Source organism: Nocardioides cremeus (assembly GCF_030518195.1).
Taxonomy (GTDB): Bacteria; Actinomycetota; Actinomycetes; order Propionibacteriales; family Nocardioidaceae; genus Nocardioides; species Nocardioides cremeus.
Genome location: NZ_JAULSC010000009.1, coordinates 32552 through 145279, shown reverse-complemented (window position 1 = coordinate 145279; position 112728 = coordinate 32552). Strand labels below are relative to the sequence as shown.

General features: G+C 73.1%; 105 protein-coding genes, 1 tRNA gene and 1 pseudogene. 41 read left to right on the top strand and 66 right to left on the bottom strand.

Features of this window, described 5'->3' with window-relative positions:
* Together QWJ41_RS11390 and QWJ41_RS11385 are read left to right on the top strand one after the other, a co-directional pair.
* Window positions 1–312 (top strand): putative sulfate exporter family transporter (locus tag QWJ41_RS11390; RefSeq protein WP_302708292.1); only part of this gene is annotated, 312 nt, incomplete at its 5' end.
* A gap of 199 nt (window positions 313–511) precedes the next feature.
* Entirely contained in the window at window positions 512–703 is a 192-nt protein-coding gene (locus QWJ41_RS11385; RefSeq protein WP_302708290.1) for a hypothetical protein, read from the top strand.
* Between the two features lies 1 nt (window position 704).
* Here the strand turns inward: QWJ41_RS11385 and QWJ41_RS11380 are convergent, their stop codons facing one another.
* The gene (locus QWJ41_RS11380) at window positions 705–2366 is read right to left on the bottom strand and encodes an alkaline phosphatase D family protein (RefSeq protein ID WP_302708288.1); all 1662 of its coding nucleotides are present in this window, start codon (window positions 2364–2366) and stop codon (window positions 705–707) included.
* On the bottom strand, window positions 2363–3394 hold the full coding sequence (locus QWJ41_RS11375) for a zinc-dependent alcohol dehydrogenase family protein (RefSeq protein WP_302708286.1): 1032 nt from the start codon (window positions 3392–3394) through the stop codon (window positions 2363–2365). Before QWJ41_RS11375 ends, QWJ41_RS11380 begins: the two co-directional genes overlap by 4 nt.
* Before the next feature lie 99 nt (window positions 3395–3493).
* Between QWJ41_RS11375 and QWJ41_RS11370 the strand changes: the two genes are divergently transcribed.
* From QWJ41_RS11370 to QWJ41_RS11355, 4 genes are all read left to right on the top strand, one after another.
* Window positions 3494–5038, top strand: a complete 1545-nt coding sequence (locus QWJ41_RS11370; RefSeq protein WP_302708284.1) for a helix-turn-helix domain-containing protein — start codon at window positions 3494–3496, stop codon at window positions 5036–5038.
* Window positions 5039–5064: 26 nt separating this feature from the next.
* Window positions 5065–5931, top strand: coding sequence for a glycerophosphodiester phosphodiesterase family protein (locus tag QWJ41_RS11365; protein WP_439117320.1), 867 nt, complete (start codon window positions 5065–5067; stop codon window positions 5929–5931).
* Window positions 5909–7285: an MFS transporter gene (locus QWJ41_RS11360; RefSeq protein ID WP_302708282.1), complete on the top strand. Its 1377-nt coding sequence runs from the start codon at window positions 5909–5911 to the stop codon at window positions 7283–7285. The genes QWJ41_RS11365 and QWJ41_RS11360 overlap by 23 nt, the downstream gene beginning before the upstream one ends.
* A gap of 147 nt (window positions 7286–7432) precedes the next feature.
* Window positions 7433–7819 (top strand): RNA polymerase-binding protein RbpA, encoded by a 387-nt coding sequence (locus QWJ41_RS11355; RefSeq protein WP_193668802.1) that lies wholly within the window; start codon window positions 7433–7435, stop codon window positions 7817–7819.
* Window positions 7820–7829: 10 nt separating this feature from the next.
* Here the strand turns inward: QWJ41_RS11355 and QWJ41_RS11350 are convergent, their stop codons facing one another.
* The 4 genes from QWJ41_RS11350 to QWJ41_RS11335 form a co-directional block, all read right to left on the bottom strand.
* Window positions 7830–8360 carry an FxsA family protein gene (locus QWJ41_RS11350; RefSeq protein WP_302708280.1) on the bottom strand — a complete coding sequence of 177 codons (531 nt, stop codon included), beginning with the start codon at window positions 8358–8360 and terminating at the stop codon, window positions 7830–7832.
* Window positions 8357–9127, bottom strand: coding sequence for a polyprenol monophosphomannose synthase (locus QWJ41_RS11345; protein ID WP_302708278.1), 771 nt, complete (start codon window positions 9125–9127; stop codon window positions 8357–8359). Before QWJ41_RS11345 ends, QWJ41_RS11350 begins: the two co-directional genes overlap by 4 nt.
* On the bottom strand, window positions 9124–10704 hold the full coding sequence (gene lnt, locus QWJ41_RS11340) for an apolipoprotein N-acyltransferase (RefSeq protein WP_302708277.1): 1581 nt from the start codon (window positions 10702–10704) through the stop codon (window positions 9124–9126). Before lnt ends, QWJ41_RS11345 begins: the two co-directional genes overlap by 4 nt.
* Before the next feature lie 360 nt (window positions 10705–11064).
* Window positions 11065–11691: a TetR/AcrR family transcriptional regulator gene (locus QWJ41_RS11335; protein ID WP_302708275.1), complete on the bottom strand. Its 627-nt coding sequence runs from the start codon at window positions 11689–11691 to the stop codon at window positions 11065–11067.
* 70 nt (window positions 11692–11761) lie between these two features.
* Between QWJ41_RS11335 and QWJ41_RS11330 the strand changes: the two genes are divergently transcribed.
* From QWJ41_RS11330 to QWJ41_RS11310, 5 genes are all read left to right on the top strand, one after another.
* Window positions 11762–12523 carry an enoyl-CoA hydratase/isomerase family protein gene (locus tag QWJ41_RS11330; protein WP_302708273.1) on the top strand — a complete coding sequence of 254 codons (762 nt, stop codon included), beginning with the start codon at window positions 11762–11764 and terminating at the stop codon, window positions 12521–12523.
* The gene (locus tag QWJ41_RS11325) at window positions 12516–13994 is read left to right on the top strand and encodes an AMP-binding protein (RefSeq protein WP_302708271.1); all 1479 of its coding nucleotides are present in this window, start codon (window positions 12516–12518) and stop codon (window positions 13992–13994) included. The genes QWJ41_RS11330 and QWJ41_RS11325 overlap by 8 nt, the downstream gene beginning before the upstream one ends.
* The gene (locus QWJ41_RS11320) at window positions 13991–15604 is read left to right on the top strand and encodes an amidohydrolase (protein ID WP_302708270.1); all 1614 of its coding nucleotides are present in this window, start codon (window positions 13991–13993) and stop codon (window positions 15602–15604) included. The genes QWJ41_RS11325 and QWJ41_RS11320 overlap by 4 nt, the downstream gene beginning before the upstream one ends.
* Complete coding sequence (locus QWJ41_RS11315; RefSeq protein ID WP_302708269.1) at window positions 15601–16230, top strand: GNAT family N-acetyltransferase; 630 nt, start codon at window positions 15601–15603, stop codon at window positions 16228–16230. The genes QWJ41_RS11320 and QWJ41_RS11315 overlap by 4 nt, the downstream gene beginning before the upstream one ends.
* A gap of 79 nt (window positions 16231–16309) precedes the next feature.
* Window positions 16310–17776 carry a KamA family radical SAM protein gene (locus tag QWJ41_RS11310; protein ID WP_302708267.1) on the top strand — a complete coding sequence of 489 codons (1467 nt, stop codon included), beginning with the start codon at window positions 16310–16312 and terminating at the stop codon, window positions 17774–17776.
* Window positions 17777–17806: 30 nt separating this feature from the next.
* On the opposite strand, the gene QWJ41_RS11305 is transcribed toward QWJ41_RS11310, so the two are convergent.
* Window positions 17807–18283 carry an Lrp/AsnC family transcriptional regulator gene (locus tag QWJ41_RS11305; protein ID WP_302708265.1) on the bottom strand — a complete coding sequence of 159 codons (477 nt, stop codon included), beginning with the start codon at window positions 18281–18283 and terminating at the stop codon, window positions 17807–17809.
* An 85-nt stretch (window positions 18284–18368) separates the two neighbouring features.
* On the opposite strand from QWJ41_RS11305, the gene QWJ41_RS11300 reads away from it, so the two are divergent.
* Entirely contained in the window at window positions 18369–19277 is a 909-nt protein-coding gene (locus QWJ41_RS11300) for a 5'-3' exonuclease (RefSeq protein ID WP_302708305.1), read from the top strand.
* 2 nt (window positions 19278–19279) lie between these two features.
* On the opposite strand, the gene QWJ41_RS11295 is transcribed toward QWJ41_RS11300, so the two are convergent.
* The gene (locus QWJ41_RS11295; protein ID WP_302708263.1) at window positions 19280–20068 is read right to left on the bottom strand and encodes an alpha/beta fold hydrolase; all 789 of its coding nucleotides are present in this window, start codon (window positions 20066–20068) and stop codon (window positions 19280–19282) included.
* Window positions 20069–20145: 77 nt separating this feature from the next.
* On the opposite strand from QWJ41_RS11295, the gene QWJ41_RS11290 reads away from it, so the two are divergent.
* Window positions 20146–20679, top strand: a complete 534-nt coding sequence (locus tag QWJ41_RS11290; protein ID WP_302708261.1) for a SigE family RNA polymerase sigma factor — start codon at window positions 20146–20148, stop codon at window positions 20677–20679.
* Window positions 20676–21458, top strand: coding sequence for a hypothetical protein (locus tag QWJ41_RS11285; protein WP_302708260.1), 783 nt, complete (start codon window positions 20676–20678; stop codon window positions 21456–21458). The genes QWJ41_RS11290 and QWJ41_RS11285 overlap by 4 nt, the downstream gene beginning before the upstream one ends.
* Before the next feature lie 61 nt (window positions 21459–21519).
* On the opposite strand, the gene QWJ41_RS11280 is transcribed toward QWJ41_RS11285, so the two are convergent.
* The gene (locus tag QWJ41_RS11280) at window positions 21520–21825 is read right to left on the bottom strand and encodes a hypothetical protein (protein ID WP_302708258.1); all 306 of its coding nucleotides are present in this window, start codon (window positions 21823–21825) and stop codon (window positions 21520–21522) included.
* 291 nt (window positions 21826–22116) lie between these two features.
* Between QWJ41_RS11280 and QWJ41_RS11275 the strand changes: the two genes are divergently transcribed.
* Complete coding sequence (locus QWJ41_RS11275) at window positions 22117–22503, top strand: hypothetical protein (RefSeq protein WP_302708257.1); 387 nt, start codon at window positions 22117–22119, stop codon at window positions 22501–22503.
* Between the two features lie 228 nt (window positions 22504–22731).
* On the opposite strand, the gene QWJ41_RS11270 is transcribed toward QWJ41_RS11275, so the two are convergent.
* Complete coding sequence (locus QWJ41_RS11270) at window positions 22732–23199, bottom strand: hypothetical protein (RefSeq protein WP_302708256.1); 468 nt, start codon at window positions 23197–23199, stop codon at window positions 22732–22734.
* Window positions 23200–23358: 159 nt separating this feature from the next.
* Between QWJ41_RS11270 and QWJ41_RS11265 the strand changes: the two genes are divergently transcribed.
* A complete protein-coding gene (locus QWJ41_RS11265) occupies window positions 23359–24684 on the top strand; it encodes an HNH endonuclease signature motif containing protein (RefSeq protein WP_302708254.1) in 1326 nt (441 codons plus the stop codon).
* Here the strand turns inward: QWJ41_RS11265 and QWJ41_RS11260 are convergent.
* The 13 genes from QWJ41_RS11260 to dop form a co-directional block, all read right to left on the bottom strand.
* On the bottom strand, window positions 24657–27494 hold the full coding sequence (locus QWJ41_RS11260; RefSeq protein ID WP_302708252.1) for a DEAD/DEAH box helicase: 2838 nt from the start codon (window positions 27492–27494) through the stop codon (window positions 24657–24659). The genes QWJ41_RS11265 and QWJ41_RS11260 overlap by 28 nt on opposite strands.
* 52 nt (window positions 27495–27546) lie before the next feature.
* Window positions 27547–28440, bottom strand: coding sequence for a YegS/Rv2252/BmrU family lipid kinase (locus QWJ41_RS11255; RefSeq protein ID WP_302708250.1), 894 nt, complete (start codon window positions 28438–28440; stop codon window positions 27547–27549).
* A 16-nt stretch (window positions 28441–28456) separates the two neighbouring features.
* The gene (locus QWJ41_RS11250) at window positions 28457–28894 is read right to left on the bottom strand and encodes a hypothetical protein (protein WP_302708249.1); all 438 of its coding nucleotides are present in this window, start codon (window positions 28892–28894) and stop codon (window positions 28457–28459) included.
* Window positions 28891–29730, bottom strand: coding sequence for a twin-arginine translocase subunit TatC (tatC, locus tag QWJ41_RS11245; RefSeq protein ID WP_302708247.1), 840 nt, complete (start codon window positions 29728–29730; stop codon window positions 28891–28893). The genes QWJ41_RS11250 and tatC overlap by 4 nt, the downstream gene beginning before the upstream one ends.
* 46 nt (window positions 29731–29776) lie before the next feature.
* On the bottom strand, window positions 29777–30082 hold the full coding sequence (gene tatA / locus QWJ41_RS11240; RefSeq protein WP_302708245.1) for a twin-arginine translocase TatA/TatE family subunit: 306 nt from the start codon (window positions 30080–30082) through the stop codon (window positions 29777–29779).
* A 72-nt stretch (window positions 30083–30154) separates the two neighbouring features.
* Window positions 30155–31171 (bottom strand): helix-turn-helix transcriptional regulator, encoded by a 1017-nt coding sequence (locus QWJ41_RS11235; RefSeq protein ID WP_302708243.1) that lies wholly within the window; start codon window positions 31169–31171, stop codon window positions 30155–30157.
* Window positions 31168–32154, bottom strand: a complete 987-nt coding sequence (locus QWJ41_RS11230) for a helix-turn-helix transcriptional regulator (protein WP_302708242.1) — start codon at window positions 32152–32154, stop codon at window positions 31168–31170. The genes QWJ41_RS11235 and QWJ41_RS11230 overlap by 4 nt, the downstream gene beginning before the upstream one ends.
* A 58-nt stretch (window positions 32155–32212) precedes the next feature.
* On the bottom strand, window positions 32213–33292 hold the full coding sequence (locus QWJ41_RS11225; RefSeq protein ID WP_302708241.1) for an FKBP-type peptidyl-prolyl cis-trans isomerase: 1080 nt from the start codon (window positions 33290–33292) through the stop codon (window positions 32213–32215).
* Window positions 33293–33392: 100 nt separating this feature from the next.
* Complete coding sequence (gene pafA, locus QWJ41_RS11220; protein WP_302708239.1) at window positions 33393–34754, bottom strand: Pup--protein ligase; 1362 nt, start codon at window positions 34752–34754, stop codon at window positions 33393–33395.
* 45 nt (window positions 34755–34799) lie between these two features.
* Complete coding sequence (gene prcA, locus QWJ41_RS11215; RefSeq protein ID WP_302708237.1) at window positions 34800–35579, bottom strand: proteasome subunit alpha; 780 nt, start codon at window positions 35577–35579, stop codon at window positions 34800–34802.
* A gap of 4 nt (window positions 35580–35583) precedes the next feature.
* Window positions 35584–36429: a proteasome subunit beta gene (gene prcB / locus QWJ41_RS11210; RefSeq protein WP_302708235.1), complete on the bottom strand. Its 846-nt coding sequence runs from the start codon at window positions 36427–36429 to the stop codon at window positions 35584–35586.
* A complete protein-coding gene (locus QWJ41_RS11205; RefSeq protein ID WP_193668825.1) occupies window positions 36426–36623 on the bottom strand; it encodes a ubiquitin-like protein Pup in 198 nt (65 codons plus the stop codon). Before QWJ41_RS11205 ends, prcB begins: the two co-directional genes overlap by 4 nt.
* Before the next feature lie 27 nt (window positions 36624–36650).
* Window positions 36651–38159 (bottom strand): depupylase/deamidase Dop, encoded by a 1509-nt coding sequence (dop, locus tag QWJ41_RS11200; protein ID WP_302708232.1) that lies wholly within the window; start codon window positions 38157–38159, stop codon window positions 36651–36653.
* Between the two features lie 52 nt (window positions 38160–38211).
* Here dop and QWJ41_RS11195 point away from each other — a divergent pair, with 52 nt between their 5' ends.
* The gene (locus QWJ41_RS11195; protein WP_302708231.1) at window positions 38212–38838 is read left to right on the top strand and encodes a class I SAM-dependent methyltransferase; all 627 of its coding nucleotides are present in this window, start codon (window positions 38212–38214) and stop codon (window positions 38836–38838) included.
* Between the two features lie 20 nt (window positions 38839–38858).
* On the opposite strand, the gene arc is transcribed toward QWJ41_RS11195, so the two are convergent.
* The 3 genes from arc to QWJ41_RS11180 form a co-directional block, all read right to left on the bottom strand.
* Complete coding sequence (gene arc, locus QWJ41_RS11190) at window positions 38859–40643, bottom strand: proteasome ATPase (RefSeq protein ID WP_302708229.1); 1785 nt, start codon at window positions 40641–40643, stop codon at window positions 38859–38861.
* 104 nt (window positions 40644–40747) lie between these two features.
* Window positions 40748–41659, bottom strand: a complete 912-nt coding sequence (locus QWJ41_RS11185; RefSeq protein ID WP_302708303.1) for a tRNA (adenine-N1)-methyltransferase — start codon at window positions 41657–41659, stop codon at window positions 40748–40750.
* A gap of 129 nt (window positions 41660–41788) precedes the next feature.
* Complete coding sequence (locus QWJ41_RS11180) at window positions 41789–42934, bottom strand: site-2 protease family protein (RefSeq protein WP_302708227.1); 1146 nt, start codon at window positions 42932–42934, stop codon at window positions 41789–41791.
* Window positions 42935–43020: 86 nt separating this feature from the next.
* On the opposite strand from QWJ41_RS11180, the gene QWJ41_RS11175 reads away from it, so the two are divergent.
* A complete protein-coding gene (locus QWJ41_RS11175) occupies window positions 43021–43974 on the top strand; it encodes a RecB family exonuclease (protein ID WP_302708225.1) in 954 nt (317 codons plus the stop codon).
* Here QWJ41_RS11175 and QWJ41_RS11170 read toward each other — a convergent pair.
* The 10 genes from QWJ41_RS11170 to metH form a co-directional block, all read right to left on the bottom strand.
* Window positions 43905–45242, bottom strand: coding sequence for an ABC transporter ATP-binding protein (locus tag QWJ41_RS11170; protein WP_302708223.1), 1338 nt, complete (start codon window positions 45240–45242; stop codon window positions 43905–43907). The two genes, QWJ41_RS11175 and QWJ41_RS11170, sit on opposite strands and share 70 nt — an antisense overlap.
* Complete coding sequence (locus QWJ41_RS11165) at window positions 45226–46284, bottom strand: ABC transporter ATP-binding protein (RefSeq protein ID WP_302708221.1); 1059 nt, start codon at window positions 46282–46284, stop codon at window positions 45226–45228. Before QWJ41_RS11165 ends, QWJ41_RS11170 begins: the two co-directional genes overlap by 17 nt.
* The gene (locus tag QWJ41_RS11160) at window positions 46281–47213 is read right to left on the bottom strand and encodes an ABC transporter permease (protein ID WP_302708219.1); all 933 of its coding nucleotides are present in this window, start codon (window positions 47211–47213) and stop codon (window positions 46281–46283) included. The genes QWJ41_RS11165 and QWJ41_RS11160 overlap by 4 nt, the downstream gene beginning before the upstream one ends.
* Window positions 47213–48244, bottom strand: a complete 1032-nt coding sequence (locus QWJ41_RS11155; protein ID WP_302708217.1) for an ABC transporter permease — start codon at window positions 48242–48244, stop codon at window positions 47213–47215. The genes QWJ41_RS11160 and QWJ41_RS11155 overlap by 1 nt, the downstream gene beginning before the upstream one ends.
* Before the next feature lie 6 nt (window positions 48245–48250).
* Complete coding sequence (locus tag QWJ41_RS11150; protein ID WP_302708215.1) at window positions 48251–49858, bottom strand: ABC transporter substrate-binding protein; 1608 nt, start codon at window positions 49856–49858, stop codon at window positions 48251–48253.
* A gap of 81 nt (window positions 49859–49939) precedes the next feature.
* Window positions 49940–50566: a response regulator gene (locus QWJ41_RS11145; protein WP_302708213.1), complete on the bottom strand. Its 627-nt coding sequence runs from the start codon at window positions 50564–50566 to the stop codon at window positions 49940–49942.
* Entirely contained in the window at window positions 50563–51903 is a 1341-nt protein-coding gene (locus QWJ41_RS11140) for a sensor histidine kinase (protein WP_302708212.1), read from the bottom strand. Before QWJ41_RS11140 ends, QWJ41_RS11145 begins: the two co-directional genes overlap by 4 nt.
* Entirely contained in the window at window positions 51900–52337 is a 438-nt protein-coding gene (locus QWJ41_RS11135; protein ID WP_302708210.1) for a hypothetical protein, read from the bottom strand. Before QWJ41_RS11135 ends, QWJ41_RS11140 begins: the two co-directional genes overlap by 4 nt.
* 318 nt (window positions 52338–52655) lie before the next feature.
* Window positions 52656–53327 carry an HAD family hydrolase gene (locus QWJ41_RS11130; RefSeq protein WP_302708209.1) on the bottom strand — a complete coding sequence of 224 codons (672 nt, stop codon included), beginning with the start codon at window positions 53325–53327 and terminating at the stop codon, window positions 52656–52658.
* 3 nt (window positions 53328–53330) lie between these two features.
* Window positions 53331–57068 carry a methionine synthase gene (gene metH, locus QWJ41_RS11125; RefSeq protein WP_302708301.1) on the bottom strand — a complete coding sequence of 1246 codons (3738 nt, stop codon included), beginning with the start codon at window positions 57066–57068 and terminating at the stop codon, window positions 53331–53333.
* A gap of 186 nt (window positions 57069–57254) precedes the next feature.
* Here metH and QWJ41_RS11120 point away from each other — a divergent pair, with 186 nt between their 5' ends.
* Entirely contained in the window at window positions 57255–58103 is an 849-nt protein-coding gene (locus tag QWJ41_RS11120) for a PAC2 family protein (RefSeq protein WP_302708208.1), read from the top strand.
* 27 nt (window positions 58104–58130) lie between these two features.
* Here QWJ41_RS11120 and mshC read toward each other — a convergent pair whose 3' ends face one another.
* Genes mshC through QWJ41_RS11100 form a run of 4 tightly spaced genes read right to left on the bottom strand, consistent with a single transcriptional unit; the run spans window position 58131 to window position 61555 of the window.
* Window positions 58131–59369, bottom strand: coding sequence for a cysteine--1-D-myo-inosityl 2-amino-2-deoxy-alpha-D-glucopyranoside ligase (gene mshC / locus QWJ41_RS11115; RefSeq protein WP_302708206.1), 1239 nt, complete (start codon window positions 59367–59369; stop codon window positions 58131–58133).
* 56 nt (window positions 59370–59425) lie between these two features.
* Window positions 59426–60235 carry an SCO1664 family protein gene (locus QWJ41_RS11110; RefSeq protein WP_302708204.1) on the bottom strand — a complete coding sequence of 270 codons (810 nt, stop codon included), beginning with the start codon at window positions 60233–60235 and terminating at the stop codon, window positions 59426–59428.
* The gene (locus QWJ41_RS11105) at window positions 60225–60800 is read right to left on the bottom strand and encodes a DUF3090 domain-containing protein (RefSeq protein WP_302708202.1); all 576 of its coding nucleotides are present in this window, start codon (window positions 60798–60800) and stop codon (window positions 60225–60227) included. Before QWJ41_RS11105 ends, QWJ41_RS11110 begins: the two co-directional genes overlap by 11 nt.
* 5 nt (window positions 60801–60805) lie before the next feature.
* A complete protein-coding gene (locus QWJ41_RS11100) occupies window positions 60806–61555 on the bottom strand; it encodes a histidine phosphatase family protein (RefSeq protein ID WP_302708200.1) in 750 nt (249 codons plus the stop codon).
* Between the two features lie 54 nt (window positions 61556–61609).
* Between QWJ41_RS11100 and QWJ41_RS11095 the strand changes: the two genes are divergently transcribed.
* Entirely contained in the window at window positions 61610–62590 is a 981-nt protein-coding gene (locus QWJ41_RS11095; RefSeq protein WP_302708198.1) for a magnesium and cobalt transport protein CorA, read from the top strand.
* A 27-nt stretch (window positions 62591–62617) separates the two neighbouring features.
* Here QWJ41_RS11095 and QWJ41_RS11090 read toward each other — a convergent pair whose 3' ends face one another.
* A complete protein-coding gene (locus QWJ41_RS11090; RefSeq protein ID WP_302708196.1) occupies window positions 62618–62836 on the bottom strand; it encodes a DUF5703 family protein in 219 nt (72 codons plus the stop codon).
* Window positions 62837–62902: 66 nt separating this feature from the next.
* A complete protein-coding gene (locus QWJ41_RS11085) occupies window positions 62903–63850 on the bottom strand; it encodes an aldo/keto reductase (RefSeq protein ID WP_302708194.1) in 948 nt (315 codons plus the stop codon).
* A 73-nt stretch (window positions 63851–63923) separates the two neighbouring features.
* Between QWJ41_RS11085 and QWJ41_RS11080 the strand changes: the two genes are divergently transcribed.
* Window positions 63924–64748 carry an undecaprenyl-diphosphate phosphatase gene (locus QWJ41_RS11080; RefSeq protein ID WP_302708192.1) on the top strand — a complete coding sequence of 275 codons (825 nt, stop codon included), beginning with the start codon at window positions 63924–63926 and terminating at the stop codon, window positions 64746–64748.
* A 36-nt stretch (window positions 64749–64784) separates the two neighbouring features.
* Here QWJ41_RS11080 and QWJ41_RS11075 read toward each other — a convergent pair whose 3' ends face one another.
* Window positions 64785–66137 (bottom strand): M20/M25/M40 family metallo-hydrolase, encoded by a 1353-nt coding sequence (locus tag QWJ41_RS11075; protein ID WP_302708190.1) that lies wholly within the window; start codon window positions 66135–66137, stop codon window positions 64785–64787.
* Between the two features lie 148 nt (window positions 66138–66285).
* Between QWJ41_RS11075 and QWJ41_RS11070 the strand changes: the two genes are divergently transcribed.
* A tRNA-Leu gene (locus QWJ41_RS11070) sits at window positions 66286–66371 on the top strand.
* 33 nt (window positions 66372–66404) lie between these two features.
* On the opposite strand, the gene QWJ41_RS11065 is transcribed toward QWJ41_RS11070, so the two are convergent.
* The 3 genes from QWJ41_RS11065 to QWJ41_RS11055 form a co-directional block, all read right to left on the bottom strand.
* Window positions 66405–67367, bottom strand: a complete 963-nt coding sequence (locus QWJ41_RS11065) for a sterol desaturase family protein (RefSeq protein WP_302708188.1) — start codon at window positions 67365–67367, stop codon at window positions 66405–66407.
* A 186-nt stretch (window positions 67368–67553) separates the two neighbouring features.
* Entirely contained in the window at window positions 67554–69092 is a 1539-nt protein-coding gene (locus tag QWJ41_RS11060; RefSeq protein WP_302708186.1) for a hypothetical protein, read from the bottom strand.
* Between the two features lie 211 nt (window positions 69093–69303).
* Complete coding sequence (locus QWJ41_RS11055; RefSeq protein ID WP_302708185.1) at window positions 69304–70473, bottom strand: helix-turn-helix domain-containing protein; 1170 nt, start codon at window positions 70471–70473, stop codon at window positions 69304–69306.
* A gap of 219 nt (window positions 70474–70692) precedes the next feature.
* Between QWJ41_RS11055 and QWJ41_RS11050 the strand changes: the two genes are divergently transcribed.
* The 3 genes from QWJ41_RS11050 (at window position 70693) to QWJ41_RS11040 (ending at window position 73810) form a co-directional block, all read left to right on the top strand.
* Window positions 70693–71079, top strand: a complete 387-nt coding sequence (locus tag QWJ41_RS11050) for a hypothetical protein (protein WP_302708183.1) — start codon at window positions 70693–70695, stop codon at window positions 71077–71079.
* A gap of 109 nt (window positions 71080–71188) precedes the next feature.
* Window positions 71189–72217, top strand: coding sequence for a sodium:calcium antiporter (locus tag QWJ41_RS11045; protein ID WP_302708182.1), 1029 nt, complete (start codon window positions 71189–71191; stop codon window positions 72215–72217).
* A gap of 72 nt (window positions 72218–72289) precedes the next feature.
* Window positions 72290–73810, top strand: a complete 1521-nt coding sequence (locus tag QWJ41_RS11040; RefSeq protein WP_302708180.1) for an alpha/beta hydrolase family protein — start codon at window positions 72290–72292, stop codon at window positions 73808–73810.
* Window positions 73811–73832: 22 nt separating this feature from the next.
* Here QWJ41_RS11040 and QWJ41_RS11035 read toward each other — a convergent pair whose 3' ends face one another.
* The 3 genes from QWJ41_RS11035 to QWJ41_RS11025 are packed head-to-tail and all read right to left on the bottom strand — an operon-like array spanning window position 73833 to window position 76968.
* Complete coding sequence (locus QWJ41_RS11035; protein WP_302708178.1) at window positions 73833–74555, bottom strand: glycosyltransferase family 2 protein; 723 nt, start codon at window positions 74553–74555, stop codon at window positions 73833–73835.
* Window positions 74552–75922, bottom strand: coding sequence for a PIG-L family deacetylase (locus tag QWJ41_RS11030; protein WP_302708176.1), 1371 nt, complete (start codon window positions 75920–75922; stop codon window positions 74552–74554). Before QWJ41_RS11030 ends, QWJ41_RS11035 begins: the two co-directional genes overlap by 4 nt.
* A complete protein-coding gene (locus QWJ41_RS11025; RefSeq protein ID WP_302708174.1) occupies window positions 75919–76968 on the bottom strand; it encodes an acyl-CoA dehydrogenase family protein in 1050 nt (349 codons plus the stop codon). The genes QWJ41_RS11030 and QWJ41_RS11025 overlap by 4 nt, the downstream gene beginning before the upstream one ends.
* 219 nt (window positions 76969–77187) lie before the next feature.
* On the opposite strand from QWJ41_RS11025, the gene QWJ41_RS11020 reads away from it, so the two are divergent.
* Complete coding sequence (locus tag QWJ41_RS11020; RefSeq protein ID WP_302708172.1) at window positions 77188–77775, top strand: LysR substrate-binding domain-containing protein; 588 nt, start codon at window positions 77188–77190, stop codon at window positions 77773–77775.
* 10 nt (window positions 77776–77785) lie between these two features.
* Here QWJ41_RS11020 and QWJ41_RS11015 read toward each other — a convergent pair whose 3' ends face one another.
* Together QWJ41_RS11015 and QWJ41_RS11010 are read right to left on the bottom strand one after the other, a co-directional pair.
* A complete protein-coding gene (locus tag QWJ41_RS11015) occupies window positions 77786–79219 on the bottom strand; it encodes a GuaB1 family IMP dehydrogenase-related protein (protein ID WP_302708170.1) in 1434 nt (477 codons plus the stop codon).
* Window positions 79220–79250: 31 nt separating this feature from the next.
* The gene (locus QWJ41_RS11010; RefSeq protein WP_302708168.1) at window positions 79251–79637 is read right to left on the bottom strand and encodes an ankyrin repeat domain-containing protein; all 387 of its coding nucleotides are present in this window, start codon (window positions 79635–79637) and stop codon (window positions 79251–79253) included.
* Window positions 79638–79690: 53 nt separating this feature from the next.
* Between QWJ41_RS11010 and galK the strand changes: the two genes are divergently transcribed.
* Window positions 79691–80887: a galactokinase gene (galK, locus tag QWJ41_RS11005; RefSeq protein WP_302708167.1), complete on the top strand. Its 1197-nt coding sequence runs from the start codon at window positions 79691–79693 to the stop codon at window positions 80885–80887.
* 20 nt (window positions 80888–80907) lie between these two features.
* Here the strand turns inward: galK and QWJ41_RS11000 are convergent, their stop codons facing one another.
* The gene (locus tag QWJ41_RS11000) at window positions 80908–82248 is read right to left on the bottom strand and encodes a DUF2252 domain-containing protein (protein ID WP_302708166.1); all 1341 of its coding nucleotides are present in this window, start codon (window positions 82246–82248) and stop codon (window positions 80908–80910) included.
* Window positions 82249–82377: 129 nt separating this feature from the next.
* On the opposite strand from QWJ41_RS11000, the gene QWJ41_RS10995 reads away from it, so the two are divergent.
* From QWJ41_RS10995 to QWJ41_RS10985, 3 genes are all read left to right on the top strand, one after another.
* Window positions 82378–82665 (top strand): YiaA/YiaB family inner membrane protein, encoded by a 288-nt coding sequence (locus QWJ41_RS10995; protein ID WP_302708164.1) that lies wholly within the window; start codon window positions 82378–82380, stop codon window positions 82663–82665.
* Window positions 82666–82752: 87 nt separating this feature from the next.
* Window positions 82753–83181, top strand: coding sequence for a hypothetical protein (locus QWJ41_RS10990; RefSeq protein ID WP_302708162.1), 429 nt, complete (start codon window positions 82753–82755; stop codon window positions 83179–83181).
* 121 nt (window positions 83182–83302) lie between these two features.
* Window positions 83303–83977 (top strand): hypothetical protein, encoded by a 675-nt coding sequence (locus tag QWJ41_RS10985; RefSeq protein WP_302708160.1) that lies wholly within the window; start codon window positions 83303–83305, stop codon window positions 83975–83977.
* A gap of 83 nt (window positions 83978–84060) precedes the next feature.
* Here QWJ41_RS10985 and QWJ41_RS10980 read toward each other — a convergent pair whose 3' ends face one another.
* Window positions 84061–85278: an acyl-CoA dehydrogenase family protein gene (locus QWJ41_RS10980; RefSeq protein ID WP_302708158.1), complete on the bottom strand. Its 1218-nt coding sequence runs from the start codon at window positions 85276–85278 to the stop codon at window positions 84061–84063.
* 13 nt (window positions 85279–85291) lie between these two features.
* Entirely contained in the window at window positions 85292–86668 is a 1377-nt protein-coding gene (locus QWJ41_RS10975) for an acyl-CoA dehydrogenase family protein (protein WP_302708156.1), read from the bottom strand.
* 113 nt (window positions 86669–86781) lie between these two features.
* On the opposite strand from QWJ41_RS10975, the gene def reads away from it, so the two are divergent.
* On the top strand, window positions 86782–87369 hold the full coding sequence (def, locus tag QWJ41_RS10970) for a peptide deformylase (RefSeq protein ID WP_302708154.1): 588 nt from the start codon (window positions 86782–86784) through the stop codon (window positions 87367–87369).
* A gap of 112 nt (window positions 87370–87481) precedes the next feature.
* Here def and QWJ41_RS10965 read toward each other — a convergent pair whose 3' ends face one another.
* On the bottom strand, window positions 87482–88285 hold the full coding sequence (locus QWJ41_RS10965; protein WP_302708152.1) for a TrmH family RNA methyltransferase: 804 nt from the start codon (window positions 88283–88285) through the stop codon (window positions 87482–87484).
* Window position 88286: 1 nt separating this feature from the next.
* Window positions 88287–89591, bottom strand: a complete 1305-nt coding sequence (cobA, locus tag QWJ41_RS10960; RefSeq protein WP_302708150.1) for a uroporphyrinogen-III C-methyltransferase — start codon at window positions 89589–89591, stop codon at window positions 88287–88289.
* Between the two features lie 86 nt (window positions 89592–89677).
* On the opposite strand from cobA, the gene QWJ41_RS10955 reads away from it, so the two are divergent.
* Window positions 89678–90208: a YbhB/YbcL family Raf kinase inhibitor-like protein gene (locus tag QWJ41_RS10955; protein WP_302708148.1), complete on the top strand. Its 531-nt coding sequence runs from the start codon at window positions 89678–89680 to the stop codon at window positions 90206–90208.
* Window positions 90209–90238: 30 nt separating this feature from the next.
* On the opposite strand, the gene QWJ41_RS10950 is transcribed toward QWJ41_RS10955, so the two are convergent.
* The 4 genes from QWJ41_RS10950 to QWJ41_RS10935 form a co-directional block, all read right to left on the bottom strand.
* Entirely contained in the window at window positions 90239–90868 is a 630-nt protein-coding gene (locus QWJ41_RS10950; RefSeq protein WP_302708147.1) for a CE1759 family FMN reductase, read from the bottom strand.
* On the bottom strand, window positions 90865–91953 hold the full coding sequence (locus tag QWJ41_RS10945; protein ID WP_302708146.1) for an LLM class flavin-dependent oxidoreductase: 1089 nt from the start codon (window positions 91951–91953) through the stop codon (window positions 90865–90867). The genes QWJ41_RS10950 and QWJ41_RS10945 overlap by 4 nt, the downstream gene beginning before the upstream one ends.
* 76 nt (window positions 91954–92029) lie before the next feature.
* Window positions 92030–92710 carry a class F sortase gene (locus QWJ41_RS10940; RefSeq protein ID WP_302708144.1) on the bottom strand — a complete coding sequence of 227 codons (681 nt, stop codon included), beginning with the start codon at window positions 92708–92710 and terminating at the stop codon, window positions 92030–92032.
* 85 nt (window positions 92711–92795) lie between these two features.
* On the bottom strand, window positions 92796–93941 hold the full coding sequence (locus QWJ41_RS10935) for a PP2C family protein-serine/threonine phosphatase (protein WP_302708142.1): 1146 nt from the start codon (window positions 93939–93941) through the stop codon (window positions 92796–92798).
* A gap of 123 nt (window positions 93942–94064) precedes the next feature.
* Here QWJ41_RS10935 and QWJ41_RS10930 point away from each other — a divergent pair.
* From QWJ41_RS10930 to QWJ41_RS10915, 4 genes and pseudogenes are all read left to right on the top strand, one after another.
* A pseudogene (locus QWJ41_RS10930) lies at window positions 94065–95504 on the top strand (catalase); the annotation flags it as partial.
* Window positions 95505–95610: 106 nt separating this feature from the next.
* Window positions 95611–96471: a glycerophosphodiester phosphodiesterase gene (locus QWJ41_RS10925; RefSeq protein WP_302708140.1), complete on the top strand. Its 861-nt coding sequence runs from the start codon at window positions 95611–95613 to the stop codon at window positions 96469–96471.
* A gap of 12 nt (window positions 96472–96483) precedes the next feature.
* Window positions 96484–97476 (top strand): alpha/beta hydrolase, encoded by a 993-nt coding sequence (locus QWJ41_RS10920; protein ID WP_302708139.1) that lies wholly within the window; start codon window positions 96484–96486, stop codon window positions 97474–97476.
* A 23-nt stretch (window positions 97477–97499) separates the two neighbouring features.
* Window positions 97500–97886 (top strand): DUF4267 domain-containing protein, encoded by a 387-nt coding sequence (locus QWJ41_RS10915; protein WP_302708137.1) that lies wholly within the window; start codon window positions 97500–97502, stop codon window positions 97884–97886.
* Here QWJ41_RS10915 and QWJ41_RS10910 read toward each other — a convergent pair.
* The 4 genes from QWJ41_RS10910 to QWJ41_RS10895 all read right to left on the bottom strand — a co-directional run bounded on the left by QWJ41_RS10910 (window position 97883) and on the right by QWJ41_RS10895 (window position 101199).
* Window positions 97883–98653: a sulfite exporter TauE/SafE family protein gene (locus QWJ41_RS10910; protein WP_302708136.1), complete on the bottom strand. Its 771-nt coding sequence runs from the start codon at window positions 98651–98653 to the stop codon at window positions 97883–97885. The two genes, QWJ41_RS10915 and QWJ41_RS10910, sit on opposite strands and share 4 nt — an antisense overlap.
* A gap of 10 nt (window positions 98654–98663) precedes the next feature.
* Window positions 98664–99806, bottom strand: a complete 1143-nt coding sequence (locus QWJ41_RS10905) for an SPFH domain-containing protein (protein WP_302708134.1) — start codon at window positions 99804–99806, stop codon at window positions 98664–98666.
* Between the two features lie 70 nt (window positions 99807–99876).
* Window positions 99877–100338, bottom strand: coding sequence for an NfeD family protein (locus QWJ41_RS10900; RefSeq protein WP_302708132.1), 462 nt, complete (start codon window positions 100336–100338; stop codon window positions 99877–99879).
* Window positions 100339–100404: 66 nt separating this feature from the next.
* Window positions 100405–101199, bottom strand: a complete 795-nt coding sequence (locus tag QWJ41_RS10895) for an ABC transporter ATP-binding protein (protein ID WP_302708130.1) — start codon at window positions 101197–101199, stop codon at window positions 100405–100407.
* A 36-nt stretch (window positions 101200–101235) separates the two neighbouring features.
* Here QWJ41_RS10895 and QWJ41_RS10890 point away from each other — a divergent pair, with 36 nt between their 5' ends.
* Window positions 101236–102012, top strand: coding sequence for an Rv1486c family protein (locus QWJ41_RS10890; protein WP_302708128.1), 777 nt, complete (start codon window positions 101236–101238; stop codon window positions 102010–102012).
* A 90-nt stretch (window positions 102013–102102) separates the two neighbouring features.
* Complete coding sequence (gene secD / locus QWJ41_RS10885) at window positions 102103–104433, top strand: protein translocase subunit SecD (protein ID WP_302708126.1); 2331 nt, start codon at window positions 102103–102105, stop codon at window positions 104431–104433.
* Between the two features lie 14 nt (window positions 104434–104447).
* Here the strand turns inward: secD and QWJ41_RS10880 are convergent, their stop codons facing one another.
* Window positions 104448–106880 (bottom strand): SCO7613 C-terminal domain-containing membrane protein, encoded by a 2433-nt coding sequence (locus QWJ41_RS10880; RefSeq protein ID WP_302708124.1) that lies wholly within the window; start codon window positions 106878–106880, stop codon window positions 104448–104450.
* A gap of 107 nt (window positions 106881–106987) precedes the next feature.
* Here QWJ41_RS10880 and serB point away from each other — a divergent pair, with 107 nt between their 5' ends.
* Window positions 106988–108223 carry a phosphoserine phosphatase SerB gene (gene serB / locus QWJ41_RS10875; protein WP_302708122.1) on the top strand — a complete coding sequence of 412 codons (1236 nt, stop codon included), beginning with the start codon at window positions 106988–106990 and terminating at the stop codon, window positions 108221–108223.
* 3 nt (window positions 108224–108226) lie between these two features.
* Here serB and QWJ41_RS10870 read toward each other — a convergent pair whose 3' ends face one another.
* Window positions 108227–108748, bottom strand: a complete 522-nt coding sequence (locus tag QWJ41_RS10870; RefSeq protein WP_302708121.1) for a SixA phosphatase family protein — start codon at window positions 108746–108748, stop codon at window positions 108227–108229.
* Window positions 108749–108851: 103 nt separating this feature from the next.
* Between QWJ41_RS10870 and QWJ41_RS10865 the strand changes: the two genes are divergently transcribed.
* Entirely contained in the window at window positions 108852–109877 is a 1026-nt protein-coding gene (locus QWJ41_RS10865; protein WP_302708119.1) for a cyanophycinase, read from the top strand.
* Window positions 109874–112648, top strand: coding sequence for a cyanophycin synthetase (gene cphA / locus QWJ41_RS10860; RefSeq protein ID WP_302708117.1), 2775 nt, complete (start codon window positions 109874–109876; stop codon window positions 112646–112648). The genes QWJ41_RS10865 and cphA overlap by 4 nt, the downstream gene beginning before the upstream one ends.
* The last annotated feature ends 80 nt before the right edge of the window (window positions 112649–112728 follow it).

Sequence of the window (112728 nt, the reverse complement as noted above, 5' to 3'; positions counted from 1 at the left end):
CCGACCTACCTGGTCGCTGTGCGCAGCGTGGGCGCACCCGCGAGCGCGGGCCGGGTCCCGCTGCTCCCCTGGTTCCTCGTCGGCTTCGTGCTGATGGTTGCCTTGCGCAGCAGCGGCCTGCTGCCCGGGCAGCTGGTGGACGCGGCCGACGACGTGACCACCGTCCTGCTGGCGGCCGGGATGTTCGGTCTCGGGCTGGGCCTGCGGCTGCGCGAGCTGTGGCCGGTCCCGGCCGGGGCGCTCGTGCTCGCCACCTGCTCGACGCTGGTCGCCGCGGGCACCTCGCTCGCGCTGGTGGTGGCGCTCTACTGAGGCCACGCCGACCCCAGGTGCTGCTGCTGCCCGGGTGGCCCGTCCGGGCCATCCGGCGTACCCCGTCTGGGGGATCTGCGTACCCCGCATCGGCGACACGCGGTCGTTCGTCCCACCGGTGCCGCTGTCGAGGCCTACCGTCGAGACGTGGACCGGGGCCAGGGGGGCCCTTCGCAGGTCCGGCACCAGGAGAAGCACCATGTGGGACACCGTCGACGACCAGCCCGACCGCTCCAGAGAGCCCGGTCCGCCCGGGGAGCACCTGTCGCACGACCGGCCCTGCCCCCGTTGCGGGCACGCCATGCACGTCTTCCTGGCGTGCGACAACGGTTGCGACTGCCGCCCTGCGGTGTCGCAGCAGCACCAGCAGCAACGGCTGGCGCACGCCTGAGCTAGACGTCGACGCGCGCCACCTGCTGCCACCGCGGCCGCTGGTGGTCGTCGTCGACGACGACCCCGGTCGACCAGGTCAGGCGCAGCCCGTCGGGGCTGGCCTCGAGGGTGGCCAACAGGTTCTCGAACCACGGCCCGTGGGTCATCCGCCAGTGCAGCGGCGAGGGCGGCACCCGGCGACCGAGCATCCGTCCCGTCGGTCGGGCCCGGCCCCGGGCCGCCACCCGCACCCCGGCGCGCACCGCGCGCGGCAACGGGTTGCGCATCGGTGAGCAGACCGCCTGCAGGATCCGGCTGGCCGTCCCGGGCCCCTCGAGGTCCGGCCCACCCGGCGCGGGCTCGGCCTCGACGAGGTAGCTGTGGTGCACGTCGCCGGAGAGGAACGTGATCGTCACCGGCGCCCGCCCGCGCCGCCCGGCCGCCACCTCGCGCACCATCGACCCGACCTGGGCGAAGCCCTCCTGGAAGGCCGCCCAGTGCTCGATGTCGAGCGCGCGGCGCAGCCACTCCCCCGCACGTCGGCCGTGCCGGCCGAGCAGGCCGCCGTTGACCACCTCGACGGCCGCCTCGACGTGGTGCAGCCCCGGGGAGAGCAGGAAGGGCAGCGAGGTGCCGATGAGCAGGTGGTCGACGTCGCCGCGCAGCTGCCGGTCGAGCCAGTCCATCTCCTCGTCGTCGACCATCGAGCGGCGCTGCTCCTCGAAGACCCGCGCGGCGCGCGAGTCGACGACCACCAGCCGGGCCTGGTCGTCGAGCTGGCGCGCGAAGCTCCACCGGAAGGTCGTGGGCTGCTTGTCGGCACGCTCGACCAGCTCGTCGAGGGCCGCGCTGAGGTCGAGCTCGTCGGGACCCTCGTGGTCAGCGACCTGGCGCCACAGCGGATCCTGGGCGCGGGAGGCCGCGTCGAGGTTGCCCAGGTGCTGGTGCACCCAGTAGGCACCGAGCCCACCCACGATCCGGTCGCGCCACCAGTCGGTGGCCCACATGTCGCGGCGCCAGCTGGCGCTGATGTTCCAGTCGTCGCGGATGTCGTGGTCGTCGAAGATCATCGCGCTGGGCACCGTCGAGAGCAGCCAGCGCGTCGCCGGGTCGCTCCAGGCCAGCCGGTAGATCTCGGCGTACTCCTCGTAGTCGCGCAGCTCCCAGCCCGGTGGCCGGTCGGGGTCGCGGCGCGAGCTGATGAAGGCGCGCATCGCCTCGCTGGTCTCGTCGGCGTAGACCTGGTCGCCGAGCAGCAGCAGCAGGTCGGGCACCACCTCGTGCTCGTCGGCCAGGTGCAGCCCGTAGGTGCGCAGCGCGTCGACCCCGAAGCGGGCGTGGGACTCCTCGTCGTGCGGCGCGCTGACCCGGCACGAGCCGTAGGCCAGCCGCAGCGGGCGCCCGGGCTGCAGGGTGTGGATCCGCGGGGGCGGGTACGACGACCCGGTCTCGGGCCACACCTGCTCACCCTCGACCTCGACGGTGTACGCCGTGGCGCTGCCGGGCTCGAGCCCGGTGACCTCGACCAGCGCGTAGTGGTGCCCGTGCACCGCGAAGGTGCGTGCGTGGCCCGAGGCGGCGCCGGCCCGGACCACCACCGCAGCCGCCGACGCCGTCTCGACCCACACGGTGGCCGAGTCGGCGTCGACGTGCCGCAGCAGCGGGCCGAGCACGAGGCTCACGGCTCGAGGAGCACCTTGATCGCGCGGCGCTCGTCCATCATCTTGTAGCCCTCGGCGACCTGGTCCATCGGCAGCGTGGCGTCGAAGACCTTGCCCGGCTCGATGGTGCCGTCGAGCACCAGGCCCAGCAGGTGGGGGAGGTACTCGCGCACCGGGGCCATGCCGCCGGCCAGGCCGACGTTCTTCTGGAACATCCGGCGCACGGGCAGCTCGACCCCGTGCGGCACCCCGACGAAGCCGACGGTCGCTCCGGGGCGGGCGACGGCGAACGCGGTGCCCATGGCCTGGTCGGTGCCCACGCACTCGAGCACGGCGTCGGCGCCGATGCCGGCGGTGATCTCCTTGATGGCCGCGGCGCCCTCCTTGCCGCGCTCGGCGACCACGTGGGTGGCGCCGAAGGCGCGGCCGATCTCCTGGCGCGGCTCGTGGCGCGACATCAGCACGACCTTCTCCGAGCCCATCTGGGCGGCGGCGAGCACGCCGCACAGGCCCACGGCACCGTCGCCGACGACCACGGTCGTGCCGCCGGCACGCACCTGGGCGGCCACGGCGGCGTGCCACCCGGTCGGCATCACGTCGGAGAGGGCCATCAGGTGCGGCACGAGCGCCTTGTCGGGGCCCTGCTCGCCGACGTCGGGCACCACGACCAGGCTGCCGTCGGCCTGCGCGACGCGGGCGAGCTCGCCCTGGCCGCTGCTGGTCATGCCGAGGTTGACGCAGGCCGACTGCATGCCGGCGCGGCAGTGGGCGCAGGTGTTGTCGCAGTGGTCGAAGGGCACGACGACGAAGTCGCCGACCTTGACCTCGCGCACGTCGGCGCCGACGGCCTCGACGACGCCGATGCACTCGTGGCCGATCGTGTCGCCGGCGGTGATGTCGTTCTCGCCGCGGTAGGGCCACAGGTCGGAGCCGCAGATGCAGGCGCTGGTCACCCGCACGACCGCGTCGGTCGGCAGCTGGATCGTGGGGTCGGGGACGTCGTTCGAGAAGCGGATGTCACGGGCGGCGTGGATGGTGGTGGCTCGCATGCTCCGAGCATGGCATCCGTCACCCCCACCCCGCCTCACCGGCGCGTCACACCCTCGGGCGATGTGCCGCTATCTCACATGTGAGTTACCGTCGTCTGCATGAGTGACGACGTACGCAGCAGCGACGGCTACAAGGGCCGCATCGGCAACCTCATCCGCGACGCCCGCAAGCACCGCGGCCTGACCCAGCACCAGCTCGCCGAGCTCCTCGCGACCAGCCAGAGCGCGATCAACCGGATCGAGAAGGGCCACCAGAACCTCTCCCTCGAGATGCTCGCCCGCATCGGCGCGGCCCTCGACTCCGAGATCGTGGCCCTCGGCGCCGGCCCGACGCACCTGCGGATCCAGGGCCCGACCACGCTGTCGGGCTCCATCGAGGTCAAGACCTCCAAGAACGCCGGCGTGGCGCTGCTGTGCGCCTCGCTGCTCAACCGCGGTCGCACCACCCTGCGCAAGGTCGCGCGCATCGAGGAGGTCAACCGCCTGCTCGAGGTGCTCGGCAGCCTCGGGGTCCAGACCCGCTGGCTCAACGAGGACAACGACCTCGAGATCATCCCGCCCAAGACCCTGCGCCTCGACGCCATCGACGAGGCCGCCGCCCGGCGCACCCGCTCGGTGATCATGTTCCTGGGCCCGCTGCTGCACCGTGCCGAGACCTTCGACCTGCCCTACGCCGGCGGCTGCAACCTCGGCGAGCGCACCGTCGAGCCGCACATGTCGGCGCTGCGCCCCTTCGGCCTCGAGGTCAAGGCCACCGAGGGCAGCTACCACGCCGTCGTCGACCGCACCGTCGAGCCGGTCCGCCCGATCGTGCTCACCGAGCGCGGCGACACCGTGACCGAGAACGCCCTGATGGCCGCTGCGCTGCACCCGGGCACCACGGTGATCCGCAACGCCTCGTCCAACTACATGGTCCAGGACCTCTGCTTCTACCTGCAGCGCCTCGGCGTGCGGGTCGAGGGCGTGGGCTCGACCACCCTGACCGTCACCGGGCGCACCGAGATCGACGTCGACATCGACTACGCGCCCTCCGAGGACCCGATCGAGGCGATGTCGCTGCTCGCGGCCGGCATCGTGACCGGCTCGACCATCACCATCCAGCGGGTCCCGATCGAGTTCCTCGAGATCGAGCTGGCCACGCTCGAGGAGATGGGCTTCGGCTACGACCGCTCCGAGGAGTACGTCGCGCGCAACGGCCAGACCCGCCTGGTCGACATCACCACGCGGCCCTCGGCGCTCAAGGCCCCGCTCGACAAGATCCACCCGATGCCCTTCCCGGGCCTCAACATCGACAACCTGCCGTTCTTCGCCGTGATCGCGGCGGTGGCCACCGGCCAGACGCTGCTGCACGACTGGGTCTACGAGAACCGCGCCATCTACCTCACCGAGCTGACCAAGCTCGGCGCCCAGGTCAAGCTGCTCGACCCGCACCGGGTGATGATCGAGGGCCCCACGCACTTCTCCGGCACCGAGATCGTCTGCCCGCCGGCGCTGCGCCCGGCCGTGGTGATCCTGCTGGCGATGCTGGCCTCGAAGGGCACCAGCGTGCTGCGCTCGACGTACGTCATCCACCGCGGCTACGAGGACCTCGCCGAGCGGCTCAACGAGCTCGGGGCCAACATCGAGACCTTCCGCGACATCTGAGGCACCGGGGAGGCGATACTGCTCCGGTGACCTCCCCGGCGACTCCCCCGGCCACCGGCCACCCCTACCTCGACCGGTTGCTCGACCGGCCGGGCACGGTGCTGGCGCTGGCGCACCGCGGGGGTGCCTTCCACCCCGAGCTCGAGGGGCTGGAGAACACGGTCGCGGCCTTCGAGCACGCCGTCGCGCTGGGCTACAGCTACCTCGAGACCGACGTCCACGTCACCCGTGACGGGGTGCTGCTGGCCTTCCACGACAGCGTGCTCGACCGGGTCACCGACCGCAGCGGCGCGATCCTCGACCTGACCCTGGCCCAGGTGCGCGAGGCCAGTGTCGGGGGGCGCGAGCAGGTGCCGACGCTGGCCGAGCTCTTCGAGCGGTTCCCGCACGCGCGCTTCAACATCGACATCAAGTCGGAGGGTGCCGTGGCGGCGCTGGCCGACTTCGTCTCGGCCCACGACGCCTGGGAGCGGGTGCTGGTCGGCTCCTTCTCACCGCGCCGGCTGGCGACGTTCCGGCGGCTGACGGGCGGCCGGGTCCCGACCTCCGCGCACCCCTGGGAGGTGCTGGCCTTCCGGCTGCTGCCCAGCGCCCGGCTGGTCCGGGCGCTGACCGGGGGCCGGGTCGCGGCGCTGCAGGTGCCGCACCGGCGCCGGGTGCCGCTGGCGGGCGGGTGCTCGGTGCGGGTCGTCACGCCCGGGCTCGTACGCCGCGCGCACGCCGCCGGCGCGCACGTGCACGTCTGGACGATCGACGAGCCCGAGGAGATGCACCACCTGCTCGGGCTCGGTGTGGACGGTCTCTTCACCGACCGCACCGACGTACTCCGCGACGTGCTCCGCACGCGCGGCCAATGGGAGGAAGCACGCGATGAGCCCCGCAACGAGCACTGACCAGGCCGGCCCGGGCAGCCGGCCCGGCGGACGCGGCCGCTTCGGCTGGCCGGTCTACGCGTGGGGGCTGTGGGACTGGGGATCGGCCGCCTTCAACGCCGTCATCACCACCTTCGTGTTCAGCGTCTACATCACCTCCGACGACTTCGGCCCCAACGCCGACACCAACCTGGGGTGGGCCCTGGCCGGGGCCGGGCTGCTGGTCGCGCTCTTCGCGCCGATCACCGGCCAGCGCGCCGACCGCTCCGGTCGCCGCGGCTTCTGGCTGGCGGTCAACACGATGCTGGTCGTGGCGGTCTCGGCCGCGCTCTTCCTGGTCCAGCCGTCCGAGGAGTACCTCTGGCTCGGCCTGGTGCTGCTGGCCAGCGGCAACATCTTCTTCGAGTTCGCCTCGGTGAACTACAACGCGATGCTCAACGAGATCTCCACGCCGACCACCATCGGGCGCGTCTCGGGGCTCGGCTGGGGCCTGGGCTACATCGGCGGCATCGTGCTGCTGCTGGTCGTCTACTTCGGGCTGATCAGCCCCGACGTCGGGGTCTTCGGGATCACCGGCGAGAACGGCATGGACGTGCGCGTCACGATGCTCGTCTGCGCGGTCTGGACGCTGGCCTTCTCGCTGCCCGTGCTGGTGACCCTGCGCGACGACAAGGCGCAGCGCACCCCGCGTGGCCCGCGCGTGGGCATCGTCGACTCCTACCGCCACCTCATCGCCATGGTGGCCGACCTGTGGCGCACCGACCGCAACACCGTGCGCTTCCTGCTGGCCTCGGCGGTCTTCCGCGACGGCCTGGCCGGCGTCTTCACCTTCGGCGGGGTGCTCGCCGCGGGCACCTTCGGCTTCAGCGCCGGCGGGGTGATCATCTTCGGCGTCGCGGCCAACGTGGTGGCCGGCCTGGCGACCATCGGCTTCGGCGTGCTCGACGACCGGATCGGTCCCAAGCGGGTCATCGTCTTCTCGCTGGTGTGCATGCTCGGCGCCGGGCTGGCGGTCTTCGCGCTCAACGCCGGCGGCAGCACGGTCTTCTGGACCTTCGGGCTGCTGCTGGCCGTCTTCGTGGGCCCGGCCCAGAGCGCCTCGCGCACCTTCCTGGCCCGGCTGATCCCCGAGGGCCACGAGGGCCAGGTCTTCGGGCTCTACGCCACGACCGGGCGGGCGGTGAGCTTCCTGGCGCCGGCCGCGTGGTCGATCTCGATCGCGATCGGCGCCGCGGTCACCGGTGTCGCCGACAAGGACGACGCGCAGTACTGGGGCATCCTGGGCGTGCTGCTGGTGCTGCTCGTCGGCCTGCTTTTGCTGCTGCCGGTGCGCTCGGGGGTGCGCGAGGACTCGGCCCTGGTCACGCACGCGTAAGCCAGGTCTCGGCGCGGGTCTCACCCCCGGCGGCGATTGCCGGAATCTTTGCGTCCTCGCTACCGTTGAACACTTCGATAGCGCGACTGCGAGTGCAGTCGAACGCAGTCGAACCCCACCAGGCACACGAGAGGACGGGAGCGTCCCATGGCAGAGCGCACGCTACGAGGGGCACGGCTCGGAGGCCAGAGCTTCGAGGACGAGCGGGGCATCGAGTTCGCCGCGCGCCAGCAGGTGGGCTACCGCTGCCCGCAGGCGCACGAGTTCGAGATCACCATGTCGGTGGAGGCCGAGGTCCCCGCGGTGTGGGAGTGCCCGCGCTGCGGCGCCGAGGCCGAGAGCACCTCGGGCATCGAGCGCCAGGTGAAGGCCGAGAAGCCGGTCCGCACCCACTGGGACATGCTGCTGGAGCGTCGCTCGGAGAAGGAGCTCGAGGAGATCCTCAAGGAGCGCCTCGACCTGCTGCGCGGTGGCCAGATCGGCCCCGCCCACCTGCACAAGGCGAACGCCAAGCGTCGCCAGGCCAAGGCCTGAGCCGCAGCGGCTAGTCGCCCCGCTGGTCGGAGGGGTCCTCAGGATCCTCCACCACGTCGCCCCGGACCACTGGCCCCGAGCCAGGTCCGGGGCGTCCTGCGTCTCCGGGGCTGCTCGCCTGACCCGGGGCGCCGGGCCAGGACCCGAAGGTCACCGGCACCAGCCGGCTCGCCAGCGCCCTGGTCAGCAGGCCGCGGAAGAGCGGGCGCGAGAACGGCAGCACCAGCAGCAGCCCGAGGGCGTCGGTGACGAAGCCGGGGGTGAGCAGCAGGGTGCCGCCGACCAGCACCAGGGCACCGTCGGCGAGCTCCTTGGCCGGCACTCCCCCGCGCGCCAGCGTGTCGCGCAGGGCCCGCCAGGCCCGGGCGCCCTCGCGGCGTACGACGATCGCGCCGACCACGCTGTCGAGCACCAGCAGCAGGATGGTCCAGCCCGCGCCGATGACCTGGCCGACCTGGATGACCATGTAGAGCTCGAGCAGCGGCATGCCCACGAACAGCAGCAGCAGCACCCAGCCCAGCCGGCCCCGACGCTGGCTCATCGCCCACCTCGCAGCAGCCGGACGGCCTGCTCGCGGCGCTCGGTCAGGCCCCACGTGGTGATCCGCTTGAGCGACTCCACCGCGACCGCGCCGCTCATCTTGGAGTCCCCGCGCACCCGCTCGACGAACTCGATCGGCACCTCTCGCACGACCAGCCCGGCGCGCAGGGTGCGCACCACCAGGTCGGTCTGGAAGACGTAGCCGGTCGAGCGCACCGAGGCGAGGTCGATCCGCTCGAGGGTGGAGCGGCGGAAGAGCCGGTAGCCGGCTGTGGCGTCGCGCACCCGCACCCCCAGCAGCAGGCGCACGTAGAGGTTGCCGCCGCGCGAGAGCGCCTCGCGCCGCCGCGGCCAGTTGACCACTGAGCCGCCCGGCACCCAGCGCGAGCCGATCACCAGGTCGGCGGGCGCGCGGGGGTCGTCGAGCGCGTCGAGGAGCCGCTGCAGCTGCTCGGGCTGGTGGGAGCCGTCGGCGTCCATCTCGCCGACGACCTCGTAGCCCGCCGCGAGCGCGACGTCGAAGCCGGCCACGTAGGCCGCGCCCAGCCCTCCCTTCGCCGTGCGGTGCAGCACGTTGACGCGCGGGTCGGCGGCGGCCAGCTCGTCGGCGACCCGGCCGGTGCCGTCGGGCGAGTTGTCGTCGACGACGAGGACGTCGACGCCGGGCTGGGCGGCGTGCAGCCGCTCCACCACCCAGGCCAGGTTCTCGGCCTCGTCGTAGGTCGGCACCACCATCACGACCCGGGCGCCGGTCTCGGCCCGGCTCACGGCTGCTCGACCATCGCGTCGTCTCCTCGTCGTGACGGCCCCTGGGCGCCGTCGGGTCGCGGTGCGGGCGTGCTGCGGCGGGCCCGGCGCGCGCGACGATACGGAAGAAGGGAGGCGGCCAGGGCCAGGAGGGTCGCGGCGACCGCGACCTGCCAGGGCAGGCGGCCCATCCGCACCGCCGGGGTCAGCGCCTCGTGCAGGTCGAGCTCCTCGACCAGCACCGCGGTCTCCTGCAGCCCCGCGGTCGCGACCACCTCGCCGTCGGCGCCGATGATGCCGCTGACGCCGTTGGTCGAGGCCACCACGGTGGCCCGGCCGGTCTCCAGGGCGCGCAGCCGCGTCATCGCGAACTGCTGCTGCACCTGGTGGGAGAAGATGAAGGTCGCGTTGGAGGTCTGCACGCTCAGCAGCTCCGCGCCACGCGAGACCTGGTCGTAGATCGCGTCCTCGTAGGCGACGTCGAAGCAGATCGCGTCGGCGACCTGGGTGCCGGCGATGCCCAGCGGCTCCTTGCCGGTGCCGACCAGCATGTCGCGCTGGATCCGTGCCAGGTCGCCGAAGCTCAGCTCGAGCGCGGTGCCGCGGAAGGGGATGAACTCCCCGTAGGCGACCGGGTGGCGCTTGGTGTAGCGCTCCCCCGCCCCGGTCACCGGGTCCCACACGATGCCCTGGTTGAGCACCGCCCCGGGCGGGCCGTCGACCAGGGCCCCGACGAGCACCGGCACGCCGATGGCCTCGGTGGCACGCAGGATGCCGGCGTTGGTCTGCGGGTCGCGCCAGGGGTCGGTGGCCGTGGAGTTCTCGGGCCACACCACGAAGTCCGGGGCCGGCTCGCGGCCGGCTGCGACGTCAGCGGCGAGGTCGACCGTGGCCTGCACGTGGTTCTCGGTGACCTGGCGGAAGTCGTAGAGGATGTCGTTGCCCGGGCCCGGCACGTCGCCCTGCACCACGGCCACGGTCGCGGTGCCGGTGCTCGGGCTGGTCCACGGCAGCGCCACCGACGCGGCCACGCCGGCGACGACCGCGCTCAGGGCGCCGAGCGCGACCAGCCGTTCCCGGCCGGCGTCGACCACGAGCGCCGCGAGCGCGGCCCCGGCGAGCGCGAGCAGGAAGGTGACCCCGGCCATGCCGACGTACGGCAGCGTGGCGGCGACCGGCGTGTCGACGACAGCGAATCCCAGCCGGCCCCAGGGCATCCCGCTGAAGGGCCAGCCGCTGCGCCAGATCTCGACGGTGACCCATGACGTGGCCACCCACAGCGGCCACAGCGGGAGCCGCGAGACCAGTGCCACCGCGCTGCCCAGCAGGCCGTAGAAGACGGCCTGCACGGCCGAGAGGCCGACCCAGGCGGCGACGGCGACGGTGGTCATCCAGTAGATGTGGACGTAGTAGAAGCCCACTCCGAACGCCAGGCCGACCACGAACGCCCGACGCAGGCCCAGGTCGCGGGTCAGCAGCGTGTGGGCGGCCACGGCCAGCGGCACCAGCAGGGGCACGAGGACGGGCACGGCGAACGGCTCGTAGGCCATCGCCAGGGCGACGCCGGCGAGCAGGGCGAGGACCGAGCGCTGGAGCACGGTCCCAGGCTACGGGGCCACCTGCGGTGCGCAGAGGTGCGGGAGGATCCCGGGCGCCTTCGGTCCAGCCCGGTGCACGACCGGCTGCCGGGGCGGGCTGTTGTCTAGGGGGCTCGGGAATCCTCCCGCGACCGCTCCCGCGGGGCGGACCGACCTCCGCGAACAGTGTCGGACAGGTGTTTGGCACCCCACCCTCCGACACGGCCACTCGGACGTCGGTCCGCTCACCACGATCTGCTCGAGCGGACGGCCCACCTTGGCGCGGTCCGTCGAGGGGTGTCAAGGAGTCGCTGACCTGCGCAGACGTGTAAAACCGCAGGTCAGGACGGGTGTGCTCCGACCTCTCGAGGTCCAGGAAATCTAGACAGGTGACGGCGTGTCGGCGTCGACACGCCGTGGCCCCGACGCGTCGGTGGCGGTCTCGGCCCCGAGCAGGCGCAGCGCGAGCCCCGCGTACTGCTCGGCCAGGGCCGGCAGGGCGGTCGGACCGGCCGGGTCGAACCACCGCGCGACGCCGCTGCACATCTCCAGCAGCGCCCGTCGGGCCACGGCCGCGGACTCCACGGCGAACGCGCCCTGGGCCAGGCCGTCGTCGATGACCTCGCGCCAGGCGGCCTCGTAGCGGTCGCGCAGCGCGACCACCTCGGCTCGCCGCTGCGGCGACAGGGCGTGCACCTCGTCGTCGACCACGCGCGTCTCGAGCGGGCGCTCGGCGTGGCTGGTGACGTGCAGCCGCACGAGCGCGACCAGGCGCGACGTGGGGTCGTCGTGGGCGAGCAGCACGGCGTCGGCCGCGGCCACCAGCCGGTCGAGGCTCGTGCGCATCAGCTCGACGAGCAGGTCCTCCTTGGTGCCCATGTAGTGGTAGAGCGACGCGCTCGAGAGCCCGGCCCGCTCGGCGAGCTGGCGGATGCCGGTGCCGTGGAAGCCCCGCTCGGCGAAGAGCTCGAGCGCCGCGCGACGCACACGTTCGCCGGAGGTGGTCATGGGCCTATGCTATCGATCGATCGATCGAGAGGCCACGGCGGTGCCGGGCCCTGACACAGGGAGGACGCCGGTGCAGCCGGTCGAGTACAGCCACGACAGGTCCGCGGGCCCCGGGGTGGCGCTGGTCCACCTCAACCGGCCCGAGCGGCTCAACGCCGTCGACGAGGCGCTGACCCGGGGCCTGGTGGCCGCGCTCGAGCGCGCCGTCGCCGAGGACGCGCGCGCCGTGGTGCTGGCCGGTCGCGGTCGGGCCTTCTGCGCGGGCCACGACCTCAAGGCCCAGCCGCCGGTCGAGACGCCGCTGCAGACCCGCGGGCGGCTCGAGGAGATCCAGGACGTCACCCGGCTGGTACGCCGCTTCCCCGGCCCGGTCGTGGCCGCCGTGCACGGCTACGCCCTCGGCGCCGGCTGCGAGTTCGCGCTGGCCTGCGACGTCGTCGTGGCCGCCGAGGACGCCGCGTTCGGCTTCCCCGAGGTCTCGGTCGGCCTCTCGGTGACCGGTGGGGTCTCGCGGCTGCTGCCGGTGCTGGTGGGCTGGGCGCGCGCCAAGGAGCTGCTGCTGCTGGGCGAGCGGGTCTCGGGCAGCGAGGCGGCCGCGATGGGGCTGGTCGCGCGCGCCGTGCCGAGCGGCACCCACGAGGAGGTCGCCCTCGAGCTGGCCACCCGGATGGCCCGGCGCCCGGCCCTGGCGCTCTCGCTGGCCAAGCGGGTGCTCGACGGCGGGCTCGACTCCACGCTCGAGGAGGCGATGGGCCGCGAGGTCGAGCACGCCGTGCTGACCTCGCTCTCCGACGAGGGCGAGGCGCCGCGGGAGGGGTTCGGTCGTGGCTGAGACCCTCGTCGGCCACCTCGAGGAGGCCGCCCGGCGCTGGCCCGACCGGCCGGCCTGGACCTTCGACCTGGGCCCGGGTGCCTGCACCACCTGGAGCTTCGGTGAGGTCGCCGCCACCAGCGCGGCGTACGCCGCCGCCCTCGCCGCGCGCGGTGTCGGCGCCGGCGACCGCGTCGGGGTGATGCTCGGCAACACCGCCGACTCGCCGCTGGTGTGGCTGGCGCTGCAGCGGCTGGGCGCCGCCACGGTGCCGCTCAACGTGCGCTACCGCCACGACGACCTGGGCCACGTGCTGGCCGACTCCGGAGCGCGGCTGGTGGTGGCCGCGCCCGAGCACCACGAGCTGGTGCGCAGCGCCGCCGACCTGACCGGTGGTCTCGAGGTGCTCTCCCCCGCCGACCTGCAGGCGCCGGCCGAGCCGGCGCCGGCGGCCGACGACCCCGACGCGGTCGTCAACGTGCAGTACACCTCCGGCACCACCGGACGGCCAAAGGGCTGCCTGCTCACCCACCGCTACTGGACGACCCTGGGCGGCTCGATGGTCGAAGAGTTCCCCCACCTGGGCGCCGACGACGTGATGCTGACCGCGCAGCCGTTCCACTACGTCGACCCGCAGTGGAACGTCGCGGCCGCGCTGATGGCCGGCGCCCACCTGGTCGCCCTCGACGGCTTCCACCCCTCGTCCTTCTGGGCCAAGGTGCGCGAGCACCGGGTCACCTACTTCTACTGCCTGGCCTCGATGCCGACCCTGCTGCTGCGGATGCCGCCCGACCCGCTCGACCGCGAGCACGCCGTGCGCGCCGTGCAGTGCTCGGCCATCCCGCCGGCGCTGCACGCCGAGCTCGAGGCCCGGTGGGGCGTGGGCTGGTACGAGGCGTTCGGGATGACCGAGACCGGCGCCGACATCCGGGTGGGCGCCGAGGAGCACGCCGCCCTGGTCGGCACCGGGTGCCTGGGCCGCCCGGCGGCGCACCGCGAGGTCCGGCTCGACGACCAGGGCCAGCTGTGGCTGCGCGGGCCCGGCATGATGCTGGGCTACCTGGGGCTCGAGCCGCCCTTCGACGCCGACGGCTGGTTCCCCACCGGCGACCTGGCCCGCCTCGACGACGCCGGTCGGGTCTACCTGACCGGGCGGCTCAAGGACATGATCCGCCGCAGCGGCGAGAACATCGCGGCGGTCGAGGTCGAGGAGGTCCTGCTCGCCCACCCGGCCGTGCGCCTCGCGGCCGTCGTCGGGGTGCCCGACGACGTGCGCGGCGAGGAGGTGATGGCCTTCGTGGTGGCCCCCGGGGCCGACGAGCACGAGCTGGCGCAGTGGTGCGCGCAGCGGCTCGCGCCGTTCAAGGTGCCCAGCCGCTGGGCGCTGCGCGAGGAGCTGCCGCTGACCGCCTCGCACCGCGTCGAGAAGGCAAGGCTTCGCGCCGAGGCCGCCCGGGTCGCGGTGCCCGGCACGACGGGAGGAACCCGGTGAAGGCCGACCTGCTGCTCACCAACGCCCGGGTCCGCACGCTCGAGGGCCCGGGACGCGACCACGTCGCCCGCAGCGTGGCGATCTGGCGCGACAGGGTGGTGGCCGTCGACGACGACGTGGCCGCCCACCGGGTGCTCGACCTCGACGGCGCCGTGGTCGCCCCCGGCTTCCACGACGCCCACAACCACATGGCCTGGTTCGGCCAGTCCCTCGACGAGCTCGACCTGCGCCTGCCCAGCCTCCAGGCGGTGTACGACGCCGTGGCCGCCCGGGCCCGCGACCTGCCGCCCGACGCGTGGGTGGTCGGCGCCGGCTACGACGAGAACAAGCTCGGGGCGCACCCCGACCGCGACGGGCTCGACCGGGCCGCCGGTGGCCGGCGGGTCTGGCTGCGGCACACCTCGGGGCACATGTGCGTGGTCAGCAGCGCCCTGCTCGACGACCTGGGGCTGGGCGGCTCGGCGGTGGAGGTGCCCGGCGGGCGCGTCGTCGTCGACGCCGTCGGGCGGCCCACCGGCCTGCTGCAGGAGCAGGCCCAGCACCTGGTCAACGAGCTGGTGCTCCCCTACCCCGTGGCCGGGCTGGTCGACGCGATCGAGCGGGCCGGGCAGGTCTACCTGAGCCAGGGCCTGACCTCGGTGGTCGAGGCCGGCGTCGGCGGCGGGTGGATCGGACGCAGCCCGGTCGAGGTCGCGGCGTACCAGGAGGCGCGGGCGCAGGGCCGGCTGCCGCTGCGGGTGGAGCTGATGGTGGCCGCCGACGCGCTGCGCCCCCTGCAGGGCCACGCCGACGACGACCTGGGGCTCGGGCTCGACCTCGGCATCCGCACCGGCCTCGGCGACGACCGCCTGCGCCTCGGGCCGGTGAAGATCTTCTCCGACGGCTCGCTGATCGGGCACACCTGCGCGCTCACCGACGAGTTCGCCGACACCCCCGGCGAGAAGGGCTACCTCCAGGACGACGCCGACGCGCTGCGTGAGCGGATCCTCGGAGCGCACCGGTCGGGGTGGCGGGTCGCGGCGCACGCGATCGGCGACGCGGCCATCGACCTGGTGCTCGACGCCTACGACGAGGCCCAGCGGCGCTGGCCGCGCGACGACGTGCGCCACCGCATCGAGCACTTCGGGGTCTCGCGACCCGACCAGGTCGCCCGGGCCGCGGCCCTGGGCGTGGTGCCGGTGCCGCAGGGGCGCTTCGTCGGCGAGATCGGCGACGGGATGCTGCGCGCGCTCGGGCCGCAGCGGGCCTCGTGGATCTACCGCTACCGCTCGCTGCTCGACGCCGGCATCGTCGCGCCCGGCAGCTCCGACCGCCCGGTGGTCGACGGCACCCCGCTGAAGGGCATCCACGACATGGTCAACCGGCGCACCGACTCCGGCCAGGAGTGCGGGCCCGAGGAGGCGATCAGCGGCCTCGAGGCGCTGACGGCGTACACGCTCGGCTCGGCGCACGCCTCGCACCAGGAGCACGACAAGGGCACCATCGCGCCCGGCAGGCTCGCCGACCTCGTCGTGCTCGACGACGACCCGGCCACCGTCTCCCCTCGGGTGATCCGCGACATCAGCGTGCTGCGTACCTTCCTGGGAGGAGAGGTGGTGTGGGAAGCATGATCGTGCAGCCCCAGGACGACCACCCGCTGGTGGAGGCCGCGACACTGACGGCCGACCAGCTGGCGCTGGTGCAGGAGATCTACGACGCGGCGTTCCCCGAGGACCTGCGGGTCCCCTTCGACGACCTGCTCGTCGATCGGGTGCTGGTGCGCCTCGACACCCACGACCGGCCCGAGGGGCTCGCGGTGGTGCGCGAGCTCGGCAGCACCGGCTGGACGTTCCTGCGCTACTACGCCGTGGGCGCGCGCGGCGGCGGCACCGGCTCGGCGATGCTCGAGCAGCTCGCCGCGCAGCTGTCGCGCGAGGGCGGCTCGCTGCTGGTCTGGGACGTCGAGGACCCCGACGAGCCGGGCCTGGGCCCCGACCACGTCCTCGAGCACCAGCGCCGCATCCGCTTCTACGAGCGCAACGCCGGCGAGCTGCTGCCGGTCGCGGAGTACCGCCCGCCGCACGACGGTGGCCTCGAGGGCCACGCGCCGCCGATGCGGCTGATGTGCCGCACCCTGGGCGCCTGGGTGCGACCGCCGGTGGCCGACATCGTCCGCGGCGCCTACCAGCACCGCTACGGGCTGGCCGGCGACGACCCCGTCGTACGCCGCACGCTGGAGGCCAGCGCCCTGGCCTGACGCCCATCCACCCCCAGGACGAAAGATCTTGCGGCGGTTCGTTCGACATCCCGCAGATCCTTCTGGCATCGTTGCTCTCATGAGCATCGAGACCTCCATCGCGTCCCTGGTCGAGGACGCCACCGGGCAGCCCTACCCGTACCGGCGACCCGAGCTGGTCGAGCCCGACTGGACCCGCTTCCCGGGGTGGCGCGACGTCACCGCCGCCGACTGGGCCTCGGTGCAGTGGCAGCGCGCGCACTGCGTCAAGAACGTGCGCCAGCTGCGCGAGCTGATGGGCGACCTGCTCGACGAGCGCTTCTACGCCGACCTCGAGCGCGACCAGGCCGAGCGGGCCACCATGTCGATGCTGGTGCCGCCGCAGATGCTCAACACGATGGTGCCGTTCGCCGAGCCGACCGGGCCGGGCTCGTTCACCGAGGCGTTCTACGCCGACCCGGTGCGCCACTACATGCTGCCGGTCTTCTCCGACCGCCGCACCGACTGGGCCTCCCACCCGCACGCCACCCGCGACTCGCTGCACGAGCACGACATGTGGGCCACCGAGGGTCTGACCCACCGCTACCCCACCAAGGTGCTCGCCGAGCTGCTGCCGACCTGCCCGCAGTACTGCGGGCACTGCACGCGCATGGACCTGGTCGGCAACTCGACGCCGGTCGTCGAGAAGCTCAAGTTCGCCGGCAAGCCCAACGACCGCATCGGCGACATGCTCGACTACCTGCGTCGCACCCCGTCGGTGCGCGACGTGGTGGTCTCCGGCGGCGACGTGGCCAACATGCCGTGGCCCCGCCTCGAGGCGTTCCTGACCTCGGTGCTCGAGATCGAGAACGTGCGCGACATCCGCCTGGCCACCAAGGCCCTGGTCGGGCTGCCCCAGCACTGGCTGCAGCCAGAGGTCGTCGAGGGCATGTCGCGCGTGGCCGGGACCGCCCGATCACGCGGCGTCTCGCTGGCGATCCACACCCACGCCAACCACGCCCAGTCGATCACCCCGCTGGTCGCCGAGGCATCGCGGGCGATGCTGGATGCCGGCGTACGCGACGTGCGCAACCAGGGCGTGCTGCTCAACGGTGTCAACGCCGACCCGCACGCGCTGCTCGACCTGTGCTTCTCGCTGCTCGACGGCGCGCAGATCATGCCCTACTACTTCTACATGTGCGACATGATCCCGTACTCGGAGCACTGGCGGGTCTCGGTCGCCGACGCCCAGCGCCTGCAGCACCACATCATGGGCTACCTGCCGGGCTTCGCGACGCCGCGGATCGTCTGCGACGTGCCGTTCGTGGGCAAGCGCTGGGTGCACCAGCTCGCCGACTACGACACCGAGCGCGGCATCTCCTACTGGACCAAGAACTACCGCACCTCCATCGAGGCCGACGACGCCCAGGCCCTCGAGCGCACCTACGAGTACTACGACCCGATCCACACCCTGCCCGAGGCCGGGCAGCGCTGGTGGGCCGAGCACGGCCGCCTCGACGAGTCGGCGCTCAAGGCAGCCGAGGTGGCCGAGGCCTCGCGGCGTACCGCGGCGCTGCAGGCCTGGTAGCCGGCCCGGCGGGCGGGGCGGCCCGGGGGCTCAGGCCTCCGGGTCCGCCGCGGGGCCGGCGACCGGCCGGTTCTCGTAGTAGGTGGTGAGCACGATCGTGGTGCGGGTCGAGACGTTGGCCGCGGCCCGGACCCGGGCGAGCAGGTCCTCCAGGGCGGCCGGCGAGGTGCAGCGCACCAGCAGCACGTAGGACTCCTCCCCCGCCACCGACCAGCACGACTCGATCTCCTCGATGTGCTCGAGGCGGGCCGCGCAGTCGTCGGGCTGCGAGGGGTCGATCGGGCGGATCGAGATGAAGGCCGCGAGCGGCACCCCGATCTCGGCGTGGTTGATGGTGGCGCCGTAGCCCTGGATCAGGTCGCGCTGCTCGAGCCGCTTGACCCGCTGGTGCACCGCGGAGGTGGACAGACCGGTCGCCTTGCCGAGGTCGGTGAAGGACATCCGGCCGTCGTGGGCCAGCAGGGCCAAGATCTTGCGGTCGGTCGCCTCGACTCCGGGATGGCTCACGCCTTCACCCTAGTGCCCGGCGGGGTCGCGGCACCGTCACGACCCCTGCAAGACTGCGCCGGTGACCCAGCAGCCCGGCCGTCTGATGCTCCTCGACACCGCCTCGATGTACTTCCGGGCCTTCTTCGGGGTGCCGGAGATCCTGGCGCCCGACGGGACCACCCCGGTCAACGCCGTGCGGGGCCTGCTCGACTTCATCACCCGGCTCGTCGACGAGTACCGCCCCACCGACCTGGTCTGCTGCTGGGACGACGACTGGCGCCCGCAGTGGCGCGTCGACCTGGTGCCGACCTACAAGGCGCACCGTGTCGAGGAGGAGGTCGAGACCGCCCCCGACGTCGAGGAGGTCCCCGACCCGCTGCAGGTGCAGGTCCCGATCATCCGCGACGTGCTGGCCGCCTACGGCATCAAGGTCGTGGGTGCCCCCGAGGCGGAGGCCGACGACGTGATCGGCACCCTGGCGACCGGTGCCGGCCAGCCGGTCGACATCGTCACCGGCGACCGCGACCTCTTCCAGCTCGTCGACGACGAGGCCGACGTGCGTGTGCTCTACATCGCCCGCGGGGTGGGCAGGCACGAGCGGGTCGACAACGCGTGGGTGCGCGCCAAGTACGACGTCGAGGCCGCGCAGTACGCCGACTTCTCCACCATGCGTGGCGACGCCTCCGACGGGCTCCCCGGGGTCAAGGGCGTCGGCGAGAAGACCGCCGCGACGCTGCTGGCCCGCCACGGCGACATGGCCGGCATCATCGCCGCCGCCGAGGATCCCGACTCGGGGATGGGTCCCGGACCGCGGGCCAAGATCAAGGCCGCGGCCGACTACCTGGCCGTGGCGCCCGAGGTCGTCGCCGTACGCCGCTCGCTCGACCTCGACCGCACCGGCTTCGCGCTGCCGCACTCCCCCGCCGACCCCGAGCGTCTCGCCGAGCTCACCGAGCGGTGGGGCCTCGACAGCCCGGTGGAGCGGTTGAACGCGGTGCTCGCCGGGCGGTGACGTCAGTCAGGGCGGCCCAGGAAGTCCCGCACGACCTCGTTGAACATGTGTGGTGCCTCGAGGTTGCTGACGTGTCCACAGTCGGGGATGACTGCCAGGGTCGCCCCGGGGATCCGGCGCTCGAGCTCGTGGGCGACCGCCAGCGGTGAGCGCACGTCGAGCTCACCCCAGACCAGCTGGGTGGGCACCCGGATCGTCGGCAGCACGTCGGTGAGGTCGGCCTGCGCCATCGCGGTCAGGGCGGTCACCATGCTCCTGGGCCTGACGTTCGCCGCCATCGCCTCCAGCAGGGGCACGAACCGTGCAGGTGGGTCACCCGCGAAGAGGCCGGGCAGGGTCGGGTCGAACCGCTCCCCCGGCTCGGCCATCGCCGCGCGCACGCCGGCCAGCCTGGCATCGGCCTCCCGGGCGCCCAGCGACCCGCGCCACCCGGCGTACCCGTCGGCCAGGACCATGCGACGGATCGACGTGGGGTGGCGTCGGTACAGCTCGAGGACCACGGTGGTGCCCCACGAGAGCCCGACCACCGCCACTGGGGAGACGCCGAGCGCGCGGATCATCCCGGCGAGGCAGTCGGCGTAGTCGGAGAGGCCGAAGCCGTCGGGCACGTCGTCGGATCCTCCCGCGCCGGGCTCGTCCCAGGCGATCACCGTGAACTCGTCGGCGAGCGCCTCGAGCTGTGGCGTCCAGGTACGGCTGTCCTCGGCGCCACCGTGCACGAACATCACTCTCCGACCGTGACCGCGTCGTCGGTAGGCGAGGCGCAGGCCGTCCACCTCGACGGTGTCCATGGTCTCCACGGTACGCCGGACGTGGCGGCGGGAGAGCCGATGGAACCGAACGGCACCGCTGGGGCATCTTTACCTCTGTGACACCTGAGGAGACCGCCGACTTCGAGGCGTTCATGACTGCTCGCTGGGCGGGACTGGTGCGCGCAGCGGTCTTGATGGGGGCGGACCTGCACGCCGCTGAGGACCTCGCCCAGGCGGCGTTGGTGGACAGTCACCGCCGTTGGGGCCGCGTGCAGGGCGCTCGGGACCCTGCGGCCTACGTGCACCGCATCCTGGTCAACCGGATGCGTGCGAGCCGACGTCGCCGGTGGCGCGGTGAGGTGCCGACCGACCTGGCAGCCCAGCACGGCCGTCACGGCGTGCCGTGCGCGGGCGGTGACGTCGCAGAGTCCGTGTCCGTGTCCCACGGGGTCCGCGAGGCGCTGGCTCGGTTGCCGCTCGTCCAGCGGCAGGTGGTCGTGCTGCGCCACTTCTGCGACCTCTCGGAGCAGCAGACGGCGGAGGTCCTCGACATCGCCGCGGGCACGGTCAAGAGCCGGCTGTCGAGAGCCATGGCAGCCCTGGCCACCGACCCCCTCCTCAGCCCCCTACGAACGGACGCAGAGCGATGAGCAACGACCTCGGCGAGCTGGTCGCCCGCGCAGCCGATGACATCCCCGTCGCGGCCCCACCGGTCGGCCGAGTCCTGGCCGCGTCCCGTCGCCGCCGACGCCGGGCGCGCGCCTGTCTGGGAGCAGCCGCCGCCGGGCTCGGCGTGGCCACGGTCGCGGCCGCGTTCCTCCTCGGTGTCGGCGTCAGGGAGGCGGCACTCGACCCCGCCACCCCCGTCGCGCCGGAGGTCACGAAGCGCTCGGACCCGAGCCTCGACGCGGAGCCGCCGGGCAACCGTGGGTGGATGAGCGAGGGGTGGGACGGGCAGACGTCGCCGGCCGGCACGTTCCCCGTCGTCGCCGACGACGGCACCCGGGGGTACGTGTCCGTCGCCGACATGAGCGACAGCGTCTACCGCTGCTCGACCCGGCCTCGATGCGACCGCCTGGTCGACGACCTCACCGCGGCCGGCTACCTGTCATCGACCGGTGCCCTGACCGTTCCCGTCGACGACGCCGACGGCACCCGCGTCGGGGTACTGACCCGCGGCGTCGTCTACCGACCCGGTGAACCACTCGGCTCCCGGGCGCCCGACCTGGCGGCCACGGCCGGGGACCACGGCCTGCTGGGCTACACGCTGAACGGCGAGCAGTCTCCGGCTACTCCCGAGCAAGCCATCGAGTGGCAGAATCGCTGGGCAGCGCTGGGCCACGGGCCGATACACAACGTCTACGCCGAGGACGGCACCACGCTCCTCGACACCTTCACCCTGCAGCTGGGCAACAGCGTCGCTCGCTGATCGGGGATCTCCGCCGCGGCCGGAGCGAGCACCCGCAACGGAGGACGAGTCGTCGTCCCCTTCAGTGCCCGATGAAGACGAACACGAAGATGATGAGCGCGCTCCAGGCCAGGAACAGCCCCAGGACCGCTCCCGCGGCCACGCCTGCCCCCAGGGCACGAGTCCTCGAGGACACACACAGCGCGAGTCCGCCCAGGGCGACCGAACCGCTCACGGCGACGACGGCCTCGACCAGTGGCGACAGGTCTCCATGGCGGGGCACCAGCACGAAGCAGGCAACGGCTACGGCGGCGATGCCGACCAGGACGCCCGAGAAAGCCGGCACGGCGAAGGCCCGGCGCGGTGTCTCGCGGAGTGTCGTGGTCACCCAGGGAGGCTAGCCGTGGGCAGCGGCACCCACAGCCATGACTCGCGGCGCGTGAGCCCGAATCGGCTGCCAGAACGCGGCTTGTTCCGGCGCTAGTGTGGAGAGGTCCGAGGCCATCTGCTCGTCGTCGAACGAGTCGCGCCACACAAATCGTAAGGTGGTTTGACGGTGGACCAACCGATCTACTGGGGAGTGCTGGCGGCGACGGCCATCGTCTTGGCCGGAGCAAGGCTGGTCGCTCGGCGTCCACTCTGGCGAAGCCGATCCCGCGCGGTCTCGAGGGGCGACCTCGTGGTGGCTGCGGCGGCGGTTGCGGTCCTGGTGTTCCATTGCATGGCGATGTTCTTCGCCGACTGGGTGGACGCGGTGCCGTTCGCGGAGGCCCCGGCGGCCGCCGTGCGCGACCTCGACAGCCTCGCCAGCGAGGTGTCCTACTGGGTGCCTGCCGCGGCACTGGTGGTCGCCCTGCGTCGGGTGTGGCCGCCGGCGCTGCTCGTCTTGGTCGTGACCCTCGTCGGAGTGGGATACACGATGTTCGTCCCCCACGCCCTCAACACCCACTTGGCATGGCTGGCAGCCGCCGTGGTCACCCTGGTGCTGACCGGCACGGCGCTCGTCTTCCCAGCGCGCCGACAGGGTCAGTCGGGATCCGGGCGAACGGTCGCGGAGTCCACCTGATTAGACGCGCCCGGACTCTCCAGGTCTTCCAGGGGCCTGGACGCCCGTAGTCCCGGGCCGCGAACAGGAAGCGCCAGCGCTCAGGAGCGCGTGGGGTGCAGAGGGCACTGCTTCCTGACCTCGAGGGAGGCGTCTGTGCACACCACCAGCTGTGCGGGCAGCTCGACAGTGAACAGATGGCCGTCCACCTCGTAGTCGACGCGGACTCCATCGCGGATCAGCAGGCCTTCACCCGTCACCTTCGATGCCGAGGAACAGCTCCCATCCCCTCTCGTTCTCGCTGGTCGGGCTGAGTGTCGCCCCGATGGCATCGATGAGCTCCACACCGTCGAGCTCATCCGCGACAGGCGGCCACCGGTCGACCAGCTGGACCGCGTCGAACTTCCGGTCCGCACCGGCGACCATGGCGCCGAGGAGCCGGAACCCCTCGGCGTTGACCAGCTCCACGTCGGAGATGACAGCGGGGGCCTCGCCCTCGACGTACAGCACCTCGAAGCCGTCGGTGAGGACGGTGCCGGTCGGTCGCGTCACTGAGAATCCGTGCTCCGGTCCAGCGGGAACCGGACCGTCTGCAGAACGGTTCCTCGGACTCAACGCGACGACCAGCAGGACGCTGGCAACCACACCCAGCAGGAGGACGCCCACCACGAACCGGATGCTGGGGGCGGTCCGACCACAGGTGTCCAGCATCAGCATGCTCCCTCGTGCCCAGGTGACCGGTGACGCGTTCGTTGCCTACAACGTCCAGGTGAATTGCCAGGTCACGACGGGCGCCGGCCAGGTCTGGACCACCTGCGCGAGCAGTGACAGCCGCGGCGCAGCGGGGCTGTCGGTGGCTGGTGCTTGAGTATCGGCATGCTGATCGAGACGGACCTCGCGGGTGGTCCGGTGCGGGTCGATGACCTGGACCGGGACTCGGTGCTGTGGTTCGCCGAGCAGGCCAAGGCACGCGAGGCCGCGGCGGCGCTGGCGGTGCTGCACGCCACGATCCGCTGGTGCGAGACCAACACCGTCGACGACCCCAAGTCGGCGGCGGGGTTCGGGGAGGTCGGTGGCGACCTGGACTGCCCGGAGAAGATCGGCGGCGACGGGCGCCCGATGATCGCGGCGTTCTCCGCCGAACCCCTCGCCGCGGCGATGGAGATCTCCACCACCGCCGCCCTGACCCTGATGGCTGACGCTCTCGAGCTGGCGCACCGGCTGCCGCGGGTGATGGCACGTGTGGAGGCCCTCGAGGTACCCGTGTGGCGCGCCCGCAGCATCGCCCAAGCCACCAGCGGCCTCTCACCCGACGCAGCCGCCTACGTCGACGCCGTGATCGCAGGCCGCGCGCACCGGGTCGGGTCGGTGGTGCTGGCCCGGCTCGTCGAGACCGCCCGGGCCCGCTACGACACCGACGCCCACGAAGAGGCCGAAGAGACCGCGCGGGAGTCGTGGGACTTGACCCTGACCCATGCCGGGGCGCGTGACGGACGCTGGCTGGGGACCTCGTGGATGCAGATCACCGGCGACACCGCCACCCTGGCCGACCTGCAGGACCTCGTGGGTCGCATTGCCCACGACCTGCTGGCCACCCACCCCGACCTGCCCCTGCCCCGGCGTCGGGTGCTGGCGCTGCAGGTCATCGTCGACCGGGCCCGCGCCCACGGCGACACCCCGGCACCGGGGCGGCCGTACAAGGCCTACGTGCACCTGACCGCGACCCCTGAGGGTGACATCGCGCCGTTGGGGCGGGTGGAGGACCTCGGGCCGGCTACCAGCGCGATGATCCGTGACTGGCTCGCCGGAGCGCGGGTGACGGTGACGCCGGTGCTCGATCCCGACCGCGGCGACCCGATCGATGCCCACGACCCGCCGGAGTGGATGCGCGAGCTGGTCATCCAACGCGACCAGCACTGCGTCTTCCCCGACTGCCGCCGCCCGGCACGGCGCTGCGACCTCGACCACATCAGCACCTGGATCGACCCCGCCCACGGAGGTCCACCGGGTCAGACACACCCAGGCAACCTCGCCCCACTCTGCCGACGACATCACCGGGCCAAGACCACCACCGACCCCACCAAGCAGTGGCGCTACCGACGCATGGACCACGGCCACTACACCTGGACCGGACCACAGGACCAACGACTCGTCGTCGTCCCCGGCATCGGCACCTACTCCTCCTCGGTGACCCCCGAGTAGGCCACGACGCCACGCCGCATCGAGGCGATGGCCTGGCGCGCTGTGCGCCGCACCGGCGAGTCGCCGGCGGCGTCGGCGACCTGGCCGGCCAGGTCGAGCAGCTGCTTCATCCACCGCACGAAGTCGCCGGCGGCCAGCTCGCTCTCGCCCAGCACGTCGTCGAGGTCGTCGCCCTCGCACCAGCGGTAGGCGATCCAGGCGAAGCCGAGGTCGGGCTGGCGCAGGTAGTCGAGCTTGTGGTCCTTCTCGAGCCGGTCCAGGTCGCCCCACAGGCGCACCATCGCGCCGATGGCGTCCTTCGTGGGCCCGCCCGGCACCCGCGGCGACGAGGCGTCGTCGGGGCGCCGAGCCTCGAAGACCAGCGTCGACAGGGCCGCGGCCAGCCCGGAGGGCGACAGGTCGTCCCACACGCCCAGGCGCAACGACTCAGCGGCCACCAGGTCCATGTCGGAGTAGAGCCGGCGCAGGTGCATGCCCTGCTCGGTCACCGAGGCGTCGGTGCCCTCGTCGGTCAGGTAGCCCAGCGCGGTCAGCACCTCGCAGACCCGGTCGAACTGGCGGGCCACGGTGTTGGTGCGGCTCTCCACCCGGCGGGCCAGGGTGGCGGCGTCTCGCTCGAGCTTGAAGTAGCGCTCGGCCCACCGGGAGTGGTCCTCGCGATCGGTGCACTCGTGGCACGGGTGCGTCTTGAGCCGGCGGCGCAGCTCGGCGACCTCGCTCTCCCATGCGCTCGGCTCGCCCCCGTGGGCACGCCCCGCAGCCTTGGCGCCCTTGGGGCCCTGGCGCAGGTGGCGCGGCGGCAGGTCGCGGGTGCGCATCCGCAGCTGGGCGGCCAGGTCGCGACGCATCTGCGGGTTGCGCGCGGTGAAGGAGCGCGAGATCTTCAGCCGCGTCAGGGCCTCGACCGGCTCGGGGAAGTCGATCATCGCCAGGCGGCGTGACTGCTTCTCGAGGGTGACCACCAGCGGGCGCGGGCCCTCGGGCGACCAGCCGGGGTCGACCACGACGGCGTACCCGGCGAACTTGCCGGTGGGCACCTCGATCACGTCACCGGGCTTGAGGAGGCGCAGCGACTCGATGGCCTCGGCGCGGCGATCGGCGCGCCGAGCCTTGTTGGCGCCCTTCTCGACGTCGCTGATCTGGCGGCGCAGCGCGGCGTACTCCATGAAGTCGCCCAGGTGGCACTGCGCGGCCTCGGCGTAGCCCTCCAGCGCGTCCTCGCTCTTGCGCAGCTGACGAGCCAGGCCCACGACGGCCTTGTCGGCCTGGAACTGCGCGAAGGACTGCTCGAGCAGCTCGCGGGCGGTGTGCCGGCCGAACTGGTGCACCAGGTTGACGGCCATGTTGTAGGACGGGCGGAACGACGAGCGCAACGGGTAGGTGCGCGTGGAGGCCAGCCCCGCCAGCTCGCGCGGGTTCATCCCCGGCTGCCAGAGCACGACCCCGTGGCCCTCGGTGTCGAGGCCGCGGCGTCCCGCGCGTCCGGTGAGCTGGGTGTACTCCCCCGGCGTGATGTCGGCGTGGGTCTCGCCGTTCCACTTCGAGAGCTTCTCGATGACCACGGTGCGCGCCGGCATGTTGATGCCCAGCGCGAGGGTCTCGGTGGCGAAGACGACCTTGCACAGGCCGCGCTCGTAGAGCTCCTCCACGCACTGCTTGAAGGCCGGCAGCATGCCGGCGTGGTGCGCGGCCACGCCGCGGGTCAGCCCGTCGAGGAAGTCGTGGTAGCCCAGCACGTGCAGGTCGTCGGCCGAGAGGTGCGAGCAGGCGTTCTCGACGTAGGCGAAGATCTCGTCGCGCTCGCGAGGGCTGGTCAGCCGCACGCCCGCGTTGAGGCACTGGGTCACCGCTGCGTCGCAGCCGACCCGGCTGAAGATGAAGACGATCGCCGGCAGCAGGCCCTCGCGGTCGAGCCGGTCGATCACGTCGGCCCGGCTGGGGATCCACACCCGGCGTCCGTTGCCGACCTGCTTGGCCGGCGACGAGCGGCCCGGCTGCGAGCGCCCCCGCGGCGAGCGGCGGTCCTTGATGCGCGAGGCCGCCCAGTCGTCGCGCGCCACCTTGAGCAGGTCGTCGTTGACCGGGGCACCCTCCTTGACGAAGCCGGCCGCGGCGTCGACGTCGGAGGAGGCGAAGAGGTCGAGCAGGCGGCGCCCGACCATCACGTGCTGGAAGAGCGGCACCGGCCGCTTCTCCTCCACGATCGTGGTGGTCTCGCCGCGCACCGTCTCGAGCCACTCGCCGAACTCCTCGGCGTTCGAGACGGTCGCCGAGAGCGAGACCAGCGCCACCGACTCGGGCAGGTGGATGATGACCTCCTCCCACACCGCGCCCCGGGAGCGGTCGGCCAGGTAGTGCACCTCGTCCATCACCACGAACCCCAGGCCCATCAGCGTCGAGGAGCTGGCGTAGAGCATGTTGCGCAGCACCTCGGTGGTCATCACCACGATCGGCGCCTCGCCGTTGACGGTGTTGTCACCGGTCAGCAGGCCGACCTGGTCGGCGCCGTAGCGGTCCACCAGGTCGTGGTACTTCTGGTTCGACAGCGCCTTGATCGGCGTGGTGTAGAACGCCTTGCGCCCGGTCGCCAGCGCCAGGTGGATCGCGAACTCGCCCACGATGGTCTTGCCGGATCCGGTGGGCGCCGCGACCAGCACGCCGCGGCCCTCCTCGATCTCGCGGCACGCCTGCACCTGGAACTCGTCGAGCGGGAAGGCGTAGAGGGCTCGGAAGTCCTTGAGCACCGGGTGCTCGCGGGTACGCCGGAACTGCGCGTACCGCTCCGACGGGGACAGCTCGTCGGTCGTCATGGTCCCAACCTACGCGAGGCCCCGAAGCACGCGTCGTACGCCGCCGGCGCGCTCAGCCCAGCACGCGCAGCGCGCCCGGCACCGCCTCGATCTCCAGCGGCAGCGCGCCGAACCGCTCGCCGTCGGCGTACCCGACGATCCCGGGCGCCGAGACCCGCACCCGCCGCACGCGGTGGTGCTCGTAGGCGGGGTGGGACCTGACGCTGCCGGTGAACAGCCGGGGGTAGGTGCGCACCAGCGCCGGCTTGCTCATCGGCTTGATCACCACCACGTCGAGGAGGCCGTCGTCGAGCAGCGCCCCCTCGGTGATCCGCAGCCCGCCGCCGAAGGACGGGCCGTTGCCCACCGAGACCATCATCGCCTCCAGCTCGCGCGTCGCGCCGTCGAGCTCGAGGACGTAGGGCAGCGGTGCGAAGGTGCGCAGCTCGGCCAGGGTGGCAATGTTGTAGCGCATCTGGCCGTGCGGCCAGGTCATCCGGTTGGCCCGCTCGTTGACGACCGCGTCGAAGCCCGCGCAGAGCACCGTCACGAAGCAGCGCCCCCCGCTGTCGCGGGCCAGGTCGATCGCCCGGCTGCGGCCCGCCAGCACCGCGGCGGCGACCTGGTCTGCGGCCGCGGCCGGGTCGCGACGGGGCAGGTCGAGGTAGCGAGCCACGTCGTTGCCGGTGCCGGCGGGGACCACGCCGAGCGGGGTCGCGGAGCCCGCGAGCACCTGCGCGGCCAGGTGCACCAGGCCGTCCCCGCCGACGACGACCAGGGCCTGGACCCCGGACGCGACCGCGTCGGCGGCGAGGTCGGCCGCCTCGGCCGCGTCGGCGCCCTGCAGGTCGCGCACCGCGAGGCCGGCCGCACGCAGCCGGGGCAGGGCGGCGCTGCGCGCCGCGGCGCCACGCCCCTTGCCGGCGGTCGGGTTGGTCAGCAGCGCGATCTCGCGCGGGGGCGGCATCCGCCGACCCTAGCGCTCAGCCCCGGCCCGGCCCGGCGTCGTGGCCGATGCGCAGCAGCACCGCGTAGTGCTCCGGGGACGCGCCGACGGCCTTGGCCAACCGGCTCAGCGCGTCGAGCGCCAGGTCGGCGTTGAACGCGGTGCCGGGCACGGCGAGGGTCAGCGGCGAGCCCTCGGTGGCCAGCAGCAGCACCTGGCCGTGCCGCCACGCGAGGTGGGCTCGCGAACGGGTCTGGTCGTCGAGCACCGGTCGCGGGTAGGCCTCGTCGACGGCGAGCAGGTCACAGGCGTGGTGGTCCTGCTCCCCCGGGCCCTCGAGCCGCCCGGTGACCCGGTGGCCCGTGCGCAGCCCCGAGCCCGCCCGCCACGTCACGTCCTGCTCGCCCAGCCACTCGGGCAGGTCGAAGGGGTCGACCTCGGTGACCGGTCCGGCGTCGTCGGCGGGCCGGCTCACAGGGGCGAGGCCTCGTCGGGCGAGAGCCCGGCGTTGATCTTGCGCTTGGCGCGCCGGCGGTCGTTGAAGCGGGCGATGATCTCGGCGATGAAGAACAGCACCACCATCGGCACCGCCATGAACGTCATCGTGAACGGGTCGGCCGAGGGGGTCGCGATCGCGGCGAAGATGAAGATGCCGATGACCACCCAGGGCCGGTGCTTGCCCAGGCTCGCCCCGGAGACCACGCCGGCCAGGTTGAGCAGCACCACGAAGACCGGGATCTCGAAGGCGATGCCGAAGACCAGCAGGGTGCGGGTGAAGAACTGCAGGTACTCGGAGAACTCGACGATGTTGACGATGCCCTCGGGGTTGAACCCGATCAGGATCTCCAGGCCCTTGGGCAGGGTCAGGTAGCCGAGCATGATCCCGCCCAGGAAGAGCGGCCCGGCGATCGCGGCGAAGACCCGGGTCCACTTGCGCTCGTGGGCGTGCAGGCCGGGCAGGATGAAGGCCCAGATCTGGTAGAGCCAGACCGGGCTGGTGGCCACCAGCGCGGCGAAGCCGCACAGCTTCAGGTAGAGCAGCAGGCCACCGCCCGCGCCGCTGGTCGAGGGGAAGGTGACCTCGTCGCCGAGCTTCTCCCGGGCGCTGTTGTAGGGCCCCAGGACCAGGTCGAAGAGCTGGTCGAAGAAGAACAGGGAGACCGCGACGGCCAGGACCAGGGTCAGGGCGACCTTGAGGACCCGGGCACGCAGCTCACGCAGGTGGTCCGAGAGCGCCATCCGGCCGTCGGAGCCGACAGGGTGCATCGGCTTGCCGAGGAAGAGCTTGGCGATCCCGGAGAGAGTCGACACGAGGGCAGGGCTGTATCAGGCGAGAGCGCTGGGCGGACCCGGCGGCTCAGCCGTGGTGCTTGTCGGCGGAGTTCGGCGTGGTCGCGGTGCCCGTCTGGGGACCGGCCTCGTCGGTGCGCGCCGGCGGCAGCTCGCTGGGCGCCGGGTCGGGCGTGACCTTGGCCTGCGCCACGTCGTCCTGGTCGTCCTTGTCGTCGTCGCGCAGGCCCTTGGTCTCGGACTTGAAGATCCGCAGTGCCTGACCCGTGCCGCGGGCGAGCTCGGGCAGCTTGGCGGCACCGAACACGATGATGACGATGGCCAGGATGACCAGCCACTCAGCACCCTGGGGCATTCCGATCATGGGGGTCATGGAGCTTCACTACCTTCTGTCGTGTGGGGGTCGCACGCGAACGGCTCGGCCGGCGGCACGAACATGTCCATGCTACGTGAGGTGTTCGTAGAGACCGAGCGTCCGGCTTGCCTCGTCGAGGAACGTGTCGGTGAACTCTTCGGGTCGCACCACCCGCGCGTGGGGCGCCAGGCGCAGCAGCAGCCGGGTGAGCCAGCGCCGGTCGGCGACCAGCAGGTCGATCTCCCAGGGTGCGTCGGGGCCCTCGCCGAGCGCCCGCACCTCCTCGACCGGGTAGTAGTCCACGACCCAGCGCGCAGGCGGCGCCAGGCGCAGGGTGGCCACCGTCGTGGCGCTGGAACGGGCGAAGAGGCCCTCGGACAGGTCGCGCGGCGGCTCGGGCTCCGTGGTGGTGCGGGAATCGAGCACGTCGGCGGCGCTGACGCGGTCGAGCCGGAAGAGACGCGGTGCGTCGGCGCTGTGGCAGTAGGCGTCGAGGTAGCTCCACCCCTGCCCGGTCACCACGCCGCGCGGGTCGACGACGCGCACCGACTCCTCGTCGCGCGCCGGCACGAAGTAGGTCAGGCGGACCTGGCGGCGCTGGGTGGCGGCCTCCTGCAGCCGCCGCGCCAGCAGCGCCGTGTCGACGTCGGCGCCGTCGCGGCCGGGGTCGATGCGCGCCGAGCCGGCCTCCGCCGCGGCCGCCTCGAGCTTGGCCAGGGCACGGTCGACGACCTGGCGGGTGTCCTGGCTCGCGCCGTTGCGCAGCGCGCGCAGCGCCACGATCACAGCGCTGGCCTCGGTCGGGGTCAGGCGCAGCGGGCGGGCGAGGTAGTCGGCGTTCGAGATCCGGATGACGCCGTCGCCGCCCGGATCCTCGAGGGCGTCGAGGTCGACGTCGATGAGGTCGTCGGGGTAGCCGCCGGGCAGCCCGCACATCAGCAGGACCTTGAGGTCCTTGAGCAGCTGGTGGGGGCTGACGCCCAGCGCGACGGCGGCCTCGTCGAGGCGCACCGAGTCGCGGGCGTGCAGGTAGGGCACCAGGGTCAGCAGCCGGGCGACCTGGTCCTTGGCGCCCGAGGCAGCCGGGCGCGGCGTCGGCTCGCTCATCGACCCTCCCCCGCGATGATCTCCAGCGTGGTGCGCAGTCGCGCCACGACCTCGGCCCGCAGGTCGAGGGGCTCCTCGACGACCACGGCGCTGCCGTGGCCCAGCACCTCGTCGGCCAGGCCGAGCGAGCTGCGCGTGAGCACCAGGCGGTCCCACGTCGTGGCGTCGTCGGGGCCCACCACGTCGGTCTCGATGCTGTCGGCGCCGCGCCGCAGCAGGTGGCCGGCGCCGCGGCGCACCAGCAGCACCGCCTGCTCCGGCGCGGGAGTCGGGGCCAGCCGCCGGGTCAGGGCCTGCAGGTCGGTGCCCGGAGGCACGTCGTACGCCGCCGCGGGCCCGCGGCGCCGCGCCTGCCCCTGCACCCGCGAGAGCCGGAAGACCCGCTCCTCGCCACGGTCGGTGTCGTGGCCCACGACGTACCAGCGGCCCGAGTGCCGGGCGACGCCCCAGGGCTGCAGGTGCCGGGTGGTGGTCTCGGCGGAGCCGGCGGTGCGGTAGTCGAACTCGACCTCGCAGCGCTCCTGGGTGGCCTCCCAGAAGACGTCGAAGGACGGCTCGTCGGCGCTCAGGCGCGGCTCGACGATGTCGAGGGCGCTGACGTCGACGTCGATGCCGGCGGCGCTCAGCTTGCGCACCGCGTCGGTCGTGGCCTCGGCCAGGCGCGCGTGCTGCCACACCCGGGTCGCCAGGCCGATCACCGCCGCCTCGTCGGCCTCGAGCTCGATGGCGGGCAGCCCGAGCTGCTCGGGCTGGATGCGGTAGCCGGGCTCGTCGTCGAAGTAGGCGTCCATGTGGCCCACCTCGATCGGCACCCCGAGGCTGCGCAGCTCCTCCTTGTCGCGCTCGAACATCTTCTCGAAGGCGTCGTCGGTGGAGCCGGGGTAGAGGATCGAGCGGATCCGCTGCTTGGGCACGAAGTGGCGCTGGACGAGCAGCATGATGAGCAGGTTCATCAGCCGCTCGCTCTTGCGTACCGCCGCCATGCTGCCCCTCCCCTGCTCGTCTCGTCGTGCTACGTCGTGCGCGTCGTTCTGGTGCCGGCTACTCGGCCGCAGGGCTCTCCTGCTCGCTCGGCGACCCGGAGACCGCGGGGCTGGGCGCCTCCGGCTCCTCCTCGCTGAGCTCGGGCAGCTCCTCGTCGGCCGCCTCGTCGGCGGTGTCGGCCGCCGCGGGACGCGGGGCCACGCCGAGGAGGTCGACGAGGAAGTAGATGGTGTCGGTGCCCTTGATCTTGGCGTCCTCGTTGCCCTTCGGGCCGTAGCCCAGCTCGGGCGGGACCACCAGCCACACGCGGCTGCCGACCCGCTGGCCGGCCAGGCCGCGGTTCCAGCCCTCCACGAACCCGCCGGGCCCGAGCGTGCCGACGAGCGGGGTGGCACCGAAGCTCGTGTCGAACGGCTTGGGCTTGGCGTAGACCGAGCCGAGGTAGTCGACCATCACCGAGTCGCCCTTGCGCACCACCGGGCCGCCACCCTCGACGACCGTCTCGACCTGCAGCTCGCCGGTCGGCTTGGGGATGCCCATGAAGCGCATCGCCTCCGGCAGCCCGTCCTCGTCGAGCACCAGGTCGGGCGCGATGCCCTCGCCCTCCTCGGCGTAGGGCACGTCGACCGGGGTCGGGCCCAGCACGTCCATCACCAGCAGCAGCGGGTCCTTGTTGTTGACGCCCAGCGCGGCGTTGCCGACCTCGCCGAAGAGCTCGGAGGACTCGAAGCCCACCACCACGCGGTCGCCGACCTGGCGCCCGGACAGCGCCTCGGTGAAGACCTCCGGCAGCTCGCCCGAGCCCAGGTCGAGCACCTCGGGGGTGGCCTCGGCGTAGGTGCTGATCGCCGTGGACTCGTCGAAGCCGTTGCTGAGCAGGTACTGCACCAGCACCGCCGAGTCGTCCTCGAGCTCGGGACCGTCGCCCTCCTCGAGCACCTCGACCTCGACGTCGCCGGTCTGCTCGACGTCCTCGGTCCACTCGACCTCGGGCTCCTCGCCGACCTCGCCGGTGACCTCGACGGAGGACACCACGCTGCGCACGTCGTCGGAGCCGTCCGAGCCGCACGCCGCCAGGGCCGGGATCAGCAGGGCAGGTACGAGGAGGGCCATCGGCCGACCGGGGCGTCGCAACACCGGGAACATCCTTCACGTCGCAGGACTCGGGGGCGCCACCGCGCTCGCGCCGGTGACCACGGGCACCCTATCCGCCCGGCACCAGCCGCCGGGCCCGGGGCTACATGCCCTCGATGAGGCGCTGGACCCGGTCGTCGTAGGCCTTGAAGGGGTCCTTGCACAGCACCGTGCGCTGGGCCTGGTCGTTGAGCTTGAGGTGCACCCAGTCGACGGTGAAGTCGCGGCGACGCTCCTGGGCGCGGCGGATGAACTCGCCCCGCAGGCGTGCTCGGGTCGTCTGCGGCGGCACCGACTTGGCCTCGAAGATCTTCAGGTCGGTGCTCACCCTGGCGACCTGGCCGCGCTTCTCGAGCAGGTAGTAGAGGCCGCGCCCGCGGTGGATGTCGTGGTAGGCCAGGTCGAGCTGGGCGACCCGGGCGTGCCCGAGCGGGAGGCCGTGCTTGGCCCGGTAGGCCTCCATCAGCTTCCACTTGATGACCCAATCGATCTCGCGGTCGACCAGGCCCAGGTCGTCGGACTCCACCGCCTTGAGGGTGCGCTCCCACAGGTCGAGGGCCTGCTCGATGACCGGGGTGCTGATCTCGCGCCGGTCGACGAAGTCGCGCGCCCTCGACAGGTACTCCGCCTGGATCTCCAGGGCGCTGGCCTCGCGGCCGTTGGCCAGGCGCACCTTGCGGCGCCCGGTGGTGTCGTGCGCGATCTCGCGGATCGCCCGGATCGGGTTCTCCATCGTGAGGTCGCGCATCACCACGCCCTCCTCGATCATCCGCAGCACCAGGTCGCAGCTGGCGACCTTGAGCAGGGTGGTCGTCTCCGACATGTTCGAGTCGCCCACGATGACGTGCAGGCGCCGGTACTTCTCGGCGTCGGCGTGCGGCTCGTCGCGGGTGTTGATGATCGGGCGCGAGCGGGTGGTGGCGCTGCTGACGCCCTCCCAGATGTGCTCGGCGCGCTGCGAGACCGAGTACGACGCGCCGCGCGGGGTCTGGGTGACCTTGCCGGCCCCCACGATGATCTGGCGGGTGACCAGGAACGGGATCAGGATGTCGGCCAGCCGGGAGAACTCCCCCGCCCGGCCCACCAGGTAGTTCTCGTGGCAGCCGTAGGAGTTGCCGGCGGAGTCGGTGTTGTTCTTGAACAGGTAGATCTCGCCGGCGATGCCCTCGTCGTGCAGGCGCTGCTCGGCGTCGAGCAGCAGGCCCTCGAGGACCCGCTCACCGGCCTTGTCGTGGGTGACCAGCTCGGCGATGTCGTCGCACTCCGGCGTCGCGTACTCGGGGTGGCTGCCCACGTCGAGGTAGAGCCGGGCGCCGTTGCGCAGGAAGACGTTGCTGCTGCGTCCCCAGCTGACGACCTTGCGGAACAGGTAGCGCGCCACCTCGTCGGGGCTGAGCCGTCGCTGCCCCTTGAACGTGCACGTGACGCCGTACTCGTTCTCGATCCCGAAGATCCGGCGGTCCATGGGTGAACACTACGACCAGGGTGGTCGTCGTGGGGGGACCTCGGCTCAGGGAGCGATCGGCGGCTCGTCGTCGCTCGCCGACGACGCAGCGGGCCCAGCCGATCCGGAAGCCGCCGCGGGCTCCGGGGACAGCTGTGCGAGCACCTGCTCGATGCGCGCCGGGCTGAGCCTGCGGAACTTGCGCGGCTGGGTGCGGGTGCGGTCGAGGACGGCGACCTCGAGGTCCTGGGCCGGGATCCGGCGGTCCTCGGTCTCGTTGTGGCCCAGCGCGGCCACCGCCAGCGCCAGGGCGCTGTCGAGGTCGGCGTCGGGGCGGTAGTGCTCCTCGAGGTAGCCGGCGACCGACTCGGCCGCGCCGCCCATCACGGCGTACTGGTGCTCGTCGGCGACCTGGCCGTCGTAGGTCAGCCGGTAGAGCTGGTCCTCGGTGCTGCTGCGACCGATCTCGGCGACGAAGAGCTCCACCTCGTAGGGCTTCTCCCCACCGCTGGAGAAGATCGTGCCCAGGGTCTGGGCGTAGGCGTTGGCCAGCCCACGGCCGGTCACGTCACGACGGTCGTAGGCGTAGCCGCGCATGTCGGCCAGCCGGACCCCGGCGATGCGCAGGTTCTCGAACTCGTTGTAGCGACCGACGGCCGCGAAGGCGATCCGGTCGTAGATCTCCGAGACCTTGTGCAGCGCCTGCGAGGGGTTCTCGGAGGCGAAGAGGATGCCGTCGGCGTACTGCACGGCCACCACCGAGCGGCCCCGGGCGATGCCCTTGCGGGCGAAGTCGGCCCGGTCCTTCATCAGCTGCTCGGGCGAGACGTAGAAAGGAGCGCTCATCGGCTCAGGCACCTCCGGTCAGCGGGGCGTGGGGTCCGTCGGGCCGGCCCATCCGGCCGGCGATGACGCGCTCGGAGACCTCCGCGACGCGGTCCTCCTCGATCGTGCGCCCGCCCTCGGCGCTGATCAGGTGCACCATCGGGAAGATCCGTCGCGCGACGTCGGGCCCGCCGGTGGCGGAGTCGTCGTCGGCGGCGTCGTAGAGCGCCTGGACGGCCAGGGTGATCACGTCGTCCTCGCCCAGGTCGGGGCGGTAGAGCTTCTTCAGCGCGCCCCGGGCGAAGAGCGAGCCCGAGCCCACCGCGTGGTAGCCGGTCTCCTCGTAGCGCCCGCCGGTCACGTCGTAGCTGAAGATCCGTCCGGCCGCCGCGTCGACGTCGTACCCGACGAAGAGGGGCACCACCGCGAGGCCCTGCATGGCCATCCCGAGGTTGCCGCGGATCAGCGCGGAGAGCCGGTTGGCCTTGCCGTCGAGCGAGAGCCTGGTGCCCTCGATCTTCTCGTAGTGCTCCAGCTCGGTCTGGAAGAGCCGCACCAGCTCGACGGCCAGCCCGGCCGTGCCGGCGATGCCGGCGGCGGAGAACTCGTCGGTGGCGAAGACCTTCTCGATGTCGCGCGAGGCGATGATGTTGCCCATCGTGGCGCGCCGGTCACCGGCCAGCAGCACGCCGCCGGGGTACGTCGCGGCCACGATCGTGGTGCCGTGCGGCGCCAGGTCGTGGGCCTGCCCCGCCGGGAGCGTGCGGCGCCCCGGCAGCAGCTCGGGCGACTGGGAGGCCAGGAAGTCGGCGAAGGACGACGTGCCGGGCTGCAGGTAGCCGGCCGGCAGGCGCGGGTCGCCCCCGCTCACTGGCCGCCCTTCTGGATGAACGACTTCACGAAGTCCTCGGCGTTGGACTCCAGCACGTCGTCGATCTCGTCGAGGATGTCGTCGACGTCGCTGTCGAGCGCCTCCTTGCGCTCGGCGACATCGGTCTCCGGGGCGGTCTCGACCGACTCCTCGGTCTCCGTCGACTTGCGCGGCTGCTTCTGCTCCTGGGCCATGCTCCGACCCTAGCCGACGGCACCGCCTCAGCTCGTGAGGGCCGCGAAGAGCTCGGAGGCCGTTGAGCAGCGGTCGATGAGGTCGCCGACGTGGGCCCGGCTGCCGCGCAGCGGGTCGATGGTCGGCACCCGCTGCAGCGACTCGCGCCCAGGCAGGTCGAAGATGACGGAGTCCCACGACGCCGCGGCCACCGCGTCGGGGAACTTCTCCAGGCAGCGGCCCCGGAAGTAGGCCCGCGTGTCGTGCGGCGGGTCGTGCATGGCGTCCTCGACCGAGGCGTCGTCGAGCAGTCGCTCGATGCGCCCGGCCCGGACCAGGCGCTGGTAGAGGCCCTTGTCGGGGCGGATGTCGGAGTACTGGTAGTCGATGAGCTGCAGCTTGGCGTCGTCCCAGGCCAGGCCGTCGCGATCGCGGTACTGCTCGAGCAGCTTGAGCTTGGCTACCCAGTCGAGCTCGCCGGCCAGCGACATCGGGTCGCGCTCGAGCCGGTCGAGCACCGACTCCCAGCGGGCCAGCACGTCGACGGTCTGGGGGTCGGCGTCGCTGCCGAGCCGGTCCTCGACGTACTTGCGGGCCAGGTCGAGGTACTCCATCTGCAGCTGCACCGCGGTGAGCCGGCGCCCGTCGCGCAGGGTGAGCAGGTGCGTGAGACCCGGGTCGTGCGAGACCGCGCGCAGCGCGGAGACGGGGCTCTCCACGCTCAGGTCCGCGTCGATGAACCGGTCCTCGATCATCGCCAGCACCAGTGCGGTGGTGCCGACCTTGAGGTACGTCGAGACCTCCGCGAGGTTCGCGTCGCCGATGATGACGTGCAGGCGGCGGTACTTCTCGGGGTCGGCGTGCGGCTCGTCGCGGGTGTTGATGATCGGCCGCTTCAGGGTGGTCTCGAGACCGACCTCGACCTCGAAGAAGTCGGCGCGCTGGCTGACCTGGTAGCCGTGCTCGCGCCCGTCGGGGCCGATGCCGACGCGCCCGGCGCCGCACACGACCTGACGGCTGACGAAGAAGGGCGTCAGGTGGTGCACGATGTCGGCGAACGGGGTGGAGCGGCGCATCAGGTAGTTCTCGTGCGCGCCGTAGGAGGCGCCCTTGCCGTCGGTGTTGTTCTTGTAGAGCACGATCGGTGCCCCGCCGGGCATCTGCCCGGCGCGCCGGGCGGCGTCGAGCATCACCAGCTCGCCGGCCTTGTCCCAGCGCACGATGTCGAGCGGGGTGGTGACCTCGGGGGTGGAGAACTCCGGGTGCGCGTGGTCGACGTAGAGACGGGCGCCGTTGGTCAGGATGACGTTGGCCAGCCCCAGGTCCTCGTCGGTGAGCTGGGACTGGTCGGCCACCTGTCGCGACATGTCGAAGCCGCGGGCGTCGCGCAGCGGCGACTCCTCCTCGAAGTCCCAGCGGGCCCGGCGCGCCTTCACGGTCGCCGTCGCGTAGGCGTTGACCACCTGCGACGAGGCCACCATCGGGTTGGCGCTGGGCTGGCCGGGCACCGAGATGCCGTACTCGACCTCGGTCCCCATCACCCGTCTCACACTCATGCCCCGAGCCTACGCGGGTGCCGTCGCGCGGCCCGGCCGTAGGCTCTGGGCCATGAGCATGTGGGAGGAGCGGGTGCTGCCGCACCTGGTCGACCGGGCCCTGGCCACGGCACCGGTGCAGCGGCTGCGGGCGGCCACCTGCGAGGGCCTGGCCGGCCGGGTCCTGGAGATCGGGTTCGGGTCGGGGCTCAACCTCGAGCACCTGCCCGCCGAGGTGGTCTCGCTCGACGCGGTCGAGCCCTCCGACCTCGGCTGGTCGCTCTCCGAGGCCCGGCGCCGCGAGAGTCCGGTGCCGGTGCGGCGGGTCGGCCTCGACGGCCAGCGCCTCGACGCGCCCGACGCGGCGTACGACGCCGTGCTGTGCACCTTCAGCCTGTGCACCATCCCCGACGCCGAGCTCGCGGCGCGCGAGGTGCACCGGGTGCTGCGGCCCGGTGGCCGGATGCACCTGCTCGAGCACGGCGTCTCCCCCGACGACCGGGTGCGCGCCTGGCAGCACCGGCTCGAGCCGGTGCAGCGCCGGGTCGCCGGCGGCTGCCACCTGACCCGCGACCCGCTGCGGCTGGTGACCGACGCCGGGCTGCGGGTCGAGGACAGCGAGCAGCGCTACCTGCCCGGCCCCGCGGTCGGGCGCCCGTGGTCCTACGGCTACCGCGCCGTGGCCACCCGCCCCGCCTGAGCCGAGCTCGTGCGTGCGGCCTAGAGGTACTGGCCGGTGTTGGCGACGGTGTCGATGGAGCGGCCCGGCTCGGTGCCCTGCTTGCCGGTGACCAGGGTGCGGATGAAGACGATGCGCTCGCCCTTCTTGCCCGAGATCCGTGCCCAGTCGTCGGGGTTGGTGGTGTTGGGCAGGTCCTCGTTCTCCTTGAACTCGTCGACGCACGCCTGCAGCAGGTGGCTGACGCGCAGCCCGTGCTGGTCGTGGTCGATGAAGTCCTTGATGGCCATCTTCTTGGCGCGGTCCACGATGTTCTGCAGCATCGCCCCGGAGTTGAAGTCCTTGAAGTAGAGGACCTCCTTGTCGCCGTTGGCGTAGGTGACCTCGAGGAAGCGGTTCTCCTCGGTCTCGGCGTACATCCGCTCGACCGTGGCCCGGATCATCGCCTCGACGCACGCCGAGCGGTCGCCGCCGAACTCGCCCAGGTCGTCGCTGTGCAGCGGCAGGCCGGGGGTCAGGTACTTGCTGAAGATGTCGCGGGCCGACTCGGCGTCGGGGCGCTCGATCTTGATCTTCACGTCGAGGCGTCCGGGGCGCAGGATCGCCGGGTCGATCATGTCCTCGCGGTTGGAGGCGCCGATGACCAGCACGTTCTCGAGCAGCTCGACGCCGTCGATCTCGCTGAGCAGCTGCGGGACGATGGTGTTCTCGACGTCGGAGGAGACGCCGCTGCCGCGGGTGCGGAAGAGCGAGTCCATCTCGTCGAAGAACACGATCACCGGGGTGCCGCTGCTGGCCTTCTCGCGGGCCCGCTGGAAGACCAGCCGGATGTGGCGCTCGGTCTCGCCGACGTACTTGTTGAGCAGCTCGGGGCCCTTGATGTTGAGGAAGTAGGACTTGACCTCGGTGCCCTGGCCCGACTCCGCGTTGCGCGCCGCGACCTTCTTGGCCAGCGAGTTGGCCACCGCCTTGGCGATCAGCGTCTTGCCGCAGCCCGGGGGGCCGTAGAGCAGCACGCCCTTGGGCGGCTTGAGCTCGTGCTCCTTGAACAGCTCGGGGTAGAGGTAGGGCAGCTCGACGGCGTCCTGGATCGCCTCGATCTGGCCGCTGAGGCCACCGATCGACTCGTAGGCGATGTCGGGGACCTCCTCGAGCACCAGCTCCTCGACCTCGGACTTGGGCACCTTCTCGTAGACGTAGCCGGCGCGGGCGTCGAGCAGCAGCGAGTCGCCGGCCCGGATCGTGTCACCGCGCAGCGGCTCGGCGAGCCGCACCACCCGCTCCTCGTCGGCGTTGGCGATGACCAGCGCGCGCTCGCCGTCGGCGAGCAGCTCCTTGAACATCACGACCTCTCCGACCTCCTCGAAGTCGAGGGCGGCCACGACGTTCATCGCCTCGTTGAGCATCACCTCCTGGCCGCGGGTCAGCTCGTCGAGCTCGACGCCGGGGCTGACGTTGACACGCAGCTTGCGCCCGCCGGTGAAGACGTCGACCGAGTCGTCGTCGTTGCGGGCCAGGAAGGTGCCGAAGCCGGCCGGCGGCTGGGCGAGCCGGTCGACCTCCTCCTTGAGCTTGGTGATCTGGTCGCGCGCCTCGCGCAGGGTCTGGGCCAGGCGCTCGTTCTGCGAGGTGACCGCGGCCAACGAGCGCTGGGCGTCGCTGAGGCGCATCTCCAGCCCGCGGGAGGACCCGGGGCTCTCGCTGAGACGCCGGCGCAGGTCGGAGACCTCGGCCTCCAGGAAGCGGACCTGGCCGAGCAGCTCTTCCGGGCTGCGGCCGGACGAGCGGGACTGACCGGTGTTCGAGTTGCCATCGGATGTCGACATCAGCGCACCTCCTGTGTGGAACTCGACCCTACCCGCGACACCTCGTCAAGGAAGAGGCTCGCCGAGGTGCGCGCGAGATTTGCCGGCGGCGGCGTCCTGGCGGCTCAGTCCTCGGGGGCGGGCTCCACGGGCAGCCCCGGCGGACGGGGCCCCGAGTAGTCGGGGCCGTAGGCGCCGGGCGCCGGGCGCCGGGTCTTGCGCAGCGGCTTCTGGCCCGGGGCCAGCCGGCGGGCGGTGACCAGGAACGCGGTGTGCCCGATCATCTTGTGGCCGGGGCGCACCGCCAGGCCCTCGACGTGCCAGTCGCGCACCAGGCTCTCCCAGGGCTGCGGCTCGGTGAAGCCGCCATGGGCGCGCACCGTCTCGACGAAGCGCGAGAGCTGCGTGGTGGTGGCGACGTAGGCGCACACGATCCCGCCGGGCACGAGCGCGCCGGCAGCGGCGTCGAGGCACTCCCAGGGCGCGAGCATGTCGAGGATGATCCGGTCGCAGCGCTCGCCCGAGGCCGGCAGCGCCTCGGCGAGGTCGCCGAGGGTGAGCTCCCAGGCGGGGTGGGTCTGGTCGGCGGGAGCACCGAAGAACTGGTTGACGTTGCGGCGCGCGACGTCGGCGAACTCCTCGCGGCGCTCGAAGGAGGACACCCGCCCCCAGGGCCCCACCGCCCGCAGCAGCGAGCAGGTCAGGGCGCCCGAGCCGACGCCGGCCTCCACGACGCGTGCGCCCGGGAAGATGTCGGCCATCGCCACGATCTGGGCGGCGTCCTTGGGGTAGACCACGGCCGCGCCGCGCGGCATCGAGACCACGAACTCCGAGAGCAGCGGCCGGAAGACCAGGTACTCGCCGCCCGCGGAGCTGGCGAGGGTGAAGCCCTCCTCGCGGCCGATCAGGTCGTCGTGGTCGAGGTGGCCCTTGTTGGAGAAGAAGCGCTTGCCGGCCTGCAGCTCGAAGTTGTGCTTGCGTCCCTTGCTGTCGGTCAGGCGCACCCACTCGCCCTCGCGCAGCGGGCCGCGGTGCACGCCCGACCACGCCTCGGCGGGCACGTCGGGGTACGCCGCCCCCGGCTGCTGCTCGCTCGGGGTCGGCTGGTCGATCTCGGTCGGGTTCGGCTGCTCGGGCACGGGCGAACCCTAGGCGGCGCCTCGGGGTCAGCGCGATTCGCGAAAGACGCGGTCCACGTCGTCGGTGGCCAGCACCCCGTAGATGGAGTCGTCGGGGTGCACCAGCAGGTACTCCGCCGACGGGGTGGAGGTGATGGCGCGCACCAGGTCCTCCCCGGTGATCCCCAGCGGCAGCCGCAGCCCCGCCTCAAGGGTGCGGGCCACGCTCGAGGCGGGGACCCAGGGACGGCGCTCCTGCGGCGTGGCGACGAGGGCCGCCTCGCTCACCAGGCCGACGGGCCGGCCGCCGGGGTCGAGGGTGACGATGCCGCCGGCGTGCGCCTCGTTGGCCCGGCGCACCGCCTCGGCGAGGGGCAGGTCGGCCGGCACGCTGATGGTGCGACGGGCCAGGTCGCGCGCGACGAGGCGGGGCAGGCGCGCGCGCAGCCGCGCCGAGGTCATCGCGGCCGTGGCGCCCGACCAGAGGAAGATCGCGATCACCAGCACGAGCGCGAAGTCGAGCACGTCGGGCTGCGCGCCGGTGAGCGGCTCCTGGACCAGGGGCCAGACCAGCACGGCCACGGCGGTGGCCCGGCCGCCCCAGCCGGCCACGACGGTGCCCCGGTGCATGTTGCCGGTCAGGCCCCACACCGCCGCCTTCAGCACCCGGCCCCCGTCGAGCGGCAGGCCGGGCACGAGGTTGAGCACGCCCACCAGGAGGTTGGCGAAGATAAGGCCCTCCACCGCGAGCAGCAGCAGCCCGTCGGGGGTGAAGGGGTGGGCGGCCAGCGCGACCAGCCCGACTGCGATCGAGGTGAGCGGGCCGACCACGGCGATGAAGAACTCCTCGCGGGGGCGCCGGGCCTCCCCCTCGATCGAGGTCATCCCACCGAGGAAGTGCAGGGTGATCGAGCTGATGGTGAAGCCGAAGCGGCGCGCCACCACCGCGTGGGAGGCCTCGTGCAGCAGCACCGAGCCGTAGAGCAGCACCGCGAACGCGGCACCGGCGAGGTACTTCAGGCTCCCCAGCCCCGGCTGCACGTCGTCGACGAGCGGTGCGACGAGCACCGCGATCAGGCCGGCGACCAGGAACCAGGACGAGGAGACGAGCACGTCGCTGCCGGCGATCGTGCCGACCTTGAGGGTGCCCGGCGGTCGCGAGGACGCCCTGGGCTCGGGCGGGGTCGCGGACATCCCTCGAGGCTAGTCGACCCCCGTGCGGGTGCCCGCGCTCGCCCACTGTCCCGGGACTGTCGGCACGGACGCCTAGGGTTCGCGGCATGAGCCAGGCAGCCCCCGACCCGCTCCCCTCGCCGGCCGAGCGCGTCTCGACGCCCGTCGACGGGGTGCACGTCGTGGGCACGCTCTCGCCGAGCCGGGCCGGTGACTTCGTCACCTGCCCGCTGCTCTACCGCTTCCGCACGATCGACCGGCTCCCCGAGCCGCCCTCGGCCGACGCCGTGCGCGGCACGCTGGTGCACAAGGTGCTCGAGGACCTGTTCGACCTCCCGGCCGCCGAGCGCACCCCTGCCCGGGCGGGCGAGATGCTGGCGCCGAGCTGGGAGGCCCTCGCGGAGGCCGAGCCCGAGCTGGTGGCGCTCTTCGACCCCGACCCGGCGGGGCGGGCCGACGGCGGGCCACCACTCGACTTCACCCACTGGCTCGCCTCCTGTCGCACGGTGCTCGAGCGCTGGTTCACCCTCGAGGACCCGACCCGTCTCGAGCCGGCCGAGCGCGAGCTCTACGTCGAGACGGTGCTGGAGTCGAAGCTGCTGCTGCGCGGGTTCGTCGACCGGCTCGACGTGGCGCCCGACGACGGCGCGCTGCGGGTGGTGGACTACAAGACCGGGCGCTCACCGGCGGTGGGGTTCGAGCAGCGCGCGCTGTTCCAGATGCGCTTCTACGCCCTGGTGCTCTGGCGCACCCGCGGCGTGGTGCCGGCGCTGCTGCAGCTGGTCTACCTGGGCAACGGCGAGATCGTGCGCTACGAGCCCGACGAGGCCGACCTGCTGGCCACCGAGCGTCGGGTCCAGGCCATCTGGGAGGCCATCAGCTCGGCCCGCGAGAGCGGCGAGTGGCTGCCCCGGCGCAGCCGCGCCTGCGACTGGTGCGCCCACCGGGCCATCTGCCCGGCCTGGGGCGGCACGCCCCCGCCGCTGCCCGATCAGGAACCGGGCTCCCCCGGCTCGCCCGGCTCCCCTGGCTCGGCCGGCCACTCCGGATCCGCGCCGTAGTGCACGCAGGCCACCTCGACCCCGTGGCTGGCTCGTAGGGGTGGGTCGACGCCGTCGACGAAGTCGACCTCGAGGTGACCGTGGCGCTCCTCGACCGCCCGCACGCCTCCCCACAGCGGCTCCTCCGGGTCGGCGGCGCGCACGCGGTCCAGCACGGCGCGCACGGCCGCCGGGTCCTTGCCGGCCAGCCGGGCGGTGGTGCGCGGCCGGTCCAGGCCGTTGAGGTCGCCGACGGTGGCGCGCTCGGCCTCGTAGTCGGCCGTCTCGTCGCGCACCCAGTGCTCCTCCAGCAGCGCCTTGAGGTCGCGCTGCTCCCAGCCGCAGACGGGGGTCGCGACCGGGCAGCGGGGGTGGAAGGAGCAGCCCAGCGGCGGCTCGGCAGCGTCCGGGATCTCGCCCCGGGGCAGGTCGCGCGGCACCATCCGGTCGGGGTCGGGCTCCGGGATCGCCTTGAGCAGTGCCTGGGTGTAGGGGTGGCGCGGGTGGGCGAAGATCTCCTTGGTGGGCCCGATCTCCACGATCCGGCCCAGGTACATGATCGCCACCCGGTCGCAGAAGTACTTCGCCGAGGCCAGGTCGTGGGTGATGTAGAGGTAGGTCAGGCCGAGGTCGTTCTTGAGGTCGAGCATCAGCTGGAGGATCTTGGCGCGCACGCTCATGTCGAGCATCGACACCGGTTCGTCGGCGACGAGGACCTCGGGCTCCAGGATGATGGCGCGCGCGATCACCGCGCGCTGCTTCTGGCCCCCCGACAGGTCGGAGGGGTACTTCGACAAGAAGCGCTCGACCGGCGCGAGCCCGACCCGCTCGAGTGCGGCGACCACCCGCCGGTGCAGGTCCTCACCGGAGGCGATGCCGTGGATGACCAGCGGGTGCCCGACGCCCTCCTCGATGGTCATGGAGGGGTTCAGGGCCGCGCTGGGGTCCTGGAAGACCATCTGCACGTCGGTGCGCAGGCGGCGCAGCTCGGCGCCCTTGAGCCGCGTGATCTCCTGGGTGCCGCCGCTGGTGGGGTGGTAGGTCAGCGTCCCGCCCGTGGCCGGAGCCAGCCCGAGGAGCGCTCGCCCGAGCGTCGTCTTCCCGCTGCCGGACTCCCCCACCACCCCGAGCACCTCGCCGCGGCGCAGCTGGACGTCGACGCCGTCGACGGCCTTGACCCGCCGGGCCCCGATGCCCAGCAGCCGCGACAGGGCGCCCCCCTGCAGCTGGAAGTGCACGGACAGGTCGCGGGCCTCGGCCACCAGGCCCGGATCAGGCTTCGTCGGCAACGGAGAGCTCCTCGCGCTCGAGGGGCGCCGACTCCTCGGCGTCCAGGGTGACCAGGTCGTGGCGGGCCGCGGCCGCCCAGCAGGCGGCGCGGCTGCCACCGGGCAGGTCGAGCGCCGGCGGTTCGCGGGTCGCGCACACCGACATCGCGTCGGGGCACCGGGGGTGGAACCGGCACGCCGGCGGCGGCGTCGTGAGGTCGGGCGGTGCCCCCTCGATGAAGTTCAGCCCGGTGGTGGACAGCGAGATGGTGGAGCGCAGCAGCTCGCGGGTGTAGGGGTGCTGGGGGTGGCGGAACACCTCGGCGGCCGGGCCGATCTCCACGATCTTGCCGGCGTACATGACCGCCACCCGGTCGCAGGCCTCGGCCACGATGCCCAGGTTGTGGGTGATCAGCAGCAGCGAGGTGTCGAAGGTGTCGCGCAGGTCGTGCAGGATCCGGATGATCTGGGCCTCCACCAGCACGTCGAGCGCGGTGGTCGGCTCGTCGGCCACCACGAACGAGGGCCGCAGCACCAGGGTGAGCGCGATCATCAGCCGTTGGCGCATCCCGCCGGAGAACTCGTGCGGATAGGCCCGGAACCGCGTCGGGGGGATCCCCATCACGCGCAGCGCCTGGAGCGAGCGCCGCTTCACCTCGTCCTTGGAGATCCCCTTCTCGTGCACCCGCAGCGTCTCGGCGAAGTGCTCGGAGATGCGCATCAGCGGGTTGAGGCGGGTCAGGGGCTCCTGGAAGATCATCCCCAGCTCGCGACCGCGCAGCCGGTTCTGCTCGCGGCGCGACAGCGTGAGCATGTCGGTGCCGAGGAAGCGCAGGGCCCCGTCGCGAGCAGCCCCCTCGGGCAGCAGGCCGAGCAGCCCGCGGCCCAAGGTCGACTTGCCGCACCCCGACTCCCCCACCAGCCCGAGGATCTCCCCGCGGCGCAGGGTGAAGTCGACCTCGTCGACGGCGCGCACGGGCCCCCGCTCGGTGCCGTACCAGACCCGCAGGTCCTCGGCCTCGATCACGACCTCCACGGCCTGGTCGTCGGCACGCGGGCTCATCGGGCACCTCCTTCGCGGGCCAGGGCGGTGAAGCGGACCGGCTGCAGCCGGCGGCGGCGCAGCGCCGGGTTGAGGGTCTCGTTGAGCCCCTCGCCGACCAGGGTCAGGGCGGTGATCAGCAGGATGATCGCGAGGCCGGGGAAGAGCGCCGGCCACCAGACGCCGGCCGAGGTGTCGTCGAGCGCGCGGCTCAGGTCGTAGCCCCACTCGGCGGCCTCGGTGGGCTGGATGCCCAGGCCCAGGAAGCCGAGCGCGGCCAGGGTGCCCAGCGCGTCGGCGGCGTTGAGGGTGCCGATGACGGGCACGGACTGCACCACGTTCCCGAAGAGGTACTTGCGCATGATCGTGAACGGCCGGGCACCGAGCGCGCGCGCCGCCTCGACGTACGTCGCCTCGCGGGCCGAGACGGTCGTGTTGCGCACGACCCGGAAGTACTGCGGGATGTAGACCGCCGTGAGGGCCAGCGCCGCGGCCAGCACGCCGCCACCGACCGCGCTGCGCAGCAGGAACGAGAAGACGATGGCCAGCAGCAGCGAGGGGAACGAGTACAGCGCGTCCATCAGGAAGACCATGACCCGGTCGGGCCAGCCGCCGGTGAACCCGGAGAGCAGCCCCAGCGGCACCCCGACCAGCGCGGAGAGGAAGACCGAGAGCAGGACCACCTGCAGAGCGGTGCGGGCCCCCCACACCACCCGCGACCAGATGTCGTAGAACTGGTCGTTGGTGCCCAGCCAGTGCTCGCCCGACGGTGGGGCGAGCTTGGGCAGCCGCTCCCCCGCGTCGGTGGTGTTCTGGGCGAAGTCGTAGGGCGCGATCCACGGCGCGAAGACCGCCAGGACGACGAAGGCGGCCGTCATCACCACCCCGGCGACCAGCAGGTAGCGCGCCAGTCCCCGGGTCTGCCAGATGGTCCGCAGGCTCCTGCGCATCAGTACCTCACCCGGGGGTCGACGAGTGCGTTGAGGACGTCGACGGCCACGCTGACCACCACGACGGCCACCGCGAAGAAGGTCACCAGCCCCTGCACGGCCACGTAGTCGCGGGCGGTGACGTAGGCGACCAGCTCGTTGCCGAGACCGGGCCAGTTGAAGGTGCGCTCGGTCAGGATCGCTCCCGAGAGCGTGAGCGCGAACTGCAGCCCGATCACGGTGATCACCGGCACCAGGGCGTTGCGGAAGGCGTGCTTGCGCACCACCCGGCGCTCGGGGATGCCCCTCGCCCGGGCCGCCTCGACGTAGTCGTCCTTGAGGCTCTGGATCACGTTGACCCGCACCAGCCGGATGATCACGCCCGAGAGCAGCAGGCCGAGGGTGAAGCAGGGCAGCACGTGGTGCTGCAGCACGTCGACCACCGAGGCGGAGTCGTTGGCCAGGATCGCGTCGACCAGGATGATCCCGGTGCGGTCGGGCACGTAGAACTCCGTCTCGGCCGAGGCGATGCCGAAGGTCGGCCAGCTCGGCACGAAGGTGATCACGAAGAGCACCAGCAGGATCCCGACCCAGAAGATGGGCGCGGCATAGCTGACCACGCCGAAGATGCGGATGACCGCGTCGAGGGCGGTGTCGCGGTGGCGCCCGGCCAGCCGGCCCAGCGGGAGCGCGATCAGCAGCGCGAAGAGGAACGCACCCAGCGTCAGCGTCAGCGTCGCCCCGCCCTGGTTCTTGATGATCTCCAGGACGGGGCGGTTGTCGCTGATGGTGCGGCCGAAGTCGAGCTGGGCGACCCGCCCCAGGTACTCGAGGTACTGCACGACGAGCGGACGGTCCAGCCCGAGGGCAGCGCGCCGGCTCTCGAGCGCCTCGGGGCTGAGCTTGTCGCCAACAGCTGCGGTCACCGGGTCGCCGGGCGCGACCCGCAGCAGCAGGAAGACGATCGTGAGCAGCACCCACATCATCGGCACGACCAGCAGGACCCGGATCAGGACGTAGCGGGGCAGCGAGCCCGCTGCGGCGGAGGCCATGTGCGCTCAGCCCTTGCTGATCTCCCAGAGCCGGAAGATGTAGGTCGGGTCGAGCGAGCCCTCGACGCCCTCCATCTCGGGCACCGCGACCGCGACGTTCTGCCCGTTCCACGACGGGATCAGCGGCACGTCCTCGGCCACGATGTCCTGCAGCTCGCCGATCTGCTCCTCGCGGGTCGCCTCGTCGGTCTCGCCGAGCTCCTCGTCGAGCAGCGAGTTGACCTCCTGGCTGGAGTAGTTGTTCTGGTAGAAGCCCCCGTCGCGCAGGAACGGCGACAGGTAGTTGTCGGCGTCGAGGAAGTCGGGGTACCAGCCGAGGACGAACAGGTCGTAGGCGTTCTGCTTGTAGAGCGTCTGGTACTCCTCCCACTCCGCGTCCTCGGTGCTGACATCGAAGAGCCCGCTGTCCTCGAGCTGGCCCGCCAGCTCGCGGGCCTCGTCGACGGTGTTGGGGCCGTAGTGGGTCGGGGTGTAGCCGAGCGTCAGCCTGACCGGGGTCTTGACCCCTGCCTCCCGCAGCGTCTGACGGGCCGCCTCGACGTCGGGGCCCTCGCCGTAGGCCTCGGCGAAGGAGTCCTTCTGGCCGCCGAAGCCCGGCGGCACGATCGAGTACGACGGCTCCACGGTGCCGTCGTAGGCGTTCTGCGCGATCGCCTCGCGGTCGATGACCTGCGCGACGGCCTGGCGCACCGCCTTGTCGCCACCGACGTCGGTGCCGAGCTGCCAGACCCAGTAGCGGAACTCGGAGCCCTCGCCGCGCAGCACCTCGACGTCACCCGCGTCCTCGAGAGAGGTCAGGTCGGTGGGGCTCAGGGTGCGCCACGCGACGTCGAGCTGGGAGGAGGCGATCGCGTTGCGCAGGGGTGCGGCGTCGTTGAAGAACTGCACGAAGACCGTCTCGGACGCCGGGGCACGCTCGCCGTCGTACTCGGGGTTGGCCTCGAGGACGGCCTGCTTGCTGGCGGAGTACTCCGACAGCATGAACGGGCCCGAGCCGACGACCTGCTCGTCCTCGAGCAGGCTGTCGGCCGGGAAGGTCTCCTCGTCGACGATGGAGGCCGTCGCGCTGGAGAGGATCTTGAGGAACGTCAGGTCGGGCTGGTTGAGGTTGAAGACCACCGTCTGGTCGTCGGGGGTCTCGACGGCACCGTCGGCCAGGGCGTCCCGGTCGGGGTCCTTGATCGCGCCCAGCAGCACGGCCGAGCCGTTGGGGTCGGCGATCTGCAGGTTGCGCTCCAGCGAGAAGCGCACGTCGGAGGAGGTGAGCTCGTTGCCGTTGGAGAAGGTCAGGCCCTCGCGCAGGGTGCAGGTGATGGTCTGCGGGTCGTCGTACTCGCACGACTCGGCGGCGTCGCCGACCGGCTCGGACTCCCCGGCCGGGATCGCCATCAGCTGCTCGAAGAGGGAGTACTGCATGTTCCAGGAGCCGATGTCGTAGGAGCCGGCCGGGTCCATCGCCGTGACGGTCTCGGTGGTGCCCAGGGTCCAGCTGCCCGAGGCGGAGCCGCCCTCGCCACCGCCGCTGTTGTCGCGCTCGCCCTCGCCGCAGGCGGCGAGACCGAGGGTGAGGATGGCCGCGCCGGCCAACGAGAGAGCGCGCCGAGATCTGGTCACTCCGAACCTCCGAGTTCCGGGTGGTGAGACCGCGAACTTAACGTTCCGCTGTGATGTGCGCCACCCTCAGCGCCGTGCGGCTCAGATCTCGTGGCGTTGGGCCCACACCGCCGCCTGGGTGCGGTCCACCACCCCGATGCGTGCGAACGCGGAGGTCAGGTGCGCCTTGACGGTGCGCTCGCTGATGTCGAGGCGTCGCGCGATCTGCTTGTTGGCCAGGCCGGCGCGCACCAGGCGCAGCACCTCGACCTCGCGCCCGGTCAGCTGGGGCCTGGAGGTGCCTGAGCGGGCCCCCAGCAGCGCGCGGGCGGCCTTCGGGTGGATCGGCGACTCCCCTCGCGCCACCGCCCGGATGCCGGCCAGCACGTCGTCGGGGTCGGCGTCCTTGAGCAGGTAGCCGACGGCTCCCGCGTCGAGGGCGTCGAGGATCCGCTCGCTGTCGGAGAAGCTCGTCAGCACCAGCACGTCGACGCCCGGCACCTCCGCGCGCACCCGGCGGGTCGCGACCACGCCGTCGACACCCGGCATCTGCAGGTCCATCAGCACCACGTCGGGGCGCACCTCGCGCACCACGTCGACCGCCTGCTGTCCCTCGCCGGCCTGGCCCACGACGCTGATGTCGTCGGTCGAGGCGAGCAGCTGGGCGAGCCCGGCCCGGATGACGGCGTGGTCGTCGACCAGCACCACCCGGATCGGCGCCGCGCTCACCGGCGCACCTCGAGCCGCACGATGGTCCCCTCGCCCGGCGCCGAGCGCACCTCGAGCCGTCCGCCGGCGTCGGCGACCAGGCTGCGCAGGCCCGTGAGCCCGAAGTGCTCGGGCCCGCGGTGGCAGTCCTGGTCGAAGCCGATCCCGTCGTCGACGACCTCGAGCAGGCTGCCCGAGGCGGTGCCCCGCACGGTGACGGCCAGGGTGGAGGCCTCGGCGTGGCGGACGGTGTTGCGCACCGCCTCCTGGGTGACCCGCCACAGCACCGCCACCTCGGCGGCCGGTGCGTCCTCGACGTCCTCGACACTGGCGGAGGCGGTGATGCCGGCCGCGCTGACGGGGGCCAGCAGGTCGGCGACGGCCGAGGCCAGGCCCTTGCCGTGCAGGTCGGGCGGGTGGATCTCGGCCAGCAGCGAGCGCAGCGACCTGAGCCCGTCGCGCAGCGAGTCCCCGGCGCCCTCCAGGCGGCCGCGCACGCGCTCCGGCACACCGGGATCGCGGGCCACCGCCGAGAGGGAGAAGGCGGTGCCGGCGAGGTCCTGCACGACGCCGTCGTGCAGGTCGCGCGCGATGCGGCGCCGCTCGGCGTCGGAGGCGGTCATGGCCGCCTCCAGCAGGCGCTCGCGCTCGCGGCCGGCCCGGCGTACCTGCGTGGTGAGCAGCCCCAGCATCACCGCGGAGACCAGCGAGAGCAGCACGAGGGGGCCCAGGGTGATCCAACGGAAGGCACCGAAGATCTCGGTGCGCCGCTCCTCGAGACCGTCGAGGGCCCAGTAGGCCACGAAGAGCACCGGCTCGCCCGTCTCGGTCTCGATGCGGGTGTAGATCTTGACCAGCCCGCGCTCCTCGCCGGCCCGGTCGATGCTGCGCGGGGAGGTGGGGTCGGCCAGCTCGGAGCCGGTGCCTCCCTCGCGCAGCACGCGCTGCTGGGCGCTGCTCAGCTCGTAGCGCTCCCGGCTGATGATGGGCACCGCGTCGGGGTCGTCCTGGCTGTAGATCAGGGTGCCGTCGGGGGCGAAGAGGTCGACGCTGTCGACGTCGTCGGCCTGCAGCAGGTTGGGGGCCTTGCGGAAGAACTTGTCGTAGGCGCCGGGCTTGCCGCTGAGCAGCCCGCCACCGACGTACGGCGCGGCCGTCGTCTGGGCCAGCAGCTCGCTGACCGACTCGGCCTGGGCGCGGGCGGCGTCGCTCGCGGCGTCGTCGGCGATGACGTTGGTGGCCACGAAGATCGCGACCACCAGCACGGCGCTGACGGCCAGGAACAGGGCGACGGGGCTGCGGAACCACGGTCCGCCCCGGGGCGGCTCACCCGCCTCGCCCGGGAGGTGGACGCTCACCCGTTGAACGTGACGTCGCCGCGACAGATCTCGTCGCTGTCCTTGTTGCCGGCGCGGAAGACGATCTCGTCGGGACCGGTGAAGTCGACCATCGAGCGGACGACCCGGAAGGACCTGTCGGCGTCACGGGCGGTCACGGTGCCCTTGGCCGACACGTCGTCGTTGTGCTTGAGCTTCCAGCCCCACTCGTCGGTGTCCTCGCTGAAGACGGCGGCGGTGACGGTCAGGCTGCCGTTGCTCTCCTGGTCGACCTTGAGCTTCCAGGTGCTGTCGGGGGCTCCTCGACAGGGGCCGGAGGCCACCACGTCGGCCTTGGCCAGGGCCGGTGACGCCGCCAGCGCGGAGGTCGCCAGGACGCCGGCGAGCAGCAGGCCCAGCACCGGCCTCGTGACGAGGGCCGGCCTGCCGGAGCTGTTGCGCTCGAGGTGGCTCATGGTGCCCTCACGGTCTGCTCACCGCGCATGGACGCGGTCTCGGGTGGTCGTCACAGGATCGCACGCGACTGACCCGGCGACCAGCACTTCTGTGGTCGGGACTCGGTCCCGGCCGCGCTCGGCATCGTCACCACCCGGCCATCGAGGCCGGGCGCCGCTCGCCCAGGGAAGGCGTGGTGGCGTTGTCGAGCACGGCCGGTACGGCGGGTCAGGTGCCCTGTTCCCGTCGTTCCGAGTGGTCCCATCCTGGGCCCGGTGTGGTGCCGGTCACCATCGTCCGGTGGTACTAGTACCTCTCGCCCCCTTGGGAGGCAGCGCTCAGCGCAGCAGCAGGGCGCCGAGGTCCCCGGGCGACAGGCCCTCGAGCGTGGGGCGCAGCACCCGGCGCGGGCCCGGCAGCACCGGCACGTGGTTCTCGACCACCAGCACCGTGCAGCCGGCGGCCTCGGCCGACTTCGCCCCGGTGTTGGAGTCCTCGATGGCCACGCAGTCCCCCGGTGCGACACCGAGGGCGGCGGCCGCCGTCAGGTAGGGCTCGGGGTGCGGCTTGCCGAGCTCGACCTTGTCGCCGGTGACGATGACCCGGAACGTCTCGGGCGGCAGGTGCGCCAGGATCGGGGCCACGAACCGCTCGTAGGACATCGTCACCAGCGCGCACGCGATCCCCGCCGCACGGGCCTCGAGAACCAGCTCCCGCGCCCCCGGCACCCACGGCACGGCCTGCTCGACGCGGGCCACCACGCCGTCGAGGAGCTCCTCGACGATCCGCTCGGGCGTCAGGTCGATGCCCATGTGCTCGCGGATGTAGCGCCCCGAGGTCAGCAGGTCGTTGCCGACCAGGTCGAGGGCCTGGGCCCGCGACCAGGTGCCGCCGTACCGATCGGCGAGGGCGAACTCGGTCTCGATCCAGTAGGGCTCGGTGTCGACCAGGGTGCCGTCCATGTCCCACAGCAGGGCTGCGGGCAGGCCCGCCGTCGCGTCGTCGGCCACGGCTCAGTCCTCGGGGTCGTAGCCCAGGTTCGGCGAGAGCCAGCGCTCGGCCTCGACGAGGCTCCAGCCCTTGCGGTCGGCGTACGACTCGACCTGGTCGCGCGCGATCCGGCCGACCACGAAGTACTGCGACTGCGGGTGGCTGAAGTACCAGCCCGACACCGAGGCGCCCGGCCACATCGCCATCGACTCGGTCAGCGAGATGCCGGTGCTGGCCTCGACGTCGAGCAGCTCCCACAGTGTCAGCTTCTCGGTGTGGTCGGGGCAGGCCGGGTAGCCGGGCGCGGGACGGATGCCCTGGTAGCGCTCGGCGATCAGGTCCTCGTTGCTCAGCTGCTCCTCGGGCTGGTGGCCCCAGAAGTCGGTGCGCACCCGCTCGTGCAGCCGCTCGGCGAACGCCTCGGCCAGCCGGTCGGCCAGCGACTCCAGCAGGATCGCGTTGTAGTCGTCGTTGGCGGCCTTGAACGCCTCCACCCGCTCGGGGAGCCCGATGCCGGCGGTCACCGCGAAGCCGCCCACGTGGTCGGCCAGGCCGCTCTCGCGCGGCGCCACGAAGTCGGCCAGCGACTTGTTGGGCACCCCGTCGCGGTGCTGGCCCTGCTGGCGCAGGTGGTGCAGCCGGGTGCGCTCGGTGGTGCGCTCGTCGTCGGCGTAGAGGATCGTGTCGTCCCCCTCGCCGGCGGCCGGGAAGAAGCCGTAGACGCCGCGGGCGCTGATCCACTTCTCCGCGACGACCCGGTCGAGCATCTCCTGGGCGTCGTCGTAGAGCCGGCGCGCGGCCTCGCCCGTGGCCGGGTTGTTGAGGATGTCGGGGAAGCGCCCCTTCATCTCCCAGGCGTTGAAGAACGGCTGCCAGTCGATGTAGTCGCGCAGCTCGCCCAGGTCGTAGTCGTCGAGGACGTGGACCCCGGGCCGCCGCGGGGCCGGGGGCGCGTAGCCGTCCCAGTCGATCGGCGTGGCGTTGGCCCGCGCGTCGGCGTACGACAGCTTGGGGCGCTCGGTCTTGTGCGAGTGCCGCTCGCGCAGCGAGTCGTAGTCGGCCTTGACGTCGGCCAGCAGCGTCGTGCGCCGCTCGGCGTGCAGCAGCGCGGCCGCGGTCGGCACCGAGCGCGAGGCGTCCTTGACCCAGACCACCGGGCCGTCGTAGCGCGGGTCGACCTTGACCGCGGTGTGGGCGCGCGAGGTGGTCGCGCCGCCGATGAGCAGCGGGATCTCGAGGCCCTGGCGCTGCATCTCGGTGGCCATCGTGACCATCTCGTCGAGCGAGGGGGTGATCAGGCCGGAGAGCCCGATGATGTCGGCCCCGACCTCGCGGGCGGTGTCGAGGATCTTCTGCGCCGGCACCATCACCCCGAGGTCGATGACCTCGAAGTTGTTGCACTGCAGCACCACGCCGACGATGTTCTTGCCGATGTCGTGCACGTCGCCCTTGACGGTGGCCATCACGATGGTGCCGTTGGTGTCCTTGGCGGTGGCGTACTCGGGCTTGTCGAGCTTCTCCTGCTCGATGAACGGGATGAGGTGGGCCACGGCCTTCTTCATCACCCGCGCCGACTTCACCACCTGGGGCAGGAACATCTTGCCGGCGCCGAAGAGGTCGCCGACGACGTCCATGCCGTCCATCAGCGGACCCTCGATGACCTCGATCGGCCGGCCGCCCCGGGCCTCGATCTCGAGGCGCAGCTCCTCGGCGTCGGCCTCGGCGTAGGTGTCGATGCCCTTGACCAGCGCGTGCGTGATCCGCTCGGAGACCGGCAGCGCGCGCCACTCCTCGGTGGCGGCCTCCTTGGCCTCGCCGACCCGGTTGTGCTCCTCGGCGATCTCGAGCAGCCGCTCGGCCGCGTCGGGGCGCCGGTTGAGCACGACGTCCTCGATCCGCTCGCGCAGCTCGGTCTCGACCTGGTCGTAGACCACCAGCGCGCCGGCGTTGACGATGCCCATGTCGAGGCCGGCCTCGATGGCGTGGAAGAGGAAGACCGCGTGGATGGCCTCGCGGACCGGGTTGTTGCCGCGGAAGGAGAAGCTGACGTTGGAGATGCCGCCGGAGACCTTGGCCCCGGGCAGGTTCTCCTTGATCCAGCGGGTCGCCTCGATGAAGTCCTGGCCGTAGGAGGCGTGCTCCTCGATGCCGGTCGCCACCGCGAAGACGTTGGGGTCGAAGATGATGTCCTCGGCCGGGAAGCCGACCTCGTCGACCAGGATCCGGTAGGCGCGCTCGCAGATGGCCTGGCGGCGCAGCAGGTTGTCGGCCTGGCCGTCCTCGTCGAAGGCCATCACCACCGCGGCGGCGCCGTACTTGCGGCACAGGCGGGCGTGGGCGACGAACGCCTCCTTGCCCTCCTTGAGCGAGATCGAGTTCACGATCGGCTTGCCCTGCACGTTCTTGAGCCCGGCCTCGATCACCTCGAACTTCGAGGAGTCGACCATCACCGGCACCCGGCTGATGTCGGGCTCGCTGGCGATGAGCTTGGTGAAGCGGTCCATCGCCGCGACGCCGTCGATCATGCCCTCGTCCATGTTGACGTCGATGACCTGGGCGCCGTTCTCGACCTGCTGGGCCGCGACGCTCAGGGCGGTGTCGTAGTCGCCGTCCTTGATGAGCTTGCGGAAGCGCGCCGAGCCGGTGATGTTGGTGCGCTCGCCGACGTTGACGAAGAGGCTGTCGTCGTCGATCGTGAACGGCTCGAGGCCTGAGAGGCGCATCGCGGAGGGCACCGTCGCGGGCCGGCGCGGCGGGTGCTGGACGACCGCCTCGGCGATCGCGGAGATGTGTGCCGGGGTGGTGCCGCAGCAGCCACCCACGATGTTGACGAAGCCCGCCTCGGCGAACTCCCCGACCACCGCGGCGGTCTCGGCGGCGGCCTCGTCGTACTCGCCGAAGGCGTTGGGCAGCCCCGCGTTGGGGTAGACCGAGACGAACGTGTCGGCGATGCGGGACAGCTCGGCGACGTAGGGCCGCATCTCGCGGGCGCCCAGGGCGCAGTTGAGCCCGATGGCCAGCGGCCGGGCGTGGCGCACCGAGTTCCAGAACGCCTCGGTGGTCTGGCCCGACAGGGTGCGGCCCGAGGCGTCGGTGATGGTGCCGGAGATGACCAGCGGCCAGCGGCGGCCCAGCTCCTCGAAGACGGTCTCGACGGCGAAGATCGCCGCCTTGGCGTTGAGGGTGTCGAAGATGGTCTCGATGATCAGCAGGTCGCTGCCGCCGTCGAGCAGCCCCAGCGTGGCGGTGCGGTACGCCGTCACGAGGGCGTCGAAGTCGATGTTGCGGGCGCCCGGGTCGTTGACGTCCGGGGAGATCGAGGCGGTGCGGGTGGTCGGGCCCAGGGCGCCGGCGACGTAGCGAGGGCGCTCGTCGGTGGCGACCACGTCGGCGGCGCGGCGGGCCAGGCGCGCCGACTCGAGGTTGAGCTCGTAGGCCAGCGCCTCGAGGCCGTAGTCGGCCAGCGAGACGGCGTTGGCGTTGAAGGTGTTGGTCTCGATCAGGTCGGCGCCGGACTCGAGGTACTCGCGGTGGATCGACTCGATGATCGCGGGCTGGGTCAGGGTCAGCAGGTCGTTGTTGCCGACCAGGTCGCTGGGCCAGTCGGCGAACCGCTCGCCGCGGTAGCCGGCCTCGTCGGGCCGGTCGCGCTGGATCGCGGTGCCCATGGCGCCGTCGATGACCAGGATCCGCTCGGCCAGGGCCGCGCGCAGCTCGTCGCTCGCGTCGCGGCGCCACTCCCCCGCGCCGACGCGCTCCATCGGGGTCTCGGTGCTGGGCTGGCTCACGCGGCTCTCCTCTCGTGGGGCGCCGGCGGCGCCCCGAGCGGGTCCCGCCAGCCTAGGAGGGTGTCCGAAGGCTGGACAGGGTGCTCAGATGGTGACACCGGCGCGCGCGGCGGGTGAAATCCCCGGGGAGGTGAGCTGGGGGGTGACTACGCTGGGTCGGTGATCGAGATCGAGGACGCCCCGGACCTGGTCGACCCCATCGTGATCGCGGCCTTCGAGGGCTGGAACGACGCGGCCGACGTGGCCTCGTCGGTCGTCGACCACCTGATGCTCGCCTGGGGCGCCCGGGTGGTCGGTGCGGTCGATCCCGAGGACTTCTACGACTTCCAGGTCAACCGGCCCGTGGTGGGCAGCGACGAGCTCGGCCACCGCCGGATCACCTGGCCCACCACCCAGATCGCGGTGGCCTCGCCGCCCGACCTGGGCCGCGACATCATCCTGGTGCGCGGCATCGAGCCGAACATCCGCTGGCGCCAGTTCTGCGCCGAGCTGCTCGCGGCGGTCGACGAGCTGGGCGGCGAGCTCGTCGTCACGCTGGGCGCGCTGCTGGCCGACACCCCGCACACCCGCCCGATCCCGGTCACCGGCACCGCCACCGAGCCCGAGCTGGTCGACCGGCTCAAGCTCGAGCAGTCGACGTACGAGGGGCCGACGGGGATCGTCGGTGTCTTCCAGGACGCCTGCGTGAGCGTCGACATGCCGGCGGTCTCCTACTGGGCCGCGGTGCCGCACTACGTCGCACAGCCGCCCTGCCCGAAGGCCACGCTGGCGCTGATCGGCCAGATCGAGGACCTGCTGGAGATCTCGATCCCCCTCGGCGAGCTGCCCGAGGAGGCCCGCGCCTGGGAGCGCGGGGTCGACGAGCTGGCCGAGGACGACGAGGACGTCGCCGACTACGTGCGCGCCCTCGAGGAGACCCGCGACACCACCGACCTGCCCGAGGCCTCCGGCGAGGCCATCGCCCGCGAGTTCGAGCGCTACCTCAAGCGTCGCCAGAGCGACGACTGACCGACTCCCGAGCGGGCGCCGCCCGCGTCAGAGCGACAGGCCGAGCGCCGCGTCGAGGACGCGGTGCACGCCCAGGGCGGCCTCCGCGTCGGAGGTGTCGGCGAGCCCGTCGGTGCCCAGCGTGGCGCGCGCCCAGTCGTCGACCACGCCCACGGCCGTGGCGGCGTCGAGGTCGTCGGCGCAAGCGGCCAGCACGGCCTCCACGACGGGGGCCGACGGGGCCCCGGCGCCCAGCGACAGCGCGCGGCGCCAGGCGGTGAGCATGTCGACGCTGGCCAGCAGGTCGGCGTCGGTCCACTCCCAGTCGGAGCGGTAGTGGTGGCGCAGCAGGGTCAGCCGGATGGCCATCGGGTCGACGTCGGCGTGGCGCAGCGACGAGACGAAGACCAGGTTGCCCTTCGACTTCGACATCTTCTCGCCGTCGTAGGCCACCATCCCGGCGTGGATGTAGACCTGCGCGAAGGGGGCGCCGGGCTCGGCCACCTGGGCGTGGCCGGCACACATCTCGTGGTGCGGGAAGACCAGGTCGCTGCCGCCGGCCTGCACGTCGAAGGCGCTGCCGAGGTGCTCCATCGCGATCGCGGTGCACTCGACGTGCCAGCCGGGGCGCCCGGGGCCGAAGGGGCTGGGCCACGACGGCTCGCCGGCCCGCTCGCCGCGCCAGACCAGGCAGTCGAGCGGGTCCTTCTTGCCGGGACGGTCGGGGTCGCCGCCGCGCTCGGGGAAGATGCGCAGCATCGTCTCTCGGTCCATCCCCGACTCCTCGCCGAAGGCGGGGTCGGCGTGCACCGAGAAGTACCAGTCGTCCTCGACCCGGTAGACCGACCCGGCGGCCTGGAGCCGCTCGATGAGGTCGATGACCAGCGGGATCGACTCGACCGCGCCGATGTAGTCGCGCGGCGGCAGCACGCGCAGCGCCTGCATGTCCTGGCGGAACAGCTCGGTCTCGCGCTCGGCCAGCGCCACCCAGTCGACCCCGACCTTGGTGGCCCGCTCCAGCAGCGGGTCGTCGACGTCGGTGACGTTCTGCACGAAGGCGACGTCGTGGCCGGCGTTGCGCCACGCCCGGTTGAGCAGGTCGACGCCGACGTACGTCGCGGCGTGGCCCATGTGGGTGGCGTCGTACGGCGTGATGCCGCAGGCGTAGAGCCGGGCGGTGCCCTCGGGCACCACGGGGCGGCGCGCGCCGCTGGGGGTGTCGTGCAGCGAGACAGCCGGGCCGCTCACGGGGAGGGCGGGCATCTCCGGGGCAGACCAGGCACGCATGGGGCGAGCCTAGAGGGTGCGCCGGCCAGGTCGCGGATCGACCGCTCCCGGCGGGCTCAGAACGGCGGCCAGGGGATGGCCGGGCCGTCGGAGTCGGGGGCCGGCATCGTGCCGCGGGCCAGCAGCCGCTCGCAGCGGCGGGCCAGCGCCTCGATCTCGGCGTCGCCGAGCAGCGGCGCCAGCCGGTCGGCGAGCGGCTGCGTCCCTGCCCCGCACACGCCGCCGCGGGCCCCGTCGCGCACCCGCTCGACGGCGGCACGGTCGGCCCGGGTCAGGGCCGTGCCCAGCCAGCCCCACAGCACCGTGCGCAGCTTGGGGTCGGTGTGGAAGGCGATGCCGTGGTCGACGCCGTAGCGGCGTCCGTCGCTCATCGCCAGCACGTGCCCGCCCTTGCGGTCGGCGTTGTTGAGCAGCACGTCGAGCACCGCCATCGAGCGCAGCGCGGTCGTGTCCTCGTGCACCAGGGAGACCAGCCGGTCCTCGGCGTCGTAGCCGTCGAAGACGTGCAGGTAGCCCTCGGGCGTGGCCCCGGAGGGCACCAGCGTCACGGCCTCGGCCTGCGGGTCGGGCTCCTGCCACTCCTGGACCATGCCGGGGCCGTGCGGCCCCTCGCGCAGCCAGGTGCGCGGCACCAGCACCGGCTGGTCGGGACCGGCGAAGACCTGCGCCACGACGTACGCCGCGACCTCGCGGTGGGCCAGCACCGCGCCGGGGAAGTCCCACAGCGGCCGCTCACCGGCGATCGGCTTGTAGACCACCTGGACCTCGCCGATGGTGCCCAGGAAGGTCGCGTTGGAGGCGGGCAGGATCCGCCCGCGCAGCTCGAGCTCGTGCTCGACCAGGTCGACCTGCTGCTCAGGGCTCACGGCGGCGGAACCCGTTGGCGCGCACGCACAGGTGGCCGTCGGGGTCGATCGGGTTGCCGCAGAACGGGCAGCTGGGCCGCCCGGCCTCGAGGACCTGCTCGGTGCGCTGCACGAAGGCGCGCGCGGCCCCGGCCTCGAGGCGCACCAGGAGCACCTCGTCGGGCTCGGGCTCCTCGAAGTCCTGGTCGACCTGCTCCGGGGAGACCACCGCGGCCTCGGTGTAGGGGAAGACCTCGATCACGATGCGCTCGTCGTCGGGATCCCACGACAGGGTCATCGTGCCAGCTCGGAACTCCTCGTCGATGGGCTGCTCGAGCGGGTCGGTGTCCTGCAGGCCCAGGGGCGCGACGGCCGGGATGACCGCCGTGGAGGTCTCGGAGCCCATCACCTCGTCGAGCAGCTCGTCGACCCGCTCGGCCAGCGCGGCGACCTGCTGCTTCTCCAGGGCCACGCTGACCACGCGGGTGCCGCTGCGGGCCTGGAGGAAGAACGTGCGGGAACCGGGCTCGCCGACGGTGCCGGTGACGAAGCGCTCCGGCGGGTCGAATGCGTGGACGACTGGCATGGCACTCAGCCTAGGGGCGCCGCGGAGCCGGGCGACCCACCCGGTCGTGCAGGGACGGGCTCGTCGGGACCGGCGCCGCCGCCCACCGCCGCGCCCTCGGCCGCGTCGGTGTCGGGCTTGGGTGCCAGCCAGGCCAGGTCGCCGGCGTGGGTGTTGCTGGCCAGCACGTAGGGCCGCTGCTCGGTGTAGCGCACCATCGAGATCGAGGCCGGGTCGACGCCGATGCGCTGGAAGAGGTCGAGGTGCAGGCCCAGGGCGTCGGCGAGCACCGACTTGATGATGTCGCCGTGGCTGACCACGGCCCACACCGCGCCCGGGCCGTGCTCGGCCTCGACCCGCGCGTCGAGGCGGCGTACCGCGGCCACGGCGCGGGCCTGCATGCCGGCCATCGACTCCCCGCCGGGGAAGGTGACGGCCGAGGGCTGGGTCTGCACGGTGCGCCACAGGGGCTCACCGGCCAGGTCCTTGAGGGCGCCGCCCTGCCAGTCGCCGTAGTCGCACTCGGTGACGCCGTCGTCGGTCTCGAGCACCGGCGGCGCGGGCTGCTGGGCGAGCACCGCCTCGGCGGTCTGGCAGCAGCGCAGCATCGGGCTGGTCACCACGGCGGCCAGCGGCACTCCCGCGAGCCGCTCCCCCGCGCGCTGCGCCTGGGCGCGACCGGTCTCGTCGAGCTCGACGCCGGGGGTGCGCCCGGCGAGGACGCCGGTGGCGTTGGCGGTCGTGCGTCCGTGCCGGATCAGCACCATCGTGGCCATGCCCGGACTGTAGCCGGGCACCCGCGAGCCGCTCGGGGCCACTAGCGTGGCCCCGTGATCGTCGACGCGGCCGTCTACCACGACGGCGTCCGGACCCCGGTGGACTGCGAGGACGGCGACTACGCGTCGCTGCGAGCCCGCGCCCGCGAGCGCGGCGGCTTCGTCTGGGTGGGCCTGCACGAGCCCGGGCCCGAGGAGCTCAGCGCCGTCGCCGAGGCCTTCGACCTGCACCCGCTGGCGGTCGAGGACGCCGTCAAGGCCCACCAGCGCCCCAAGCTCGAGCGCTACGAGCACGGGCTCTTCCTGGTGCTCAAGACCCTCTGGTACGTCGACGAGGAGGACGCCGTCGAGACCGGCGAGGTCAACCTGTTCGTCGGCTCCGACTTCGTGGTCACCGTGCGCCACGGCCACGGCCTGGAGCTCAGCCCGGCCCGTTCCTTCCTCGAGTCCAGCGAGCAGGTGCTGACCCACGGACCGTCCTCGGTCGTCTACGCCGTGTGCGACCGCGTGGTCGACGCCTACGTGGCGGTGGTCGACGAGCTGCAGGTCGACGTCGACGAGGTCGAGGAGTCGGTGCTCTCGCCGGCCCGCACCAACGACTCGGTGCGCATCTACACGCTCAAGCGCGAGATCGCTGAGGTGCGCCGTGCGGTGCAGCCGCTGCGTGAGCCGCTGCACCGCTTCAGCGAGGGCATGGTGCGCGGAGTGGATCCCGAGTCCGGGCCGTTCTTCCGCGACGTCCTCGACCACCTCAACCGCACCGCCGAGGTCGTCGACACCCTCGACGCACTGCTCTCCACCGCCTTCGACGTGCACGTCGCGCGGATCCAGCTGCAGCAGAACGACGACATGCGCAAGATCTCCGCCGGCGCCGCGCTGGTCGTCGTGCCGACCCTGATCGCCGGGGTCTACGGCATGAACTTCGAGCACATGCCCGAGCTGGGGTGGGCTCTGGGCTACCCGTTCGCGCTGCTGCTCATGGTCGCGGCCTCCGGGCTGCTCTGGTGGCAGTTCCGGCGCTCCGGCTGGTGGTGAGCCCGCACCGTGGCCCGCGGGTGCGGGTCAGGCGGTGCGCACCGCGCGGATGATCTTGCGGCGCAGGACCACGCGCCGGGTGCCGTCGGCGGTGATCTGCACGCGGTCGAGCTCCCAGCCGCCGTGCTCGGCGCGCTCGACCAGCAGCTTGGTCACGACGTTGCGGCTGAACTCGCGGGAGAACGACACGCGGTCGAACTCCCACTCCACTCCGCGGCGCACGGGGCGCAACGGGGTGCGGCTCATGGTGCCTCCTCGAGACGGTCGGGTGGTGCGGCAGACAGTCTTCCGGACCGGCTCAAGGACGGGTGCTCAGTCGGCCGAGACGTCGTCGAGGGCTGCGGTGATCTCGCCGGGCAGCACGACGTCCTCGGTGGCCAGGGCGCTGGCCAGCTGGGCGGCGGTGCGCGCGCCGACGACCGGGGCGGTGACGCCGGGCCGGTCGCGGACCCAGGCCAGGGCCACCTGCAGGGGGCTGAGGTCGAGGCCCTCGGCGGCGCGGCACACCGCCTCGACGATGCCGGCCGAGCGGTCCTCGAGGTAGGCGCCCACGAAGGAGGAGAACTGCGAGGTCGCAGCGCGCGAGTCGGCCGGGGTGCCGGTGCGGTACTTGCCGGTCAGCACGCCACGGCCCAGCGGCGACCACGCGAGCACGCCCAGCCCGTTGGCCTCGGCGGCGGGCAGCACCTCGTGCTCGATGCCGCGGTTGAGCAGCGAGTACTCCACCTGGGTGGAGGCGAGCACGGTGCGCCCGGGCACGGCGCGCTGCCAGGTGGCGGCCTGCGCGGTCTGCCAGCCGGCGTAGTTGGAGATCCCGACGTACGACGCGCGGCCGCTGCTCACGGCCAGGTCGAGCGCCGACAGCGTCTCTTCCAGCGGCACGCCGTCGTGCCAGGTGTGCACCTGCCACAGGTCGACGTGGTCGACGCCCAGGCGGCGCAGCGAGGCGTCGAGGGTGCTCAGCAGCCGCCCGCGCGAGGTGTCGACGCGCAGCTTGCCCTTGCGCAGCCCCAGGCCGGCCTTGGTGGCCAGCACGACGTCGTCGCGGTCGACGACGTCGCCGAGCAACGAGCCGAGCAGCTCCTCGGAGTGCCCGTCGGCGTACGCCGCGGCCGTGTCGACGAGCGTGCCGCCGGCCTCGACGAACGAGACCAGCTGGTCGCGCGCCTCGTGCTCGTCGGTGTCACGGCCCCATGTCATCGTCCCCAGGCCGAGGCGGGAGACGCGGAGCCCGGTCGCGCCCAGTGAGCGTTGCTGCATGGCGACAACCTAGCGGCGCCGCCCGCGTGAGTCGGCGTCGGCTCGCCCGAGGACGTCTCCTAGGCTGACCCGCGTGCTGGACCTCCTCAAGGCTGTCGTGCTGGGCCTCATCCAAGGGCTCACCGAGTTCCTCCCGATCTCCAGCAGCGCCCACCTGCGGATCTTCCCCGAGCTCTTCGGCTGGGGCGACCCGGGCGCGGCGTTCACCGCGGTGGTGCAGATCGGCACCGAGCTGGCGGTGCTCATCTACTTCCGCCACGACATCTGGCGCATCGGCTCGACCTGGGTGCGCTCGCTGGTGCAGCCCGAGTGGCGCGGCCACGTCGACGCCCGGCTGGGCTGGTACATCATCATCGGCTCGCTGCCGATCGTGGTGCTGGGCATCGCCCTCAAGGACGTCATCGAGCAGGACTTCCGCAGCCTGTGGATCATCGGCAGCACGCTGATCGTGCTCGGCCTGGTGCTCGGGATCGCCGACAAGTTCGGCCGCAACGACCGGGCGATCAAGAAGATGGGGCTGCGCGACGCGCTGCTGATGGGCCTGGCCCAGGCGGCCGCGCTCGTGCCGGGCGTCTCCCGCTCGGGGGCGACCATCTCGATGGGGCGCTTCCTGGGCTTCGAGCGCGCCGCCGCGACCCGGTTCGCCTTCCTGCTGGCCATCCCCGCGGTCGTGGGCGCCGGGCTCTTCCAGCTCTCCGAGATCCCCGGCGGCGACAACGCCTACGGCTGGGGCCCCACGCTGGTGGGCACGATCGTCTCGTTCATCGTCGGGTACGCCGCGATCGCGTGGCTGCTGCGCTACGTCAGCACCAACTCCTACACGCCGTTCGTGGTCTACCGCGTCCTGCTCGGCGGCACGGTGCTGGTGCTCCTGGGCACCGGGGTGCTCACCGCCTGACCCGGGCCACCCGGGCCACCCGACCCGTCAGACGCGTCAGACGTCGTCGAGGAACTTGTCGAAGACCCGCGCACCGAACTCCAGCGCGTCGACCGGCACCCGCTCGTCGACCCCGTGGAAGAGGGCGGTGAAGTCGAGGTCGGCCGGCAGCCGCAGCGGGGCGAAGCCGTAGCTGCGCATCCCGAGCTTGCGGAAGTGCTTGGCGTCGGTGCCGCCGCTCATCAGGTACGGCGCCACGATGCCGTCGGGGTCCTCGCTGAGGATCGAGCGGTGCATGGCGCGCACCAGGTCGCCGTCGTACGGCGTCTCCCAGGGCTGCTGGTGGGAGAGGTGCTCGATCTCGACGCCCTCGCCGACCAGCTCGGCCAGGGTCGCGAAGAACTCGTCCTCGAAGCCGGGCAGGAAGCGGCCGTCGACGTGGGCGGTGGCCTCGGTGGGGATCACGTTCACTTTGTAGCCGGCCTGCAGCATCGTGGGGTTGGTGGTGTTGGAGATGACCGCGCCCAGCATCCGGGCCGCGCCGCCGAACTCCTCGATCAGCTCCGGCGCGTTCTCGGGCGTGGCCTGCACGCCGGCCAGGTCGCCGACGCTGGCCAGCAGGACCTCCATGGTCGGGGTCAGCCGCACCGGCCAGTCGTGGGCGCCGATGCGCGCCACGGCGGCGGTGAGCCGCGAGACGGCGTTGTCGGTGTTGAGCATCGAGCCGTGCCCGGCGCGTCCGCGGGCGGTCAGCCGCATCCAGGCCATGCCCTTCTCGGCGGCCTCGACCAGGTACATCCGGCGCCCGCGCACGGTGACCGAGAAGCCGCCGACCTCGCCGACGGCCTCGGTGACGCCCTCGAACAGCTCGGGGTGGTCGCGCACCAGGACCTCGGCACCCTTGTGGCCGCCGGCCTCCTCGTCGGCGGTGAAGCACAGCACGATCGGCCGCGTCGGGACGTTGCCCGCCCGCTGCCGGGCCCGCACCACGCTGAGCAGCATCGCGTCGAAGTCCTTCATGTCGACCGCGCCGCGTCCCCAGACGTAGCCGTCCTGGATCTCGCCGGAGAAGGGGTGCACCTGCCAGTCCTCGGCCGCGGCCGGCACGACGTCGAGGTGGCCGTGCAGCAGCAGCGCGTCGCCCTCGGACCCGCCCCAGCGCGCCACGACGCTGGTGCGGCCCGGCTCGGACTCGAAGAGCTGCGAGGAGATCCCCACCTCGTCGAGCAGCGCGGCCACGTGCTCGGCGGCCTTGCGCTCCCCCGGTCCCTCCTGGTCGCCGTAGTTGGAGGTGTCCATCCGGATCAGGTCGCGACAGATCTCCACGACCTCGGCGGCGGGGTCGTAGCCGCGCGGTGCGTCGGCTCCTGGGCTGCGCTCCTGCTGGGGGTCCTCGGCGGGGGTCGACATGGCACCAGCATGGCACCGCCACGGTGGCTGTCCACCCCGTGACGGGTGGGGCGCGAGGGGTGCGGCCCGCCGCTGCTGCGGCGTACGCTGGTGGGCAGGGCCCGATGCGAGGTTTCGGCCCCTGCTTTGTTACTGTTCCACCGCACTCGTCCGGGTGGCGGAATAGGCAGACGCGCTAGCTTGAGGTGCTAGTGCCCGTATTAGGGCGTGGGGGTTCAAGTCCCCCCTCGGACACTGGAAAGGCCCCGGCTCCACGGGGCCTTTTCTTCATTTCGGAGTCGTGGCCGCAGCGATCTCCGGCCTGGCCGCGACCACGGCCGGTCGCCATCCCGGCGGACCCAGCACGTAGCCGATCCGCTCGCGCCACGTCCCGGCCGCCCGCACGTCGCGCGCGATGGCGGCGTACTCGTGGGTCTGCAGCCGCAGCAGGTGGTAGGTCCCCACCGGCACCGTCAACCCGTACGTCGGGCGGTGCCGCTCGGGCTGGAACGAGCCGAAGAACCGGTCCCAGACGATGAGGATCCCGCCGTAGTTGCGGTCCAGGTACTCCGGATCGCTGCCGTGGTGGACGCGGTGGTGCGACGGCGTGTTGAAGACCAGCTCGACGGGCCGCCACAAGCGGTCGACCCGCTCGGTGTGCACGAAGAACTGGTAGACCAGGCTGACCGAGAACCCGAAGAAGACCAGGGCCGGCGGGACGCCCAGCAGCGGGAGCGGGGCCCAGAGCACGAGCTCGTGGGAGTTGTTCCACTTCTGGCGCAGCGCCGTGGAGAAGTTGAAGTACTCGCTGGAGTGGTGGGCCTGGTGGGTCGCCCACACCAACCGCACCCGGTGAGCGATGCGGTGCGCCCAGTAGAAGAGGAAGTCGACCCCGAGCAGCGCCAACGCCCAGGTCCACCACGCGTCGACCGGCAGCTGCCAGGGCGCCACGTAGGCGAAGAGCACCGCGTAGCCGAGCAGACCGAGCCCCTTCCAGGCCGCCATCGTGCCCGCCGACACGACGCCCATCGTGATGCTGGTCAGCGCGTCGCGGCGTTCGTAGCCACCTCGTCGAGGGACCACCCGCCCGCCCGGCGTTCGCCGCTCCCCCGCCGGCCGCTCGTCCTCCAGCAGGACCGCGGCCAGGGCCTCGAGGCCGATGACCAGCAAGAAGAACGGGGCCGCCAGGGCGACCGGGTCCTGCAGTGGTGCGGGGATCGTGGACCAGACCGCGCTCAACGTCTCCAGCATGTCGGTGCTCCTTCGCAGGCGGTCTCAGTGGTGCAGCAAGAGGTCAGCACGGTGCTGGCGGCGTCTCCCCACAGGTCAGGGCGACCAGTCACCCGGCCGGTCGTCGCACTGCGCGGTCCGCGATCACCCCGATCGCCGCGTTGCAGTCCCGGGGCTGCCGCGCTGCGGAGGCGGGCGTGCGGGCGCTCAGCCATGGCGCAGCACCCAGCCCTGGTCGCGGAACTGCATCTCCTCCCGCGTCACGTCCATCGGGGCCTCGGTGAACTGGTCGGGCCCGATGCGATCCAGGAAGGAGCGCACGGCCGGCGAGGCGTGGCGCCGCAGCGACGGCGGCACCTCGAGGGTGCCGCGCACCATTCGGGGGACGTCGTCGAGTCCACGCGCCCGTTCGGACTGGCGGATGTTGTCGACGCTGTGCAGGGTCAACGAGAAGCGTTCGCCGTTGTCGAGCCGCACCTGCAGGAGCGAGGGGGTGCAGTAGACGTTGAAGTCGTCCAGGACGAGCCGTGCGCCGTCGACGCCCGCGGTGTAGCGACGATCCTCGCCGCGCCCGAGTCGGCGTCGGGAGGTGTCGCGTGCCGGGTTGCGCAACAGGTCCCCGTCGAGGGCGGCACCGGTGGGGGTGAAGCGCCACCGCGCTGCCTGGACGTCCTTGTGCCAGTAGCCGGTGGACCGGCCTCGGAGCCCCTCGACCCGGAGCTCACGGTGCACGGAGCGGGTCCCGACCTTGTGGATCGAGATCCGGTCAGTGATCCGGCCCGGGATCTTGGGCTGCTCGACCCAGGCAGGCGAGGGCAGCTGGATGCGTGGCTCGGGCACGTCGCTCTGGTCCTCGTAGGAGTAGTCGAAGAACAGCGGGTCGGCGCCCGCGATGTCGAAGTCGTACAGGCGGGTGAACAGGTCACCGTGTGGCCCCACGACGAAGAGGGTCGACCCGCTGGCAGACAGCGCCTGGGACCGGAACCGCCCTCGCTCGGGTCCGCACGCCTCGTAGCTCTCGTCGGGCGGCAGCCACGGGTCCATGTAGGTCAGGCGCTGCCCACGGCCGCTGAGCATCCAGATGTGCGAGACCTTGTTGTCACCGACCTTGTGGTCGTTCCCGGCCGGGTCGACCCAGGTGCCGTCCTCGAGGATCGAGAGCACCGACCATTCCCAGTCCTGGTTTGCCGGCAGCGTGCGTCCGGCGCCCAGCCAGAAGGGACGGCCGTAGCGCATCGACCAGGAGAAATGCGTCGGTTGACGCAGTGCGCCGTCCATCACGTAGACCCAGCGGTCCTCGTCCACGGCCACCAGCTCGTCGTCGTCGACGGAGACTCCGACGACCTTCCCGGCGAAGCAGTCGGGCACCGCCAGCCGTGCCCACGGCTCGCGGATGCCCGTCACCTCGCTACGCGACTTGTAGTAGACGTCGCCGCGACGCACCGCGAACTCGTAGCGCCGGTTGAAGGTCTCGTCCGGGCTCCGGAACACCACGCGCTCGGGCAGGGAGCGCGGCCCCTGACCCGGGTCGCCGGCGGTCAACGGGTTGCCCTCGTCCTCGTCCCGTCCGGGCTGGCCCTCGAACTCGGGGAAGCCGACGGTTCCCCCCGCGAGCTCGGGGCAGCGCAGCATGTCGGTGCGGTTGGCGGCGAGCCCCTCCACCAGCCCCGGGATCGCGGCGACGATGTCAGCGAGCTCGACGTCGCGGGGGTCGCTGACGTCGATGATGCCGGGCAGCGTCGGCACACCCGGCGGCATCCCCGGCACGGGGTCGGCTGCCGCCGGGACCCCGACGGAGGCTGCTAGAAGCAGACTCGAAGACAAGCTGAGAGTCAGGCCCATGAGGAGCCCCGGAGGGCGCGTGGACGCGGAGGCACGGCGGGTGGGAGGCATCACGTAGGAGTCAACGCCGCGTCCTGGACCACACGGGTGGGGAGACCCCCAACGAGGGACCCCGTCAGGTGTGGCCGGCCACAACGGCCTCCATGGAGTCGCCCGGCCCGATCCGCAGGGCCGCCCAGACCTCGGCCTGTCCCTGCGGGTCCCGCCAGCCAGGGCCCAGAAGGGTGTCGACCCGGCCCAGCCTGTTCCGCACGGTGTTCGTGTGCACCCCCAGCTGACGGGCCACCTCGTCCGTGCGTCCATGGTGCTGCTGCCAGGCGCGCAGAGTCTCCACCAGGTCGTGTCGCGGCTCCTCCAGGAGCGGGTGGACCCACCGTCTCCACAGCCGCTCGCGCAGGGCGGCGTCCTCGTGCAGCGCCAGCAGCAGCCCCAACGACTCGGCCGTGTGCAGACCGGCGCCGACCTGTGCTGCTGCTGCCCGATTCACCCGACGGGCCTCACGCAGCGCTACCGGGAGGTCCTGACTGCGCGCTGCGCCGGCCAGCGCGACCACCAGCCCGGGCACCCGGTCCGGGGACTCGGTGAGGACTCCCAGGGTCTCGCCCGCCGTGGGCTCCTCGGCCCAGGCGGCCCGGCCACGGTGCGCGAAGCGCAGCGCAGTGGCAGCCACGTCGGAGCCAGGGCTGCCGTCGGGCACCGCGCAGACCACGACGTGCCGTCCTCCGGGGTCGAGGCCGGCGTCGCTCACCAGGTCGGCCAGCGCCACGTCCGCGTCCTCACGCTGCATGGCATCGAGCAGGCGGCGGTGCCGCGCGTCAGCGGTTTCCGCGCCGGCAGTGGAGGTCAGCCCCTGCACCGCCCACACGACCACCTGCTCGGCCCAGCGCCGGGCCCGACGCGAGGCCTCCGACCGCACCGCCTCCGCGACCTCCGCGGCCGCCGCGCGGCGCAGGATCTCCTCCTCGACCTCGCGTGCCCCGAGCAGGACCGCGGCCACGAGGTCGTCCACGGCGATCCCGGCCCGACCGCCCTGGATCCCGGTGGCCATCGCCGCCTGTTGGTCCGCATCCGTGGGCGTGGCGAAGGGATCCCCGTCCACCACCCGTTCGAGGATCCGGGTCATCCCGATCCAGACCTCGCTCGACGGGGACGCTGCGTAGGTCGGCAGCTGGACGACCTGACGGGCCACCCGGGAGACCACCTGGTCGCGGTCGGCCCACACCGCTTCGAGGTGGGGGCGCATCAACGTCGCGAGGGGCACGACGTCTGCAGCTGACCGGGACACGTCCAGGAGCGTAGGCGGCGCGGGCCTCCGACGCCGGGGAACGGCCCCGTCAACCGTCGGCTTCCTCCGGCACACGTTGCGACACTCCATACGTGTCAGGACCGGGGCATCAGGCAGGCGCGGCGTTCGTGGACACTGGAAGGCCCGGTTCTGTGGCTTTTCTCCATTTCGGGCCGATGGTCCCTGGGCGGCTGCTGCGGTCACGAGCACCGTGGACGGATGAGCCCACATGCCGAACCTGCCGACAGCCGGGCGGTCGCCGAGCAGGCGATGGCCGACCTGACGAACGTCCTGACCCGGACCACCGACCACCGGGTGCTCAACGTCCAGTGCCGCCACGCCCACCACCTCGCCGCGGTCTACGACACCCCGGCCGGGCTGGTCTACCGGGCCGCCACCGGACCCCACGCCCACGGCTCGAAGGACTTCGTCGACACCGCGCACGACGGTGGCGGGCCGGGGCACCTCTTCACCGACCTCCTCGAGGCCGGCCGCCTGGTGGGCGACGAGCTGCCGGCGTGGTGCGACTGCGGGCACTGGTCGCTGTCGCGTCGCGACCTGCTGGCCCGCACCCGCGACGGGGGCGGCACCGTCCACCTGCCCTGAGGACGGCCCGCCCCACGGCCGCGCTGGTGGGGTGGTCTCGTGCGCCGGAGGCGGTCGGTACGGTCGGGCCACACCGATCCACCGACCGCCGCCGTCCCGGGAGGTCCCTGTGCTCGACGCGATGCCGCTCGACGTGGCCTGGCTCGTCTTCGCGATCTGCGCAGCGATCATCGGCGTCGCCGGCGTGCGACTGGCCGGGCTGGTCGACCGGATCGCCGACCGCACCGGCCTCGGGGAGGCCGTCGCCGGCGCGGTGCTGATGGGCCTGACGACCTCGCTCAGCGGCAGCGTGCTCTCGGTCTCGGCCGCGGTCTCGGGCAAGGCCGAGCTGGCGATGTCGAACGCCGTCGGCGGGATCGCGGTGCAGACCCTCTTCCTGGCGGTCGCCGACATCGCCTACCGGCGCGCCAACCTCGAGCACGCGGCCGCCTCGATCGGCAACATGATCCAGGGCGCGCTGCTGATGTCGCAGATGTCGTGGCTGCTGATCGCCTTCGCGATGCCGCAGTGGACCGTCGGCCACGTCCACGTCGTCACCCCGCTGCTCCTCGCCTCCTACGTCTACGGCCTGCGGCTGGTGCGCCAGACCCAGGCCCAGCCCATGTGGACCCCCGCGCGCACCCACGAGACCCGGGTGGACGAGCCGGAGGAGGCCAACCAGCGCGAGTCGCTGGTCGCGCAGGTCGTCGCCTTCCTGCTGCTCGCGGCCACCATCGGCAGCGCCGGCTACGTGCTGGAGAAGAGCGCCTCGGTCATCGTGGCCGAGACGATGCTGGGCGCCGCGCTGGTCGGCACGCTCTTCACCGCGGTGGTCACCTCGCTGCCCGAGCTGGTCACCACGGTCGCGGCCGTGCGCAACGGCGCCCTGACCCTGGCGGTGTCGGGGATCATCGGCGGCAACGCCTTCGACACCCTCTTCGCGGCCTTCTCCGACGTCGCCTACGGCGAGGGCTCGATCTACCACGCCGTGTCGAGCACGGTGGTCTTCTGGACCGCCCTGGGCGCGCTGATGACGGCCGTGCTGCTGATGGGCCTGATCCGGCGCGAGGAGCGCGGGCTCGGGCGCATCGGCTTCGAGAGCGTCGCGATGATCGTGCTCTACGCGCTGGGCGTCACGGTCGTGGTCACCAGCGCCTGAGCGTGTCGCCGGGCGCCGTGGCTCGTTGAGCGGGCGACGACCTGAGCCGCTCACCACCACGGAGGACCCACGGTGCCCCTGCCCCGCCGCCTGACCACGTCGATCGCGCTGCTGGCGGTGCCGGCCCTGCTGCTCGGCGGCACCACGCCGGGGGCGGTGGCCTCCGCGGAGCGCGAGCCGGGCCCGGAGCCCGGCTCGGCGGCGTACGTGCAGCGCGACACCGAGAACGTCGCCGCCGCCTACGGGCGCATCCACGGCGAGGGCGGTCAGCTGCGCAACCCCGCCTACCTGCCGGCGCTGGTCGCGCAGAGCTCCGCGGTGTCGGTGGCCCAGCTGCTGACCCAGGTCGCCGAGCCGACCCGTCCGGCCGTGACCGCCGGCAACCTGGTGCCCGGCTGGGACGTCGGCAACCCGCTGCGTGCCTCGTGGTCGGGCACCCGGGGCCGCTCGCAGCGGGTGGCCTTCACCAACCGGTACGGCGCGCTGCTGCGCGGCACCGTGTGGGCGCCCGCCGAGCGCGCCCGCGACCCCTACACCGGCCGACGGCTGCGCGGGCCGTTCCCCGGCGTGGTGATCACCCCGGGCTCGGTGCAGGGCTCGGAGGGCATGTACGAGTGGCTGGCCCAGGACCTGGCCGAGCGCGGCTACGTCGTGCTGACCTACGACGTTCAGGGCCAGGGCGGCAGCGAGACCTTCCCGCACCCCGACGGCTCCGCGTTCCCGTTCTGCGACCCGACCGCCGAGCCCCTGCCCGCCGAGGTGGCCGACGAGATGACCGGCTGCCCGGGGGTGCCGTTCCAGCAGCAGGCCAACTTCGAGGTCGGCACCCGCGACGCCCTGTCCTTCCTGCTCGCGACGCCGGCCCGGCCGTGGGCCAACCCGGGCAGCACCGGGGCCACCGTCGACGCCGCCAACCCGTTCCACCGCCTCCTCGACCGGCGCCGCGTCAAGCGCCCGGTGACGCCGGGCAGGCGCCACCGGATCGCGGTCATCGGCCACTCCCTGGGCGCCGCCGCCGTCTCCCAGGTGCAGGCCGTCGACGAGCGGGTGGCCACCGTGGTGGCGCTCGACAAGCTCGGCTCCACCTCGGGCGACGACGCGGTGACCCCGGTCGTGCCCGCCCTGGGTGTGCAGTCGGAGTACGGCTTCGCCGTCTCGCCGTGGGTGCTCTCCGGCGGCAGCTCGATCTCGCCCCAACCCAGCCCGGACGGTCCCGACCCCCGGCGTGAGAGGGCGACCGGGTGGGACGCCTGGGACGCTGCCGGGGTCGACTCGATGATGCTGGTCCCCCGCGCCTCCACCCACCTGGAGTACACCGACATCCCGCTGGTGCTGCCGGCCAGCCGCTGGGGCCAGGCCTTGACCAGCGTCACGGTGCAGCGCTGGCTCGACCGCTACCTCAAGCGCCGCGGCGGACCGCGGGCGCTGCTGCGCCAGCGCGTCGACTACCTCGAGCCCACGGGCGGCGGCACCTGGTCACCGGTGCGGCTGCGTCGCGACGAGCACCTGAGCTTCTACTACTGCTCGTCCTACCGCCTCGACGCCGCTCGCCGGATCCTGCGCGACGGCGACGTCACCGACGTGGGCTGCTGAGCCCGGTGCCCGGCTGGAGGCCTCAGGCCGTGGCGCCCTCGGCCACGGCGACCCGCAGCGCGCGCAGGTAGCCCGCGAAGCCGTCGGGGGCGCGTCCGTGCTCGCGCGCCGAGGTGATGACAGGACGCCCCTGCCGCACCGCGGGTGTCCCGGCCTCGAGCAGGGCCCGGACCAGCTCGACGTCCTCGCCGGTGCCGAGGTCGGCGAACCCGCCCACGGCCCGGTACGCCGAGAGCCGCACCCCGAGGTTGGCCCCGTGCACGTGCAGCCTGCCGCCGCGGTGCCGCTCGTGCCAGGCGGCCAGCACGGGCGCGTCGAGGCCGGCCGGGTCGGGCTGCACCGGGCCGACCAGCAGGTCGTGACCGTGCTCGGCAGCGGCGAGGTGGTCCTCCAGCCACGACGCCGGCACCCGGCTGTCGGCGTCGGTCGTGGCCACCCAGGTCCGCCCCCACCGCTCCGAGCCCTGTCGCGAGGTCGCAGCGTCCACGCCCAGGGCGCGAGCGGCTCCCACGCTGCGGGCGCCGCAGTGCACCGCGCGGACGCCCCGGGCGCCGTGGGCGGCGGTGATCTCGGCGCTGGCGTCGGTGCAGGCGTCGAGCACGACCACGACCTGCACGCGCGGTCCGGCGGCCTCCCGCGCACGCACGCGGGCCGCTGCGGTGCCGATGGCGTCGAGGCAGGCGCCCAGGACCTCCTGCTCGTCGTGGACCGGGACGACCACCACGAGCGAGTCGATGCCGCTCACGCGGTGGGGTCCGGCAGGCGGTGCTCGGGGCCGAGCAGCAGCAGCTCGACGTCGCGGTCGCGGTACTCGGCGATGCGCGACCAGCCCGGCAGCGCCTCGAAGGCCCGGTGCACCGCGGCGCCGTCGAGCGGCCAGCCCTGCACGGGGTGGCGCCAGTGGGCCAGCAGCACGAGGCCGTCGCGGTCGAGGCCGTTGGCGCTCTGGCGCACCAGCTCGTCGAGGTCGACGGGGCTGAGGAAGTAGCCGACCTCGCTGAGCACGATCACGTCGTAGCGTCCGTCGGGCCAGTCCTCGGGCAGCAGTCGTTGCTGGACCTCGACGTTGGCGAGGTCCTCGGTGCGACGACGCGCGGCTGACACGGCCGCACGGCTGGAGTCGACCGCCAGCACGTCGTCGCAGCGCTCGGCGAGCGCGCGGGTCAGCACCCCGGTGGAGCACCCCACCTCGAGCACCTGGCCGTGGTGGCGGGCCGGCAGCATCGCCAGGGCCAGGGCCCGCTTGCGCTCCTCGTACCACCGCGTGTCGGCGCCCCAGGGCTCCGCGACCGAGCGGTGCAGCTCGTCGAGGGTCTCGTCGCGCGCCGGCGCCTCGACGAAGACCTCCTGCTCGCCGAGGAAGTGCGCCAGCAGCTCGGGCTGGAGCAGCGTCTCGTCGCCGGGATCCTCCGACAGCGGGCGCACCTGGGAGGCGTGGGCGTGCACGGCCTGGCGCTTGTGGGTGCAGGTCGCCGCGTCGAGCGGCAGCCGGCGCAGGTCGACCCACGGCGCGTCGTGGGGCTCGGCACGGTGCCAGAACCAGATCGGGTACTCCAGCAGCCGGGCGCCGGTACGACGCGCGGCCGCGGCGCAGATCCGCCCCGCGGCGTCGTGGTCGGGGTGCCCGTCGTGGCGCCACGGACCCACCAGCAGGGCGCGGCTGCCGTCGCCGACGAGGGTGCTGAGGCGGTCGACCCAGCGCGCCTCGTGGTCAGCGACCCGGCCGTCGGCGGAGCCCCAGCACTCGACCGGGACCCGGTCGGCGGCGCCGCCGAGCGCGCCCAGCGCGGCCTGCGACTCCTCCAGGCGGCGCGCCGCGAGCTCCTCGCGGGTGTGGGTGGGCGAGGACGGGTGGCTGGCCTCCCCCGCGGTGAGCAGCACCATCTCGATGCGCGGACGCTCGTCGTCGGGCAGCCGGAGCAGCCGCGAGAGCAGCCCGCCGGCTCCGAGGGACTCGTCGTCGGGGTGCGCGGCGACCACGACGACGTGCTCCAGGCGGCGCCCGTCGCGGGCGGAGAGCTCCAACGGTGGCATCCCCGACCAGCGACGGTCGTCGTGCCAGGTGCTGGCTGCCGTGCCGGGCACGTCGTGCCGGAAGCTGGTCTGGCTCACGCCGTCCACCATGGCCCCTCCTGCTCGGCGTGGCGACCGAGCGCGGCGAGGTCGCGCTCGGCGTGGTGCTGGCGCAGGTAGAGGCGCAGGTCGGCGAGGGCGGCGGCGTACGACGCCTCCCCGACCTGCGGGCCCGGCCCCAGGGCGTGTTCGCAGGCGCCGAGCACGCCCTCGGCGGCGGCCACGACGACCGAGCGCACCCGGGTGGCCAGCGCGGCGGCGGCCGGGCCGTGGACGGTGCCGTGGTCGACGACCGTGGCGGCCTCGGCCAGCGCGGCGCGGGCCGCGGTGAGGTGCTGGTCGACCGCGCCCAGGTGCAGGTGAGCCACCTGGTCGAGCTCACGACCGGCCGGCTGGGCGAGGCGGCGGGCCAGGCCGACCGCGCCGCCGTACCAGACCGCGGCGACGCCGATGCCGCCCCAGGCGAAGCCGTCGCGCTCGAGGTACCAGCCGGGCGCCCCCACCGGGGTGGCCGGAGCGCCGTCGACCTCGATCGGGGTGCTGACCACGTCGGGCAGCCCGCGCGGCACCCACCGCTCGGCGTGCTCGCCGGTGCGCACCGCGGGGTCGCGCAGGTCGAGGGCGAAGAGCCCGCGGGTGCGGTCGTCGACCCAGGCGGTGACCAGGGCGTGGCTCAGGTGGGAGGCGAGCGAGCACCACGGCTTGGTGCCCTGCAGCACCCAGCGCTCGCCGTCCTGACGAGCGGTCAGGCGCACCCCGGGGCCCTCCGCGGCGAAGACCCCCCAGGTGGCGCCCGGCTCGGCCGGGGTCGCGACCCCGGCCTCGTCGAGGATGGCCAGCGCGTCGAGGTGCGGCTCGACGGCGCGGGCCAGCTGCAGGTCGTGGGCGCCCAGCGTGGCCAGCGCCGCCCAGAGGGTGGCCGTGGCGCCGGAGGCGGGGCGGGGCAGGATCGCGCCCAGCTCGGCGGCCAGCTCGAGGTGGCCGGCCAGGTCCCCTCGCTTGGTGCCGCCCGCCAGGGCACCGGTCACGAGCTCGCGGGACCGGTCGTCCCGGTCGTCGGGCCGTGCTCCGGGCCGTGCTGGCATGGGTGGGTCGAGAGACACCCAGGGGTCCATGCAGTGCTCTCCTCAACGCGGGGGATGTGCGCCGCCGACCCGGCACCGTCGGGAGCAGCTGCGTGAGAGCTCCGTACGGGCGCCGAGCCCGCGACTACTACCCCATAACCGTTGCACGGCAGCGTGAAACGCCATCGCCGTTGTTTCACCCCTAGGAGGGGGGAAGAGGTTGACGGCTAGGCTCGCGGGGTGCCTGCCACCACCCCCTTCCGCCTCGGCTTCGTCACCGGAGCCACCCCCGACAAGTGGGCGCGCACCTGGCGCGACCGCTCCCGCGACCCCCTCGACCTGGTGCCGGTCGAGCAGGAGGACCAGGAGCGCGTGGTGCGCGACGGCGAGGTCGACATGGTGCTCGCGCGCCTGCCCGTCGACCGCGACGGCCTGCACTGCATCAACCTCTACGACGAGCGGGTGGTGGCGGTGATGGGCCACGAGCACGTGGCCACCGTCGTGGACGAGGTCGGCACCGACGACCTGACCGACGAGCAGCTGGTCGCGCCGCACGTCTCGGGCTGGACCCCCCGGGCGCCGCAGCTGGACTGGCCGGCGATGAGCGTGCGCGAGGCGGTCGAGACCGTCGCCGCCGGCACCGGTGTGCTGCTGGTGCCGATGTCGGTGGCCCGCCTGCACCAGCGCAAGGACGTGACCTACCGGCCCGTGCACGACCTCGAGGGCACCACGGTGGGCCTGGTGTGGCGCACCGACAACGAGGACCCGCGGGTGCAGACCTTCATCGGCATCGTGCGCGGGCGCACCGCGAACTCCTCGCGGGGCTGAGCCGGGCCGGCTACCAGGACGTGGCCAGCGGGCGGCCCTCGGTGTAGCCGGCGGCCGACTGCACCCCGACGACGGCGCGCTCGTGCAGCTCCTCCAGCGACGCGGCGCCGGCGTACGTGCACGCGGAGCGCACGCCCGAGCAGATCTCGTCGACCAGGTCCTCGACACCGGGGCGCTGCGGGTCGAGGTACATGCGCGAGGAGGAGATGCCCTCCTCGTAGAGGCCCTTGCGGGCCCGGTCGTAGGCGGACTCGGCGGAGGTCCGGTTGGCCACCGCCCGTGCGGAGGCCATGCCGAAGGAGACCTTGTAGGAGCGCCCGGCGTCCTCGACCAGGTCGCCCGGCGACTCGTGGGTGCCGGCGAACCAGGAGCCGATCATCACGCTCGAGGCCCCCGCGGCCAGGGCGAGCGCGACGTCACGCGGGTGCCGCACGCCACCGTCGGCCCACACGTGCCCGCCGGCCTCGCGGGCGGCGGCCGCGCACTCCAGCACCGCCGAGAACTGCGGGCGGCCGACGCCGGTCATCATGCGGGTGGTGCACATCGCGCCAGGGCCCACGCCGACCTTGACGATGTCGGCCCCGGCGTCGAGCAGCGCGCGGGTGCCGCCTGCGTCGACGACGTTGCCGGCCACGACCGGCACCTGCGGGTCGAGGGCGCGCACGGCGCGCAGCGCCTCGAGCATCCGGTCCTGGTGACCGTGGGCGGTGTCGACCACGAGGGTGTTGACGCCGGCGGCCAGCAGCTGGGCGGCCTTCTCGCCGACCTCGCCGTTGACGCCCACCGCGGCCGCGACCCGCAGCCCGCCCCGCGCGTCGACGGCCGGGGTGTAGAGCGTGGCACGCAGCGCCCCGGCCCGCGTCAGCACGCCCACCAGGGTGCCGTCGGGGTCGACGGCGACGGCCAGCGGCGCCCGGGCGGCGTCGAGCGCCTCGAAGGCCGCCCGCGGGTCGGTGTCGGCGGTGATGGTGACCGGGGTGCGGGTCATCACCTGGTGCACCTGGGCGAAGCGGTCGACGTCGGTGCAGTCCTGCACCGAGACCACCCCGACCGGGCGGCCGTCGTCGACCACGACCGCCGCGCGGTGCGCGCGCTTGGGCATCAGTGCCAGGGCCTCGGCGACGGTCTGGTGCGGGGCCAGCTCGATGGGGGTGTCGAAGACGAGGTGCCGGCTCTTGACGAAGGAGACCACGTCGCTGACCACCGGCACCGGGATGTCCTGCGGGATGACGACCATGCCGCCGCGCCGCGCGACGGTCTCGGCCATCCGGCGCCCCGCGATGGCGGTCATGTTGGCGACCACCACCGGGATGGTGGCGCCGGTGCCGTCGCAGGTGGCGAGGTCGACGTCGTAGCGGCTGGCGATCGAGGAGCGCCCGGGCACCATGAAGACGTCGTCGTAGGTCAGCTCGTGCGGCGGGGCCGCGTCGTTGAGGAAGCGCACGCTCGCGACCCTACGACCCCGGGCCGACGCCTCAGAGCGTGCGGCCGAACATGGCCGCGGTCTCGCGCGCGGTCGGGGTGCCCGCCTCCGGGTCGGCCCCCGCCTCCAGCAGTGCGGCCACGACGTCCTGCTCGTCCTTGAAGACCGCGCCGGCCAGCGGCGACTGCCCACGGTCGTTGAGCGCGTCGACGTCGGCGCCGCGCTCGGCCAGCCCGGCCACCACGGCGGCGTGCCCGTGGTAGGCGCCCAGCATCAGCAGGGTGTTGCCCTGCGCGTCGGTCAGGTCGACCGGCACCCCGGCGTCGACGTAGGCCAGCAGCCGCTCCACGTGGCCCAGCCGGGCCAGGTCGAGCAGCTGGTGGGCCAGCTCGGTCAGGTCCGTGAGGTCGGTCGGCCCCGTCGTGGGTTGCTCGCTCATGGGCCCATGGTGGCACCCGCCCGGGTGGGTCCCGGGTCCCTAGGGTGAGCCGCATGACGTGGACGGACCCCGGTGACCCCGCTGATGTGCTGACGCGCCTGACCGGCGCCTTCGAGACGGCGTACGACGCCCCGGCGGAGGTGGTCGGGCGCGCGCCCGGCCGGGTCAACCTGATGGGCGAGCACACCGACTACAACGACGGGCTGGTGCTGCCGGTCGCGCTGCCGCACGCGACCTGGGCGGCGGTGCGCCGCCGCGACGACGGCGTGGTGCGGATCCGCAGCCGCCAGCAGGAGCAGGGCTGGGAGGGCACGCTCGCGGACTGCGCGCCCGGCGGTGCGACCGGGTGGGCGGCGTACGCCGCGGGGGTGCTGTGGGCGCTGGGTGCCGGTGCTCCCCCGGGCGCCGAGCCGCTGGACGTGCCGGGGCTCGACGTGCTGATCGACTCCACCGTGCCGGTCGGCGCCGGGCTGTCGAGCTCGGCCGCCCTCGAGTGCGCGGTGGGCGCCGCCGTGCTGGCGCTGCTCGGCCACGACGTCGACGACAGCCGCGAGCGCCTCGTCGAGGCGACGGTGCGGGCCGAGACCGAGGTCGTCGGCGCGCCCACGGGCGGCATGGACCAGGGCGTCGCCGTGGGCGCCGAGCCGGGTCGCGCGCTGCTCCTCGACTTCGCCGACGGGTCGTCGAGGTCGGTCGACCTGGGCCTCGGCGCTGCCGGGCTGGCGCTGCTGGTCACCGACACCCGGGTCTCGCACGAGCTGGTCGACGGCGGCTACGGCCAGCGGCGCGCCGACTGCGAGGAGGCCGCTCGGCTGCTCGGGGCGCGCTCGCTGCGCGACGTCGGGCCGCGGGAGGCGGAGTCGCTCGACGACGAGCGGCTGCGGCGCCGGGCCCGCCACGTGGTCGGCGAGATCGAGCGGGTGCGACACACGGTGGAGGCGTTCACCGCCGGCGACCTGCCGGCCCTGGGCCGGCTCTTCCTGGCCTCGCACGTCTCGATGCGCGACGACTTCGAGATCTCCTGCCCCGAGCTCGACGCGGCCGTGGAGACCGCGGTCGAGGCCGGCGCCGTCGGAGCCCGGATGACCGGGGGCGGCTTCGGCGGGTCGAGCGTGGCGCTGGTGCCCGAGGACCGGGTCGACGCGGTCGCGCGGGCCATCGACCTGCGCTTCGTGCGCGACGGCGCCACTCCCCCGGCGCACCTGCGCGTCGAGCCCGCCGGCGGCGCCTCGGCCCAGCGCGTCGACTGACCGAGCCGGGTCAGGTCGGGTCAGGTCGAGGAGATCCCGATCCGGCCCTCGCGGAAGGCCTCGACGAACAGCGCGTGGTCGGCGCGCACCCGGTCGGCGTACGTCGTGGCGAAGTCGGTGACCCACGAGACCAGCTCGTCGCGCCGGTCGCCGACGCTGGCCACGACCGCCTCCTCGACCTGGAAGTCGACGAGGTCCTGGTCGCTGTCCTCGTCGGAGGCGCAGTGCACCTTGGCGGTCGCGCGCCCCAGCAGCTCGACGACCTCGCCCATCTCGTCGGGCTCGGTGATGCCCGACCAGTCGAGGTCGAGCTCGTAGGGCGAGACCTCCGAGACCACGTAGCCCACCCCGTCGATGGCGGCGTGGCCCAGCAGCGGGTCGGTGTGCACCTGCAGGGCGCGCTGGCTGACCGCGGTGCGGTGGCCCTCGTGGTCGAAGTAGTCGTCGACCTCCGAGGTGTCGACGAAGCGGCTCACCGCCGGCACGTTGGCCTGCTTCATCGAGAGCACGACGTCGTTGTCGAGCGCCTGGCTCTGGCCCTCGATGAGCAGGTTGTAGGCCGGCAGCCCGGCGCTGCCGATCCCGAAGCCGGACTTGCCCACGACGTCGTGCAGCTCGTAGAAGACGTCGCGCGGCGAGCGCCGCTCGTCAGGGATCGTCTCGAGGTAGTCGCGGTAGGCCTGCAGGACCTTCTCCCGCTCCTTGTCGTCGAGGCGCCGCACGCTGGCGTCGTCGCGGAAGGTGCGGTGGTCCTGGTCGCCACGGGTGGTGTTGGCGGCCAGCAGGTCGGTGCGCCGCTGCTCGCGGGCCTGCAGCAGCACCTCGTGCACCGGCCCGGAGGTGTTGTGCAGGTAGAGCGCGTAGTCGTCCTCGTCGCTCTCGACGTAGCGGTCGACCTGGTCGAGGTAGGCGCGCAGGTAGCGCTCCACCAGGCCGCGCACGTCCTCGTCGGGCAGCGCCTTCTGCCAGCCCACCAGCGCCAGGGAGGCCGCGAAGCGCTGCAGGTCCCAGGTGAAGCGGCCCAGGTAGGCCTCGTCGAAGTCGTTGACGTCGAAGACGAAGCGGCCGTCGGAGTTGAGGTAGGTGCCGAAGTTCTCGACGTGCAGGTCTCCGTGGATCCAGATCCGGCCGCTGCGCTCGTCGGCGAAGTCCTCGCTCCAGACCTGCGAGCCGGCGGAGCCTCCGGTGCTGCCGGTCACGTCGGCGTAGAACAGGCAGGCCGTGCCGCGGTAGAACGAGTGCGGGTCGGCGGCCATCTTGCGGTACTTGCCCCGGAAAGCGGCGGGGTCGGCCTCCATCAGGTCGGCGAAGGCCTCGCCCAGCACCTCGATGATCGTCTCGGTGCGGTCCTGGTCGTCCATGGCGCCACTGTGCCAGTCCCCCGTGGCCCGGCAGCCCACCCGTGGGAGGGGACTTCTGAGCACCCGGACTCACCCGCGACGGGTACGCCGACGCATCCGCCGGGGGCCGCGGGCGCCGAGGCTGGAGCCATGAGCACACCCACCAAGAACCCCACCACCAGCGCCTTCTACGCCCAGGCCGGCATCTCCTTCGGCCTGGCCCTGCTCAGCATGGTCGTGGCCGTGCTGTACCTGCCCGTCGACCCGTGGGTCCGCGCCTTCCTCGCCCTCGGCACCCTCTACCTGACGACCTCGGCCTTCACCCTGGCCAAGTGCGTGCGGGACGCCCAGGAGACCTCCTCGGTGGTCAACCGCCTCGACCAGGCCCGCGTCGACAAGATCCTCGCCGACCACGACCCCTTCCGCTCGGTGTCCTGAGACGGGCCCTGAGACGGACCCTGGGCTCGAGCTCCGGCTCGTGCTTGACTGCCCCGGCAACCGATCGACACCGACGAGAGGACGCCCATGAGCTCCAGCAGCCAGCAGAGCACCAGCACCAGCACCGCCGTCGGGGAGGTCGGACGCCGCGTCCTGGGCACCCTGCGCCTCGGTGGGCGGCTCGGCCTGCGGGTCGGCGGCGGGGCGCTGGAGCGGCTGCGGCCGGTGGTGGAGCGCGGGCTGTCGGTTTCCCCGGGTACCCGGGGATCCCGATCGAGTGACCACCCAGACACCCCGGACCGGGCCTCGGAGGTGCCGGACGGGTCACTCGACTCCGCGCCCACGGCACCTGTGCCCGAGGTGACACCGGCCGACGTGGCTGCCCGGGTCGCGCCGCGCCCGGGTGCGAGCACGGCGTCGGAGCAGCGGCGTACGACGCCCGCGGCGCCGGGTGACCGGCTGCCGCCACGGCGACCCGCCCCCGCACCGGAGCCGGTGCGCCCCGCCGACTCCTGACCCACTCACCCCTGCGTGCGGGGCCCTGCGCCGCCACGGATGGTTGACTCGGGGCGTCCCGCCCGCGGCCGTCCGGTCGCCGGCACCCCGTTCCCCGACCCAGCTCCAGGAGGACACCCCCGTGCCCACCCCGCTCTCCAAGATCCCCGTGGTCGGCCCCGTCGCCGACGTGGCCACCGACCTGGTCGCCGGCGTCGCCAAGCTGCCCGCCGCGGCGGCGGACAAGGCCGTGACCCAGGTCCGCTCGGGCGTCAGCCTGGGCCGCCTGGCCGTCGAGGGCACCGCGCGCGGCCTGGTGCAGAAGGTCAGCCGGCGCGGCGCCCCCGCCGCCCCCGCCGCAGCGAAGGCGGCGGCCCCCTCGGCTCCCCCGGCCCCGGCCCCGGCCCCTGCCCCTGCTCCCGCTGCTCCCACCGGCGAGCCGGTGACCGACATCGACGCCGGCGCGGCCGACGTGCAGGTCGACGCCACCCCGGCCGACGTCGCGGCGGCCAAGAAGCCGGCGAAGAAGGCTCCGGCCAAGAAGGCGCCCGCGAAGAAGACCGCCGCCAAGAAGGCACCGGCCAGCAAGAGCGCGGCCGCGAAGGCGCCCGCGAAGAAGACGCCGGCCAAGAAGAGCCCCGACGAGGTGCCGCTGAAGTCCGAGCCCACGCCCGCCTCGGCCGCCCCGCCGGTGCCCGAGGGCCCCGAGCAGCTCGGCCAGCTCGGTGACGACCGCACCGAGCCCCTGCTCGACCCCTCGACCGCCAAGCAGGTCGCCTCGGAGTCCGAGACGCTGCAGCAGGGCAGCGAGAGCTGACCCAGCGGCTCGAGCGCCGCACGACGACGGCCCGGGACCCACCATCGTGGGTCCCGGGCCGTCGTACGTCGTGAGGGTGCGGGCTACTTCAGCTCGGCGCTGCTGAGCCCGAGGACGCGGCGGGCGACGATCAGCTGCTGGATCTGCTGGGTGCCCTCGAAGATGTCGAGGATCTTGGAGTCGCGCGACCACTTCTCCAACAGCTCGGTCTCGCTGTAGCCCAGGGTGCCGGCCAGCTCGACGCACGAGAGCGTGATGTCGGAGCCGACCCGGCCGGCCTTCGCCTTGGCCATCGAGGCCTCGAGCGAGTTGGGCTCGCGGTTGTCGGCCATCCAGGCGGCCTGCAGCGTCAGCAGCCGCGCGGCCTCCCAGTCGGCCTCCATCTGCAGGAACTTGGCCGCGGCCGCCGACTGCGTGAGCGCCGGGCGGTCGTAGTCGATGACCACGCCGGCCTGCTCGAGCAGGTCGCGGGTCAGGTCGAGGGAGGCCTTGGCGCAGCCGATCGCCATCGCCGCGACCAGCGGGCGGGTGTTGTCGAAGGTGGCCATCGCGCCGGCGAAGCCCTGCTTGACGTCGACGTCCGGGGAGCCGAGCAGGTTCTCCTTCGGCACCCGGCAGTCCTCGAAGATGATCGTGGCGGTGTCGGAGGCCTTGATGCCGAGCTTGTGCTCGAGCCGGTCGACGCGCATGCCGGGGGTGCCCTTGGGCACCACGAACGACTTGATGGCCGCCCGCCCCAGGTCGCGGTCGAGGGTGGCCCACACGACGATGGCGTCGGCCCGGTCACCGCTGGTGACGTAGATCTTCTCGCCGTTGATGACGTACTCGTCGCCGTCGAGGACCGCGGTGGTCGAGATGTTGGCGGAGTCCGAGCCGGTGCCCGGCTCGGTGATCGCCATCCCGGCCCACACGCCCTCGAAGCGCTTGGCCTGCTCGTCGTCGGCGACCGAGGCGATCGCGGAGTTGCCCAGGCCCTGGCGCGGCATCGAGAGCAGCAGGCCCACGTCGCCCCAGCACATCTCGGCGATCGACATCACCGAGGCCAGGTTGGCGCCGTTCTTCGCACCGGCGCCCTTCTCCTCGGGCGTCTCGTCGCGGCGTACGCCGGCGGCGCCGGCGCCCTCCGCGGCACCCGACTCGGAGAGCCCGTCGATCATCGCGGCGAGCATGTCGAGCTCGGTGGGGTAGGCGTGCTCGGCCTTGTCGTACTTGCGCGAGATCGGGCGCAGCATGTTCATGGCGACCTGGTGGGCCTGGTCGCGCAGCGGGCGGAACTTCTTGGGGTCGTCCAGATTGATCATGGTGTGGTTGCCCTCAGACGAGGACGGCTCCTTCCATCACGCCGACGGCCCGCAGGTCGCGGTACCACCGCTCGACCGGGTGCTCCTTGACGAAGCCGTGGCCACCGAGGAGCTGCACGCCGTCGAGGCCGATCCGCATGCCCTTCTCGGCGCACAGGCGGCGCGCCAGGGCGACCTCCCGGGAGAAGTCCTTGCCGGCAGCGGCGCGGCCGGCGGCCTTGTAGGTGAGCAGGCGCATGGCCTGCAGCTCGATCGCGATGTCGGCGACCATGAAGGCCACCGACTGGCGGTGGGCCACCGGCTCGCCGAACGCCTCGCGCTCCTTGACGTAGGGCGTGACGTAGTCGAGCACGGCCTGGCCGGTGCCGACGGCGAGGGCGCACCAGGCCAGCCGCGAGAGCCGCACGCACTCGGCGTACGTCGACCCGTCGGTCTCGCCGAGGACCGCGTCGGCCGGCAGCGTGACGCCCTCGAGGCGCAGGCGGGCCATCGAGGCGGCCCGCACACCCATGCCCGGGTCGGACTCGACGCTCAGGCCGGGGGTCGAGGACTCCACCAGGAAGAGCACCGGGTTGCCGTCGAGCTCGGCGCCGACGACGAACAGCTCGGCCTCGGCGCCACGAACGACCGCGCTCTTGAGCCCGTCGAGGACGAACCCGTCGGCGGTGCGGCGGGCGGTGGTGCTCGGCGTCAGGGCGTCGAAGAGCACCGCCGGCTCGCTGAGTGCCAGCGCGGCGGCGGGGACCTCGTCGCCGGTGAAGGCGGGCAGGTAGGTCTGCTGCTGGGCCTCGGTGCCCCACAGGCCCAGGGCGGTGGCGACCGCGCCGGGCGCGAGGGCGGCGACGGCCAGGCCCATGTCGCCGCGGGCGAGCGCCTCGGCGACCAGGGTGCCGGCCACGGCCGAGCGCTCCTCGGAGATGCCGCCGAGCGCCTCGGGCACGCCCAGGATCGGCAGCCCGATCTCGAGGCTGGCCTTGAGCACCGGCTCGGGCGCGGCGCAGGTCTCGTCGGCCTCGGTCGCTGCGGGGCGCACGACCTCGTCGGCGAACTCGGTGACCACGTCGACGAGCATCTGCTCGTCCTCGCCGGGCGTCAGGTCGAAGACGCCCCTCGGCGCGGTCGCGGGCACCCGGACGCCGGGCTGCTGCCGGCTGCCGGACCGGGTGAAGGCCCGGTTGGCGCGGGTCGCGGCCTGGAAGCCGGTGCGGGTCGCGGTGTAGACGGCCTGCTCGGCCTGCTTGCGCAGCCCGACGCGGTCGAGGAGGTCGCTCTGGGCGAGCTTGCCGAGGGCGGCCACGGCGTAGCCGATCGGGTCGCGCACCTCGGTGCCGGCCAGGCCGTGCCTTCCCCCGGGGCGCAGACGCGCCGGGAGGCTCTTGGTGAGGTCCATGCCGCTAACGTAACTGGGAGTTACACATTGCGCTACAGACGCTCCGGGTGGTCCGGGTCACAGCTGCCGGCCGGGTTGGGCCGCCGGGGCGCTGCCCTCCTAGGATCGCGGGCATGCACGAGCAGCCTGAGCACGCGCCGTACGGTCCCCTGCCCGAGGGCGGCACGGTCCGCCCGATCACCCGGTGGGGCACCCCGGTGATGCACCGCCCGCAGGAGAAGGTGACGTCGTACGACGACGAGCTGCGCGCGCTGGTCGCCGACATGGTCGCGACCATGTACGCCGCCGACGGGGTCGGCCTGGCCGCCTGCCAGATCGGCGTCGACAGGGCCGTCTTCGTCTTCGACTGCCCCGACGAGTCGGGCGAGCGCACCGTCGGCGTGGTCTGCAACCCCGAGCTCGAGCTGCCCGAGGGCAAGGAGCGCAACCTCGACGACTCCGATGAGGGCTGCCTGTCCTACCCCGGCGCGTTCGTGCCCTGCGCGCGCCCCGACACCGCCACCGTGACCGGCACCGGCCTCGACGGCCAGCCGGTCACCTTCACCGGCGACGGCCTGCTGGCCCGCTGCCTGCAGCACGAGACCGACCACACCCGGGGCACCGTCTTCGGCGACCGCCTGCCCACCAAGCAGCGCAAGAAGCTCGCCAAGGAGCACGACAAGCTCGTCGAGGCGTACCCCGAGGGCTGGCCGACCGACTGAGGTCGCTGGCGCCTGCAGGAGTCCCCGGTCGGCCGGGGACTCCAGCACTTGTGGGGTGTTGCAACCCCTGACATGCGCATGAGTCCCCGGTCAGCCGGGGACTCCTGCAGGGTCAGCGCCGCGCGGTGACGTAGCAGGCCACCGCCGAGGCGGCGGCGACGTTAAGCGAGTCGATGCCCTCGTGCATCGGGATGATCGCTCGCCGGTCGGCACTCTCCTGCCAACGCTCGGAGAGCCCGTGGCCCTCGGAGCCCAGCACCAGGGCGACCAGGTCGAGCCCGGCGACCGCCTCCTCGACCGGCACCGCGTCGTCGGCGAGGGTGAGCGCCACGGTGGTGAACCCGCGCGCCGACAGCGCCGGCAGGGCGTCGTACCACTCGGGCAGGCGGGTCCAGGGCAGCGTGAAGACCGCGCCCATCGACACCTTGATGGCGCGCCGGTAGAGCGGGTCGGCGCACCGCGGCGCGAGCAGCGCGGCGTCGAAGCCGAGGGCGGCGCCGCTGCGCAGGATCGCGCCCACGTTGGTGTGGTCGACGATGTCCTCGAGCACCAGCACCGAGCGGGCCCCGGCCAGGACGTCGTCGACCGGCACGGACGGGCGGCGCTCGAGCGAGGCGAGAGCCCCGCGGTGCACGTGGAAGCCGGTCACCTGCTCGGCGAGCTCCTCGCTCATCACGTAGCAGGGCGCCTCCGAGCGCTCCAGCACGTCGGCGAGGCCGTCGAGCCAGCGCGGGGCCATCAGGAACGAGCGGGGCGCGTAGCCGGACTCCACCGCCCGGCGCACCACCTTCTCCCCCTCGGCCAGGAAGAGGCCGTGCTCGGCCTCCAGGTCCTTGCGCAGCTGTACGTCGCGCAGGTCGCGGTAGTCGCGCAGCCGCGGGTCGTCGGCCTCGGTGATCTCGACCAGCTCGGCCACGTCAGTCCTCCCCGAAGTCCCCCGGTCGCACCGTGACCGGCTCGGCGTAGCGCCCCGGCCGGGCGACGGCGACGACGTCGCCGACGACGATGATCGCAGGTGCCCGCACGCCCTCGGCCACGATGTCGTGCGCCAGCTCGCCGAGGGTGCTCAGCACCGTGTGCTCCTCCGGCATCGTGCCCTCCACGACGACCGCCACGGGGGTGGAGGCGCGTCGGCCACCGGCCATCAGCGTCTCGGCGATCACCGGCGCGTTCTGCACCGCCATCAGCAGCACGATCGTGCCGCGCATCCGCGCGAGCGCCTCCCAGTCGACCAACGACTGCGGGTGCCCGGGCGGCACGTGACCGGTCACCACGGTGAACTCGTGGGCGACGCCGCGGTGGGTGACCGGGATGCCCACGCCGGCCGGCACCGAGATCGCCGACGTCAGCCCGGGCACGACGCTGACCGGCACGCCGGCGGCGCGGCAGGCCAGGATCTCCTCGAACCCGCGTCCGAAGACGAAGTTGTCGCCGCCCTTGAAGCGCACCACCCGCTTGCCCTCGAGGGCGCGGTCGACGATGACCTCGTTGATGGACTCCTGGGTGGCCTGGCGCCCGCGCGGCAGCTTCGCGACGTCGACCAGCTCGACGTGGGCGGGCAGCTCGTCGAGCAGCTCGCGCGGGGCCAGCCGGTCGGCGACGACCACGTCGGCGCTGGCCAGCGCGTGCCGGGCGGCCACCGTGGCGAGCTCGGGGTCGCCGGGCCCGCCGCCGACCAGCACCACGCCGGCGGTGCGCTGGTGGGCGTCGCGCACGGTCAGCCGGCCGTCGCGCAGCGCCGTCATCACCTCGTCGCGCACCGCCGCGGAGCGCCGCGGCTCGCGGTTGGCCAGCACCGCCACCGTCACGCCGTCGTGGCGACCGACCGCGGGGGTCCAGGCGCTGGCCTCGCGGGCGTCGTCGGCGCGGGTGCAGAAGACCCGTTGCGCCTCGGCCTCGGCCAGCACCGCGGCGTTGACCTCCGCGTCGTCGGTGGCGGCCACGACGTACCACGCCCCGTCGACGTCGCCGGGCTCGAAGCGGCGCGGGACCAGGGTCAGCTCGGCGCCCAGGCCCTCGAGGGCGGGCGTGACCTGGGGGGCCACCACGACCACGTCGGCGTCTGCGGCGATCAGGGCCGGCACCCGGCGCTGGGCGACCTGTCCCCCGCCGACCACCAGCACCCGGCGACCGGCCAGGCGCAGCCCCACGGGGTACGGCGGCGCCTCGGTCGCGGCGCGACGGGTCCCGTCGGCGGTCGGGTCCTCGGAGTGCTCAGCCATGGCCCCATGCTGACCCTCGAGCCGTCCCCGAGGGTGCGCTGACCGGGTGGTGGTCACTGCGCGTCGGCCGGGCTACGTTCGGCTACATGAGCAACCTCGAGCGTCCCGTTGCCCCGAACCCCTACGACCTCCTGCCCCCGGTGCCGTCCTTCGATGTGACCAGCACCGACGTGAGCGACGGCCAGCCGCTGACCGACGCCCAGGTCGGCGACGGCGGGAACTCCTCGCCCCAGCTGTCGTGGAGCCGCGCCCCGGAGGGCACCAAGAGCTTCACGGTCACCTGCTTCGACCCCGACGCACCGACGCCCAGCGGCTTCTGGCACTGGGTGCTGGTCGACCTGCCCGCCGACACCACCGAGCTGCCCGCCGGCATCGGCGCCGAGGACGCCGAGCTGCCCGGGCAGGCGTTCATGTGCCGCAACGACACCGGCTCGAAGGCCTTCGCCGGCGCCGCCCCGCCCCCGGGCGACATGCCGCACCGCTACTTCTTCGTGGTGCACGCCGTGACCGAGGAGACGCTGGGCGTCGACTCCGACGCCACCCCGGCCGTGGTCTCGTTCAACCTGGCCTTCAAGACCGCCGGCCGGGCGATCCTGCACGGCACCTACCAGCACTGAGCCGATCCCGGGCCACACATTGAGCAGGTGTCAGCCCGTCGGCCCCGCGCCCGCCCGGCGCAACAGCTCCTCGAAGGGCGTGGGGTCGGCGAGCCGCTCGTCCTCGGTGGGCCGGGTGCGGGTGGTCGCCGTGCCGCTCAGGAGGGCGACCAGCTCGCCGGCGGCGCGCTCCACCCGGTCGTCCAGGCCCGCGTCGCCGAAGTCGTCGGTCGCGGCGAACACGCCGGTCGGCGCGACGACCGCCCGCAGGTGCGCGAAGAGCGGGCGCAGCGCGTGGTCGAGCACCATCGAGTGCCGAGGCGTCCCGCCGGTCGCCGCGACGACCACGGGCGTCCCCTCGAGCGCGTCCCGGTCGAGCACGTCGACGAAGGTCTTGAAGAGCCCGCTGTACGACGCCGCGTAGACGGGCGTGACCGCAACCAGCGCATCGGCGCCGTGCACGGCCTCCAGCGCCGCCGCGAGCTCCTCCCCCGCGAAGCCCGTGGTGAGCCGGTCGGCCAGCGGGTGCGCGAGCCGGCGCAGCTCCACGCGCTCGACCTCGACCCGGCCCTCGGCCTCGCCGCCGAGGCGGCGTACGACGGCGGCGGCGAGGCGGTCGGCGAGCAGCGTGGTCGACGACGGGACGCCCAGGCCGGCGCTGAGCACCACCAGACGCGTCATGCGGGCACCTCCTGGTCGGCACGGGCCGCGACGAGCGCGGCGTGGGTCGGGGCGTCGGGCACGTGGGCGGGTCGCCCCTCCGCGAACCCGGCACGCAGGTCGGGCAGGATCTCGCCGAGCAGGTCGAGCTGCTCGAGGACGGTCTTCAGCGGCAGCCCGGCGTGGTCGACGAGGAACAGCTGGCGCTGGTAGTCGCCGACGTGCTCGCGGAAGCCGAGCGTCCGCTCCAGCACCTGCTGCGGCGACCCGACGGTCAGGGGCGTCTGCGAGGTGAAGTCCTCCAGCGACGGGCCGTGGCCGTAGACCGGGGCGTTGTCGAAGTACGGGCGGAACTCCCGGACCGCGGCCTGGCTGTCCTTGCGCATGAAGAACTGCCCGCCCAGCCCGACGTAGGCCTGGTCGGCGCGGCCGTGGCCGTAGTGCTCGAAGCGCTCCCGGTAGAGACGCACCATCTGTGCCGCGTGCTCGGGCGGCCAGAAGATGTGGTTGTGGAAGAACCCGTCGCCGTAGTAGGCCGCCTGCTCGGCGATCTCGGGGCTGCGGATCGAGCCGTGCCACACGAACGGCGCCACGCCGTCGAGCGGCCGCGGGGTCGCGGTGAAGCCCTGCAGGGGCGTGCGGAAGCGTCCCTGCCAGTCCACGACGTCCTCGCGCCAGAGCCTGTGCAGCAACGCGTAGTTCTCCACCGCCAGGTTGATGCCCTCACGGATGTCCTTGCCGAACCACGGGTAGACCGGGCCGGTGTTGCCACGACCCATCATCAGGTCGACGCGGCCGCCGGTGAGGTGCTGCAGCGTGGCGTAGTCCTCCGCGATGCGCACCGGGTCGGTGGTGGTGATCAGCGTCGTGGCGGTCGAGAGCAGGATGCGCCGGGTCTGGGCACCGATCCAGGCCAGCGTGGTCGTCGGGGCCGAGGCCACGAAGGGCGGGTTGTGGTGCTGGCCGAGGGCGACGACGTCGAGGCCGATCTCCTCGGCCTTCAGCGCGATCGCGACCTGGGCGCGGATCCGCTCGTGCTCCGTGGGGGTGCGGCCGGTGGTGGGGTCGGTGGTCACGTCCCCGACGCTGAAGATCCCGAGCTGCATGGTGCTGACGCCTCCGAAGTGGTTGAAATGCGAACTGATCGCTCAACCACCGGCCGTGGGCGGATGTTCCCTGCCGTCAGGCGCCGGCGCCGACCGGCTCGGCCACCACGACGACGTTGCTGCGGTAGCCCTGCCCGTCCCAGTCCTCGCAGGTCAGCACCACGAGGCGCCCGTCGACCTCCTGGCTGAAGATCCGTCCGGCGTCGCGGGCGATCCGGCCCTTGTCGTAGACGCGCACGCTGCGCACCTCGTAGGCAAGGTCCCCGCCGGCCGCGCGCACCGTCATCCGGTCGCCGGCAGCGAGGGTCTCCAGGTCGTCGAGCGCTCCCCCGCCACTGTGCACGGTGTGCCCGACGACCAGGGCGCTGCCGGTGGCCGCACCGGGGCGGGCCCCCTGCGACCACCAGCCCAGCCGCTGCGGGTCGCGCGGCGGCACGAGCACCCGGCCGGGCGCCTCGACGGCCAGCACCGGCGCGTCCACCCCGAGGGCGGGGATCCGCAGGCGGTCGGGGTCGCCGGCGGCTCTCTCGGCGTACGTCGCCTCCTCAATGGTGTCCACCCCGGCGGCCGCCGCGTCATCAGAACCGGCCGCGCCGGTCTCCGCGGTGTCGGCGGTGCCAGCGGGGGTCTCGGCACGCGGCGCCTCGTCGCCCGACCGGGTCGCGACGATCGCCGACAGCACGACGACGAGGACGAACCCGGCGACGGCAGCCACGACCACCGGGCGTGGGTGACGGTCGAGCGGGAGGAGCGGCACGTCCCCACCCTGCCCGAGGCGCCCGCGGCTCCAAACCCGGCCCCTCGCGAAGTCCAGGCCGACTCGGCGCGAAGTTCGGGCCGGGTCAGCGCGAAGTCAGGGCCGGGTCGATGGTGGGCAGGCGGTGCAGCACCAGCACGGCGCGGTCGTCGTCACCGCGGGAGACCCGGCGCAGCACCCGGCGCGGCAGGCCGTCGAGGCCGGAGCCGGCAGCCAGCTCGGTGGCGGTGGAGCGCAGCCAGGCGATGCCGGCGTCGATGTCCTCGCCGGGTCGCTCGACGACACCGTCGGTGTAGAACATCAGCGCGTCGCCGGGAGCCAGGCGGCCGCGGCTCGGCTCGGCCTCCGCGTCGGCGGTGACGCCGAGGGCGGTGCCGCGCGCGGTGTCGATGCGCCAGCCACCGTCGGCGCAGTCGAGTCGCAGCACCGGGGGGTGGCCGGCGCTGAGCACCTCGTAGTCACCGGTGCGCAGGTCGAGCACCACGTGCACGGCGGTGGCGAACGCCTCGTCGGACTCCTGGCGCAGCAGGAAGTCGTTGGCCGCCCCCACCAGCCGGCGAGGGGGCACGGCGCCGAGCAGGCCGCCCAGGGCGCCGGCGAACTGCAGCGCGGCGGTGCCGGCGGCGACGCCCTTGCCGACGACGTCGACGAGGATCATCTCCAGGCGCTGCGCCTCGTCGTCGAGGCGGGCGACGAGGAAGTCGCCGGCGTAGCCCACCGAGTCGGCGGCCAGCATCGCGCTCTGGCTGCGCCAGCCCGCGGGCAGGGGCGGGACCACGCCCTGGCGCTGCAGCCGGTCGCGCAGGTCGGAGAGGACCGCCTCGCCCAGCAGGGTCGGCAGCCCGCTGCGCTGCCGGCTCGACTGCAGCAGCACCAGGGCCGCGGCGACCACCAGGGTGATCGTGGCGGTGACCCGGGCCGCGTCGAGCTCCTGCGGGCCGAGGGCGTCGACCACGGCGACGCCGACGGTGCCCAGCACTCCCCAGGTGGTGACCAGGACCAGCGGGCGGAAGCGCAGCAGCAGCATGCCGACCAGCAGCCACACGAAGACCGGCCCCACGGGCGCCAGCCAGTAGGCGAACGAGGAGACCACCAGCGTGGCGGTGACCAGCGCGAGGAGCACCGCGGCCACGTAGCGCTGGCTGGCCGGGCTGCCCGAGCGCCAGCTGTCGACCTGGTCCTGCACGTAGCGGACGACCCGCGTCCACACGTGCGCGGGCCTCGAGGTCACCGGCCGAAGACTAGGCCGTGGGCGCCCTGGCGGGGGCGGACACACCGAAAGGGGTGTTTTCTTGACCCGCTCAAGAGAAGTGGGCAGGGTGGCGGTGATCCACGACCCCCAGGAGGGACCTCGATGACCCAGCACCACGGCTCCACCGCCGGCAACGGCGCCCCCGCCCCGAGCGACCGCAACAGCCTCACCGTCGGCCCTGACGGCCCGATCCTGCTGCACGACCACCACTTCATCGAGCAGATGGCGCACTTCAACCGTGAGCGTGTGCCCGAGCGCAACGTGCACGCCAAGGGCTCCGGCGCCTTCGGCACGCTGGAGATCACCGGCGACATCTCTCGCTACACCAAGGCCGCGGTGCTCCAGCCCGGCGCCCGGACCGACATGCTGGCCCGCTTCTCGACCGTGGCCGGCGAGATGGGCTCGCCCGACACCTGGCGCGACCCGCGTGGGTTCTCGCTGAAGTTCTACACCGACGAGGGCAACTGGGACCTCGTCGGCAACAACACCCCGGTCTTCTTCGTGCGCGACACCATGAAGTTCCCGCACTTCATCCGCAGCCAGAAGCGCCGCGGCGCCAACGGCCTGCGCGACAACGACATGCAGTGGGACTTCTGGACCCTCAACCCCGAGTCGGCCCACCAGGTCACCTGGCTGATGGGCGACCGCGGCATCCCGAAGACGTGGCGGCACATGAACGGCTACGGCAGCCACACCTACATGCTCTACAACGAGGCCGGCGAGAAGTCGTGGGTGAAGTTCCACTTCATCTCCGACCAGGGCGTCGAGTGCCTGACCCAGGAGGACGCCAACCGGATCGCCGGCGAGGACTCCGACTTCCACCGCCGCGACCTCTTCGACACCATCGAGGCCGGGGAGCACCCCAGCTGGACGCTCAAGGTGCAGGTGATGCCCTACGAGGACGCCAAGACCTACCGGTTCAACCCGTTCGACCTGACCAAGGTGTGGCCGCACGGCGACTACCCGCTGATCGAGGTCGGCACGATGACCCTGCACACGAACCCCGAGAACCACTTCGCGCAGATCGAGCAGGCCGCGTTCGAGCCGTCCGCGATCGTCCCGGGCATCGGCTTCTCCCCCGACAAGATGCTGCTGGGCCGGGTCTTCGCCTACTCCGACACCCACCGCTACCGGATCGGGCCGAACTACCAGCAGCTGCCGGTCAACCGGCACCGCGTGGAGGGCGCCTACACCTACCAGTTCGACGGTCCGATGGCCTACGACCACACCGGCGACCGGTCGAAGTACGCGCCCAACTCCTACGACGACCCGTTCTCCGACCTGACCGGGCCGGCCGAGGACGGCTGGGAGACCGACGGCGACATGGTGCGCGACGCCTACACGCTGCGTCCCGAGGACGACGACTTCGGCCAGGCCCGCACGATGGTCAACGAGGTCTGGGACGACGCCGCCCGCGAGCGGTTCGTGTCCAACGTGGCCGGCCACCTGGCCGGTGGCGTCAGCGAGCCCGTGCTCGAGCGGGCCTTCGAGTACTGGCGCAACGTCGACGAGCAGATCGGCAAGCGCATCGAGGACGCCGTGCGCGCTGGCCAGCACGGCGACCCCGCGCCGCACCCCACCGAGGCGCTCGAGACGGTCTGACCCGTCCCGGTCGCACGGGGCGCCGCTGTCCGTAGAGTGGCGCCCCGTGCGTGCCAAGGATCCGGTGCTGGTCAGTGCCCACCGCTGCGGGGCCGGCGGCGACCGGGCGCTGGAGAACACCCGGGTCGCGCTCGAGAACGCGCTCGACCTCGACGTCGACTTCATCGAGTTCGACGTGCAGCGCTGCGCCGACGGCGTCCTGGTGCTCTACCACGACGACTGGATGTGGGTGGAGGAGCGACGGGTGCCGCTGGCGGCGCTGAGCTTCGAGGAGTTCTCGTCGCGGGCGCCGCACTTCCTGCGCTACGAGGAGGTCCTCGCGGCGCTGGCCGGGGTCACCCGCGCCCACATCGACCTGAAGTTCACCTCGCCCGACAGCCTGTACGCCGAGCCCGCGGCCACCTGGGAGGTGCAGGCCGCCCGGCGGGCGGTGCAGGTGCTGGGCGCCGACCAGGTCATCGTCACCACGCTGGAGGACAAGGCGGTGCGCGCGGTGCGCGACTGGTCCGACGCCGAGGGCCACGACCTGCTGGTGGGCCTCTCGCTGGGTCGCAGCGTGCGCGGGCTGCCCTGGCACCGCCAGGTGCGGATCCGGGCCTCCGAGCTGCTCCCCCGGCTGCGCTACACCGAGTCGCGGGCCAACCTGGTGGTGGCCAAGCACACCCTGGCCCGCTTCGGGGTCGCCGCCTTCGCGCGCCGCCGTGGCCTCCCGCTGCTGGTGTGGACCGTCGACACCGAGGACTCCCTGCGCTACTGGATGCGTCCGGGCCGGGCCTGGCTGGTCACCAGCAACGAGCCGGCGCTGGCGCTGACCGCCCGTGACGGCTACCCCCGCCACCGCAGCGGCCGCCCGCCGCGCCCACCACGCGCCCCACGAGCCCCGCGCACCAGGCGCCGGACGGGCTGAGAGACTCCGGTCATGCCGCACAGCGACGCCGTCGACCCCGCCGAGGCCGTCACCGACGTGCTCGGAGAGCCCTGGCTCGCCGAGACCATCGACCTCGGGGAGGACCACGAGGGCCCCCTCGTCGCCACCCTGGTCAGCCACCGCTCTCCCCGGCCCTCCGGTCGTGCGGTGCTCTACGTGCACGGCTTCGCCGACTACTTCTTCCAGACCGGGTTCGCCCAGTGGTGGCTCGAGCGCGGCTACGACTTCTACGCCCTCGACCTGCGCAAGTACGGCCGCTCCATCCGGCCCGGGCAGACCCCGACGTACGTCACCGACCTCGCCGACTACGACGCCGAGCTCGACGTGGCCTGGCAGCGCATCACCGAGCGTGACGGCCACGAGCAGGTCGTCGTGGCGGCGCACTCCACCGGCGGGCTGGTGACCTCCTTGTGGCTCGACCGGCGGCGCCCCGCCGAGCTGGTGGGGCTGGTGCTCAACTCGCCCTGGCTCGACCTGCAGGGCAGCGTGCTGCTGCGCACGGTCGGCACCGCGGTGATCAAGCAGCTGGGTGCGCGCCAGCCGATGCGCGAGATCCGCCGCGACGTCTCGGGCCTCTACGGCCGCAGCCTGCACCGCGACCACGGCGGCGAGTGGGACTTCGACCTGACCTGGAAGCCCCTCGAGTCCTTCGCGGTGTACGTCGGGTGGTTGCGCGCGGTGCGCACCGGCCACGCCCGGCTGCAGCGCGGCCTCGACGTGCCGGCGCCGGTGCTGGTGCTGTCCTCGGACCGCTCGGGGGTGCCCACCGAGATGGGCGACGAGGTGCACAGCGCCGACATCGTGCTGGAGGTGCCGCAGATCCGGCGCTGGGCCACCGCGCTGGGCGCCCACGTGACCTACGTGGCGGTGCCCGGCGCCCGGCACGACGTGGTGCTCTCCCGGCCCGACGCGCGCCGGCGGGCCTACGACGAGATCGAGCGCTGGCACCGCGCGTACGTCGGCGAGGCCACGCCCCCGGGCTGAGCAGCGCCGCTAGGGTCCGGGGCATGAACCCCGTCACCGGACTTTCCTTCGGCCGGATCGCCATCGGCACCGCCGCCCTGGCCCGGCCCGACCTCGTCACCCGCATGTTCGGCGTCGACGTGGCGGCCAACCCGCAGGCGGGATTCGTGGCCCGGCTCTTCGGCTCGCGCGAGGTGGCGCTGGGCGTGGCCACGCTGGCCGCGTCGGGACGCGGGCGCACCGTCCTGGTGCTGCTGGGCGCCGGGGTCGACCTGGCGGATGCCGTGGCCGGCCACCTGGCCCCGCGCGAGCAGGGCCTCGAGGTCCTCGACGCGCGGGTGATGACCGGCGTCGCCTCCGGCGCGGTGCTCTCGGGCCTGCTGGGCCTGCGCAGCGGGACCCGCGGGGCCCGGCCGGGCACCGGCGTCTAGCCGAGCACCAGCACCACGAAGGCGGTGGTGCCGACCGCGACGATCACGGCGCGCAGCAGCAGCGGCGGCAGCCGGCGCCCCAGGTGGGCGCCCAGCTGGCCGCCGACGACGGCGCCGACGGCGATCACCGCGACGATGCGCCAGTCGACGTCGGCCACGGCCACGAACACCACGGCCGCGACCCCGTTGACGGTGCCGGCCAGCACGTTCTTGACGGCGTTGAGGCGCTGCAGGCCCTCCTCGACGCCGATGCCGAGCACCCCCATCAGCAGCACGCCCTGCGCGGCGCCGAAGTAGCCGCCGTACACGCCGGTGGCCAGCACGGCCGGCCACACCCAGGCCGCGCCGTCGCGCGCCGCCGCACCGGGGCCCCGCGAGGCGCGCCGGGCCGCGACCCGGCGCGAGACGGCCGGCTGCACGACCACCAGCACCACCCCGAGCAGCACCAGCACCGGGACGATGGTGGCGAAGGCGTCCTCGGGCAGCACGAGCAGCAGCACCGCGCCGACCGTGCCGCCCAGCAGGGAGGCCACGCCCAGGCGCAGCACCCGTCGCCGCTGCCCCGCGAGCTCGCGCCGGTAGCCCCAGGCCGCGGACAGCGAGCCCGGGAAGAGCCCCACGTTGTTGGAGACGTTGGCCGTCACCGGCGGGACCCCGAAGGCCAGCAGCGTCGGGAAGGTGATCAGCGTGCCGGAGCCCACGACGGCGTTGATGGAACCGGCCGCGACCCCGGCGAGCAGGATCGCGGCCGTCTCGAGCAGGCTCACCGGCAGTCGGTCACTCGGAGCCGCCCTGCGCGGGGTCGGTGGAGGGGTCGGCGTCGGGAGCGGGCTTCGTGGATCCAGCCGCCTCGGCGCGGGCCCTGCCCGGGTTGGCGGCTCGCGCCGCCTCCTCGATGGCGGCCTGCACCGCGGCGTTGCTTGAGCCGCTGCTGCCGGCGGTCTCGGGCACCTTCGGCTCGCTGGGGCCCATGTCGACGCGCTTGAGCGGGCCCTCGACCTCCTGCGGGATGCCCTTGAGGTCGTTCATCGTCGAGCCGAGCCCCTCGAGGGCCTTGCCGATCTCGCTGGGCACGATCCAGACCTTGTTGGCGTCGCCCTCGGCGATCTTGGGCATCATCTGCAGGTACTGGTAGGCCAGCAGCGACTGGTCGGGGCGGCCGTCGTGGATGGCCTGGAAGACGGTCTGGATCGCCTGGCCCTCACCCTGGGCGCGCAGGATCTGCGACTCCCGGTCGGCCTGGGCGCGCAGGATCTGCGACTCGCGGTCGCCCTCGGCGGTCAGGATCGCCGACTGCTTCTGGCCCTCGGCGGTCAGGATCGCGGACTGGCGCTCACCCTCGGCGGTCAGGATCAGCGCGCGCTTGTCGCGGTCGGCGCGCATCTGCTTCTCCATCGAGTCCTTGATGGAGGGCGGCGGGTCGATGCCCTTGAGCTCGACGCGGTTGACCCGGATGCCCCACTTGCCGGTGGCCTCGTCGAGCACCCCGCGCAGCCGGGTGTTGATCTCGTCGCGGCTGGTCAGCGTCTCCTCGAGGTCCATGCCACCGACGATGTTGCGCAGCGTGGTCATCGTCAGCTGCTCGACGGCCTGGATGTAGTTGGCGATCTCGTAGGTCGCGGCCACCGAGTCGGTGACCTGGAAGTAGATGACGGTGTCGATCGAGACCACCAGGTTGTCCTCGGTGATCACCGGCTGCGGCGGGAAGCTCACGACCTGCTCGCGCATGTCGATGACGTAGCGCACCTTGTCGATGAAGGGGACCACGATGTTGAGGCCGGGCGAGAGGGTGTTCTTGTACTTGCCGAAGCGCTCGACGATCGCGGCCCGCGCCTGCGGCACGATCCGGATCGTCTTGGCGAGCACGACGGCGACGAACAGGAACAGCACCGCGGCCACGATGAGGATGGCGAGACCCATGAGTTCTCCTCGGGTGTTGGGACGTGCTGGGTGGTCGAGCAGGTGATCGTGCGGGTGGTCGTGCGGGTGGTCAGGACTCGAGGCGCGGGACGGGGTGCACGTAGGCCGTGGCGCCGCGGATCTGCAGCACCTCGACGGTCTCACCCGGCTCGATGGTGGTCATCGTGTCGTACGGCGCTGCCGTCCACTCCTCGCCCGCGAGGCGGACCCGGCCCACGTCGGTGGCGCTGATGCGCACCGTGACCTGGCCCTGGGTGCCCAGGAGCCGGTCGTGGCCCAGGGTCAGCTCGGGCCCGCCGTGCAGCCGAGCGACCAGGCGCGGGCGCAGCAGCGTCAGCGTGGCCAGCGAGGCGCCCGCGGCGGCGAGCAGCTGCAGGGCCAGCGGCAGGTCGAACGCGCCGGCCACGGCACCGGTCAGCGCCCCGACCGCCAGCATCATGAAGATCAGGTCGAGGCTGAACATCTCGACGACGCCGAGGGCGGCCGCGAGGCCGAGCCAGGCGACCCAGCTGTTGTCGCTCCACCACTCCATGACCTCACCCTACCCAGACGTCGGTGCGGGTCTTTACCTGACGCGGCCGTGGAGGCCGGTGCGGGCTCAGTGGGCCCGGGTGCGGCGCCGAGCGGTCCAGCGCTCGTCCTCGTGCGTGACGTGCAGCGGCATGCCGAAGGTCGCCGACAGCGCCGACTCGGTGAGCACCTGGTCGAGCAGCCCGGCCTCGACGACCCGGCCCTCGCGCAGCAGCAGCGCGTGGGTGAAGCCGGGCGGGATCTCCTCGACGTGGTGGGAGACCAGCACCGTGGCCGGCGAGTCGGGGTCGTAGGCCAGCATCGACAGGGTCGCGACCAGGTCCTCGCGCCCGCCCAGGTCGAGCCCGGCGGCCGGCTCGTCGAGCAGCAGCAGCTCGGGGTCGCTCATCAGCGAGCGGCAGATCTGCACCCGCTTGCGCTCGCCCTCCGACAGGGTGCCGAAGGTCCGGTCGGCCAGGTGCAGCGCGCCCAGCTCGCGCAGCAGCGACTCGGCGCGCTCGTGGTCGAGCTGGTCGTAGTCCTCGCGCCAGCGGCCCACGACGGCGTACGACGCCGACACGACGAGGTCGCGCACCGTCTCGCCGCGGGGGATCCGCTCGGCGAGCGCGGCGCTGGTCAGCCCGATGCGCGGGCGCAGCTCGAAGACGTCGACGGTGCCCAGGACCTCCTCCAGCACGCCCGCGACGCCGTCGGAGGGGTGGATCTGCGCGGAGGCCAGCTGCAGCAGCGTGGTCTTGCCGGCGCCGTTGGGGCCCAGCACCACCCAGCGCTCGTCCTCCTCCACGGTCCAGCTGACCCGGTCGAGCAGGGTGGCCTCGCCTCGGCGGACGGAGACGTCGGCGAACTCGAGGACTGCTGCCATGGCGTCACCCTAACCACCGGCGTACCCTCACCCGCCGTGACCTCACCCCTGCCCGCCGCCGCCCGTCTCGCCTGGTGGGGCACGTCGTGGCTGCGGGGGCACGTCGCGGCCGACCTGGTGGTCGACGCGGTCATCGACGACCAGGCCACGCACGCCGTCGCCGGCCTGGGGGCGCTGGGCCTGGGCGGGGAGGGCACCGAGACCCTGCTGGGCGGGCTCGCGCGGCTGCGCGTGGAGGGCGCCGACACCATCGGCGCCGCCTTCGGGGTCGAGGGCGACCCGGTCGGGCTGGGCGGCCCGCCGTCCTTCAACGCCGCCGCGCTGGAGGCGGGCGAGGCGGCCGTGGTCACCGGCGCCGGCATGCGGACGCTGCCCGGAGCCCCCGGCTGCGTCGGGCTGGTGCCGCAGGTCGTGGGCGCCGCGACCACCTGGGTGGCCGAGCCGGCCGCGCGCCGGCAGCTGCCCGACGTCGGCGAGGCCGACCGGGGGCTGCGGGCTGCCCTGCCGCAGACGGCCGACCTGTTGGCCCGCCTCGAGGTCGCCCGGTGGCGCCCCGAGGTCGCCGACCGGCTGATGGACCTGCGCCACCGCGACGGCCTGGACGCCCCGCCGGGGGTGCCGGCGCGCTGCGTCGAGCTCGCTGCCCGGGGCCTGCAGGCCCTGGAGATCGCCGAGCTGGCGCTCGAGGACGACGGGGGCGCCATCAGCGCCGCCGAGGCCGAGGCGCGTGCGCAGGCGCTGCGCCCGCTCGCACGGGCCGGGCGCCGGGCGCTGGTGGCGGCCTGCTCGCCGGAGGTGTGGCCCCCGGCCTGACCGGCTCCGCTCCCCCGCCGACACGGCCCGCAGGGGTGGGGCGCGGAGCCCGGTGTGTGACGTAAAGAACCGATGACGGACCATGTGCGCATGCGCAAGAGCTCGTGGTGGCGTTTCATCGTCGCCGTCCTGGTCCTGACCGGTGCCGTCCTGCTGACCCTGGGATCGACGCCCAAGCTGGGCCTGGACCTCTCCGGAGGCACCCAGATCACCCTGGAGGCGAGCTCGACCGACACCGTCGAGGCCAACGCCGAGAACACCGACCGCGCGGTCGAGGTGCTCCGCGAGCGCGTCGACGCCCTGGGTGTCACCGAGCCCACCCTGGTGCGCTCCGGGGAGAACCGCATCCTCATCGAGCTGCCCGGCGTCGAGGACCCCCGCGAGGCCGCCGACGTGATCGGCCGGACCGCGCGCCTGACCTTCCACCCGGTGCTCGGCACCGACCCGAGCATCGTGGGCAACACCGGCGAGGAGCCCGAGGAGGGCTCGCAGCAGCCCGACACCGACCAGCAGGGCCGCTTCGTGACCACCGACGAGGACGGCTCCCCGCTCGTGCTCGGCCCCGCCCAGCTCGAGGGCGACGACGTCTCCAGCGCCACCGCCGGCATCCAGGAGCAGGGCGTGCAGTGGGTGGTCGACGTCGAGTTCGCCAGCAAGGGCCAGGACGCCTGGGCCTCCCTGACCGGCGACGCCGCCTGCTTCCAGCAGGGTGACCCGCAGCGCCGCGTCGCGATCGTCCTCGACAGCGAGGTCATCAGCTCCCCGCAGGTCCAGGACTCCACCTGCGACGTCGGCCAGCTCGGCGGGCGCACCCAGATCAGCGGCAGCTTCACCGAGGCCTCCGCGCAGAACCTGGCCCTGCTCATCGAGGGCGGCGCGCTGCCGCTGCCGGTCGAGATCATCTCCCAGCAGGTCGTGGGCCCCACGCTCGGCGACGAGGCCATCGACGCCTCCTTCCAGGCCGGCCTCATCGGTCTGCTGCTCACCGGCCTGTTCATCACCTTCGCCTACCGCCTCTCCGGCTTCCTGGCCGTCGTGGCGCTGGGCTGCTACGCGCTGATCTCGTACGCGATCCTGATCGCGCTCGGTGCGACCCTCACGCTGCCGGGCCTGGCGGGCTTCGTGCTGGCCATCGGCATGGCGATCGATGCCAACGTGCTGGTCTTCGAGCGCGCCAAGGAGGAGAGCTCGGAGCAGAAGGCGCCACCGGCGAAGGCGATCGCGACCGGCTTCTCGAAGGCCTGGTCGGCGATCCTCGACTCCAACGTCACGACCCTGCTGGCCGGTGGCCTGCTCTTCTTCCTGGCCACGGGCCCGGTACGCGGCTTCGGTGTCACCCTGACGATCGGTGTCGTCGCCTCGATGTTCTCGGCGATGGTCATCAGCCGGGTGCTCGTGGAGTTCGCCGCCTCCCGCAAGGCCGTGCGCCGCCGCCCGGCGCTGACCGGCTTCGCGAAGACCGGCAAGGTCCACGACGTGCTCCTCGAGCGCAACCCCGACATCATGGGCCGCTCGAAGATCTGGCTGGTCACGTCCGCGGCCGTCGTGGTGGCCGCGCTGGCCGGCATCGGGATCAACGGGCTCAACCTCGGCGTCGAGTTCACCGGCGGCCGGGTCCTCGACTTCACCACCTCGCAGGCCGCTGACGCCGGCGACGTCGAGACCGTGCGCGCCGACCTCGACGACGCCGGCTTCGACGACGCCGTCGTGCAGACGTCCGGCGACGGCGACCTGGTGGTCAAGGTCGGCGACGTCGACAACGACCAGGCACAGGTCATCCGCGACACCGTCACCGCCGCGGTACCCGGCTCCGACCTCGAGTCCGACTCGCTGATCGGGCCGTCCCTCGGTGACGAGCTGCGCAACAAGGCGCTGATCGCGCTCGGCATCGCCCTGGCCGCCCAGATGGTCTACCTGGCGCTGCGCTTCCGCTGGGTCTTCGGCGCCTCGGCGGCGATCGCGATGCTGCACGACGTCTCCATCGTGATCGGCGTCTTCGCCTGGCTGGGCCGCCCCGTCGACGGGGTCTTCCTCGCCGCCGTGCTGACCGTCATCGGCCTCAGCGTCAACGACACCGTCGTCGTCTTCGACCGGGTGCGCGAGAAGTGGCGTGGCACCCGCGAGGGCGGCGCCACCTTCGCGGAGTCCTGCAACGAGGCCGTGCTGGCCACCGTGCCCCGCACGATCAACACCGGCCTGGGCACGATGTTCATCCTGGGCGCGCTCTTCGTGCTCGGTGGCGACTCGTTGACCGACTTCGCGCTCGCGCTGCTCATCGGCCTGCTCGTCGGCACCTACTCCTCGGTCTTCACCGCGACGCCGCTGGCGGTGCTGATGCACCGGGTGTGGCCGGTCGAGCCGCGCGAGCCGCGTTCCAAGCGGGTCGAGCGGGCGCCCGACGACAGCGGCGCCGTGATCTGAGGCTCATCTGAGCCTCACCTGAGCCGGGCCAGGTAGTGCCCGGCGTGGCGCAGGTCGCGGACCCGGCGCTCCCAGGTCGTGCCCGCCACCAGCAGCAGGGCGCCGGCGGCCGCCAGCAGGACCCACTGCGGGGTGGCGGCGGCGTACGGCGCCAGCTCACGCAGCACTAGCAGCCCGCCGGCGACCGTGCCGACCAGCAGCGGCGCCTGCCAGCCCAGACGGGCGCCGCCCAGCACCAGCAGCAGGCAGCCCAGGCCCAGCAGCAGGGCGCGCCACGAGACGGGATCCTCGGCCAGCACCCACAGCAGGCTCGGCAGCACGGCCAGCACCAGACCGGGCAGCAGGGTGGCCACGGAGCTCCGCTCGGGGGCCCGGCGCAGGGCCCGCAGCCCGACGACGAGCAGCGCCAGTGCGGTGGGCGCGGTGTAGGCCTCCGGCGCCTCGACGCCGATGTCGGCCAGGCGCACCCAGGTCGCCGCCGCGAGCAGCAGGCCGCCGGCCCAGGCGACCCGGCGGCGCCGGTCGTCGGTGAGCGCCCGGGCCACCAGCAGCGCGCCCAGGAGCGTGAGGTGCAGCGCCAGCGACACGGAGAGGTCGCCCGCGGCCAGGACCCCGGCGAGGACCGGCCAGGGCGCCACCAGCACCGCGGCGACGTCGACCTCGGCGCGTCGCGCCAGCAGCGCCAGGACACCCACGACCAGCACCGTGGCCCACCCCCGGTGGGCCACGTCGACACCGGCCAGGTCGCCGGCCGCCCACAGGGCGGCCGCTCCCGCGAGCGGCAGGGCCGCCCAGGCCTCCACCGCACCCGCACGCCCCGCGAGGGCCCGGTAGCTGCAGGCAGCCACCACGACACCGGCCGCGAGGGCCGCCAGCGCGGCGCTGGGCAGGGCGAGGACGCCGCCGACGGCCCCGAGCGCGAGACCAGACCACACCGCACGCCGGCTCCCCAGCGCCACCGGGGCAGCCGCGGTCAGTGCGACCGGCAGCACCACCGCCGCCAGGGGTGCGTCGAGCAGTGCCGCCGTGGCCAGGCCCGCCACGGCTAGCGCCGCGCCCACGACGACCGCCGTGCGGCGCAGCCGGGCGGCCGGAGCCGCACCCAGCGCGGCCACGCCCAGGGCGAGCACCGCCGGCACCAGCAGGCGGGGGTCCCAGGCGCTCGCGGGCGCGTCGACGCGCACCCCCACCGTGGCGTCGTACGCCGCCGCGACGCCGAGCAGCGCCTCCAGCGCGACGGCGTGCAGCGACACGACGGCGACCAGCACGGGCGCCACGAACGCGAGGGCGACGCCGGCCGGGACGACCCGTCGTCGAGGCAGCACCCGGGCGGTGCCCGCGGCCGCCAGGCCCCACACCGCCACCAGGGCGCCCGTGGCCACCAGCACGGCATCGGCACCCTCGTCGAGGGCCGGCAGCACGAGCACCAGGCTGCCCAGCGCCATCGCCACCACCTCGGGCACCACGGCCGCCGCGCTGCGGCGCACGGCCGGGTCGAGCAGCGGGAGCAGCGCCAGCGCGGCGGCCACCAGCAGCCAGGTGACCCCGCCCTCGGCCCACAGGCCGCGCAGGCTCAGGTCTGCGGCGTTGTCGACGAGCGAGATCGCCAGCAGCACCAGCCAGGCCACGCCGCCGACCACGCCCGCGGCGACCCGCAGCACCGTCAGCCGGGTGCGGACCGCCAGCACCACCAGGGCCGCCGCCGCCACGACGCAGCCCGCCCACACCCCGGAGGCGCTGGCCGCACCGCCGTCGGCGGTGCGCTCCTCGACGAACGCCGCGAGCGAGCCGGCGAGACCGAGCAGAGCCGGGGCGGTGACAAGCTGGGCCACGACCGGACGTGCGCCGGCGAGCCGCAGGTGCAGCCCGGAGAGCACGAGGCACACTGCGACGAGGACCGCCCCGAGCACGACACCGGAGCCGCTGGTGCCGGGCTCGGGCGCCCAGCCCGACTCCCCCGCGCCCAGCACGTCGAGCACCACGAGACCGAGGGTGACCGCGCACAGCGCCTCCGCGGCCGCGACCAGCTCGCGCCGCGAGAGCAGCACCGACGCCGCGCCGGCCGAGACGGTGAGCACCAGCAGCACCGTGGTGCGACCCGCCACCCCGAGCCACGACCAGGCGACCGCCAGGAACACCACGGCGGCGACCAGCAGGCAGGCGGCGCCCAGGGCGAGCAGCAGCTGCGGCACCGTCGCCTGGGCCAGCCCTCGTCGAGCCAGTCCTCGGCGGGCCCGCCCCGCCAGCGCCGGCGTCGCCGCTGGGGCGGGCGCGGTGGCGCGGGCGCGCAGCCGGACGACCAGGTCGTCGGCGTGGCGCAGCGTGGACAGCAGCTCGTCGGCCAGCGGGTCGCGCAGCGGCAGCCCGCAGCGCGGGCACGTGTCGGGCTCCGGCGGCAGCACCGCCCCGCAATCGGAGCACAGGTCGGGGCGGGCGTAGGTGGGCATGGGTCCAGCACACCGCGCCGGGGCCGGCGCCGCCACGGTCCAAGGGCTCAACCGTCTGGGTACGGGTGCTCACCGCCCCGCGCTGCGACGCTAGCCTCGTGCCTGCGATGAACCAGCCACCTCCGCCGCCCGAGGGCGTACGCCCCGAGACGCTCCTGATCACCCTGACCGGTCGCGACCGCCCGGGCGTGACGTCCGCGGTGTTCGCGACCCTGGCGCGGGCCGGGGTGGAGGTCGTCGACCTCGAGCAGATCCGGTTGCGGCGCCGCCTGATCCTCGGCGTGCTGGTCACCGTGCCCGACGACGCCGCCGGTCTGCAGCGCGCCGTGGAGGAGACCGCGACCTCGCTCGACATGAGCGTCGAGGTCGAGGCCGGCACCGGCGACACGCGGCCCCCCGCCCGGGGAGGCTCGCACGTGACCGTGCTCGGCACGCCCCTCACCGCCTCGGCGATGGCCGCGGTGGCGGGGCGGATCGCCGAGGCCGGCGCCAACATCGACCGCATCGAGCGGATGGCGCGCTACCCCGTCACCGCCTTCGACCTGCACGTCTCGGGCGCCGAGCCCGAGCGGCTGCGCGAGCTGCTGGCCCTCGAGGCCGCCAGCCAGGGCATCGACGTGGCCGTGCAGCCCGCCAACCTGATGCGTCGCGGGATGCGCCTGATCGTGATGGACGTCGACTCGACGCTCATCCAGGGCGAGGTGATCGAGATGATCGCCGCCCACGCGGGCTGCGAGGCCGAGGTCGCCGAGGTCACCGAGCGCGCGATGCGCGGCGAGCTCGACTTCGAGGAGTCGCTGCGCTCGCGGGTGGCGCTGCTCGAGGGGGTGCCGGCGCGTGCCCTGCACGAGGTCTACGACGCCATCCAGCTGGCCCCCGGCGCCCGCACGATGGTGCGCACCCTGCGCCGCCTGGGCTACCGCTTCGCCATCGTGTCGGGCGGCTTCACCCAGATCACCGACCGGCTGGCCACCGAGCTCGGCATCCACTTCGCCCGCGCCAACGAGCTCGAGATCGTCGACGGGCGCCTGACCGGCCGCATCGTCGGCGAGGTGGTCGACCGGGCCGGCAAGGCGCGTGCGCTGCGCGAGTTCGCCGACGAGATCGGTGTCGACGTCGCCTCCACCATCGCGATCGGCGACGGCGCCAACGACCTCGACATGCTCGCCGCCGCCGGGCTGGGCATCGCCTACAACGCCAAGCCGATGGTGCGCGACGCCGCCGACACCTCGGTCAACGTGCCCTACCTCGACGCGATCATCTACCTGCTGGGGATCAGCCGCGAGGAGGTGGAGGCCGCCGACCGCGCGGTCGGCATCACCACCCCCGCGCCGCCGCTGTGAGGCTCAGCCGCGGGCCACGTGGTGGGCCAGCACCGTCGCCGACTCCTCGGCCAGGTCGGCCCACGGCGTGCTGACTGCGAAGATCGTCAGCGCGCTGGTCGGGTAGCCGCCGAGGAGCGCCGTGACCGCCTCGGGGTCCCCGTCGCCGTCGTCGAGCACGTGGGCCAGCGAGCCGATGGTCGGGTTGTGTCCCACCACCACCAGGGTGCGCACCTGCGCCGGCACCAGCCGCACCAGGTCGAGGGCCGCGTCGGTGCCGGCCTCGTAGAGGCCCCGGTCGAGGTCGGCGGCCAGCTCCCAGCCGGCGCCCGCGCACATCTGCTCCCAGGTCTGCGCGGTGCGCACCGCCGAGGAGACGAGCGCGTGGTCGGGGGCCACGCCCTGCTCGGCCAGCCAGCGCCCGGCGGCAGCGGCGTCACGGCGCCCGCGGGCGCTCAGCTCGCGCACGGCGTCGGTCGAGGCCGCGTCCACGGCCTGGGCGTGCCGGGCCAGGACCAGGCGTCGGGGGGAGGTCTCGCTGCTCACCGGCCCACTCTCTCAGCCGCACCGACGACGATCCAGCACCGGCCGGCACCGGCGATCCCGCGGCACCTGCGGGGTGAGGTGGCTCATGCCCTAGCGTGTCGCCATGCCCAGAGGTCCCCTGATGATCATCGGCGGCGCGGAGGACAAGCTGCGCCGCCGTACCGTCCTGCAGGACTTCGTCACCGCCAGCGGTGATCGAGAAGCCCGCATCGTCGTCATCCCCACCGCGTCCTCGATCGGCGAGGAGATCATGGCGGTCTACGACGCGCTGTTTCGCAAGCTCGGGGCCACCGAGGTCTCCGGCGTCGACCCGGCCTCCCGCGAGGAGGCCCACGACGAGGCGCTGGTCAAGCAGCTCGACGACGCCACCGGCGTCTTCATGACCGGCGGCAACCAGCTCAAGCTCTCGGGCATCCTCAACGGCACCCCCGTCGGCGACGCGATCGTGCGCGCCCACCACCGGGGCGCGGTCGTGGCCGGCACGTCGGCGGGCGCCAGCATCCAGTCCAGCCACATGGTGGCCTTCGGCTCCGGCGGCGCCACCCCCAAGCAGCGGATGACCCAGGTCGCCGGCGGCCTGGGCCTGCTGGCCTCCTCCGTCATCGACCAGCACTTCGAGCAGCGCAACCGCTACGGCCGGCTGCTGATGATCGTGGCCCAGAGCCCCCAGCTGCTCGGCATCGGCGTCGACGAGGACACCGCGGCCACCGTCACCCACGAGGTCGACGAGGAGACCGGCGATGAGCGCGAGCTGCTGCGGGTCAGCGGACGTGGCGCGGTCACCGTGATGGACGGGTCCCGGATGATCACCAACGCGTTCGAGGCCAAGCGCTCCGCGCCGCTGCTGGCCAGCGGCGTCGTGCTGCACGTGCTGCCCGCGGGTGCGACGTACGACCTGACGAGGCGTGAGCTGCTCCCCGGCGAGACCGAGGTCGACCCCGAGGACGCCGCCGAGCTGGAGGAGGTCGGCAAGGACCTGCGCCGGATGGCGCGCGACATCGCCGCCTCCGACGCCTCGCCCACCGTGCTCAAGCGCCGCATGGCGCGGCTGCGCAAGCTCCGCTCCGCGGAGCAGTCACCGCTCGAGGACCCGCCAGTGAGCACCACCGAGAACGGAGCCAACCGATGACCGAACGGCCCACCCCCGACCTCAGCATCATCGAGACGCGGGTCTACCGCGGCGCCAACATCTGGTCCTACGACCGGGCGATCCACCTCGTCGTCGACCTCGGTGTCCTCGAGAAGTACCCGACCAACACCCTGCCCGGCTTCACCGACCACCTGGTCGCGATGCTCCCGGGCCTGCGCGAGCACTCCTGCTCGCGCGGCAAGCGCGGCGGCTTCGTCGAGCGTCTGCACGAGGGCACCTGGCTGGGCCACGTGGCCGAGCACTGCGCGCTGGCGCTGCAGCAGGTCGTGGGCCACGACGTGCGCCGCGGCAAGACCCGCCAGGTCAAGGGCCGCGAGGGCGTCTACAACGTCATCTTCGGCTACGCCGACGAGCAGGTCGGCCTGGCCGCCGGCCGCCTGGCCGTGCGCCTGGTCAACCACCTCGTCGAGGCCGACCCCGAGTTCGACTGGGACGTCGAGCTCGAGGAGTTCATCCGCCGCGCCCAACGCACCGCGTTCGGCCCCTCGACCCAGGCCATCATCGACGAGGCCGTCTCGCGCGACATCCCCTGGATCCGGCTCAACCAGCACTCGCTGGTCCAGCTCGGCCAGGGCGTCCACGCCCAGCGCATCCGGGCCACGATGACCTCGCAGACCTCCTCGATCGCCGTCGACATCGCCTCCGACAAGGACCTCACCACCTCGCTGCTCTCGGCGGCCGGCCTGCCGGTGCCCAAGCAGGAGTCGGTGCGCACCGTCGAGGGCTGCGTGCGCGCGGCCGAGCGGATCGGCTACCCGGTCGTGGTCAAGCCGCTCGACGGCAACCACGGGCGCGGCGTGTGCCTGGACCTGCAGGACGAGAAGGAGGTGCGCGAGGCCTTCGAGGTCGCGCGCGAGCAGTCGCGGCGCGGCTACGTCATCGTCGAGTCGTTCGTGCTCGGCAAGGACTACCGCTGCCTGATCATCGACGGCAAGGTCGCCGCGATCGCCGAGCGGGTGCCGGCCTCGGTGGTCGGCGACGGCTCCTCGAGCGTCGAGCAGCTCGTCGACACCGCCAACGCCGACCCGCGCCGCGGCGTGGGCCACGAGAAGGTGCTGACCCGCATCAAGGTCGACGAGGCCGCCGTCGAGCTGGTGCGCGAGCAGGGCTTCGAGATGTCCGACGTGCCGCCGGAGGGCACCACCGTGCGCCTGGCGCTGACCGGCAACATGTCGACCGGCGGCATCTCCATCGACCGCACCTTCGAGGCGCACCCCGAGAACGTCGAGATCGCCGAGGAGGCCGCGCGGATGGTCGGCCTCGACATCGCCGGCATCGACTTCATCTGCCCCGACATCACCGAGCCGGTGCGCGAGACCGGCGGCGCGATCTGCGAGGTCAACGCCGCCCCCGGCTTCCGGATGCACACCCACCCGACGATCGGCGAGCCGCAGTTCATCGCCAAGCCCGTCGTCGACATGCTCTTCCCGCCCGGCGCCAAGTCGCGGATCCCGATCGTGGCGGTGACCGGCACCAACGGCAAGACCACCACCTCGCGGATGATCAGCCACATCTTCAAGGGGATGGGCCGCAAGGTCGGCATGACCTCCACCGACGGCGTCGTCATCGACGAGCGCCTGGTGATCCGCGCCGACGCCTCGGGGCCGCGCTCGGCCAGGATGGTGCTGCAGAACCCGCGCGTCGACACGGCCGTCTTCGAGGTCGCGCGCGGCGGCATCCTGCGCGAGGGCCTGGGCTACGAGCGCAACGACGTCGCCGTGGTGCTCAACGTCGCCCCCGACCACCTCGGCCTGCGCGGTATCGACACCGTCGAGCAGCTGGCCGACGTCAAGGCCGTCCTGGTCGAGGCGGTGCCGCGCGACGGCCACGCCGTGCTCAACGCCGACGACCCGCTGGTGCGCAACATGCGCCGGCGCTGCTCGGGGCAGGTGGTGTGGTTCTCGATGGACGAGCCCGGCAGCGAGACCCGCGAGATGATCGACGCGCACTGCCGCCGCGGGGGCAAGGCACTGGTGCTCAACCCCTCCGAGCGCGGCGAGATGATCGTGGTCAAGCACGGTCCCCGCGAGATGCAGCTGGCCTGGACCCACCTGCTGCCGGCCACCTTCGGCGGCAAGGCACGGATGAACGTGCAGAACGCGCTCGCCGCGGCCGCCGCGGCGTTCGCCACCGGCGCCCCGCTGCACGACATCCGCCAGGGCCTGCGCTCGTTCTCGACGAACTACTACCTCTCCCCCGGTCGTCTCAACGAGATCGAGGTCAACGGGGTCAACGTCATCATCGACTACTGCCACAACGCCCCGGGCATGCGGATGCTGGGCGACTTCGTCGACCGGGTCGGCGACTCGCTGGAGGGCTCGCACGACCTGGCCCGCCCCTCGCGGATCGGCGTCATCGCCACCGCCGGCGACCGGCGCGACCAGGACATGCGCGAGCTCGGTGAGGTCGCCGCGCAGCACTTCGACGTCGTCGTGGTGCGCGAGGACGAGGCGCTGCGCAAGCGCGAGCGCGGCGAGACCGCGGCGCTGGTGCTGGAGGGTGTGCGCTCCGCGATGGCCGCCGGAGCCCGCTGCAAGCAGGTCGAGCAGATCCTCGAGGAGAACGACGCGGTGCGCCGCGCCATGTCGCGCGCCAACCGCGGCGACCTCGTGGTGCTGTGCGTCGACCGGCACGCCGCGGTGATGACCGAGCTCGAGAACTGGTCGCCCCAGGCCCAGGCCGGTGCCGGCTTCTCCGACGACTCCCTGGCCGACCCCGACTACGTCGCCACCCCCACCCCCGAGGCCTGACGAGCAGTCACTTCCGCACCACTGAGCAGTGGGGGGGGGGGGGGGGGGGGGGGGCCGCCGCCAGGGGGAGAGCGGGGGAC

Excerpts from the sequence above, each read along its gene's own strand:
- QWJ41_RS11385 (WP_302708290.1), top strand. The coding sequence starts at position 512 with ATGTGGGACACCGTCGACGACCAGCCCGACCGCTCCAGAGAGCCCGGT.
- QWJ41_RS11375 (WP_302708286.1), bottom strand. The coding sequence starts at position 3,394 with ATGCGAGCCACCACCATCCACGCCGCCCGTGACATCCGCTTCTCGAAC.
- QWJ41_RS11370 (WP_302708284.1), top strand. The coding sequence starts at position 3,494 with ATGAGTGACGACGTACGCAGCAGCGACGGCTACAAGGGCCGCATCGGC.
- QWJ41_RS11360 (WP_302708282.1), top strand. The coding sequence starts at position 5,909 with ATGAGCCCCGCAACGAGCACTGACCAGGCCGGCCCGGGCAGCCGGCCC.
- QWJ41_RS11355 (WP_193668802.1), top strand. The coding sequence starts at position 7,433 with ATGGCAGAGCGCACGCTACGAGGGGCACGGCTCGGAGGCCAGAGCTTC.
- QWJ41_RS11350 (WP_302708280.1), bottom strand. The coding sequence starts at position 8,360 with ATGAGCCAGCGTCGGGGCCGGCTGGGCTGGGTGCTGCTGCTGCTGTTC.
- QWJ41_RS11335 (WP_302708275.1), bottom strand. The coding sequence starts at position 11,691 with ATGACCACCTCCGGCGAACGTGTGCGTCGCGCGGCGCTCGAGCTCTTC.
- QWJ41_RS11315 (WP_302708269.1), top strand. The coding sequence starts at position 15,601 with ATGATCGTGCAGCCCCAGGACGACCACCCGCTGGTGGAGGCCGCGACA.
- QWJ41_RS11310 (WP_302708267.1), top strand. The coding sequence starts at position 16,310 with ATGAGCATCGAGACCTCCATCGCGTCCCTGGTCGAGGACGCCACCGGG.
- QWJ41_RS11300 (WP_302708305.1), top strand. The coding sequence starts at position 18,369 with ATGCTCCTCGACACCGCCTCGATGTACTTCCGGGCCTTCTTCGGGGTG.
- QWJ41_RS11295 (WP_302708263.1), bottom strand. The coding sequence starts at position 20,068 with ATGGACACCGTCGAGGTGGACGGCCTGCGCCTCGCCTACCGACGACGC.
- QWJ41_RS11285 (WP_302708260.1), top strand. The coding sequence starts at position 20,676 with ATGAGCAACGACCTCGGCGAGCTGGTCGCCCGCGCAGCCGATGACATC.
- QWJ41_RS11270 (WP_302708256.1), bottom strand. The coding sequence starts at position 23,199 with ATGCTGATGCTGGACACCTGTGGTCGGACCGCCCCCAGCATCCGGTTC.
- QWJ41_RS11265 (WP_302708254.1), top strand. The coding sequence starts at position 23,359 with ATGCTGATCGAGACGGACCTCGCGGGTGGTCCGGTGCGGGTCGATGAC.
- QWJ41_RS11260 (WP_302708252.1), bottom strand. The coding sequence starts at position 27,494 with ATGACGACCGACGAGCTGTCCCCGTCGGAGCGGTACGCGCAGTTCCGG.
- QWJ41_RS11255 (WP_302708250.1), bottom strand. The coding sequence starts at position 28,440 with ATGCCGCCCCCGCGCGAGATCGCGCTGCTGACCAACCCGACCGCCGGC.
- tatA (WP_302708245.1), bottom strand. The coding sequence starts at position 30,082 with ATGACCCCCATGATCGGAATGCCCCAGGGTGCTGAGTGGCTGGTCATC.
- QWJ41_RS11235 (WP_302708243.1), bottom strand. The coding sequence starts at position 31,171 with ATGAGCGAGCCGACGCCGCGCCCGGCTGCCTCGGGCGCCAAGGACCAG.
- QWJ41_RS11230 (WP_302708242.1), bottom strand. The coding sequence starts at position 32,154 with ATGGCGGCGGTACGCAAGAGCGAGCGGCTGATGAACCTGCTCATCATG.
- pafA (WP_302708239.1), bottom strand. The coding sequence starts at position 34,754 with ATGGACCGCCGGATCTTCGGGATCGAGAACGAGTACGGCGTCACGTGC.
- prcA (WP_302708237.1), bottom strand. The coding sequence starts at position 35,579 with ATGAGCGCTCCTTTCTACGTCTCGCCCGAGCAGCTGATGAAGGACCGG.
- QWJ41_RS11205 (WP_193668825.1), bottom strand. The coding sequence starts at position 36,623 with ATGGCCCAGGAGCAGAAGCAGCCGCGCAAGTCGACGGAGACCGAGGAG.
- dop (WP_302708232.1), bottom strand. The coding sequence starts at position 38,159 with ATGAGTGTGAGACGGGTGATGGGGACCGAGGTCGAGTACGGCATCTCG.
- QWJ41_RS11195 (WP_302708231.1), top strand. The coding sequence starts at position 38,212 with ATGAGCATGTGGGAGGAGCGGGTGCTGCCGCACCTGGTCGACCGGGCC.
- arc (WP_302708229.1), bottom strand. The coding sequence starts at position 40,643 with ATGTCGACATCCGATGGCAACTCGAACACCGGTCAGTCCCGCTCGTCC.
- QWJ41_RS11180 (WP_302708227.1), bottom strand. The coding sequence starts at position 42,934 with ATGTCCGCGACCCCGCCCGAGCCCAGGGCGTCCTCGCGACCGCCGGGC.
- QWJ41_RS11175 (WP_302708225.1), top strand. The coding sequence starts at position 43,021 with ATGAGCCAGGCAGCCCCCGACCCGCTCCCCTCGCCGGCCGAGCGCGTC.
- QWJ41_RS11165 (WP_302708221.1), bottom strand. The coding sequence starts at position 46,284 with ATGAGCCCGCGTGCCGACGACCAGGCCGTGGAGGTCGTGATCGAGGCC.
- QWJ41_RS11160 (WP_302708219.1), bottom strand. The coding sequence starts at position 47,213 with ATGCGCAGGAGCCTGCGGACCATCTGGCAGACCCGGGGACTGGCGCGC.
- QWJ41_RS11155 (WP_302708217.1), bottom strand. The coding sequence starts at position 48,244 with ATGGCCTCCGCCGCAGCGGGCTCGCTGCCCCGCTACGTCCTGATCCGG.
- QWJ41_RS11135 (WP_302708210.1), bottom strand. The coding sequence starts at position 52,337 with ATGAGCCACCTCGAGCGCAACAGCTCCGGCAGGCCGGCCCTCGTCACG.
- metH (WP_302708301.1), bottom strand. The coding sequence starts at position 57,068 with ATGGAGCGCGTCGGCGCGGGGGAGTGGCGCCGCGACGCGAGCGACGAG.
- mshC (WP_302708206.1), bottom strand. The coding sequence starts at position 59,369 with ATGCGTGCCTGGTCTGCCCCGGAGATGCCCGCCCTCCCCGTGAGCGGC.
- QWJ41_RS11105 (WP_302708202.1), bottom strand. The coding sequence starts at position 60,800 with ATGCCAGTCGTCCACGCATTCGACCCGCCGGAGCGCTTCGTCACCGGC.
- QWJ41_RS11100 (WP_302708200.1), bottom strand. The coding sequence starts at position 61,555 with ATGGCCACGATGGTGCTGATCCGGCACGGACGCACGACCGCCAACGCC.
- QWJ41_RS11090 (WP_302708196.1), bottom strand. The coding sequence starts at position 62,836 with ATGAGCCGCACCCCGTTGCGCCCCGTGCGCCGCGGAGTGGAGTGGGAG.
- QWJ41_RS11085 (WP_302708194.1), bottom strand. The coding sequence starts at position 63,850 with ATGCAGCAACGCTCACTGGGCGCGACCGGGCTCCGCGTCTCCCGCCTC.
- QWJ41_RS11075 (WP_302708190.1), bottom strand. The coding sequence starts at position 66,137 with ATGTCGACCCCCGCCGAGGACCCCCAGCAGGAGCGCAGCCCAGGAGCC.
- QWJ41_RS11065 (WP_302708188.1), bottom strand. The coding sequence starts at position 67,367 with ATGCTGGAGACGTTGAGCGCGGTCTGGTCCACGATCCCCGCACCACTG.
- QWJ41_RS11050 (WP_302708183.1), top strand. The coding sequence starts at position 70,693 with ATGAGCCCACATGCCGAACCTGCCGACAGCCGGGCGGTCGCCGAGCAG.
- QWJ41_RS11025 (WP_302708174.1), bottom strand. The coding sequence starts at position 76,968 with ATGCCAGCACGGCCCGGAGCACGGCCCGACGACCGGGACGACCGGTCC.
- QWJ41_RS11010 (WP_302708168.1), bottom strand. The coding sequence starts at position 79,637 with ATGAGCGAGCAACCCACGACGGGGCCGACCGACCTCACGGACCTGACC.
- galK (WP_302708167.1), top strand. The coding sequence starts at position 79,691 with ATGACGTGGACGGACCCCGGTGACCCCGCTGATGTGCTGACGCGCCTG.
- QWJ41_RS11000 (WP_302708166.1), bottom strand. The coding sequence starts at position 82,248 with ATGGACGACCAGGACCGCACCGAGACGATCATCGAGGTGCTGGGCGAG.
- QWJ41_RS10995 (WP_302708164.1), top strand. The coding sequence starts at position 82,378 with ATGAGCACACCCACCAAGAACCCCACCACCAGCGCCTTCTACGCCCAG.
- QWJ41_RS10990 (WP_302708162.1), top strand. The coding sequence starts at position 82,753 with ATGAGCTCCAGCAGCCAGCAGAGCACCAGCACCAGCACCGCCGTCGGG.
- QWJ41_RS10980 (WP_302708158.1), bottom strand. The coding sequence starts at position 85,278 with ATGATCAATCTGGACGACCCCAAGAAGTTCCGCCCGCTGCGCGACCAG.
- QWJ41_RS10975 (WP_302708156.1), bottom strand. The coding sequence starts at position 86,668 with ATGGACCTCACCAAGAGCCTCCCGGCGCGTCTGCGCCCCGGGGGAAGG.
- def (WP_302708154.1), top strand. The coding sequence starts at position 86,782 with ATGCACGAGCAGCCTGAGCACGCGCCGTACGGTCCCCTGCCCGAGGGC.
- cobA (WP_302708150.1), bottom strand. The coding sequence starts at position 89,591 with ATGGCTGAGCACTCCGAGGACCCGACCGCCGACGGGACCCGTCGCGCC.
- QWJ41_RS10955 (WP_302708148.1), top strand. The coding sequence starts at position 89,678 with ATGAGCAACCTCGAGCGTCCCGTTGCCCCGAACCCCTACGACCTCCTG.
- QWJ41_RS10950 (WP_302708147.1), bottom strand. The coding sequence starts at position 90,868 with ATGACGCGTCTGGTGGTGCTCAGCGCCGGCCTGGGCGTCCCGTCGTCG.
- QWJ41_RS10945 (WP_302708146.1), bottom strand. The coding sequence starts at position 91,953 with ATGCAGCTCGGGATCTTCAGCGTCGGGGACGTGACCACCGACCCCACC.
- QWJ41_RS10920 (WP_302708139.1), top strand. The coding sequence starts at position 96,484 with ATGCCGCACAGCGACGCCGTCGACCCCGCCGAGGCCGTCACCGACGTG.
- QWJ41_RS10915 (WP_302708137.1), top strand. The coding sequence starts at position 97,500 with ATGAACCCCGTCACCGGACTTTCCTTCGGCCGGATCGCCATCGGCACC.
- QWJ41_RS10905 (WP_302708134.1), bottom strand. The coding sequence starts at position 99,806 with ATGGGTCTCGCCATCCTCATCGTGGCCGCGGTGCTGTTCCTGTTCGTC.
- QWJ41_RS10900 (WP_302708132.1), bottom strand. The coding sequence starts at position 100,338 with ATGGAGTGGTGGAGCGACAACAGCTGGGTCGCCTGGCTCGGCCTCGCG.
- QWJ41_RS10895 (WP_302708130.1), bottom strand. The coding sequence starts at position 101,199 with ATGGCAGCAGTCCTCGAGTTCGCCGACGTCTCCGTCCGCCGAGGCGAG.
- secD (WP_302708126.1), top strand. The coding sequence starts at position 102,103 with ATGCGCAAGAGCTCGTGGTGGCGTTTCATCGTCGCCGTCCTGGTCCTG.
- QWJ41_RS10880 (WP_302708124.1), bottom strand. The coding sequence starts at position 106,880 with ATGCCCACCTACGCCCGCCCCGACCTGTGCTCCGATTGCGGGGCGGTG.
- serB (WP_302708122.1), top strand. The coding sequence starts at position 106,988 with ATGAACCAGCCACCTCCGCCGCCCGAGGGCGTACGCCCCGAGACGCTC.
- QWJ41_RS10865 (WP_302708119.1), top strand. The coding sequence starts at position 108,852 with ATGCCCAGAGGTCCCCTGATGATCATCGGCGGCGCGGAGGACAAGCTG.
- cphA (WP_302708117.1), top strand. The coding sequence starts at position 109,874 with ATGACCGAACGGCCCACCCCCGACCTCAGCATCATCGAGACGCGGGTC.